Origin of the sequence: Streptosporangium jomthongense (assembly GCF_042650425.1) — a bacterium.
GTDB lineage: Bacteria > Actinomycetota > Actinomycetes > Streptosporangiales > Streptosporangiaceae > Streptosporangium.
Genome location: NZ_JBHSBC010000018.1, coordinates 145,684 through 259,102, shown reverse-complemented (window position 1 = coordinate 259,102; position 113,419 = coordinate 145,684). Strand labels below are relative to the sequence as shown.

Sequence of the window (113,419 nt, the reverse complement as noted above, 5' to 3'; positions counted from 1 at the left end):
GGTCGCCGCCGAGGGGGGCACCCGCCTCGGGAAGGCCGAGGGAGCGGTACCAGAAGGAGACGTCTCCGTTGACGAAGTCATCGGAGAGTGGAACACGCGTGCTCATGGCCATACATACTGCTATATCCGTCAATTAGTACGAACCTTCCAACGGAAACCGTTGTATAAACGCATCATGGGTGATATTTCATGACGTAACTGGGGTCTCACTCCCGTGTAGCGCTCCCGTAACGGAGACGCGGCAGGCTGTGCCTGACAGAGGGAGTGATCCGATGGGGTTTCTGAGGATTCGTACCACGGTTGACGAGCGTCCCGGGCGGCTGTCCTCGCTGGCCGCCGCACTGGCGGACAAGGGTGGCAACATCCTGGGCCTGAGCGTCCAGTCCGACACCGAGGGCACCGTGGACGAGTTCCTCGCCGACATCCCCTCGGGACCCGAGACGGTGCGCCGGGTGCTTGAGGAGGCGGGCGGCCGCCAGGTCCAGGTCGTCACCGCGACCGCCCACGAGCTGACCGACGAGCCGACCCGCGCCCTGCTGCTCGCCGCCGGGTTGCGCGCGGAGCCCTGGCGCCTCCCCGAACTGCTGGCCGAGCTGCTGCGCGCCGAGGACGCCCGCTGGGTCGACGGCGCGGAGAGGGGCGACCTTCCTGACCCGACGCTGCTGACCGTCCCGGTGACTCCGCGCCGCTCCGTGCGGCTGCGCAGGGCCGGGCTGCCCTTCACCCTGACGGAGGCCGCCAGGGCCGCCTCCTTCGTACGGCTGGCCCAGCCGACCCTGCGGCAGCGGCCCGGCGCCGAACGGGTCGTCACGCTGTCCGACGGCACCCAGGCGCGGGTCCGCCCGCTCACCGAGCTCTACCGCGAGGCGGTCCGCGACCTGCACGACCGCTGCTCGCCGGAGTCCCGCCGCTTCCGCTACCTCACCCCGGAGCCCGTGCTGCCGCCCCAGGCCTTCGACCGGCTCTGTGACCGCTCCCGGGGCCGGTCGCTGGTGGCCGGGCACGACGGGCAGGTCATCGCCGTGGCCACCCTCGCGCTCACCCCCGGACCGGGGACCGCAAGGATGGCCCTGCTGGTCGAGGACCGCTGGCAGGGCATGGGACTGGGCGCCGCGCTGGCCAGGATGATCCTCACCGCCGCCCGCGATCTGGGACTCGCCGAGGTCAGGGCCGCGATGCTCACGGACAACGCGCGAATGCTCGCCCTGCTGGCCTCGCTGGGAGCGGCGGTCACCCCGACCGACGACCCCGGCGTGGTCGAGGCCAGGCTCGCGGTCGGCACACTGGCCGGGGCGTTCCCGGGGTGAGTCTCCAGCCGGGTGCGCGACCTGTCCGCTGACCCGCCGTCATACGACGGGGGACGGGGTCAGGGGGAGGAGATCCGGCCGAGGGAGGCGGGGATCTTGGCGGCCGCGGCCCTGTCCAGCAGGAACAGCGTCCGCTGCCTGCCGCGGGCGCCCGCCGCGGGAATCTGCACCGGCCCCGTGTCGGACAGCGCCAGCCGTACGGCGGAGGCCTTCTCCGCGCCGGCGGCGACCACCCACACCTCACGCGCCGCCTGGATGACCGGCAGCGTCAGTGAGATCCGGGTGGGCGGCGGCTTCGGCGAACCGTGCACCGCGACCACGGGACGGGTCTCGTAGAGCGCGGGCATGCCGGGGAACAGCGAGGCGACATGGCCGTCCGGGCCCATGCCCAGCAGAAGGATGTCGAACGACGGCGCGGGCCCGTGATCCTCGGGGAGCGCGGCGCGGTGCAGCTTCTCGGCGTAGGCGTCGGCGGACTCCTCGGCCGTCATCCCGGAGTCGGGGCCGCGCATCACGTGGACACGGGCGGGGTCGAGGTCGACCTGGTCGAGCAGGGCGGCACGGGCGCCGGTCTCGTTGCGCTCGGGGTCGCCGGACGGCAGGAAACGCTCGTCACCCCACCAGATGTCCAGGTGCCGCCAGTCGATCGCGTCACGGGCGGGGCTGGCCGCGATCTCGGCCAGGGTCGCGATGCCGACGGTGCCGCCGGTCAGCACCAGGGAGGCCGAGCCCCGGCTCGACTGGACGTCGACGAGGCCGGTGATCACCCGGGCGGCGACCGCCTTGGCGAGCATGTCGGCGTCACGATGAATGATCACAGTGGGAACGCTCACGGGACTTCTCTCTCAAGAACTCTCGGCGGGTGCCACGGCCGGGCCTTCGGTACGGGAGCCCCGCCGTGAGGGCGTCCCGCGGCGGACCGCGGGACGCCTCACCCGGGTTTCAGGACTTGCGGCCGCGGGCGATCCGCCGGATCGCGGCCTCGTAGATCTCGTCCGGGTCGAGACGGCGCATCTCCTCGGCGAGCAGTTCCGCGGTCGGCCGCCTGGTCAGCGCGACCTGCCGGTCGGGCCTGCCGGGACGTGACAACGTGGCCAGCCGCCCGTCGCCACGGGTGATGGAGATGTCGCCGTTGGTGGTGGTCAGCCTGACCGCGGTCAGGCCCGGCCCCTCCGAGTCGACGACCTTGACCGGGACGCCGAGGCGCTCGCTCAGCCACGCCGCCAGCAGCAGCGCGCTCGCGTGCCCCGGTACGGCCTCGACGACCCCCTTCTTGACCTTGCCGACCGGTTGGTCGAACACGGCGGCCAGCAGGCTCCGCCACGTCGTCAGCCGGGTCCAGGCCAGGTCGGTGTCGCCGGGCACGTACCCCTTCGACCGGCCCGTGATCGCCTCGACCGAGTCGGCGGCCGACCTGGCGTCGACGATGCGGCGCTGCGCGAGCAGGCCGATCGGGTCCTTCGCCGGGATGGCGGGGCAGGAGCCCGGCCACCAGACGACCACCGGGGTGTCGGTCAGCAGCAGCGGGCCGACCACCGATTCGGCGTGCTCGGTGAGCTCGCCGTACAGGCGCAGCAGGATCACCTCGCCCGGGGTCGTCTCGCCGACCCGGATCTCGGCGTCGAGACGGTTGGGCTCCCTCTGGTCACGGGGGATGACGACCAGTATCCGGGAGGGGTGCTCCCTGGCCGCCTCGGTCGCCGCCCTGACCGCGTCGTACTGGTTGCCCTCGTCGCACACCACCACCAGCGTCAGCACCATGCCGACCGCGGGGGTGCCCATCTGGTGCCGCAGCTGGGTGAGCTGGGAGGAGATCTTCGACGCCGTCGTGCCGGTGAGCATGAAGCTCGTCATCTACAACCTCCTCCACTCGCGTCCGTCGCGGGCCATCATCTCGTCGGCCGAGGTGGGACCCCAGGTGCCGGAGGGATACTCCTCCGGCGGGCCCTGGGTGGCCCAGAAGTCCTCGATCGGGTCGAGGATCTTCCACGACAGCTCGACCTCCCGCTGGTGCGGGAAGAGCGGCGGATCACCGATCAGCACGTCCAGCAGCAGCCGCTCGTAGGCCTCGGGGGAGGACTCCATGAACGACTCGCCGTAGGCGAAGTCCATCGAGACGTCCCTGACCTCCATCGCGGTCCCCGGCACCTTCGAACCGAAGCGCACCGTGATGCCCTCGTCCGGCTGGACCCGGATGACCAGGGCGTTCTGCCCCAGGATCTCGGTGTCGTCCTTGCTGAACGGCAGGTGCGGCGCACGCTGGAAGATCACCGCGACCTCGGTCACCCTGCGGCTGAGGCGCTTGCCGGTGCGCAGGTAGAACGGCACCCCGGCCCAGCGGCGGTTGGCGATCTCCAGCTTGACCGCGGCGTAGGTCTCGGTGATGGAGTCCGGCGGGATGCCGTCCTCCTGGGTGTAGCCCGCCACCGGCTCCCCGCCCTGCCAGCCGGGCCCGTAACGACCCCTGGCGGTGGACAGCTCCAGGTCCGGCGGGAGCTGTACCGCCTTGAGGACCTTCTCCTTCTCCCTGCGCAGCGAGTCGGCCCCGAACGACGTCGGGTCCTCCATCGCCACCAGCGCGAGCAGCTGCAGCAGGTGGTTCTGGATGACGTCACGGGCCGCGCCGATGCCGTCGTAGTATCCGGCCCTGCCGCCGATGCCGATGTCCTCGGCCATCGTGATCTGGACGTGGTCGACGTAACCCCGGTTCCAGATCGGCTCGAACAGGTTGTTGGCGAAGCGCAGCGCCAGGATGTTCTGGACGGTCTCCTTGCCCAGGTAGTGGTCGATGCGGAACACCGAGCTCTCCGGGAAGACGGCGCTGGTGATCGCGTTGAGCTCCTGGGCGCTCCGCAGGTCGTGCCCGAAGGGCTTCTCGATCACCACGCGGCGCCAGGAGCCCTCCGGGGCGTTGGCCAGCCCCGTGCGCTTGAGCTGCTGGACCACCACCGGGAAGAACTTCGGCGGAACCGACAGGTAGAACCCGTAGTTGCCGCCCGTCCCCCTGGTCTGGTCGATCTCCTTGAGCATCATGGCCAGCGCGTCGAAGGCCCCGTCGTCGGTGAACTCCCCGGGGCAGAAGAAGATGCCCTCGGAGAGCTGCTTCCAGACCTCCTCGCGGAAGGGCGTGCGCGCGTGCTCCTTGACGGCGTCATGGGTGAGCTGCGCGAAGTCCTGGTCCTGCCAGTCGCGGCGGGCGAAACCGACCAGGGAGAAACCGGGGGGCAGCAGCCCCCGGTTCGCCAGGTCGTAGATCGCCGGCAGCAGCTTCTTGCGCGCCAGGTCGCCCGTCACGCCGAACAGGACCAGCACGCACGGGCCCGCGACCCGGGGCAGCCGCTTGTCGCGGGGGTCGCGCAGCGGATTGGACTCGATCAGGGCCTCGGTGGTGCTGACGGTCGCCGCCGCGGACGTCTCGGCCGCGGACCGCTCGCCCCCCACGGGGTCGGCGTGCGCGTCCTCGCCGCGCACGTCCTCCGGCTCCGCCTCTGCCGGGCGGGCTCCGGACTGCTTGTCACTCATTCAGGCCTCCCGCGCAGCCTCAAGGAGGCGTGCGACACCGGCGGTGCGGTCGGTCAGGTGGAGTCGTACCGCGGGCCGTCCCCGCCCGGCCAGCGCGTCCTGGTCTCCCAGAGCCTGCGCCAGCTGCAGCCTGCCCAGCGTGTACGGCTTGCCGGGCACCTCGACGTCCTCCTCGACGGCCCCGGTGATCTGCAGGAACACACCGTTCTGCGGGCCGCCCTTGTGGTACTGGCCGGTCGAGTGCAGGAAACGGGGGCCCCACCCGAAGGTGACCGGCCGCTCGGTGCGCACCGCCAGGCGGCCGCGCAGCGTCGCCGGGTCGGCGGCGCTCCAGGCGTCGGTCATCTCCTCGAAGGAGGCGTCCTCGGCGTGCGGGGCGTCGAAGGCCGCCTCCCTGTCGAGGTAGGCCATGATCGCCAGATAGCCGTCCTCGGGGACGGCCTCCAGCAGGCGGGTGAGCACCTCGGGCAGGTCCTTGGGGACCTCGCCGCCGGGCAGCTCGCCGTACACCTCGACCGGGCCGTCGACCAGGATCGGCGTGCCCGTGGGCAGCTCCTCCCGGTCGAGCAGCCTGCCGGTGTTCTCCTTCGACTCGGCCACGTTCGGCTGGTTGAAGGGGTCGATGCCCAGCAGGCGGCCCGCGACGGCCGTGGCGTACTCCCACACCAGGAACTGGGCTCCCAGCGGGCCGCCGACCGTGACGACCCCGTCGGAGTCGATCCCGGCGACCAGCTCGTCCGGAGCCTCACCGGGGTCGGCGCCGACGACCGGCAGGATGCCCCTGCCGGACTTGCCGGTCGACTCGGCGATCAGCTGCTCGATCCAGTCGGGCAGGCCGTTGATCTCGGACAGGCCGTCCTCAAGCACGAGCTTGTCGCGCCCGGCGAGCGCGGCGGCGCCGAGGGCGGCGCCCAGCTCCAGGCCGGGGTTGCCCTCGGACCGCGCGAGCAGCGGCCGCACCTCGGCGGCCTCGTCGAGCAGCCGCTCGACGTCGGCGCCGGCCAGCGCGCTGGGCACTAGGCCGAAGGCCGTCAGGGCGCTGTAGCGGCCACCGACGTTCGGGTCGGCCAGGACGACCGGGTAACCGGCCTCGACGGCGATCCGCTCAAGCGGCGAGCCGGGGTCGGTGACCACGACGATCCGCTCGGCCGGGTCGATGCCCGCCTCACGGAAGGCCTTCTCGTAGATACGCCGGTGGCTGTCGGTCTCGACGGTGCCACCGCTCTTGCTGGCGACGACCAGGACCGTGCGGTCGAGCCTGTCGCGCAGCGCGCGCAGTACCTGGCCGGGGTCGGTCGTGTCGAGCACGGTCAGCGGCACGTCGGCGGTCGTGGTGATGACCTCGGGGGCCAGTGAGGAGCCGCCCATGCCGGCCAGGACCACGTGGTCGAGGCCCCGCTCGCGGGCCCGCTCGACCAGCTCGCCGATCTGCGGCAGCAGCTGCCTGCTGCTCAGTGGAAGGTCGAGCCAGCCGAGACGGATCGCGGCCTCGGCCGCGGCGTCCGGGCCCCACAGGGCGGGGTCTCCGTTGGAGAGGGCCTCGGGAACGCCCTCTGAGGCGAGCCGGGCGGCCACCTCGGCGGCCTGCTCGGCGAGCTTCTCCTCGGCGAACGTCACGGAAACCGACATGTGTTTCACGCCTTCCGGAGTTCGGCGGCGACGGTGGCCAGCAGCTCGTTCCAGGAGGCCTCGAACTTCTCGACGCCCTCCTCCTCCAGCACCCGCACGACGTCGTCGTAGTCGATGCCGGCCTCCTTGAGGGCGGCCATGGTGTTCCAGGCGTCCTCGTAGTGGGGGCGGACGGTGTCACCGGTGACGCGGCCGTGGTCGGCGACGGCGTTGAGGGTCTTCTCCGGCATGGTGTTGACCGTGTTCCGGGTGACCAGCTCGTCGACGTAGAGGGTGTCGGGGTAGCTGGGGTCCTTGGTGCCGGTCGAGGCCCACAGCGGGCGCTGCGGGCGGGCCCCCGCGGCGCTCAGCGCCTGCCAGCGCGGAGAGTTGACCACGTCCTCGTAGGCGGCGTGGGCCAGGCGGGCGTTGGCGACCGCGGCCTTGCCCTTGAGGGCCCCGGCCTCGGGGGTGCCGACCTTGTCCAGGCGCTTGTCGATCTCGGTGTCGACCCGGCTGACGAAGAAGGAGGCGACCGACTCGATGCCCGCCAGGTTCAGGCCGTTGGCCTTGGCCCGTTCGAGGCCGGTCAGCCAGGCGTCCAGGACCGCGCGGTAGCGTTCGAGGGAGAAGATCAGCGTGACGTTGACGCTGATGCCCTCCGAGATCGCCTGCGTGATCGCGGGCAGGCCCTCGGCCGTCGCGGGGATCTTGATGAACAGGTTGGGACGGTCCACCATCCACCACAGCGCCCGCGCCTCGGCGACGGTCTCGTCCGTCTTCCTGGCCAGGCGGGGGTCGACCTCGATGGAGACCCTGCCGTCGACGCCGCCGGTGGCGTCGTAGACGGGCCTGAGCGCGTCGGCGGCCCAGCGGATGTCGTAGGTGGTGATGGCGCGCACCGCCTCCTCGACCTCCACCCTCCGCACGGCGAGGTCGTGCAGCTGGGTGTCGTAGGCGTCGCCCTTGCTCAGCGCCGAGGCGAAGATCGTCGGGTTGGAGGTGACGCCGACCACGTGCTTGTCGCGGATCAGCGCCTCCAGGTTGCCGGTGCGCAGGCGCTCCCGGCTGATGTCGTCAAGCCAGATGGAGACGCCCTGGTCGGATAGGCTCTTGAGAATCTCACTCATGATCAATTTCCCGTCGTCTCGCCCTTGTCGGCCCCGGTCCTGGCGAGGCTTGCCTTGGCTGCGGCGGCCACGCGCTCGGCGGTGAGACCGAACTGCTCGTAAAGGGTCCTGTAGGGAGCCGAGGCTCCGAAGTGCTCCAGGCTGACCACTTCCCCCTCATCTCCCACGAACTCCCGCCAGCCCAGCCCGATTCCCGCCTCGACGGCGACCCTCGCGCGGACCGCCGGCGGCAGCACCGTCTGCCGGTAGGCGGCGTCCTGGGCGTTGAACCACTCGACGCACGGCATCGAGACGACCCGGGCGGAGATGCCCTGGGCCTCAAGGAGCTCACGGGCCCCGACGGCCAGTTCGACCTCCGAGCCGGTGCCGATCAGGATGACGTCGGGCTGCCCGTCTGAGGCGTCCTGGAGCACGTAGGCGCCCTTGGCGACCTTCTCCGCGTCGGCGGTGCCCTCGTAGACCGGCAGGTTCTGCCGGGTCAGCGCCAGCGCGGCCGGGCGGTCGGTGTGCTCGATCACGGTCCGCCAGGCGGCGACGGTCTCGTTGGCGTCGGCGGGCCGCACCACGTCGAGGCCGGGAATGGCGCGCAGCGACCACAGGTGCTCGATCGGCTGGTGGGTCGGGCCGTCCTCGCCGAGGCCGATGGAGTCGTGCGTCCACACGTAGACGACCGGCAGCTGCATCAGCGCCGCCAGCCGTACGGCGGGGCGCATGTAGTCGCTGAAGACCAGGAACGTGCCACCGTAGGGCCGGGTGCCGCCGTGCAGCGCGATGCCGTTGAGGATGGCCCCCATGCCGTGCTCGCGGATGCCGAAGTGCAGCGTCCTGCCGTAGCGGTTCCCGGGGAACTCCTTGGTCTGGTACTCGTCGGGGATGAAGGACGGCTCGCCCTTCATCGTGGTGTTGTTCGACTCGGCGAGGTCGGCCGAGCCGCCCCACAGCTCGGGCAGTACCCGTGCCAGGCTGCCCAGCACCTCGCCGGAGGCCTTGCGGGTCGCCACGGAGGCGCCGGGCTCGAAGGCCGGCAGCGCCTCGGTCCAGCCGGCGGGCAGCAGCCTGGCGGAGATGCGGTCGAACTCCGCGGCCCGCTCGGGGTTGGCCTCCCGCCAGGCGATGTAGCCCTTTTCCCACTCGGCGTGGGCGGCGCGGCCCCGCGCGACCACCTCGCGGGCGTGCTCCAGCACCTCGCCGGGAACGTCGAAGCTCTTGGCCGGGTCGAGCCCCAGGATCTCCTTGGTGGCGGCGACCTCGTCGGCGCCCAGGGCCGAGCCGTGGACCTTGCCGGTGTTCTGCTTGTTGGGCGCGGGCCAGCCGATGACGGTGCGCAGCCTGATGAAGGAGGGCTTCCCGGTCTCGGCGCGGGCGGCCTCAAGGGCCTGGTACAGCTCCGCGACGTTCTCCGAGTAGGTGTCGCCCGCCGTCCAGTCGACGGTCTGGACGTGCCAGCCGTACGCCTCGTAGCGCTTGACGATGTCCTCGCTCAGCGCGATCTGGGTGTCGTCCTCGATGGAGATGTGGTTGCTGTCGAAGACGACGACCAGGTTGCCGAGCTTCTGGTGACCGGCCAGGGCGCTGACCTCGTGGCTGATGCCCTCCTCGATGTCGCCCTCGGAGGCGATGCACCAGATGGTGTGGTCGAAGGGGCTGGTGCCCTCGGCGGCGGCCGGGTCGAACAGGCCGCGCTCACGGCGGGCGGCCATGGCCATGCCGACGGCGTTGCCGATGCCCTGGCCCAGCGGGCCCGTGGTCGTCTCGACGCCGACGGTGTGGCCGTGCTCGGGGTGCCCCGGGGTGAGGCTGCCCCACTGGCGGAGGCTCTTCAGGTCGTCGAGGGACAGTCCGTAGCCGGACAGGAAGAGCTGGATGTAGAGGGTCAGGCTTGAGTGCCCGGCGGAGAGCACGAAACGGTCCCGGCCCACCCACGTGGGATCGGAGGGGTCATGGCGCATCAACCGCTGGAAAAGCAGGTAGGCGGCGGGCGCCAGGCTCATCGCGGTGCCCGGGTGACCGGATCCCGCCTTCTCTACCGCGTCCATCGCCAGGGCCCGTACGACGTCGACCGCCCGGCGGTCAAGGTCGCTCCATTCAAGGGCTGGCACGAGTTCGCTGCTCAACTGCTCGATCTCCGGATCTATTCGTGTGATGGTGGCGCCGGTTTGGCTTTTCCCGCCCACACCGGACCCTAACGGTTCGGCATCGCTACCGTTGCGTAGGCTGAGCCGGGGCGAGTCCGCAGGAGCTTCAACAGATGTGGACACAGCCCCCCAAGGCATCACATCGTGCCGCTTCCCCACCCCATGCCGGAACCGGCCACCCCAACAACTACAGTTGATTGCTCAGGCTGGCTGGTGCCCGCATCCACGGATTCGCTCTCAATCAGAGGTTACGCGTTGACCCCGCACGTGCTGGAAGCGCCGTAAATGGTGCTGACCGACAAGCAATCGACGACCCCGCCCGCGACGGAGGCGGCCGCGTCCGACGCGCCGCGCTCGTTCGGCGACGTCGTGAAGGCCTATGTCGCCCTCACCAAGCCGCGGATCATCGAGCTGCTGCTGATCACGACGCTGCCGGTGATGTTCCTGGCGGCCAAGGGCCTGCCCCCGCTGTGGATCGCCGTCTGCACGCTGGTCTTCGGCACCCTTTCCGCGGGCAGCGCCAACGCGCTGAACTGCTACATCGACCGCGACATCGACGCGGCGATGCGCCGCACCCGGCGCCGCCCGCTGGCCCGTGACCAGGTGCCGCCGACGAACGCGCTGATCTTCGGCGTCGTCCTCGGCGTGCTGTCGACTCTTGGCCTGGGTTTGACGGTGAATTGGCTCGCCGCGCTGCTCTCGCTGGCGGCCAACCTCTTCTACGTGCTCGTCTACTCGATGATCCTCAAGCGCAGGACCCCGCAGAACGTGGTGTGGGGCGGCATCGCGGGCTGCATGCCGGTGCTGATCGGCTGGGCGGGCGTCACCGGGAGCCTCTCCTGGGCCCCGGTCGTGCTCTTCGGCGTGGTGTTCTTCTGGACGCCGCCGCACACCTGGACCCTGGCCATGCGCTACAAGGAGGACTACGCCGCGGCGAAGGTCCCCATGCTTCCCGTGGTCGCCACCGAGCGCCGGGTGGTGCTGGAGAGCCTGGCCTACACCTGGGCCACGGTGCTGTGCTCGCTGCTGCTGTGGCCGATCGCGGGGACGACGCTCCTGTACCCCGTCGTGGCCACCGTCCTCGGCGCGGCCTGCCTGTGGGAGGTCTACCGCCTCCTCGGCCGGGTCAACGCGGGCAAGACCGGTGTGGACCTGCGGCCGATGCGCTTCTTCCACTGGTCGAACGCCTATCTGGCGTTGCTCTTCCTCGCGGTCGCCGTCGACTCCCTGCTCGTCTGAGTCCGCCCGTTCCGAGGGGTCCCACCGTTTCGTGCCGCCCTGTCCGGCAATACCTCTTCGTGGCCGGTTACGGACCACCATGAGGCGAGAGGGGACACGTCGTGGCTGATCGGTTACGGTTGCCGCATGGCGAGCCGTGATCCCCGCTGGGTCTTGAGGGACCGCCCGTCCGTCGCGCTGATCGCGGGGCTCGTCGTGGCCGGTCTGTGCGCGCTTGCCTCCTTCTCCTTCGACCTGCTCAACGGAGATCCGGTCTACTTCTTCATCGCCCTGGCCCTGGCGCTCGCGCCGGTCCCCGTGCTGCTGGCGGCGGTGCTGGCGCTGGACCGGATGGAGCCCGAGCCCCGCAGCAACCTGATCTTCGCCTTCGCCTGGGGCGCCGGGGTCGCGGTCCTGGTGGCCGGTGTGGTCAACTCCCTCGGCCTGATCTACATCGAGAGCACCGTCCAGCTCGGCTACGACAATGCGCGCAACATCGCCGCCACCTTCGGCGCCCCGGTGGTCGAGGAGACGATGAAGGGCCTGGTCCTGCTGGGCCTGCTCAGGTTCAGGCGGGCCGAGCTCGACGGGCCGACCGACGGCGTCATCTACGCCAGCATGGTGGGCCTCGGCTTCGCGATGAGCGAGAACGTCAGCTACTACGTGGCCGCCCTGCACGAGATGGGGGCCAGGGGGCTGGCCGTGACGGTCGTGCTGCGGGGCATCCTGTCGCCGTTCGCCCACCCGCTGTTCACCTCGATGATCGGCGTCGCGGTCGCCTACGCCGCCCAGCGCCGGGGGCCGGGACGCATCTGGGTGGTCGCGGCGGGCTGGGCCGGCGCCATGCTGCTGCACGGCATCTGGAACGGCCTGGCCTCCTACGTGGGCGTGGGCGGTCTGGCCGCCGCCTACCTGCTGCTGCTGGTCGTGCTGGTGGTGCTGATCTGGATCGTCTTCAGGGACCGCAAGCGGATCGTCGGGCTGATCACCACCTACCTGCCCGCCTACGGGGCGACGGGCCTGGTCGGGCCGTACGACGTGGTCATGCTCTCCTCACTGCCCGGGCGCCGCAACGCCAGGCAGTGGGCGAAGGAGAACGGTGGCGGCGCGGGGCTGCGGGCGATGCGCGACTACCAGCTCGCCGCCACCGAGCTGGGCCTGCTGCACGAGCGGGCCAGACGACACGTGATCGACGAGCACACGTTCAACGAGGAGCAGCAGGCCCTGCTGCAGTGCATGGCCGACGCCCGCTCGGCGTTCCCGCCGCCGAGCGCCCCCGGCGGTGCCGGGCCGTACGGCGCGCAGGCGCAGCCCTGGGGGCCCACGCCGTACTCACCGCACCCCCGGCAGGCCCCCTACCCGCGTCCCGACTGAGCCGCCGTGCGGAGCGCGGTGTCCAGGGTGGTCTCGCGCGGCCCCGGGAAGACGGGGGAGGAGCGCAGCACGACCGCGTCCAGGAAGCCCTTCGCGGCGGCGCCGAACTCGCGGACGGCGCCGGCATAGGTGGTCGCGGCCCATCGGGTGGCCGAGTCGTCGCCGACGCCGAACGTCTCCAGGCCCGCGGCGCGGCACAGCGTCACGGCCCTGGGCAGGTGGAAGAGCTGCGTCACCACGGTGACCTTGGTCGCCCCGAACACCTGGCGGGCCCGTACACACGAGTCCCAGGTGTCGAAGCCCGCGTAGTCGAGCACGAGGGCGCGTGGGGGGACGCCGCGGGCGATCAGGTAGTCGCGCATGGCGGTCGGCTCGTCGTAGTCCCTCCTGCTGTTGTCGCCGGACAGCAGCAGGGTCCGCACCCTGCCCGACCGGTACAGCTCGGCGGAGACGTCCAGCCGCCTGGCCAGCATCGGGGAGGGACGGCCACCGGGGGCGGCGGCGCCGAGGACCAGCGCCGTGGGGGCCGGGGGGACGCCCGTGGTCCAGGTGGGGGATGAGTCGGCGACCGCCGTGTGCCCGGAGCTGGACAGCCGGGCCCAGGCCGGCGGGGCGAGCGCCAGCACGCTCAGCAGGACGAACCCCTGGTAGAGGCGTCGCATGGTGGGGCGTGACAGTGCCAATAAGCCGGTCATACGGCCATTTTTGCCGATATTTCCGGGCTACTTGCGATCTTTGGGTGGATCAGGAGGACGCGAGGCGTTCGGCCCCGAGCGGCCCCCGCGAACGCAGCGTGAACCCCACCCGCAGCGCGTAGATCCACACCAGCGTCGAGCCGAAGACGTGCAGGCCGACCAGGAAGGCGGGCAGGGCCAGGAAGTACTGGACGTACCCGATGACGCCCTGGGCCAGCTCCACGCCCAGCAGCGTCAGCGCCGCGCGCCGGGCCGCGGCGGGTGCCCCGGTGACGTACAGCGCGAACAGCAGGGCGAAGGTGAGCCCGACCACGACGTAGACCACGTCGGCGTGGATCCTGGCCACGGTCTCGATGTCGAAGGCGAAGCGGGAGGCGGCCTCGTCCCCCGAGTGCGGCCCGGTGCCGGTCACCACGACACCCGCGACGAGCAGGACGGCCACCGCGGGCACGAGCGCGAGACCGAGCGTGCGGATGGCCGGATGGACCAGCGGTTCGGGCGCCGCGTCTCCCTGCTGGGCGCGGGCGAGGAAGACGACGGCGGCGGCGAGCATGCCGATGGAGAGCAGGAAGTGCACGCTCACGGTCACCGGGTTGAGCATGGTGCGCACGACCAGGCCGCCCCACAGCGCCTGCGCGGCCACCCCGGCCGGCTGGATCCAGGCCAGCGTCGTCAGGTCACGGCGCCGGGGACGCAGCCGCGCGGCCGAGACCAGGCAGGCCAGCCCCACGATCAGGACCACGAAGCTCAGCAGCCGGTTGCCGAACTCCACGGCCATGTTGATCGGGGAGATGTCGGCGTGGGCGACCGGGATGAAGCTGTCGGCGGTGCACCGGGGCCAGGTGGGGCAGCCGAGGCCGGAGCCGGTGACCCGTACGACGGCGCCGGTCACCACGATGCCCACGTTGACGACGACGGTCGCCAGTGCCCAACGGCGCAGGATCGCGGGCGTGGGGGACAACACCCCGGGCAGGAAGCCAAGGGCACGTGGACGTGCCTGGTCGAGGAGGTGGTTCACGGCTCACATGCTAGGTGGCGTGGGCGGTGGTCCCGCCGCTGCCCCACGCGCTCGGGCCGGGACACGGCAGGGCGGGTGGACCGCGCGGCGGAGATCGGCTGAACTGGAGGGTGGCGGCCGATTGATCCCCCGAAAAGCATGTGACATGTTACTGATGGGCCGATCCGGGAACGAGGTGGATCATGCCGGACGTCGTGGTGATCGGCGCGGGAGCCGTCGGGGCCGCCTGCGCCTACTACGCGGCGCGCGCGGGCCTGGACACCCTCGTCGTCGACCGGGGATCGGTCGCGGCGGGCACCACGGGGGCCGGGGAGGGAAACGTCCTCGTCTCGGACAAGGCGCCGGGACCCGAGCTCGCCCTGGCCCTGCTCTCCCGCGACCTCTGGCTCGGCCTGGCCGCCGAAGGCGGTGACGGGGGGTTCGAGTACGAGCCGAAGGGCGGTCTGGTGGTCGCCAGGACCTCCCGGGAGCTCACCGCCCTCACCGCTCTGGCCACGGCGCAGGCGGGGCAGGGAGCCGAGCACGTCGTCGTCCCCCCGGACGCGCTCGGAGACCACGAACCCCACCTGGCGGACGGCATGGCCGGAGGCGTGCTCTACCCGCAGGACGCCCAGGTCCAGCCCGCACTGGCGGCGGCCGGGCTGATCCGGCGCGGCGCCGAACGCTTCGGCGGGGGCACCCTGATGCTGCGTACCGGCGTCACCGTCACCGGCCTGCTGCGCGCCGGGAGCCGGGTCACCGGCGTCGCGACCGACCACGGCGACATCCTCGCCGGAGCCGTCGTCAACGCCGCGGGCACCTGGAGCGGTGAGATCGCCGCCATGGCGGGCACCGGCCTGCCGATCCTGCCCAGGAGGGGGTTCGTGCTGGTCACGGAGCCGATCCCGGAGCCGCTGATCAGGCACAAGGTCTACACCGCCGCCTACGTCACCGACGTGGCCAGCGACTCGGAGAACCTGGAGACCTCGGCCGTCGTCGAGGCGACCCCCTCGGGGCCCGTGCTCGTCGGCGCCAGCCGGGAACGCGTCGGCTTCGACCGCACGACCTCGATCCCGGTGCTGGAACGCCTGGCCCGCCAGGCCGTCGAGTTGTTCCCCGTACTGGCCGGGCGCAGGGCGATCCGGGCCTACTGCGGCTTCCGCCCCTACAGCCCCGACCACCTGCCCGTGATCGGGGAGGACCCCGCGGCTTCGGGCCTGCACCACGCATGCGGCCACGAGGGCGCAGGCATCGGCCTGGCCCCCGCGACCGGTCACCTGCTCGCCCAGACCCTGGCCGGCGTCACCCCCGACCTGGATCTGAGCCCCTTCCGGCCAGGACGCTTCGAGGAGGCACGCCGATGAGACCCGAGGACCGCGGACGGCCGTACGACCTGGTGGGGGCCCGTCCCGAGGCGGAGTTCGAGATCAGCGTGGACGGCGTTCCCGTCCCCGTCGTCCCCGGGCAGACCGTCGGCGCGGCCCTGCACGGCGCGGGCGTGCGCTCCTGGCGGCTCACCCGCCGGGAGGGCAGGCCACGCGGGCTGTTCTGCGGCATCGGCGTCTGCTTCGACTGCCTGGTCACGGTCAACGGCGTCCCGTCCCTGCGGGCCTGCCTGACCGAGGCGCGGCCCGGCGACCGGATCACCACCGGGGAGGGCGACCGGTGAGCGGCGGATACGACCTCGCCGTCGTCGGAGCGGGCCCGGCCGGGGTCGCCGGTGCGCTCAGCGCCTGCCTGGCCGGGCTGGACGTCGTGCTGATCGACGGAGCCCCGCGTCCCGGCGGCCAGTACTTCCGCCATCTGCCCGAGGGGTTCCACGCCACCCGTCAGGAGACGCTCCACCACGGGCTCGGCAGGTTCGCCAGGCAGTGGGAGACGCTCACCTCCCGCGCGGCCGTACTGCTCGGGCACCGCGTCTGGGCGGTTGAGGACACCGGCGACGGGTTCGCCGTGCGCTGCCTCGAAGGCGACCGCGAGGAACGGCCCCGCACGGTCACCGCCAGGAGGCTGCTGTTGGCCACCGGCGCCCACGACAGGCCGCTGCCCTTCCCCGGCTGGGACCTGCCCGGCGTGCTCACGGCGGGCGGGGCGCAGGCCCTGCTCAAAGGCGACCTCGTCGTCGCGGGGGACAGGGTCGTGGTCGCCGGGACCGGGCCGTTCCTGCTGCCGGTGGCCGCCGGCCTGGCCAGGGCGGGAGCGGACGTGCGCGGCGTCTACGAGGCCAACGGCCGCCTCGGCCTCGCCAGGCACCCGCTGCTCGCCGCGGGCAGGGCCGCCGAGGCCCTCGGGTACGGGGTGAGCCTGGCCGGGCACCGCGTTCCCTACCTCGGCCGTCACGCGGTGATCGAGGCGCACGGCCGCGACGCCCTGACCCACGTCACGGTGGCGAGACTGGACGCACGCTGGCGCCCCCTGGCCACCAGAACCGTCGAGTGCGACACCCTGGCCTGCGGATACGGCTTCGTCCCCCAGATCGAGCTGCCCGTCCAGCTTGGTTGCCTGACCCGCCAGGAGGCCGACGGCACCCCCGTCGTGGCGGTCGACGCGGGCATGCGCACGAGCGTGTCCGGCGTCTACGCGGCCGGGGAGACGACCGGGGTGGGCGGGGCGTTGCTCGCCGAGGCCGAGGGGCGTGTGGCGGGCCGGGCGGCCGCCGCGGACCTGGGCCGCCGCGTCTCGCCGCTGCCCGCCCTCTCCAGACGCGTGGCACGCCTGTCCGCCTTAGCCCGCGCGCTGGCCCGGGCCTACCCCGTACGGCCCGGCTGGCAGGGCTGGCTGCGCGAGGACACCCTGATCTGCCGGTGCGAGGAGGTGCCCCTCTCCGCCGTGCGCGAGGCGCGTTCCCTGGGCGCCCGCGACGCCCGCGCCGTGAAACTCCTGGCCCGGCCCGGCATGGGCTGGTGCCAGGGCCGGATGTGCGGACACGCCGTCGCCGCCCTCGCCGGCGACGGCCCCGAGCCGCCCCGGCGCCCGATCGCCCAGCCGGTACGGCTCGGCGACCTGGCGAACCCTCCCCCCGAGACCCCCTGAGGAGTCTGATGACGACGGACCGGGACAGGCCCTGGCACGGCGTGACGGTGGCCACCGCGCTTCCCCTGACGGACGACCTTTCCATCGATCTGGACGGCTACGCCGCTCACTGCCGGGGGCTGCTCGACGGAGGTTGCGACGGTGTGGTGCCGAACGGCTCACTGGGCGAGTACCAGACGCTGACCCCGCGGGAACGGGCCCGGGTGGTCGAGACGGCGGTCGCGGCCGTCGGCGGAGACCGGGTCATGCCGGGAGTGGCCGCCTACGGGGCGACCGAGGCGCGCCGCTGGGCCGAGCAGGCACGCGAGGCCGGATGCGGCGCGGTGATGCTGCTGCCGCCGACCGTCTACCGGGCCGACGAACGGGCCGTGGTCGAGCACTACCGCGAGGTCGCCGCGGCGGGCCTGCCCGTCGTGGCCTACAACAACCCCCACGACACCAGGGTGGACCTCACCCCGCACCTGCTGGCCAGGCTGTACGGCGAGGGCCTGATCGTCGCGGTCAAGGAGTTCAGCGGCGACGTCCGCAGGGCCTACCGGATCGCCGAACTCGCCCCCGGCCTCGACCTGCTCGCGGGCGCCGACGACGTGCTGCTCGAACTGGCCGTCGCGGGCGCGGTGGGCTGGGTCGCCGGATTCCCCAACGCGCTTCCCGGCCCCTGCGCCGCCCTGTACCGGGCGGCCGTCGCGGGAGACCTGGCCACGGCGCTGCCGCTGTACCGCGCGTTGCACCCGCTGCTCCGCTGGGACTCGGCGACCGTGTTCGTCCAGGCCGTCAAGCTGTCCATGGACCTGGCCGGGCTGCGGGGCGGGCCGTGCCGTCCGCCGAGGCTGCCGCTGTCGCCGGAGCAGGAGACCGCCGTGCGCGAGGCGACGCTGCGGGCCCTTACGGTCACGGGGGCCCTTACGGTTACGGGGGAGGGAACCGAGAAGGAGGGCCGATGAGGACGAGACGGGTCTTTCACGCGGTCGACTCCCACACCGAGGGCATGCCGACCCGCGTGATCACCGGGGGAGTCGGCGTCGTTCCCGGCGCGACCATGGCCGAGCGCCGCCTGCGCTTCATGGCGGAGATGGACCACGTCAGGACCCTGCTCATGTACGAGCCGCGCGGCCACTCGGCGATGAGCGGGGCGATCCTGCAGCCGCCGGCCCGTCCCGACGCCGACTTCGGGGTCCTCTACATCGAGGTCTCCGGCTGCCTGCCCATGTGCGGGCACGGCACCATCGGCGTGGCGACCGTCCTGGTCGAGACCGGGATGGTCGAGGTCACCGAACCGGTGACGGTCGTGCGCCTGGACACCCCCGCCGGGCTGGTCGTCGCCGAGGTGCGGGTCGAGGACGGCGCGGCGACCTCGGTGACCATCACCAACGTGCCCTCCTTCGTGGTCGGCCTCGACCGTACGGTCCGGGTCGACGGCCTGGGCGAGGTCGTCTACGACCTGGCCTACGGCGGCAACCACTACGCGATCCTGCCGATCGAGTCCGTCGGCCTGCCGTTCGAACGTTCGCACGGGCGGCGCATTCTCGACGCGGGCCTGGCGATCATGGAGGCGATCAACGAACAGGACGAGCCGGCCCACCCGCTCGACCCCGCGATCAGGGGCTGCCACCACGTGCAGTTCACCGCCCCCGGCTCGGACGCCCGCCACTCGCGGCACGCGATGGCCATCCACCCCGGCTGGTTCGACCGCTCGCCGTGCGGCACGGGCACCAGCGCCAGGATGGCCCAGCTGCACGCCAGGGGTGAGCTCGCCCCCGGCGCCGACTTCGTGAACGAGTCGTTCATCGGCACCCGCTTCGTCGGCAGGATCGCCGGGGAGACGAGCGTCGCCGGGCTGCCCGCGGTGATCCCGGCCATCACCGGCAGGGCGTGGATCACCGGGACCGCGCAGTACTTCCTCGACCCCCGCGACCCCTTCCCCGAGGGGTTCCTGCTGTGAACCCGGGGGCGTCCCGGCGAGCACGCCGTACGCCCCCGGGATTCCCCTCCACGGGAGTAGGCTGACCCGCGACGGCCTACCGTGGTCACGGCCGCCCCCTCCCGAGCCGTCCGCCGGGTACGGCGGCGCGCACCGGGCGTCGGAAGCCGTCGGAGCCCGCGGAGTGGTCCCCCGAGTGCGGAGGATCGGCCCATCCCCTCTGCGGAGCGCTATGATCACCACCGGTCATCCGGCCGGGAACCCGGGAACCTGTCGCCGGTGCCTCACGGCACGGGACCCGGGCGTTCGAGAAAGTGGGCACGGAGCGGGGAGGCCTCGACGGCGTCCGCCGCCTGCAAGAGTCGACGAGTGCGAGACGAGAGGCACGGGAATGGCTCCTTCGGCGCAGGACCGGCTCGACCTGCCGGCCGTGGGCGAGCGGCAGAGCCTGCGCGAGCAGGTGGCCCACGCGTTACGGGCCGCTCTGATCACCGGTGAGATGCGGCCCGGTGTCGTCTACTCGGCGCCGGTGCTGGCCGCCCAGTTCGGGGTCTCCGCGACCCCGGTGCGCGAGGCGATGCTCGACCTGGCCAAGGAGGGCCTGGTCGAGGCGGTGCGCAACAAGGGCTTCCGGGTCACCGAGCTGTCGGAACGCGACCTGGACGAGATCACCGAGATCCGCAAACTCATCGAGGTGCCCACGGTCGCGAGGCTGGCCGACACGGGCCTGGCCGAGAGATTCGAGGCGCTGCGGCCCGTGGCCCAGGAGATCGTCGACGCGGCCGAGCGCGGTGACCTGCTCGCCTACGTGGACGCCGACGTCCGTTTCCACGTGGACCTGCTGGCGCTCGCGGGCAACACCCACCTCGTGGACGTGGTGCGCGACCTGCGTAAGCGCGCCCGCCTCTACGGCCTGTCCGCCCTGTCGGCCCGGGGCGCGCTGGTCGGTTCCGCCCGTGAGCACCTCCAGCTCCTGGACCTGCTCGCGGCCGGCGACAGCCAGGGCTCGGAACGGCTGATGGACGAGCACATCCGGCACGTCAGGGGCATCTGGGCCAAACCCGGGCCCGAGTAGGGGACGGCTCAGCCCGGCGTGCCCCTGGAGGTCCGGGTGGCGCCGACACTGGCGATGACCACGCAGCCGATGGCCGCCCACTCACGCGCCTGGAGCACCTCACCGAGCACCAGCAGCCCGACCAGCGCGGCGACCGCGGGCTCCAGGCTCATCAGGATGCCGAAGACCCGCTTCGGCATCCTGCGCAGCGCCTCCATCTCGATCGAGTACGGGATCACCGAGGACAGCAGGCCGACCCCGAGCCCGATCAGCAGTATCTCGGGACGCAGCAGGTCGGCGCCCCCCGCCGCGATCCCCGCGGGGGCGGCCAGCAGAACCGAGACGATCATCGCGAAGGACAGTCCGGTCGCGCCGGGGAAACGACGTCCCGCGGCGGCGGCCAGCAGGATGTAGCCCGCCCAGCAGACCGCCGCGATCAGGGCGAACCCGATGCCCGCCCAGCCGATGCGCGAGCCGGAGGTCCCCCACGGCGCCAGCAGCACCACGCCGGAGCCCGCGAGGACGACCCACAGCAGGTCGAGACGGCGGCGAGAGGCGGCCACCGCGACTCCGAGCGGGCCGAGGAACTCGATCGCGACCGCGATGCCCATGGGCAGTTCGGCGAGCGCCTGGTAGAACGACAGGTTCATCACGCCCAGCGTCACGCCGAAGCCGATCCCGATCCCGAGGTCGGAGCGGCTGAGCCCCCGCAGCCTGGGCCGCGCGACCAGGCCGATGATCAGCGCGCCCGTCGCGATCCGCAGGAAGACCACCGCGCTCGGCGGGAGCTGGGCGAACAGGTTCTTGGCGAAACCCGCTCCCACCTGGACGGACAGGATCGCCAGCAGCACCAGCCCGGACGGCGGGATGGCGTCGGAGGCGGACCGCAGCAGCATCCCCGGCCTGGGCATGCCGGACTTGTACGGCTCGGCGGGCCCCTGCAGGGCTTCGGCGGTCATGGAACTCCTCGTGTCACGAACCACATAGGCGTTCACACCTTACCTATCCGGTGGGTCACTCCCAGCGGAATGTCCGGGATGCGAGACCGAGGGTCAGCGCGGCCCACACGGCCAGGACGAGCACCGCTCCCAGCGGCAGCCCGGCGCCCGAGGTGAGGACCGAGCGGAGCCCGCCGGTCAGCGCGCTGATCGGCAGCAGCCGCAGCGCGGGCTCGACCGAGTCGGGGAAGACCGACAGCGGGAAGACGACCCCGCCGCAGCCGAGCAGGACCAGGTAGACCAGATTGGCCCCGGCGAGCGTCGCCTCGGCGCGCAGCGTGCCCGCCATCAGCAGCCCGAGCCCGCTGAAGGCCGCGGTGCCCAGCAGGAGCAGCAGCAGCGCGGCGAACGGGGAACCCGTGGGACGCCAGCCGAGGGCGAGGGCCACCAGGCACAGGACCACGATCTGGAGGGCCTCGACGGCGACGACGGAGAGCGTCTTGGCCAGCATCAGGCCGGTCCGCGACAGCGGGGTGGCGCCCAGCCGCTTCAGCACGCCGTACCTGCGCTCGAAGCCGGTCGCGATGGCCTGCCCGGTGAAGGCCGTCGACATCACCGCCAGCGCGAGCACCCCGGGGGTGACGAAGTCGACCCGGGAGCCGCCGCCGACGTTCACCAGCGGGGCGGCGGAGAAGCCGACGAGCAGCAGCACCGGGATGACCAGCGTCAGCAGGAGCTGCTCCCCGTTGCGGAGCGTGGCTCTGATCTCCGCCCCGGTCTGCGCGAGCACCATCCGGCTCAGCGGCGCGGCGCCGGGGGCGGGGGTGAGGTCCAGGGTGGTCACTGCGTTCTCCTGCGGGTCCGACACGGGCCGTGCTCGGGAGGGGTCACCGCAGCTCACGTCCCGTCAGTTCGAGAAAGACGTCCTCCAGGGTGCGGCGCTCGATGCTCAGATCGTCCGCGGTGACCCCCTCCGCGGCGCACCAGGTCGTCACGGTCGCCAGCAGCTCGGGCACGACCTGTCCCTCGATGATGTAGTGCCCGGAGGGCGACTCCTTGGCCGCGCTGCCCGCGGGCAGCGCGGTGAGCAACTCGTCCAGGGCGAGGCCGGGGCGGGCGCGGAAGCGCAGCTGCCGTTCGGCACCGGTGAGCGAGGCGGGGGTGCCGTCGGCCACGACCCGGCCGCGGTCGATGATCACGACCCGGTCGGAGAGCTTCTCCGCCTCGTCCATGTGGTGGGTGGTGAGCACCACGGAGACCCCGGCGGCGCGCAGGTCGCCGACCAGCTCCCAGCAGGCGTGCCGCGCCTGCGGGTCGAGGCCCGCGGTCGGCTCGTCGAGGAAGACCAGCTCGGGGCGGCCGATCACGGCCGCGGCCAGCGAGACGCGCTGCTGCTGGCCGCCCGACATCCTGCGGTACGGCGTGCGGACGTGTTCGGACAGGCCGAGCCGTTCCAGCAACGCCGGGGGATCCAGCGGACGGGCGTGGAAACGGGACATCAGGCGCAGCCACTCACCGCAGCGCGCCGCCGGGGGCACCCCTCCGGCCTGCGGCATCACCCCGACCCTGGCGCGCAGCTCCGGCCTGGACGGGTCGAGCCCGAGCACCCGGACCGTGCCGCCGTCGGCCCTGCGGAACCCCTCGCAGATCTCGATGGTCGAGGTCTTGCCCGCGCCGTTCGGGCCGAGGATCGCGGTCACCGCGCCACGGTCCGCGCTCAGCGTGAGACCGTCGATCGCGGTCGCGCGGCCGTATCTCTTGACCAGATCGCTGATCTCGACGGCTGGGGATTCCATGGGCACGAGTTTAGGGACTCACCGGGGCGGTCACGCTGGCGGACCTGAGCCGGGGAACACGGCGGCGCCCGCGGGGGCGTCCCGGCCACGCCCGGCCGGAGACCCGGGGAGGATCGCGCCGAAGCTCCGGCCCCGTGACCTCGTGCGCCGCACGTGCTGACACGCCCTCCTGCCGCCCGGGGGACGGTCGTCCGGGCCGTCCTCGATCCGGGGTGTCAAGGACGCCGGACACATGGCGTGCCGTACGCGGGACGGTGCCGTACGGCGCCGCCGCCACGGCGTCACGGAGCCGGGTCCCGCGGAGAGGCTCGGCCGGGTAAAAACTTCTTTGCCGAGACTTCTCGTGACGGGGAACCGGGAGGCCCCCGGCCCGGGTTGGGAGTCCCGGGCGTTGGAGAGGACCGGGACGGTGGGCGCCGCCCCGTGCCTTCTCGCCAACGCCTGCCGTGGGCGTGCGGCCGGGCAAGCTGCAGGATGACGTTTGCGCAGCTTAGGTAAGCCTTACCTGCGTGATAAATCGCATTCTTCGCAAGCCGGACGACGGTTTGTAAGCGGGGAAGCAATTACGGCACACTGATGTTGTGAAATACGTGACCAAGATGTCGGGCACGGAAGAGGCCGCCCCCGCGCGGCTCTCCGGCGTGTCCGCCGAGCGCAGCACGCGTGCGCGTGTCGCCCGGCTCATCCTGGAACGCGGACCGATCACCGCCCCCGCCCTCGGCGAACGGCTCGGGCTCACCCCCGCCGCCGTCCGCCGCCATCTGGACGCGCTGCTCGCCGACGGGATGATCGAACCCCGTACGGCACGCCCCCGGGGCCAGCGCGGGCGAGGACGGCCGGCGAAACTGTTCGCCATAACCGACGCGGGCCGCAGCGCCTTCGAGCACGCCTACGACGGGCTCGCGGGAAACGCTTTGCGCTTCCTGGCCGAGCGGGCGGGCGAGGGGGCCGTCGCCGAGTTCGCCAGGTCACAGGTGGCGGGCCTGGTCCGGCGCCTGCGCCACGAGCTGCGCGAGGTCCCCGCCGACCAGCGGGTGCGCTTCCTGGCCGAGGCCCTGTCCGCGGACGGCTACGCCGCCTCGGCGAGCAAGGCGAGCCTCGGCGGCGAGCAGCTGTGCCAGCACCACTGCCCGGTGGCGCACGTCGCCGCCGAGTTCCCTCAGCTCTGCGAGGCGGAGACGGAGGCGTTCGCGCAGATCCTCGGCACCCCGGTGCAGAGGCTGGCGACCATCGCCCACGGCGACGGGGTGTGCACCACCCACGTGAGTCCCCACCGGGGGGACGGCAGGGCCCGGGACGGCCGCGTGGCAGGCGCGGCGACGGACCCGCGGGGCACCGCCCCGGCAACCCATGAAGTGATCGACGAAACGAGCAAGGAGACCGGAAGGTGACTGTCACCGACCGCCCGGAGCTGGAAGGCCTCGGGAATTACAAGTTCGGCTGGGCCGACTCCGATACCGCGGGGGCCGCGGCCCGCCGTGGGCTGTCCGAGGAGGTCGTCCGCAACATCTCCGCGCTCAAGAGCGAGCCGGAGTGGATGCTGGACCTCCGTCTGAAGGGCCTGCGGCTGTTCGACAGGAAGCCCATGCCCAACTGGGGCTCCGACCTCAGCGGAATCGACTTCGACAACATCAAGTACTTCGTGCGTTCGACCGAGAAGCAGGCCTCCTCCTGGGAGGAGCTTCCGGAGGACATCAAGAACACCTACGACAAGCTCGGCATCCCCGAGGCGGAGAAGCAGCGCCTGATCGCCGGCGTCGCCGCCCAGTACGAGTCCGAGGTCGTCTATCACAAGATCCGTGAGGACCTTGAGGAGAAGGGTGTCATCTTCGTCGACACCGACACCGCCCTCAAGGAGCACGAGGAGATCTTCAAGGAGTACTTCGGCACCGTGATCCCGGTGGGCGACAACAAGTTCGCCTCGCTGAACACGGCCGTGTGGAGCGGTGGCAGCTTCATCTACGTGCCGCCGAACGTCAACGTCGAGATCCCGCTGCAGGCCTACTTCCGGATCAACACCGAGAACATGGGCCAGTTCGAGCGGACCCTGATCGTCGTGGACGAGAACTCCTACGTCCACTACGTGGAAGGCTGTACCGCGCCGATCTACTCCTCCGACTCGCTGCACAGCGCGGTCGTGGAGATCATCGTGAAGAAGGGCGCCCGCTGCCGTTACACGACCATCCAGAACTGGTCGAACAACGTCTACAACCTGGTCACCAAGCGCGCCGTCGCCTACGAGGGCGCGACCATGGAGTGGATCGACGGCAACATCGGCTCCAAGGTCACGATGAAGTACCCGGCCGTCTACCTCATGGGCGAGCACGCCAAGGGCGAGACGCTGAGCGTGGCCTTCGCCGGTGAGGGCCAGCACCAGGACGCCGGCGCCAAGATGGTGCACCTGGCTCCCAACACCAGCTCGACGGTGATCTCCAAGTCCGTCGCCAGGGGCGGCGGCCGTACCTCCTACCGCGGTCTGGTGCAGATCGAGGAGGGCGCGCACGGCAGCGCCAGCACGGTCAAGTGCGACGCGCTGCTGGTCGACCAGATCAGCCGCTCCGACACCTACCCCTACGTGGACGTGCGCGAGGACGACGTCTCCATGGGACACGAGGCCACGGTCTCCAAGGTCTCCGACGACCAGCTCTTCTACCTCATGAGCCGCGGTCTGGACGAGGACGAGGCCATGGCGATGATCGTGCGCGGCTTCGTCGAGCCGATCGCGCGCGAGCTCCCCATGGAGTACGCCCTTGAGCTGAACCGCCTGATCGAGCTGCAGATGGAAGGAGCCGTCGGCTGATGGGTCTCGAAACCAAACCCCTGTCGACCCTCCACGAGAAGGCCTCCTACGACGTCGCGGACTTCCCGGTCCCGACGGGCCGCGAGGAGGAGTGGCGCTTCACCCCGCTGTCTCGCCTGAAGGGCCTGCACACCGGTGCCGCCGCCTCCGGCGGAGTCGTGGTCCGCATCGAGGCGGCCCCCGAGGTCACGGTCGAGACCGTGGGCCGTGACGACGAGCGGCTCGGCAGGGCCTACGTGCCCGCCGACCGGGTCAGCGCCCAGGCCTACGCCGCCTTCGAGAAGGCGACCGTCATCACCGTGCCGCGCGAGGCGGTCGCCTCCGCCCCGACCGTCGTCACCGTGACCGGCTCGGGCGACGGCCCGGCCTACGGCCACACCCTGGTCAGGCTGGAGCCGATGGCCGAGGCCGTCGTCGTCATCGAGCACCAGGGCAGCGCGGTCTACGCCGACAACGTCGAGTTCGTCGTCGGCGAGGGCGCCACGCTCAAGGTCGTCAGCCTGCAGGAGTGGGACGACGACGCCGTCCACGTCTCGCACCACCACGCCCTGCTCGCCAAGGACGCGACCTTCCGCAGCTTCGTGGTCACCCTCGGCGGCGACCTGGTACGGCTTTCGCCCTCGGTCTCCTACGAGGGGCCCGGCGGCGACGCCGAACTGACCGGCCTGTACTTCGTGGACGCGGGCCAGCACCTCGAACACCGCCTGCTGGTCGACCACTCCAAGCCCAACTGCAGGAGCAACGTCGTCTACAAGGGCGCGCTGCAGGGTGAGGACGCGCACGCCGTCTGGATCGGGGACGTGATCATCCGGGTCGAGGCGGAGGGCACCGACACCTACGAGCTCAACCGCAACCTCCTGCTGACCGACGGCGCCCGCGCCGACTCGGTGCCGAACCTGGAGATCCTCACCGGAGAGGTCGCGGGGGCCGGTCACGCCAGCGCCTCAGGGCGTCTCGACGACGAGCACATCTTCTACCTCCAGGCCCGCGGCATCCCGTTCGAGGAGGCCCGCCGCCTGGTGATCAGGGGCTTCTTCGCGCAGCTCCTGGAGAAGATCGAGCTCGACGAGCTGCGCCGGCGGGTGTTCGCCAAGGTCGAGGCGGAGCTGGAGAAGTGACGTTCGAGAAGGTCTGCAAGATCACCGACATCCCCGACGACGGGGTGATCGGCGTCGAGGTCGGGGAGACACCGGTCGCCCTGGTCCGCAGGGGAGCCGAGGTCTACGCCCTGCACGACGTGTGCTCCCACGCGGAGGTGAAGCTCAGCGAGGGCGAGGTCTACGACGGCACGCTCGAATGCTGGCTGCACGGCTCGTGCTTCGACCTGCGCTCAGGCAAGCCCACCGGCCCGCCCGCCTCAAAGCCCGTCCCCGTCTACCAAGTGAAGATCGACGGCGATGACGTTCTCGTCTCGCTCTCGAAGGAGTCGTAACAGTGTCTGATTCGAGCCGAGTCCACCAGGGTTCCACCCTTGAGATCCGTGACCTGCAGGTCGCGGTCGAGGACAAGGAGATCCTGCGCGGGGTCAACCTCACCGTGCGGGCGGGCGAGACCCACGCCATCATGGGCCCCAACGGTTCGGGCAAGTCCACGCTCGCCTACGCGATCGCCGGTCACCCGAAGTACACCGTCACCGGCGGGCAGGTCCTGCTCGACGGCGCCGACCTGCTGGACATGACGGTCGACGAGCGCGCCCGCGCCGGCCTGTTCCTGGCCATGCAGTACCCCGTCGAGGTCCCCGGCGTCAGCGTCTCCAACTTCCTGCGCTCCGCGGTCACCTCGGTGCGCGGCGAGGCCCCCAAGCTCCGCGAGTTCGCCAAGGACCTCAAGGCCGGAATGGACGCGCTGTCCATCGACGCCGCCTTCGCCCAGCGCAACCTGAACGAGGGCTTCTCCGGCGGCGAGAAGAAGCGCCACGAGATCCTCCAGCTCGAACTGCTCAAGCCGAAGATCGCCGTCCTCGACGAGACCGACTCCGGCCTCGACGTCGACGCGCTGCGGGTGGTCTCCGAGGGCATCAACCGCTTCCGCTCCTCCGGTGAGACCGGTGTGCTGCTCATCACCCACTACACCCGCATCCTGCGCTACGTGAAGCCGGACTTCGTCCACGTCTTCGCGGGCGGCCGCATCGTCGAGCAGGGCGGTCCCGAGCTGGCCGAGAAGCTGGAGGCCGAGGGGTACGAGGCCTACGTGAAGGCCTCCGCCTGATGGAAACCGGATTCGACGTGGAGAGGGTGAGGAAGGACTTCCCCGCTCTCTCCCGCGAGCTGCCCGGCGGCAGGCCGCTGGTCTACCTCGACTCGGCCAACTCCTCGCAGAAGCCGACGCAGGTCATCGAGACCATGCGCGAGCACCTGGCCACGCACTACGCCAACGTCGGCCGCGCCATGCACGTGCTCGGCGCCGAGTCGACCGAGGCCTACGAGGGGGCCCGCGACAAGGTGGCCGCCTTCGTCGGCGCGCCGAGCCGTGACGAGATCGTCTTCACCAAGAACGCCTCCGAGGCGCTCAACCTGGTCGCCTACGCCTTCGGCAACCCCGCCGGCGACGACCCCAGGTTCCGGGTCGGCCCCGGCGACGAGATCGTCATCTCCGAGATGGAGCACCACTCCAACATCGTGCCCTGGCAGCTGCTCGCGCGGCGCACCGGTGTCACGCTGCGGTGGTTCTCCGTCACCGACGAGGGCCGTCTCGACCTGTCCAACCTGGACGAGCTCGTCAACGAACGCACCAGGATCGTCTCCGTCGCGCACCAGTCCAACGTGCTCGGCACGGTCAACCCGGTCGACCGGGTGGTCGCCAGGGCCCGTGAGGTCGGCGCGCTGACGATGCTCGACGCCTCCCAGTCGGTGCCCCACCGGCCGGTGGACGTCACCGAGCTCGGCGTCGACTTCCTTGCCTTCACCGGGCACAAGGCCGTCGGCCCCTCGGGCATCGGTGTGCTGTGGGCGCGTGGTGAGCTGCTCGACGCCATGCCTCCGTTCCTGGGCGGCGGGGAGATGATCGAGGCGGTCTGGATGGACCACTCGACCTACGCCCCCGCGCCGCACAAGTTCGAGGCGGGCACCCCACCCATCGTCGAGGCCATCGGCCTGGGCGCGGCGCTCGACTACCTGACGGCGATCGGGATGGACGCCGTGGCCCGGCATGAGCGCGAGCTCACCGGCTACGCGCTTGAGGCCCTGAAGGAGGTCGAGGGGCTGAGGGTGATCGGCCCGGGGAACCTCGACGAGCGCGGCGGGGTCGTCTCCTTCACCCTTGAGGGGATTCACCCGCACGACGTCGGGCAGATCCTCGATGACAACTTCGGGGTGGCCGTGCGGGTCGGGCACCACTGCGCCCGTCCGCTGCACCTGAGGTTCGGGATTCCCGCGACGACGCGGGCCTCCTTCTATCTTTACAACACCCCGGCCGAGATCGACGCCCTGGTCCGCGGCCTCCACCACGTGCGGAAGGTGTTCGCCTAGCCATGCCGGAGCAGCCCAGATGATCGCCGAGTCCATGTACCAGGAACTGATCCTGGAGCACTACAAGCATCCCCAGGGGCGGGGACTTCGAGACCCGTACGACACCGAGGTCCACCATGTGAACCCGACGTGCGGCGACGAGATCACCATGCGCGTGAAACTGGGCGACGGCGGCAAGGTCGAGGACGTGTCCTACGACGGCCAGGGGTGTTCGATCAGCCAGGCGGCGGCCTCGGTGCTGTACGAGCTGGCCACCGGGTCGACGGTCGAGGAAAGCCTCTCCGTCGTGGAGGAGTTCACCCGGCTCATGCAGAGCAGGGGTCAGGTCGAGGCAGACGAGGACGTCCTCGGCGACGCCGTCGCCTTCGCCGGGGTGGCCAAGTTCCCCGCGCGGGTCAAGTGCGCGCTCCTCGCCTGGATGGCCTACAAGGACGCGGTCGTGAGGAGTAGCGAATGAGCAAGCCTGTTGAGACGCCGACCTCGGCGTACGACGGGGAGACCACCCTTGACGAGGTCATGGAGGCCCTCAAGGACGTGGTCGACCCCGAACTCGGCATCAACGTCGTCGATCTCGGCCTGATCTACGGGATCAACCTGGACGAGACCGAGGCCGGCGGACCGCCGATCGCCACCATCGACATGACGCTGACCAGCGCGGCCTGCCCGCTGACCGACGTCATCGAGGACCAGGCGCACTCCGCCCTGGACGGCATGGTCTCCGATGTGAAGATCAACTGGGTCTGGCTCCCCCCGTGGGGTCCCGACAAGATCACTGACGAGGGGCGCGAGCAGCTGCGCATGCTCGGTTTCAACGTCTGATCGGCGTTCCGGTACGGTCCGCGCCCGGAAAAACGGGTGCGGGCCGTACCGGAATGTGTGAGAGAATGCCCGGGCCGGGAAGAAAGGCCCGGCGGCGGAGCGTTGACTTCGTAACGGACAAGCGTCGGCCCGTGCCGTACGCCCCGGCCGGACCCGGCACTGCGAACGCCGGGTATGCTTGATCGTGGTTTGACTGCGTGCGGGTAGTATTCACCCGTCTCGTGCGGTGCGCCTCGACTTGCGCCGCACCACCGCCCCCACAGTGGGCGTAGATCGAGCGTGGCCTCAGGCCACGCGTTCCAGGCTCGTCCTTTCGCAGAAGTGACGTGCCCCCGTCCTTCTATCGAAAGGCACGAATCTTCGTGACCATGCTTGACGCTGCCCTGCCCGAAATCACCGAGGTCGCCGAGGTCTCCGCGGCCCCCTCAGAGGTGTCCGAGTTCACCCTCCTCGGCCTGCCCAAGCCGCTGGTGAACGGGCTCTCCCGTCAGGGCATCGACAGCCCCTTCCCCATCCAGCGGGCCACCATCCCCGACATCCTCGCCGGTAACGACGTCCTCGGGCGCGGCCAGACCGGTTCGGGCAAGACGCTGGCCTTCGGCCTGCCCATGATGGCCCGCATCGCCGGAGGCAAGGCCCGTCCCGGCCGTCCGCTGGCGGTCGTCCTGGTGCCGACCCGCGAGCTGGCCATGCAGGTCACCGACGCGCTTGAGCCGCTGGGCCGTGGCCTGTCGCTGCGGATGAAGACCGTCGTCGGCGGCATGTCCATGGGCCGTCAGATCGAGGCGCTGCGCCGCGGCGTCGAGGTCGTCGTCGCGACCCCCGGCCGCCTCACCGACCTGATCCAGCAGGGTGAGTGCACCCTGGACGAGGTCCAGGTGACCATCCTGGACGAGGCCGACCACATGTGCGACCTGGGCTTCTTCCCGGTCGTCAGCGCCATCCTGCAGCAGACGCCCCCCGACAGCCAGCGCCTGCTGTTCTCGGCGACCCTCGACGGTGACGTGGACAAGCTGGTGCGGCGCTTCCTCACCGACCCGATCACCCACTCGATGGCGCCGCCCGCCTCCTCGGTCGAGACCATGGAGCACCACGTGCTCGAGGTCCACCGCGACGACAAGTTCCCGGTGACCGCCGAGATCGCCAACCGTGAGGGCCGCACCATCATCTTCGTGCGCACCCAGCACGGGGTCGACCGCCTGTGCAAGCAGCTCGCCCAGGTCGGCGTCAAGGCCGGAGGCCTGCACGGCGGCAAGCGCCAGAACCAGCGGACCCGCATCCTCGCCGAGTTCAAGGAAGGCGAGATCAACGTCCTGGTCTGCACCGACGTCGCGGCCCGGGGCATTCACGTCGACAACATCAGCCTGGTGCTGCACGTGGACCCGCCGCAGGACCACAAGAGCTACCTGCATCGTGGCGGCCGTACGGCGCGCGCGGGGGAGAAGGGCACCGTCATGACGCTGGTGCTCCCCAACGAGCGCCGCTCGACCGACGCGATGACCCGCCGCGCGGGTATCAAGCCGTTCCGGCTCAAGGCCACCCCGGGGCACCCCCGCCTTGAGGAGGTCGCGGGGGCTCGCCAGCCCAGCGGCGAGTCGATCCCGGTCTGGGAGCCCGCGGCTCCGGTCGCCAAGCAGCGCGAGCGGCGCGGCGGCTTCGGCGGCGGACGCGGCCCGCGGCGCTTCCGTGACCGTCCCGGCCACGGCGGCGAGGGCTACCAGCCGCGCGAGCGTTCCGCGGGCGAAGGCGGGCGGGGCGAGCGTCCCTTCCGCGCCGAGCGTCCCGAGCACTCCGACTTCCGCACTGAGCGCCCCGAGCGTCGTTCCGAGGGCCGCGGCACCGGCGGCGGCTACCGCGGTGGTGAGCGCAGGGAGCCGTTCCGCGGCGACCGTCCCCCCTTCCGCGGGGAGCGTCCCTTCAGGTCCTCCGAGCAGCGCCCCACCGGCGACCGCGAGGGTTACCGCGGTGGCGAGCGCAGGGAGCCGTTCCGCGGTGACCGCCAGGGCGGCTTCCGCAGCGGTGGCGGTGAGTTCCGCAGCGGCGGCGGCAACGGCGAGTTCCGGGGCGGGGAGTCCCGTTCCGGCGGCCGTCCCGACAGTCGCGGCAGGCGCGGCGGCTACCACGGGCGCTGAGCGTCCCGCACCTTTCCACGACACCCCGACGGGGCCGGTACGGCACACGCCGTACCGGCCCCGTCCGGCGTTTCACGGTGATATGCCCGGGTGGGAGGGGACGCGGCCGTGTCCAGAGCGTGGACGCCCATCCGTGGTGGTCCCCGGGGCCGTTAGGCTTGGCAACGACATCCCACGACGCCGAGAGAGACCATGAAGACCTTCGAAGAGCTGTACGCCGAGCTGTCAGACAAGGCACGGACCCGCCCCGAGGGGTCGGGCACCGTGGCCGCGCTGGACGCCGGGGTCCATGCCATCGGCAAGAAGGTCGTCGAGGAGGCCGCGGAGAGCTGGATGGCCGCCGAGCACGAGTCGAACGAGCGGGCCGCTGAGGAGATCTCCCAGCTGCTCTACCACGTGCAGGTTCTCATGCTCGCCAAGGGGATCGGGCTGGACGAGGTCTACAGGCATCTGTGAGCCGGTGCGCCCGGCTCACGTTCCCATGACCGCAGATCCGTCAAGGAAAGCCACCACCATGCTCCGTCTCGCCGTTCCCAACAAGGGCGCCCTCAACGAGGCCGCCCAGACCATCCTCAAGGAAGCCGGATACCGTCCCCGCAAGGACAGCAAGGAACTCGTGGTCGTCGACCCGGAGAACTCCTGCGAGCTGTTCTTCCTGCGTCCGAAGGACATCGCCGTCTACGTCGGCGAGGGTACCCTCGACGCCGGCATCACGGGCCGTGACATGCTCCACGACTCGGGCGCGCAGGTCGAGGAGATCATGCCGCTCGGTTTCGGCGCCTCGACCTTCCGCTTCGCGGCCAACCCGGGCGCCTTCGCCACGGTCACGGACCTCAAGGGCAAGCGCGTCGCGACCTCCTACTCCGGCCTGCTCGGCGCCTACCTGGCCGAACAGGGCGTGGACGCCCGGGTGATCAAGCTGGACGGCGCGGTCGAGACGGCGATCCGGCTGGGGGTCGCCGACGCGGTCGCCGACGTCGTCGAGACCGGCACCACGCTGCGCAACATCGGCCTTGAGGTCTTCGGCGAGCCGATCGCCACCTCGGAGGCCGTGCTGATCAAGCGGATCGGCGCCGGGGAGAGCCCCGGGGTGCAGCAGCTCGTCCGCAGGCTGCAGGGCGTGCTGATGGCACGTGACTACGTGATGATGGACTACGACATCAGGGCCGAGCGCATCGAGGAGGCCATCGCCCTGACCCCGGGTATGGAAGGGCCCACGGTCTCCCCGCTGCACCGGGAGGGCTGGGTCGCGGTCCGCGCCATGGTGCCGCGCAAGGGGCACCAGCAGGTGATGGACCAGCTCTGGGAGATCGGCGCCAAGGCCATCCTGGTCACCGCGATCTTCGCCTGCCGGGTCTGAACCGGCTCCTCTCGTCCTCGTCCGAGGTGCGGGCCTTCTGGCAGATGTCACCGTCAACGCCGGATCACCGGCACTGACGCCGTCGGCGGGCCCGCTCCCGGTGTCGCGCCGTGAACGGCATCAGGGGACGGGATCACCGCCGGGGCGGGTGCCCGCGCGGCCCTGCCCGGGATCGTGATCCTGACGACCTTCGGCCGTCCCGGCCGCCCGCGGCGGGCGATGGAGGCAGGAGCGGCGGCCTTCCCGGTGAAGGACGGCCCGGCCCGTGAACTCGCCGCCGCCATCCGCGGGGTCCGCGCGGGTGAACGGGTCATCGGCCCGGGACCGGCCGCCGCCACGCCGAGTGCCGGGCCCAATCCGCTCTCGCCCGGGGAGCGCGACGTCCTGGCCGTGACGTCCTGACCGTGGCGGCCGACGGCTCGGCCGTCGGTGACATCACGCTGAGCCCGCACCCGCCAGAGGGGACGGTCGGCGACCACCTGTCCTCGGCCATCCGGAAGGCCCAGGGCCCGCGACCGCATCGAGGCGGTACGGCGCGCCCAGGCGCAGGGGTGGCTCTGATCGGCCCGCCCGCGTCAGGACGGCAGGGTCGCGGCCTCCTCTTCCTCGATCTGCCGGTTCCAGTCCTGCTTGACGGCGCGCCAGGTCTCGTCGTCGCGGCCGACGCGCCAGTAGCCGGAGATGGACAGCCGCGACAGCGGAATGCCGCGCTCGGCCCGCAGGTGACGGCGCAGCGTCCTGACGAAGCCGGCCTCGCCGTGGACGAAGGCGTGCGGGGTTCCCTCGGGGAAGTCCAGTTCGCGCACCGCGGTGACCAGCGCCTCGCCGACCGGGGCGTCGCCCCGGTGGAACCAGACGATCTTCGTGTCGCCGGGGGAGTCCAGCCGCTGCTCCTCCTGCGGGCCCGCGACCTCGACGAACACGTGGGCCGGGACACCGGAGGGCAGCCGCTCCAGGGAGGCGGCGATGGCGGGCAGCGCGCTCTCGTCACCGACGAACAGGTGCCAGTCCGCCTCGGGGTCGGGGGCGTAGCCGCCGCCGGGACCGAAGAAGTGGATCTCCTCGCCGGGCTGTACGGCCGCCGCCCACGGGCCGGCCAGGCCGCTGTCGCCGTGGTGGACGAAGTCGATGGCCAGTTCGAGCGTCTCGGGATCCCACGAGCGCACGGTGTAGGTCCGGGTGGTCGGCCACTGCTCGCGGGGCAGTTCGCCCTGAATCCGCTCCAGATCGAATGGTGCGGAATAGGTTACCCCGTGTGGGGGGAACAGGAGTTTGACGTAGTGGTCGGTGAACGCGCCCGCGCCGAATCCCGCGAGTCCGTCGCCGCCGAGCACCACCCGGATCATGTGCGGGGTGATCCACTCGACCCGTTTCACCTGGCCACGGATGGTCTTACGCGCCGGTCTGCCCTCTGCCATGGTCGCTCTCCGATGGTCGTCAAGTTAGGTTGCCCTAAGTAGTAGCATACGGTGATTTAAGTGGCATAGCCGCTTGGCGGTTTCTCTGGATGACCCTTGGTCGTGTCGCCTTAAATCCCTTTTGTGGATCAATATCCCTATTTTGGGCTCGCGACGAGTGTCTGGAGTCCGCTTCCCTGTCCTTTCTCGTCCGTGAGGTATCCAGACTGCTATTCTAGATAGCACTCTCTAGAACCATTGGAGGTTCAGGTGAACGCGGTCGACCGTCTGTACCGGGGGTTCGCCGCCCGCGACCCCGAGGGGATCCTGGGCGCGCTCCATCCGGAGTTCGTGGGCACCGTGAGCGCGGGCATGCCGCTGGGGGTCGGCGGCAGGCACGCCGGCCCCGAGGCGATGCTCCGCGACTGCTGGGCGGTGGTCTTCTCGCACCTGGACAGCGTGCCCCACGCCGAGGAACAGGTCTGGCCGGAGCCGGAGCGGGCCGTGGTGTTCGGGCACTACCGGGGGACCGCCCGTGCGACCGGCAGGGCGCACGAGGCGGCCTTCGTCCACGACCTGCGCCTCAGGGACGGGCTGATCGCCGGGCTGGTCCAGATCACCGACACCGCCCGATGGGCCGAGGCGCTCGCCTGATGATCTACGGTGTAAAGATGTCAGCGCTGCGCGGCGACCTGGCGGATCAGGTCGGCCACCCGGACGATGCCCATGCATCGGCCGAACTCGTCCACGACGACCAGATCGTCGTAGACACGCTCGGCGTCGCGTCCGGCGACCTGCATGGCGGCGATCACCGGGGTGGTCTTCGGGGCGTTGCGAGGCGGGTCCGCCAGGCGTAGGGCGGGCTTCTTGCCGTACAGGGCGTGGCCGAAGCGGCTGGCGATGGACAGCAGGAACCGGCTGCGGTCGAGACTGCCCTTCGGCCGCTGGTACTCGTCCACCAGGATCACGCTGGTGATGGACGGGTCGGTGCCGAAGGCCTCGACGACGTCCTCCGCGGTCGCCTCGACGGGCAGGGTCATGGCGGGCAGCAGGAACTCCTGGACGCGGGGGCCCAGCAGCGCCTGCGACGGCTCCTGGCGCGGGGCCGCGATGGGCACGTGGACCCTCCCCGAAGGGCCGGGCACCAGCAGCGGACCCTGCGCCAGCCGTACCCCCCAGGAACGCAGCGCGGTCAGCTGGGCCTCCTCGGACACGCCGGGGGCCAGGACATGGGCGCCGATCCCGCGGGAGAACGTGGCCAGCGACTCGGTCAGGGCCGCGCGACGTGGGTCGCGGGGCATCTTGGCGACCAGGTCGGGGGAGAGCACGGCGAGGTACGGTGCCGCGTCGGTGAGCAGGTCCAGCGGGATGTGGGCGGTGCCCAGGTCGCCGACCGCGATCAGGTAGCCGATGGCGCGCAGCCCGTCGAGCCCGGTGATCAGGGACTGGCGTTCGACCTGCGCGAAGTCGCCCCTGACCATCAGGATGACCTCGCGCGGCCTGCGGCCCGCGGTGCGCAGGGCCTCATGGAGCGGGGCCAGCGCGGCCGATCCACCGATCACCGCGGAGGAGGGGATCGGAAGCACCAGGGGGAGCAGCGCCTCACTCCTGGAGATCTGCAGGACCGTGCGGACGGCGGAGGAGAGGTTGCCGTGACCGTCGCCAGGCGCCTGGAGGGCGATGACGCCTCCGGTGTCGAGGTCGACGATCGGGGTGGCGTCCATGGCGGACGCCGCTGTGGACCCCGCTGTGGCCGCTGTGGCGGCCGTCGCGGTGCCCGGCGGGAGGAGATGTGTTCTGCTCGACACGTACAGAGAATGGACCATCGTCAGCAACCGCATAAGCGACGTTCAATGATGTTCACCGATATTTCGCCGTTCGTTGAAGGCGGTTCGCCCGGACAGGAGCCGGTAGTGTCCCGTCATATGACGTCACGACCGGCGAAGGGGGGCGGACGCTGGGTCAGCGTCGGCCCGGCCCGCATCGGCCGCTGGATCGACGGCTTCGCCGAGCGGCACGGGCCGCCCTCGGTGACGGCCGGGGAGGAGGTCGTGCGGCTGCTGGGCGCGGACGGCGCCGCGGCGGAGTGTCAGGTGCCCTTCCCGCCGCTGACCACCTCGGGCGGTGGCCCGCTGGCGCGCCTCATCACCCACGCGCGCACTGAGCGCCGGGTCGGCGTCCTGCTGGTACGGCTCGGCGGCCACGCGGCGGGCGTCTTCCAGGGCGACGAGCTGTTGTCCTCCAAGGTGGGGTCGCGGCAGGTCCACGGCCGCAGCGCGGCGGGTGGGTGGTCCCAGCAGAGATTCGCCAGGCGCAGGGAGAAGCAGGTGGGCCAGGCGCACGAGGCGGCGGCCGAGGTGGCGCTGCGCGTCCTCGGGCCGCACGTGGCGGAGCTGGAGGCGGTGATCCTCGGCGGCGACAGGCGCGCGGTCGGCGCGCTGCGCGCCGACCGCAGGCTCGCGCCGGTCTTCGCGCTGGAGACGGGACCGTTCCTGACGGTGCCCGACCCCCGGCTCGTGGTGCTCGCGGGGACCCCGGCGGAGTTCCGCGCCGTCAGGATAAGGGTCACCGATCCCGGCTGAGCGATCCGGCGCGGGACCGCCGGGGCAGGTCGAGGCCGCCGGACCGGCGGCTTCGGGGAGACCAGGGCTGCTCGGGTGCGCCGTACACTGATCGGTATGCGCACTTCCGATTGACGCCGCCCCCGATGAGGCGAGACAGCCGGGCCGGAGCCGGGAGACACAGGGCGGCGGCGGGTTCGGCCAGTGAGGTGAGCCCGTGTACGTCCATTCTGGGAGTGTTCTCCAACCATGATCGTAGCTTCTGACATCGAACTCCGCGCCGGGGCCCGGCTGCTCATCGAGGGGGCCTCGTTCCGGGTCGGCCCCGGTGACAAGATCGGTCTGGTGGGCCGAAACGGCGCGGGCAAGACCACCCTGACCAGGGTGCTGGCCGGTGAGGGCCTCCCCGCGGCGGGCACGGTCTCGACCTCGGGCTCCGTCGGCTACCTGCCGCAGGACCCGCGCACCGGTGACCTGCAGGTGCTGGCCCGCGACCGGATCCTGTCGGCGCGGGGTCTCGACGAGGTCCTGCGCGAGCTGCGCGAGGCCGAGCAGGGCATGGCCTCGGAGGACCGGCGCACGAGGGACCGCGCGGTGCGCGCCTACGGGCGTCTTGAGGACCGGCTGCACGTCCTTGGGGGCTACTCCGCCGAGTCGGAGGCGGCCTCGATCGCCTCCAGCCTGGGACTGCCCGGCAGGGTGCTCGGACAGCCGCTGGAGACACTGTCAGGAGGGCAGCGCAGGCGGGTCGAGCTGGCCCGCATCCTGTTCTCCGGAGCGGAGACTCTCCTTCTTGACGAGCCGACAAACCACCTCGATGCAGACTCAATCGGGTGGCTTCGTGATTTTTTGCGATCGCATCAAGGTGGTTTGATCATTATCAGCCACGACGTCGGGCTTCTTGAAGCGACGGTAAACCGGGTCCTGCACCTGGACGCCAACCGAGCGGTGATCGACACCTACAACGTCGGCTGGAAGGCCTATCTGACCCAGCGGGAGACCGACGAGAAGCGCAGGAGGCGCGAGCGGGCCAACGCGGAGAAGCAGGCCTCGGCGCTGATGTCGCAGGCCGACAAGATGCGGGCCAAGGCGACGAAGGCCAAGGCCGCGCAGGACATGCAGCGCCGCGCCGAGCGGCTGCTGTCCGGCCTGGAGGCCGAGTGGCGCAGTGACAGGGTCGCCAAGCTGCGCTTCCCCGAGCCCGCCCCCTGCGGCCGTACGCCGATCAGCGCGGAGGGCCTGTCGAAGTCCTACGGCTCGCTTGAGGTCTTCACCGACGTCGCCGCGGCCGTCGACAGGGGCAGCAGGGTCGTCATCCTGGGCCTGAACGGCGCGGGCAAGACCACGCTGCTGCGCATCCTGGGCGGTCTGGAGGAGCCGGACACCGGCGAGGTCAAGCCCGGCCACGGGCTCAAACTGGGCTACTACGCCCAGGAACACGAGACGATCGACCCGGACAGGAGCGTGCTGGAGAACATGCGCTCGGCGGGCGGGGAGCTCGCGGACTCCGACCTGCGCAAGGTCCTCGGCTCGTTCCTGTTCACCGGGGACGACGTGGACAAGCCCGCGGGAGTGCTCTCCGGTGGGGAGAAGACGCGGCTGGCCCTGGCCACGCTGGTGCTCTCCTCGGCCAACGTCCTGCTGCTCGACGAGCCTACGAACAACCTCGACCCCGCCAGCAGGGAGCAGGTTCTTTCTGCACTAAGATCCTATTCTGGGGCGATTGTCCTTGTTACGCATGATGAGGGGGCTGTAGAGGCTCTCCGACCCGATAGGGTGATCTTGCTACCAGACGGAGTTGAAGACGCTTGGAGCGAGGAATTTTCCGATCTTGTGGCACTTGCCTGATCTTAATTTGAGCGGGTACGGATCTTTTCCCATGGAGTAGGTAGCCGATCTCGCAGAAATGACTGATCATGGCGTGAGTAACGCTGCGGAAGTCTGGCACTACAGGAGGTACTCGTGGCCGAGACTCTCAAGAAGGGCACCCGGGTGACCGGGGCCGACCGTGAAAAACTGGCCGCCGATCTGAAGAAGCGCTACAGCGCCGGTGAGAGCATCCGGGCGCTGGCCGCTTCAACCGGCAGGTCATACGGCTTCATCCACCGCATCCTGAGCGAGTCCGGTGTGACTCTGCGTGGGCGCGGCGGCGCCACCCGAGGTAAGTCGAAGCGCTGACCCCGCCTCGGAAACGCGCGACCGCAGCCGCTCGTCCTCCGCTGACACGTCCCGCTCGGGCCTGTAGAACCTCCTTCTAGAGAGTCGATAGGCTCGGGCGAGACGTACGAACGACAGCTGGAGCGGGCGATGGCGGAAGCGGCGATCGGGGGGAGCGCGGAGAAGGTCTCTCACGAGGAGGCCGGTCTGCGCTTCGAGGTGGACGGCGAGATCGCGACGATCACGCTGGACCGGCCGGAGAGGCGTAACGCACAGACGTTCGCCACCTGGTCCGAGCTGGCTCGCATCGGTGACTCCCTGCCGCAGCAGGTGAGGATCGTCGTGGTCCGAGGTGAGGGGCCGTCCTTCTCGGCAGGCATCGACCTGCGTCTGCTCAACCCCGAGGGCATCCCGGGTCAGGGTTCGCTCGCGACTCTCGCGGCGGCCGACGACTCGACCTTCGAACAACGGATAGCCCAGGCGCAGCGGGGATTCCTGTGGTTGCGCCGCCCGGACATCGTCTCCATCGCCGCCGTGAACGGCCACGCGATCGGAGCCGGGTTTCAGCTGGCCCTGGCCTGTGACCTGAGGATCCTGGCCGAAGACGCCACACTGTGCATGAGGGAGCCCGCCCTCGGGCTGGTCCCCGACCTGACGGGCACCAAGCCACTGGTCGACCTGGTCGGCCTGCCCAGAGCCCTTGAGATCTGTCTCACCGCCCGTGCCGTGGGGGCGCGGGAGGCGGCCGCCCTCGGCCTCGCCGAGCTGGTCGTCGCAGGGGAGGAGCTGACGCGGGCCGTACGGGATCTGGCCGCCGCGCTGCTGTCGGTCGACAGGGGCGCCGCGACCGCGACCAAACGCCTGCTCCAGGGGGCACGGGAGCGCACGCTCAAGGAACAGGGCGCCGCCGAGCGCCGGGAGCAGATCGCCCGGGTCAGGGCGTTGTTCGCCGGGAGCTGACGAGGGAATGCCAGGGCCCGCCACGGTGCTCGCACCGGCGGAGGAGGCCACATGACGATGATGGGCGGGGGGTTCGGCCCCCAGACGATGCGTTCCCTGCGGCGTGACAGCTCGGTGACCAAGGAGCGGCTCGCGCCGGGCACGGTCAGACGCATCGCGGGCTACGCGCGCCCCTTCACCCGGCACATCCTCGCCTTCCTCACGCTGGTCGTGGCCGGGTCCGTCATCGTGATCGTCAACCCGCTGCTGATGAAGGCCATCATCGACGACGGCATCACCCCGGGCCGCTCCGGCGTCGTGGTCACCCTGGCGGGGGTCATCGCGGCGCTGGCCGTCGCCGACGCCGCGCTGACGCTGGCGCAGCGCTGGTTCTCCGCCAGGATCGGCGAGGGCCTGATCTACAACCTGCGCACCGAGGTCTTCGACCACGTGCAGCGCATGCCCGTGGCCTTCTTCACCCGCACCCAGACCGGGGCCCTGGTCTCCAGGCTCAACAGCGACGTGATCGGCGCGCAGCGGGCGCTGACGAGCACGTTGTCCTCCGTCGTCTCGAACGTGGTCATGCTGGTGCTGGTCCTGGGCGCCATGCTGGTGCTGTCCTGGCAGATCACGCTCGTCGCGCTGGTGCTGCTGCCGCTCTTCCTCCTGCCCGCGAGGTGGGTCGGCAGGAAGATGTCGGGGCTCACCCGCGAGCAGATGCAGCTCGACGCCGAGATGAGCTCCATGATGACCGAGCGGTTCAACGTCGCGGGCGCCACCGTCGCCAAGCTGTACGGCAGGCCGCAGGAGGAGGCCGACGCCTTCGGACGCCGGGCCGGCCGGGTGCGTGACGTCGGTGTCGTCGTCGGCATGTACGGGACGGTCTTCCGGGTCGCGCTCGGCCTGGTCGCCGCGCTGGCCACCGCCCTGGTCTACGGCGTGGGCGGCGTGCTGGCCGTCGGCGGCGCCTTCGAGCTGGGCACCCTCGTCGCGCTCACCGCCCTCCTGATGCGCCTGTACGGCCCGCTGACCAGCCTGTCCAACGTGCACGTCGACGTGATGACCGCCCTGGTCAGCTTCGACCGGGTCTTCGAGGTGCTCGACCTGAAGCCGATGGTGGCCGAACGGCCGGACGCGGTCGCCGTCCCGCCGGGGCCCGTGACCGTCGAGTTCGAGAACGTCCGCTTCCGCTACCCCGCGGCCTCGGAGGTCTCGCTCGCCTCACTTGAGACGGTGGCCCGTCCCGAGACGTCCCCCGGCCAGGAGGTGCTGCGCGGGGTCTCCTTCACCGCGAGGGCCGGAGAGATGGTCGCGCTCGTCGGTCCCTCGGGGGCGGGCAAGACGACCGTCACCAGCCTGGTCTCCCGGCTCTACGACGCCGACGAGGGCACGGTCAGGATCAACGGCCTCGACGTCCGCGACGTCGGCTTCGCCTCCCTGCGTGAGAGCGTCGGCGTAGTCATGCAGGACGCCCACCTCTTCCACGACACCATCGGGGCCAACCTCTCCTACGCCAGGCCGGACGCGACGGAGGAGGAGATCTGGGAGGCCCTGCGCGCCGCGCAGATCGCCGACCTGGTCGAGGCGCTGCCCGAGGGCCTGGAGACCGTCGTCGGTGACCGGGGCTACCGGTTGTCCGGCGGGGAGAAACAGCGCCTGGCGCTGGCCAGGCTGCTGCTCAAGGCACCCAGGGTGGTCGTGCTCGACGAGGCGACCGCGCACCTGGACTCCGAGTCCGAGGCCGCGGTGCAGCGTGCCCTGAAGACCGCGCTGGCCGGGAGGACCTCGCTGGTCATCGCCCACCGGCTGTCCACCGTCCGGGAGGCCGACCAGATCCTGGTCGTCCAGGACGGCCGCGTCGTGGAACGGGGCCGGCACGAGGAGCTGCTGGCCGAGGGAGGGCTCTACGCGGAGCTCCACCGCACCCAGTTCAGCTCCCCCTCGGGGCCGCGGGAGTGACGGCTCAGCGATAGCCGAGCCGGGTCAGCTCCTCACGGGCGACCTTCCCGACGAGTTCGGCGTCCGTACCGCGCAGCCGGGTGTGCCAGACGCCGACCTGTGGCGCGTGCCTGCCGTACAGAGCGACCTTGGAGACCCGGGTGCCCAGAAAGTCGGACAGCCCCTGGGCGGCCTCGGCGGGGGAGGCGGCCAGGTCCTCGTAGCGCAGGGTCAGCAGCTGCTCGCGGGGCAGCTCCCGGTGGAGCGTGGCCGACAGGCGTACGGCGCTGCGCCAGCGCAGCGCGCACTTGCCCGCCGTCGGCATGGCCTTCCAGCGCTCCCCGTGCTCGCCCGAGTTGACGCCGAGGAAGGGGTTGGGGAACTCGGTCTCCTCGCTCAGCATGGCGGGCCTGAACCACGAGAGCGCCGCGGGGTCGGCCATCATGTCGGCCGCCACGTCACGGCCGTCCCTGATGAGCTGGACGAACCTGGCGTCGGGGAACGCCTGCAGCAGCACCGAGGCGCTGTAGATCAGGTCGGGACTGGCGTCGCCGAACCGGGCGACGGAGCCGGAGGTCACGCACGGGCCCTCCCCGGTCACCCCGCCCGCCTCCCGGCAGGGGGCCGGGCACTCCCGGCACGCGCCGGGAACGATCTGCCACGACTCGGCCAGGGCGTCGCGCAGCACCCGGGTCGCGCCCATGCCCCTGCGGGTGATGGAGGGCCGCCTGGCGAAGGCGTACACGACATGGGTCACCGAGGCGCGTCCCATGGTGACGTGGAAGCCGGGGGAGCGCTTGAGGGCCCGGGCAAGCAGATCCGAACCGGAGTGCGGGGCGGCGAGCACGAACACCGGCTGGCGGACCTTGATGCCGTTGACCACGAGGATGTGGGTCGGAGGTCGCATATGTGAGCCCAGTGTGGCACCGTTTGGGGGGTGAGCGAACCGGTCGCGCCCGATCCCGTGCCCGATTCTGTGCCTGATCCTGTGCGTGATCACGTGACCGTCCCGCGCAGGCTCCGCCCCGGTGACCTGGTCGCGGTCGTGGCGCCCTGCGGGCCTCCCGACCCCGAGCGCCTGGCACGCGGGGTGCGGCTGTTACGGGAGCTCGGCCTGGAGGTCGTCACCGGAGCCCACGTGCTCGACCGGGAGGGCTACCTCGCGGGGACGGACGCCGCGCGGGCGGCCGACCTGCAGGCGGCCTGGTGCGAGCCGGACGTGGCCGCGGTGTTCTGCGCCAGGGGCGGTTACGGGGCGACGAGGGTGCTCGACCTGCTCGACTGGGAGGCCATGCGGGCCGCGGGGCCGAAGACACTGGCCGGTTCGAGCGACGTCACCGCGTTGCACCGGGCCTTCGCCGTCATGCTGGGTGTCGCCTCGTGGTTCGGGCCGATGCCCGCCTGTGCGACCCTCAGTGACCCGGAGGGGCCGGAACCCCGTACGCTTGAACATCTCGCCGCTGCCCTGTTCGGCACGCCCGCGCCCGTCGAGGGAGATCGGGTGATCGTTCCGGGCCGGGTCGAGGCGCCGGTGACCGGCGGGAACCTCAGCCTGCTCGCGGCGCTGTGCGGCACGCCGTACGAGCTGCGGGCGCGGGGGAGGATCGTGTTGCTTGAGGACGTCACCGAGGCGCCCTACCGGATCGACAGGATGCTCACCCAGCTGCTCATGTCGGGGGCGCTGGACGGGGCCGCGGGCTTCGCCCTGGGCTCCTGGGAGCGCTGCGGCGATCCGTACCCGGTGCTGCGGGAGCGGCTCGCGCCGCTCGGGGTGCCGGTCATCGCGGGCCTTCCCGTGGGGCACGGCACACCACAGCTGAGTGTGCTGCTAGGGGCACTTGGTGCTATTGATGCAGAATCGTGCTCTCTGACCGGCTCAAACACCGCCCCCGTGGAGGCAGTCTAGGTGCGGACCTAGGAGGAGAGCGCAGAGGGGATGGGCGTGTGAGGCTGTTCCGGCGGCGTCGCGACCGGCAGGCCAGGAGAGCCGCGCGGCCGGTCGAGGACGTCGATCTCGACTCCCTGCTCTCCCTGGTCGCCGACACCCTCGGCTACTCCTGTGCCTTCTCCGCCGACGGCGGGACGCTGACCCTGTCGGACTCCGGCGAGCGGACGGTCAGGCACGTGGTACGGCTGGCGGGACTGCGGGCCGAGGCGCGCAGGCGCTCGCGCGAGGACTGGCCGGTGCTGGTCTCCGAGCACCTGTCCCACGTCCTGGCCACGGCCGGGGAGCCGTTCGACGCCTGCGACCTGGACCAGGTCCGCCCGCTGCTGCGCACCCGGCTCCAGCCCGCCGACGACCTGGCGGGCGCCGTCGTCGGCCGCCACCTCAGCGCCGACCTGGTCGAGGTGCTGACCGTCGGGTACGGCGAGGCCGCCAGGCCGCTCCGTCCCGAGGAGGTCGGATGCTGGCCGGTCACCGCCGCGCAGGCGCTGGAGGAGGCCGTGGGCAACGCGGCGGGCGACGGGCGGCTGTCGGCCGACGCGATCGACCTCGGCGGCGCCACCGCGCTGCGGCTGAGCGGCGCGACCGCCGGCGCCGCCGCCCACCTGCGTCGCCTGGACGACTACCTCCGGGTGCCGGCCGACGGGGTGCTGGTCGCGCTGCCGAGCCGTTCGGAGATGATCGTCCACCCGGTCGAGGGCATCGAGGTCGTCCGTGCGATCGAACGGCTGCGGCTGTTCGCCCAGCGCGAGTGCGACCTGCGGGCCGACGGGCTCAGCCCCCAGGTCTACTGGTGGCACGAGGGAAGGCTCACCCTTATCAGGGCCGACCTCGTCAGCCAGGACGGCCAGATCCGGCTGGTCGTGGCCCCGCCCAAGGCGTTCGCGCGGGTACTCGCCTCCCTGGCCACCCGCCCGGAGGGCGGCCCCGGAGGCTGAGACGGCCCGGGAGGCCACCACGGGATCACTACGGGATCACTACGGGATCACTACGGGATCACCGTGAGAGCGCGGGGAACCGTAAGATGGTGCCTTCCCGCCCCGCACTCATCCCGAGGAGCCTCCCGCGCACCCCGGCCGCCCCCGGCGTGCCCGCCACGATCGGCCGCGGCCTGTGAACGTGGGACGACCGGGTCCGCATCTACGAGGAGTGGCAAATGGCGCAGTGGTGCCTCGGCGTCGATCTCGGGACGAGTTTCTCCGCCGGGGTCATAGCCGCCGAAGGGCGCTTCGACGTCCTGGAGGTCGAGGGGGAACGGCGCATCCCCTCGGCCGTCATGCTCGACGAGCGCGGCACGCTGGTCGCGGGCCGGATCGCCCAGCGGGGCATCGCGCTCAATCCGGAACGCGTCGAGCGCAACCCCAAGCGCTACGTCGGCCGGGGCCGGATGCTGCTCGGCGGGGTGCCGGTCGCCGTCGCCGACGCCATGGCGGCGCTGCTCGAACTGTTCGTGAGCGAGGGCAGGAGGCGTTTCGACGGAGCCCCGCCCGACTGCATCGCGCTGACCCATCCCGTCGCCTGGGGTGAGGACCGCAAGGCCGTACTGCTTGAGGCGGCCAGGCAGGTGGTGCGCGGGGTGCGGATCGTGCTCGTCGACGAGCCCGTCGCCTCGGCCCGCTACTTCGCCACCGCCAAACGGGCCGACGGCTCCCACCTGGCCGTCTACGACCTCGGCGGCGGCACGTTCGACGCGGCCGTGCTCACCGCGGACGGCAGCGACTTCAAGGTCGTCGGCGAGCCCGGCGGCAGCGACGAGATCGGCGGGGAGGTGTTCGACGAACAGATCTTCGCCTTCCTCGGGGCGCAGATCGAGCGCCTGGACGCCGACTGGTGGCAGCAGGTGACCAGCAACCCGGAACGCCGCTACGTGAGCTACGCCGCCGACCTGCTCAAGATGGCCAGGGAGGCCAAGGAGGCGCTGTCGAAGTTCGACACCTCCTCCCACTACGTGGTCGGCATCAACGAGGACGTGCACATCGCCAGGAGCGACCTGGAGGACCTCATCGGGGCCGAGATCGTCAAGACGGTCGACATCCTGGAGGAGACGATCCGCGGGGCCGGGATCACGCAGGACGAACTGGCGGCGGTGTTCATGACCGGCGGCGCCAGCCGGATGCCGCTGGTCCAGGAGGCCGTGCGCGACAGGCTCGGCGACCGGGTGCGCACCTACGACGACCCGAAGATCGTCGTCGCGTACGGCGCCGCCCAGCTCGCCTGGAAGCTCAAGGTCGAGCAGCGGGACCCCGAACAGTCCCAGAGCGTCCCGGCGGCCCGCGCCGAGCCCTCTGCGCCCGCCAAGTCCTCTGCACGCCTCGGTGTCACCGGCGGCGGGCAGGTCTTCACCGGCCCGGAGGGCGGTCACACCGGCGGCCACAAGGTCGTCCCCGGGAACGGTCCGCAGGGGGCGCAGCGGGGCGCGCAGGACGGGCCGGTCGTCCCGGGCGTGGCCAAGGTGCTCGACGGTGTGCTTGAGGCCCGCGCCGAGGCGGGCAGGGTCTTCGTCCACCAGGCCTTCGACAGCGGCCACCTGCTGCGCAGGCTCGACGGCGTCGAGGGCAGGCACGACCGTGAGCTGCGCTTCGGCAGGCTGGTCGAGTGGGACGTCTCACGTGAGGGCGTCGCCGCGGTCGAGCAGGTCGGGCCCGCGCAGACCCTGGTGCGTGTCCTCACCCCCGACCTGGCCATCCGCGGCACCCACCCGCTCCAGGTGTGGGGCAACCCGACCGTGATCGCGCACGGCCGTACCGCCTGGGTCTTCTTCCAGCCACGACAGCCGGTCCCGGTGGACAGCTCGGTCGGCCTGCCCTGGGGGGAGACGGGGCAGCTGTCGGTGGTCGAGTTCGACCTGGGCGGGGGCTTCATGTTCCAGGCGCCGCAGCCGCGCGACCTGGGGCCGTACACCCAGTGGTTCCTCAACGAGGACAACCGGTCGCGGCGGCTCGTCGACCAGGAGGGGCCCAGCGGCAACGACCCCGCGCCCTCCGTCGGAGCGCCAGGCTGCACGGTGGTGCTCGGGCAGTTCAGCAGCAACAAGCCGATGTTCCAGAACAGGCACCACGACTTCAGGCCCTGGCAGGTGCTGTGCCTGATCGACCCCGGCGGTGTCGTGCGCCCGACGGTGCGGGAGCCCGGCCGTAGCTGGCTGCACCAGGTCGTCCTGCACAACGGCAGGTGGTTCACCTCAAGCTCGGCCGGTCTTGAGGCCGACACCGCCGACGGCAGGACCAAGCTCGTCATGCCCCGCCCCAGGGCGGGCGCCCTGCGCTGGGTCCCGGCGGGCGGTCAGATCTACGCGGTCGGCGCCGACCAGGTGAGTCCCGCCAGGGGCTGGTCGGTGGGGATCTTCAACCAGCGTTCGCACACGCTGGAGTTCCTGATGGGCAAGCAGTCGGCGACCCTGGCCGGTCACCTGACCTCCCGAAACCGCTGGGAGCGGCCGAGACTGGTCGTGGACGGCGACTCGATCTGGATGACGATGCTGGACGCCGGTCGCAGCAGGCTCGTGCACGTCACCCCCTCGGGGGCGCGGGAGGTGCACCGCACGCCGGGGTTGTTCGAGCCGGTCGTCCGGGTCCCCAGCGGCCTGCTGTGCCTGCACCGGCCGGGAGACGCCACCGGCGCCACCCGTGACCAGCCGGCGGCCCTGGTGCACCTGCCGCTGTGACGCCAGGAAGACGACCGTGCCCCCGGCGGACGTCGCCGGGGGCACGGGGCGCGAACGGGGACAGGACGGTCAGGGGGCCGATCCCAGGGCGGCGACCGCCGCGGCGAGCTCCTCACGCAGCTCGTGGCCGCGCCTGGTGAGGGCGTTGATCGCGGCGATGCGGTCCTGGCCGGACTGCCGCGACCTCTGGCGGTCGGCGGCCGAACGGGCCGAGGCGGACTTCAGCTCCGCCCGCCTGCTCTCAAGGTCCTTGCGCCTTCGCATCAGGTTGTCGTCGGCGGCCTGCTCGACGCTGACCCGCCAGGTGGCGACCATCCGCTCCAGGTCGAGGGTCATCTCCCTGGCGACGACGGAGAACTGGTCGCGCAGCGCCCCCCTGATCGCGGCCTGGTTGCGCTGCACCTTCTCCAGCGAGCGCCGCCCGAAGAAGATGGAGGCCCCGATGGCGGGGGCGACCAGGAGGAAGCCGACGGGGCCGAGCATGGCCGCGGCCAGGCCGCCGAACGAGGCGGCCATCGAGATCGAGGGCAGCACGTCCCGCACCATGTCCACGTCGACCGGCGTGTCCGCGGCCTGGTCCCCCTTGACCTGGACCTGCGACAGGTTGGGCATCGCGCGCCTGTCGGAGGTCAGCTCGACCGGGTCGAGGCCCAGGTCGCGGGCGAAGGCGTCCAGCGTGGTCCTGGCCAGGTTCTCCACGTCGTAGACGATCTGCGACCAGACGGCCTCAAGTGAGCGCTGGACGCTCTCCGGCAGCTCCGCCATGTACCTGTCGATCTGCTCCTGCTTCTTCAGCGTGGCGATCGCGTTCTCGTACGGCTGGCGGATCTCGGCCACCCGGGCGGCCACGATCCCGCCGACCTCACGCCCGAGGAAGGTGTTGGCGACGGCGCCCGCCCTGCGCTTGGCCGTCAGTTCCCCGAGGGCGGCCAGCTCCGCGTCCAGCTCGGCGAGCCGTGCGGTGACGTCCCCGGCGTCGTCGGAGCCCGCGGCGACGTCGTCCTGCGCCCCGGCCGCCAGTGAGTTCAGCGCGGAGAGCGCGGCGGCGACCACGGTCGCGCCACGCGCGGACTCCCGGCCGTCGGCGAACCCGCGCAGGTACCGCTCCAGGACGTCCATGCCGCTGCGGGCCCGCAGCGCGTCGGCCCGTTCGGTGCGTCCCTCCCGCCGTTTCGCCGCGGCGGCCTCGGCGAGCTTCGAGCTCACCGGAATCCAGGGCGCCCGCAGCAGCGGGCTCAGCGTCGCCGTCCTGCCGGGGTCGGCGGCGATCGCCTCGGTGACGAAGGTCCTCAGCCGGGCCTTGTTCTCCTCCTGCAGGCTGTGCCAGTTGGTGGAGTCCTCCACCTTGGTCAGCACGAACACGATCGCCTGGACCCGCTCGGCGGCCTCGGCGAGGAACTCCAGCTCGTGCCTGAGCACCGGCTGGTCCTGCGCGCTGAGCGTGAACAGCAGGGCGTCGGCCCGCTGGAGCATGGCCACGGTCACCTGCCTGTGCCCGACCGTCAGGCTGTCCACCCCGGGGGTGTCGAGCAGCCGCAGGCCGTCCAGCAGCGGGTTGTCCAGGGTGACGTCCACGCTGACGACGTCGCGCCGCTTGCCCGCGTCACCGCGCATGGAGGCGTAGTCGGGGATCGACTCGACGGTGATCGGGGTCTCGACGAGCCCGGTGTCGGTGTTGCGGTGCACGACGGCGGTGAGGCGGGGGCCGCGCCGCAGGGAGAGGAAGCAGTTGGTCGCGACGTCGGCGTCGACGGGCAGCAGGTCGGGGTGGCCGACCAGGGTGTTGAGCAGGCGGCTCTTACCGCGTTTCTGCGCGCCCGCGACCACGATGTCGGTGCACTCGTCCTTCCACCTGGCCGCGCTCGCGGCCAGCACCTCGGCCAGGTCCGGCCTGCCGCACCGGCCTGCCAGGCCGTGGACCTCGTTGGCGTAACGCAGCAGCCGGGCCACCGGGCCCGCCTGGTCGGGGGTCGTCAACTGACGTTCTCCTGTCGGGATCGTGCCGGTGAGGGGGTGCCGGAGGGGCCGTCCGGCCGGTCGCACCACGCCCAGACGGCCTCGTAGGCCTCGCAGAGGGTCTCGGCCGCCCTGCGCTGCCTGATGGGCAGGGGTCTGTGGGTCAGCACGCGGAACCTGGCGGCCAGCGCGGCGGCGTAACCGGCCAGTTCGGCGCGGGGGGCCGAGGGCGGCGCGCCGAGCTGGAGCGCCAGTTCGGTCCCGGTCAGCAGCAGCTCGACGGAGCGCCGCTCGTCCGCGGGGACCATCGGGGACGAGCGCAGCGCCTCGGCCGCCGCCCGGTCCACGGAGACAGGGGGCAGCGGGCCCGCCCCCGTGGGGGTGGCCGGGCCCCGGTCCTCGGTGAGCGCCGCGCCGACGACGTCCTCAAGGACGGTCAGCACGTCCCTGGCCCGGTGCCCGCCGGTGCGGCCCTCGCTCATCATGGCCAGGGTGCGCCAGCGCATCGAGGCGGCGGTGGCCGCGGCGGCGATCTCCGGCTTCGGCGCCCCGGCGGCCAGGCCGAGCTGCTCGGCGGGGTCGTCGTGGCGGGCCATGCGCAGCAGCTCCGCCGTCATCTCCTCGTTCAGGACGAGCGTGCCCCTGCCGAGCGCCTCGGCCGCGGCGAAGATCCGCAGGCCGCCGAGCGCGGTGGCGATCGGCTTGTTCTCGTCGAGCTGGGCCGCGAGCGCGTCCAGGGTGACGCGGTCCGAGCCGAGCGCCGGGGTGCGGGCGAGGGCGCGCAGCCTGGTCAGGGCGTCGAGGGCCTTCAGGTGGTCGGCGCGGCGGGCGAAGTGGGCGATGCCCGCGGCGACCGAGCCGGTCGCGGCCTTCCCGGCGGAGGCGTATCCCGACCGTTCCAGCAGGTGCGCCGCGAGTGCCCCGGTGTCCCCGGCGACGCCCTCACGCAGCGCGCGCACCGCGGTCACGATGCCGTAGCGGTGCAGCTTCGCGACCAGGCGGTGCCGTACCTCGGCGGGGACGGGAAGGTCGGCAGCGGTGCGGAAGTCCTCCAGGTCGAGGAGGTAGTCCTCCAGGTCGTCCTCGTCCATCCGAGCCAGTTCGGACAGCGCCGCGAACTCCTCGGCGTCCGGCGGGCACGCCCGCGCGGTCTCGGCCAGCAGGCCGATCACCGGGACCACGTCGAAGACGGAGGTCCGCAGGTCCTGGTAGCCCTTGGCCGCCAGGCGGCGCGCGGTGGGCCAGGGGTCGTCCTCGTCGCCGCGCCGGTCGACCTGGCCCAGCACGGCCAGGGTGTTGACGCAGCTCATCCCGCAGGCGCCGGTGAGGCCGCGGAACTCGGCGAGGGTGGTGTCGTCGAACTTCTGGACGTAACGCAGCACGTAGATCATCGCCTGGGCGCGGTCGTCCTCGTCCCCGGAGCCGAACAGCATGCTCCTGGCGGCCTGTTCGTTGGCCGCCGTCACCGTGTTCATGCCGGGGGTGTCGACGATGGTGACCGTGCGCAGGGAGGGCTGGTCCAGCGTGACGCGAAGGCGCCTGATCCGGGCGACCTCGACCCCCAGGTCCGAGGGCAGCCGGTGGCCGGGCAGCAGCCGCGAGTGGGCGACGCCCCCGTCCTTCAGCTCGATCGTGACGAGTCCGTCGTCCTCGCCGTACTCGTACTGGGTGACGACGAAGGTGCACTCGCCCGCGTCGACCGGGGCGACGGGCAGCCCGAGCAGGGCGTTGACCAGGGTCGACTTGCCGCTGCTGACCGCGCCCGCGACCGCGACCCGCAGCGGGGCGTCGAGGCTCGCGCGCACCTGGGCGATCCGCTCGCGCAGCTCGGGCCCGGCGAGTCTGGCCGAGGTGGAGTCGCAGAGGTCGCGCAGCAGGTCGGCGGGGCCCGCCGTCACGCGTCACCGCCGGGTGCGGGCCGTGGGCGGGGGGCGGGCGGGAACGTCCGCGGCACCATGGGCAGGTTCTCCTCCTGTATCGGTTTCCCGGCCCTCCCTGAGGGAGTCGACGCAGGTCGGTCAGGCCGTCTGACTCGTGATGGGACGACCGGGAATGGGGATTATCACGGTCCAATATCATGGCGGACCACCACATACCGGGCGGTCGCGGAACGTGATGTCATTGGCTGATTTTCCGCTCCCGGACGATGGGTGACCGATGACGAGCGTGTCGCTGGGCGGGGCCGTCGAGGACAGGACCGAGGACGCCGCCGATGGTGAGAGCCTGCTCGTGGCGGCGGCCCGCGGGGGTGACGAGAGGGCCTTCGCCGAGCTGTGGTCGATGGCGCGGCGCCCGGCCTTCGGCGTCTGCTACCACCTGACCGGCAACCGCGCCGACGCCCTCGACGCGCTCCAGGACACGCACCTGGCGGCCTGGCGCGGCCTGCCGGCCTTTCAGGGCAGGTCGCCCTTCAGGGCCTGGGTGCTGGCCATCGCGCGCAACGCCTCCCACTCGGTGATCAGGCGCCGTCCTCCCCGGGACGCGCTCATGGCCGAGGTCGCCGAGGAACTCCTGGTCGCCGACCCCTTCGAGGACTCGGTCGCCAGGCTGGCCGACCTGCGCAGGGCGCTGACGGGGCTGCCCGCCTCCCATCGGGAGGCGCTGCTGCTGTGGGCGGGCGGACTGACCTACGAGCAGGTCGCGCTCTCGCTCGGGGTGCCGCTGAACACGGTCCGGGCCTGGATCCACCGTGCCAGGAGGCGGCTGCAGACCGGCCTGGCCGACGGCTGAGCGCCTCACCCCACACCCTCGCCTCCGGGCGCCGGGTGACGGTAGACGGCGACCTGCGGCACGCGGATCACCCGGCCGCCGTCGGCGTACCCCCTCTTGACGGTCTCCGCCACCGTGTCGTGCAGTTCGGGCCGGTCGGTCGGCTCGGAGCCGAACGCCTCGTGCAGGCGTGGGTCGAACCGCTGCCCGTCCGGGACGATCTCCCGCACCCCGGCCCGGTTCAGGCCGTCCCCCAGGGTGTCGGCCAGCCGGGGGTGGCGTTCGGCGATCTGGTCCCGGTAGCCGATGCAGGCCTCGACCAGGGTCTCCCTGCCCGGATGCCCTCCGGAGAACAGTCGCTCGACCTGCTGGGTGAGCGCCTGGCTGATCCCGCTGCCCGCCACCTCGGTGAGCGCCTCGGCCAGCGGGTCACGCTCGGGTGCCCACGGGTGCGGCGGCGCCTCGGCGGCCATCGTCCCAGGGGGAGCCTGGGGGGTCAGGGGCATCTGAGGGGTCTGAGGGGCCTGGGGGGCCGTCTGCCACGGCGGCGCCGGGGACGGTGTGGCGGCGACCGTCCGCCGGCCGCGCGACCACAGGTAGAGCCCTCCCGCGCCCGCCACGGCGACCCCGCCGCCGATCGCGAGCATCAGGGGGAGGGGGAGCGGGAACGGTCCGCCCGGCGTCCCCGTTTCGCCGGGCGTCACCCCCCGCCCCTTACGCAGGGGCCGTACGGCCTCTCCTTGGGAGACACCCGGCTCGCCGGGCTCCGATGACGTGGCGACGGTCCGCGTCTGCCCGCCCGTCTCCCCTCCCACGAGGCCGCAGGCGGTCAGTGCCGCGCAGGCCAGCAGGAGCATCAGGGGCAGGAGCGCGCGTCGATCTTCCATCGGTTGTCTTCCTCGTCATTCGCCCGTGTGGTCCGCGACGGGATCACACGTGAGGACACACGGGCTCACGCTGCTCGTGCGGTCAGGCGGTGGGGAAGGGGCCCGAGGTCTGGGTGTAGTCGGCGACGCCGTCGCCGTCGTAGTCGACCCGGGCCTCGTCGATGTAGCCGTCACCGTCGTTGTCGAGGTAGACGACGTCGGTCACCCCGTCACCGTCGGTGTCGTAGCGCTCCTCGTTGGCGTAGCCGTCGCCGTCGGTGTCGATCAGCTGGGCGTCGGCGCTGCCGTCGCCGTCGTAGTCGACCAGGTCGGAGGTAGCGAAGTCGCTCATGTTTGTTCCTTTCGGGTGGTGTTCAACAGGTGAGAGTGACCTTGGCCGTGTTTAGTTGCACCCGAGGGGAAAAATTTTTTCACGACTTTTCTGGCCTTCCGGATCCGCCGCATTTCGGCTCGTCAGCGCCCTCCCGGGGTCCTCCCGAGGAGTACGGCGGGCGGGGTCAGCTCAGCGCGCGGGCCGTGTGGATCAGCGGGACGTGGCTGAAGGCCTGCGGGAAGTTGCCGACCATGCGGCCGTAGCGGGGGTCGTACTCCTCGGAGAGCAGGCCGACGTCGTTGCGCAGCGCCAGCAGGCGCTCGAACAGCTCGACGGCCTCCTCCTTGCGCCCGATCATCGCCAGCGCCTCGGCCAGCCAGAAGCTGCACGCCAGGAACGCGCCCTCACCCCCCGGCAGGCCGTCCACGTCGTTGTCCTCGTCCAGCGGATAACGCAGCACGAAGCCGTCGACCATCAGCTCACGCTGGATCGCCTCGACGGTGCCGACCACCCTGGGGTCCTCGGGGGGCAGGAAGCCCACCATGGGGATCAGCAGCAGGGAGGCGTCGAGCTCCGCCGAGCCGTACGACTGGGTGAAGGTGCCGCGCGCGGAGTCGAACGCCTTGTGGCACACCTCGGCGTGGATCCGGTCGCGCAGTTCCCGCCAGCGCGCCACCGGCCCCGTCCTGCCGAACTCCTCGACCTGCTTGACGGCCCGGTCGAGGGCCACCCAGCACATCACCTTGGAGTGGGTGAAGTGCCTGCGCGGACCCCTGACCTCCCACAGTCCCTCGTCGGGCTCGTCCCAGTGGGCCTCCACGTATCCGAGCAGCTCGCGCTGGATGGTCCACGCCCGGTCGTCGGGCTCCATGCCCGAGGCGCGCGACAGGTACAGGGCGTTCATCACCTCGCCGTACACGTCGAGCTGGAGCTGGGTGACGGCGTCGTTGCCGATCCTGACGGGGCGGGAGGCCTCGTAGCCGGGCAGCCAGGACAGTTCGAGCTCGGTCAGCCTGCGCTCTCCGGTCACGCTGTACATGATCTGCAGGTCCTGGGCGCGGCCCGCGATGGCCCGCAGCAGCCACGCCCGCCAGGAGCGGGCCTCCTCCAGGTAGCCCGCGCCGATGAGGGCCTCAAGCGTCATGGTCGCGTCGCGCAGCCAGCAGTAGCGGTAGTCCCAGTTGCGGACCCCGCCGAGGTCCTCGGGCAGCGAGGTGGTCGGGGCGGCGACGATGCCGCCGGTGGGGGCGTAGGTGAGCGCCTTGAGCGTGATGAGCGAGCGGACCACGGCGTCCCGCCACGGACCCTGGTAGGCGCACTGGCCGAGCCACTCCTCCCACAGCTGCTCGGTCTGCGTGAGCTGCTCGAAGGGGTCGATCTCGACGGGCCTGGCCTCGTGGGAGGGGTGCCAGGTGAAGACGAAGGCCAGGCGTTCGCCCTCGGCGACCTGGAACCTCGCCTTGTGGGCGTAGTCGCCGCCCTGCAGCGGGATCGGGGAGTGCAGCCACACCGAGTCGGGGCCGCCCACGGCCTGCAGCAGCCCGTCGGTACGGCGCACCCAGGGCACGATGCGGCCGTAGTCGAAGCGGACGCGGATCTCGGTGGCCATCTCGACCGTGCCGGAGACACCCTCGACGATCCTGACCAGGTCGGGGTTGACGTGCCTGGTCGGCATGAAGTCCGTGACGCGGACCGTGCCGCCCGGGGTGTCCCACTCGCTCTCCAGCACCAGGGAGTCGCCCTTGTAACGGCGCCTGGTGGCGTCGGGCCGCCGGGCGCCGGCGGGACCGAGCCACCACTGCCCGTGGTGCTTGTCGCCGAGCAGTGCCGCGAAGCACGCGGGCGAGTCGAACTTGGGCAGGCAGAGCCAGTCGATGGAGCCGTTGCGGCCGACCAGTGCCGCCGACTGCATGTCGCCTATGAGGGCGTAGTCCTCGATCCGCATGTGCTCGACGCTAACGCCTCCGCGGCGTCCCGATCAGTCCTTGGGGCGCATCAGCGGCATGAAGAACTGGCTCAGCGGGCCGATCGCCAGGGCGAAGACCACGGTTCCCAGGCCCACGGTCCCGCCGAGCAGCCAGCCGACGGCCAGCACCGTCACCTCGATGAGGGTCCTGGCCGAACGGATGGACATGCCCAGGCGGTTGAGGCCGGTCATCAGGCCGTCGCGCGGTCCGGGGCCCAGGCCCGCGCCGATGTAGAGCCCGGTGGCCGCGCCGGTCGCGACGACGCCGAGCACCAGGTAGACCCACCGCAGGGCCAGCGGTCCCGGCTCGGGGGCCAGCCACATCGCGGCGTCGGCGAACAGCCCGAGGAACAGGACGTTGCTGAGGGTGCCGATGCCGGGCCGCTGCCTGAGGGGGATCCACAGCAGCATCACCGCCGCGCCGACCACGATGATCCAGGTGCCGATGGACAGGCCGAGATGGATGGACAGGCCCTGGTGGAAGACGTCCCACGGGCTGCCGCCGAGCCGTGACTCGATCTGCAGGCCGATGCCGACGCCGTAGAGCGCCAGTCCGGCGTACAGGCGCAGGAGGCGGCCGGGGAACGACCCGAGGGTGGGAAGTGTTGCCTCGCTCATAATGGCACTTATCGTCCATGCCATTACTGCCATCCAAAAGGGCCAATCACGAAAAGTGGCCTTATAGTGGGGTGGGTGGACCGCTATCTGAGTGGCGTCCAGCTCGCTCGCCTCCTGGCGATCGACCCCGGCGCCAAGCCGTACTACCGGACCCTGGCCGCGACCGTGCGGTCGCTGATCCTCGACGGGCGGCTGCCCGTGCGGGTACGGGTCCCGGCGGAGCGGCACCTCGCCGAGGCGCTGGGCGTCAGCCGTACGACCGTGACCTCCGCCTACGACCGGCTGCGCGAGCAGGGATACCTGGAGAGCAGGCAGGGGGCGGGGAGCTGGACGGCGCTGCCGGACGCGGGCTCGCTCGGCGCGGAGAACCCCTGGATCGCCGCAGAGGACGACGGGCTGCTGCCGCTGCACTGCGCGGCGCCGTCGGCGGCCAGGACGCTGCCCGCCGCGATCGCCGCCGCGGGGGAGGGCTATCCGCGCTACACCCTGGGCATGGGCTACGACCCGGTCGGGATCGCGCCGCTGCGCCAGGCCGTCGCCGCCCGGTACTGCGCGCGGGGGCTGGCCACCAGGCCGGAGCAGATCCTCATCACCGCGGGCGCCCAGCACGGCCTCCACCTGCTGGCCATGGCGCTGCTCGCGCCGGGCGACCCGTTCCTGCTCGATTCGCCGACCTATCCGCACGCCATCGACCTGGCCAGGGCGCGGGGCGCCAGGATCGTCCCGGTCGGCATCCCCGACGACGGCTGGCACCTGGACCTGCTCACCAGCGCGATGCGCCAGTCAGGGGCCCGCCTGGCCTACGTCATCCCCGACTTCCACAACCCCACCGGCCACCTGATGGACGACGCCACCCGGGCCGGGCTGGTGAGCGCGGCCAGGAGGCACGACACCACGCTGATCGTGGACGAGACCTGGAGCGAGCTGGACATCGACGAGGTGCCCAGGACCGCCCCGCTGGCCGCCTTCGACACCGACGGCAGGGTGATCAGCCTGGGATCGGCCTCCAAGCTGTGGTGGGGCGGCCTGCGCATCGGCTGGATCCGCACGGGCGCCGCCATGGTGCGCCGCCTGGCCGCCCTGCGCGCCTCGGTCGACATCGCGAGCTCCCTGTTCGAGCAGCTCGTCGTGGCCAGGCTCTTCGAGGACATCGAGGAGACCAGGGCCGAACGCCGCCGCAGCCTCGGCGCGTCACGGGCCGCCCTGACGACCGCGCTGGCCGAGCACATGCCGGACTGGGACTACACCGTGCCCAGGGGCGGCGGCTCGCTGTGGATCAGGCTGCCCGACCACTCGGGCAGCCTGCTGGCCGAGGCCGCCGCCTGCCAGGGCGTACGGCTGGCCCCCGGCACCTGGTTCGGCGTCGACGGCACGCTCGAAGGCAGGCTCCGGCTTCCCTTCACCCAGTCCCCGCAGGTCGTCACCGAGGGAGTGGCCCGCATCGCGGAGGCCAGGATCAGGGGCCCGTACGGCGCCCGCCCGGCTCCGCCGCTCACCCCCGCCCTGTGATCGTCAGGCGGCCTCCGCCGCCTCTCCGGCCTCCTGCAGGAGGCCGGAGCGATGCTGCTCGGAGAGCAGGTGACCGGCCCCGACGACGATCGCGACGGGCCAGTCGATGACCTTAAGGGCGCCGAGCACCCCCAGCACCGCGTAGAAGGCCAGCCGTTCGGGTGGCGGCACCGCCACCGTCCCGACCAGCGGCAGACTGACGGTGCAGGGCCGTCGCCCGTGGCCCGCGGTCTTCTTCCCCTTGGCCATGGTGGCCTCCCGTGAGTTGGACGCCTACCGCCGCGATGCCCGGGCCGTACGCCGTGTAACGCGACTTGACCAGGGTTTTCACCGGGCTACTCCGGCGCGACTCCCCGGGCGAGCGGGGCGCGCCAGCGCAGCCGCATCGCGGCGATGCGCAGCCCGAACCCGAGTACGGCGGCGGCCAGCGTGGCGGGCCAGCCGTGCAGGTCCAGGATGTAGAGCACGGCCATCACCGCCGAGCAGAACAGGGCGGGCACCGCGTAGAGCTGGCGGTCGTAGAGCAGGATGGGGATCTGCCCGGACAGGACGTCGCGCAGCACGCCGCCGCCGACACCGGTGGTGACCCCGAGCAGCGTCGCGTGCAGCGGGCTCAGGCCGTAGCTCAGCGCCTTCTCCGTGCCCACCACGGAGAACAGGCCGAGGCCCGCCGCGTCGAACACGTTGACGGCGGGCATCACCCGCTCCACGTGCGGGTGCCAGAAGAACACGATGGCCGTCGCGATCACCGGGGCGAGCACGTATCCGGTGCTGGAGAAGGCAGCGGGCCGGACGTTGAGGATCAGGTCACGCAGGATGCCGCCGCCGAGCGCGGTCATCTCCGCCAGTACGGCCATGCCGACCACGTCCAGTCGCCTGCGGACGCCCACGAGTGCGCCTGAGAGAGCGAAGACGAAGATTCCGACGAGGTCAAGCCATTGGTTCACTGATAAATCATCCCATGACCGGCTCTATGGGTCTTACGTCATATTTCTTGGTGTCCGGAAGGCGCGTGGTCGTGCTCCCGCATCAGGACGCGCAGCCGCGGCACGAACAGGAACAGCAGCACGCCCGCCACGACCGCGATCGCCGCCAGCGTGAGGAAGTAGGCGGGATCGGACATGTGCTCCCTGAGCCTGCCCGTCTGCCCGCCGACCGCGTCACCGACCGAGACGGCGATGAACCAGACGCCGAGCATCTGTCCCTTGAACGCCTGGGGGGCGAGCTTGGTGGTGACCGAGAGCCCGACCGGGCTCAGCGCCAGCTCCCCGAAGACCTGGACGAGGTAGACCGCCACCAGCCACCACACCGAGACCCTCCCGTTCCCGGCCAGGGCGGAGGCCGCCGCCATGATCACGAAGCTCAGGCCGACCATGACCAGCGCGAAGGCGAACTTCTGCGGGGCCGTGACCCGGTTGCCCAGCTTCACCCACAACGCCGCGAAGACCGGTACGAAGATCATGATGAACAGCGGGTTGAACGACTGCGTCGCCGCGGCGGTGATGCGCACACCGGACAGCGAGAGGTCGGTGTGGTCCGCGGCGAAGAACAGCAGCACGGTCGGGGCCAGGTCGTAGATCATCCAGAAGACGGCCGCGGCGGCGAACAACCAGATGTAGGCCCGCATCCCGGCGCGCTCCTCCGGCGTCAGGTTGTGGCTGCCCAGCAGGATGTAGCCGAAGTAGACCACCGGAACGATCACGATCACCACGGTCAGCGCCAGCGCGAAGGCGTCGAGGCTGAAGGTCCCGGAGAGCGCCCAGAGCGTCAGGGCCACGACGATCACGGCCGTCGAGCCGAGCGCGACGAGGGTGAAGTGCCGGTGCTCGGCGGGGGTCAGCCGGTGCCCGGGCTCGTCGCCGGCGCCCCGGAGGCGGGAGCGGCCCGCCACGTACTGGACCAGGCCGAGGGCCATCCCGACGGCCGCCGCCCCGAAGCCCAGGTGCCAGCGGTCGCCGTCGGCGAGCCAGCCGACCACGATGGGGGCGACGAAGGCCCCCAGGTTGATGCCGAGGTAGAACAGGGAGAAGCCCGCGTCCCTGCGCGCGTCGGCGTCCTCCGGATAGAGCTTGCCGACCATCGCGGAGATGTTCGGCTTCAGCAGCCCGGTCCCGGCGATGATGAGCAGCAGGCCGAGGGCCACGAAGAGGCCCGTCCTGGCCGGTATCGCCATGCTGATGTGCCCGAACATGATGATCAGACCGCCCCACAGCACCGCCCTGCGGGCACCGAGGACGCGGTCGGCGACCCAGCCGCCGGGCAGGGCCACCAGATAGATCAGGGCGCCGTAGACGCCGACGAGCGCCTGCGCGGTCCCCTTGCCCATGCCCAGCCCGCCGACGGCGGGGGAGGCGGCCATGAAGGTGGCCAGGATCGCGCGCAGGCCGTACCAGCTGAAGCGCTCCCACATCTCGGTGCCGAACAGCGTGGCGAGGCCGCGTGGATGCCCGAAGAAGGATTTCTCCTCCGCCTTTGTCGCCGATGTCATAGCGCCCCCCGACCTCAGTGTGTGATCGAACTGTAACTCTGCGTGTTCGTTCCGGCGAGGGCGGACCGAAAGGTCGTGCGTCGTCGGTCCCTTAACGCCGAAGGTCTTGTCCCCCCGTATCCCGTGTGATGCGATGCATGCCTCACGAAGGCAAGTGAGCACTTCCAGGAGGCGCTTCGATGGCCGGTGTCCTTGAGGAACGGGCCGCGATCGAGCGGGAGATCGCGGGCCGTACCGTCTGCGCCCAGTTGAGGGAGGCGGCCGAACGGGACGCGGGAGCCCCCGCCTACTCCGACCCCTCGGGGCAGGGCTGGACGACCATGACCTACGGCGAGGCCAGGCGGAGGGTGCTGGAGATCGCCGCGGGCTTCGCCGCCCTCGGGCTGCGCAGGGGCGAGGCCGTCGCCCTGATGATGGTCAACCGCAGCGAGCACGTCCTGGCCGACCTGGGCGCGGTGCACGCGGGCGGCGTCTCGTGCTCGGTCTACCCCACCTTCGCCCCCGAGCAGGTCGCCTTCGTCGCGGCCGACGTGGGCGCGCGGATCGCGGTGCTCGGCGGCCCGGCCGACCTGGCCAGATGGGAGCCGATCCTCGGGGACCTGCCCGCGCTGCGCAGGATCGTCATGCTGGAGGGCGCCCCCCGGGACGACCGTTTCGTCTCCTGGGAGGACCTGCTGTCCATGGGCCGCGAACGGCTGGCCGCCGAACCCGGCGAGGTCGAGGCCCGCTGGCGCGCGGTGACCGCCGACGACGTCCTGACGGTGCTCTACACCTCCGGCACGACCGGCGACCCCAAGGGCGTGCCGCTCACCCACGCCAACGTGTTCTACGAGGTCGTGGCCACCGACCGGCTGGCGCGGGTGCCCGAACGCGGCACCCAGATCTCCTATCTGACCTACGCGCACATCGCCGAGCGGGTGCTCAGCCTCTACCTGCCGCTCTTCAAGCTCTCCCACACCTACTTCTGCACCGACATGTCCCAGCTCGGCGCGATCCTCGGCCAGGTCAGGCCGGTGCTCTTCTTCGGCGTGCCGCGCGTGTGGGAGAAGATGATGGCCAGGCTCCAGGCCCTGCTGTCCATGCAGCCGCAGGATCGGCGCGAGCAGGCGCGTCTGGCCATGGCCGCCGGTCTCGCCCACATCGAGGCCTGCCAGTACGGCCGCACGCCCTCACCCGGGGTCCGCGAGGCCTACGAGCGGGCCGACGCCGCGCTGCTGTCCGGCGTGCGCTCGCTGATCGGCCTGGACAACGCGGGCTGGCTCGCCACCGCCGCGGCGCCGATGCCGCGCGAGGTCCAGCGCTTCTTCGCCGGTCTCGGCCTGCGCGTCCTGGACGTGTACGGCATGACGGAGACGACGGGTGCGTTCACCGCCAACGCCCAGGACCGCTTCAAACTCGGCACGGTCGGGCAGGCCGGGCCCGGGGTGGAGATCCGCGTCGCCGAGGACGGGGAGATCCTCACCCGCAGCCCGGCCAACGCCGTCGGCTACCTCAACCGGCCGGGGGAGACCGCGGAACTGCTGGACGAGGACGGCTGGCTGCACACCGGCGACGTCGGCGTGGTCGACGAGGACGGCTTCGTCAGCATCCTCGACCGCAAGAAGGAGCTCATCATCACCTCGGGGGGCGAGAACATCTCCCCGGCCAACATCGAGGGCCTCCTCAGGGAACACCCCATCGTCGGCCAGGCCCTGGCCTACGGCGACGGCAGGCCGTACCCGGTGGCGATCCTCACCCTCGACGGTGAGACGGCTCCCGGCTGGGCGAAGGAGCGGGGCATCGGGTTCACCTGCCTGGCCGACCTCGCCGAGCACCCCGAGGTCCTGCGCGAGGTCGCCGGGGCGGTCGCCGCGGCCAACGGGCGGCTCGCCCGGGTACAGCAGGTCAAGCGCTGGCGGCTGCTGCCGGTCGAGTGGACGCCGGAGAGCCAGGAGCTCACGCCGAGCCTGAAACTCAGACGCCGGATCATCCACACCAGGTACGCGGAGGTGATCGACGGCCTGTACGCGTCCTGACCCGTGCCTGTCCCTTTGCCCAACGGGCGCGTGTCCGTCCCCCGGCCATTACCGCGCCGTTCCTAGCGTCCTGGGTCATGAGATTCCTTTTCGCGTTGCTGGCGGCGGCGACCGTCGTCCCGCCCGTCCCGGCCGGGGCGGGCGTGGCCGGGGAACCGGTGATCCGCTCGGTGACCGTGACCCCGGGCGCGCCCGTCGTCGGGCCGTCCGGATCGGTGCGGGTGGTGATCGAGGTGGTCGCGGGCGGGGTCGCGGGGCCGGACGGGGTGACGATCGAGGTCGAGCCGGGCGCCCCGGACGCGGCCGACGAGCCGGCCTCCCCGCCGATCCAGGAGGACGCCGAGGACACCGGGGTCACCGGTGTCGCAGACGGTCAGGGGGCGCAGGCGCCTGCCCCGGCGCCGGAGTGGGAGATCTGGAGGTTCGTGCCCGACAAGGGTCTGACCCGCTGGTACCCGACGGGGCGCTGGACCGTCACGGTGACCGCCAGGGGCGCCGGTGGTGAGGTCGTCACCGGGCACACCGTCTTCAGGCTGCGCAGGGAGACCAGGTTCAGCGCGGTGCGGGTGGCCGCGGGGGAGACGGGGGCGCGGGTTCGCGGTGTCCTGAACCGGGTCGACCCGCAGGGCTACCTGGACTACGCCCCCTTCCCCGGCCAGCCGGTGGGCATCCTGCACCGGAGCGAGCCCGGGGAGCCCTGGCAGAGCGTGGCCTCGGCGACCACCGACGCGCAGGGCCGCTTCGCCAGGGACGTTCCGGGGATCAGGGACGGCCAGTGGCGCATCCTGTTCGCCGGGACGGGACACTACGCGGGCAGACGCAGCATCATCCACCCGACCACCGCATAAGTGCATTTAATAGGACAAATCGCCATATCGTTATTCCATTTGGAGTGGCTAATTTCCTATTTACTGTGACTTTTCCTTATGTTGAAGCGTCTTTGACGGTAGGCGCGCCCCACCGCGGGGCGCGTCCTTCAACGGGGAAGGAAGTTCCAGATGCTGCGACGCATCGCGACCGTCCTGGCCACGGCGGCGCTGAGCGCCTCCGCGCTCGCGGTCACCGCACCGGCGCAGGCCGCGACCACCCAGGCCGTGTCCGCGCAGGCCGGGAGCCGGGCCTACACCGAGACCAGGATCGCCGGCTTCAACGCCGACCCCAACCCGGCCCGCAGGTTCCAGCGCATCACGCTGAGCGGCCAGCTCCAGGTCGGTGAGGACTGCAACCCGCACGAGCGCGGTCCCGGCCTGGCCACCCGCCACAACCCCTGCGACAACGGCAGGACCCAGTGGGCGGGCTCCGCCGGCTGGCAGAAGATCGTGGTGCTCTTCCGCGCGAGCGGCAGGAGCAAGTGGGAGTTCGTCGACGCGATCGAGACCGGCCGTGACGGGCGTTTCGCCACGGACGTCCGCGTCTACACCTCCGGCACCTGGCGCGTCGTCTTCGAGGGCGCCAGGGGCCTGGCGCCGTCCGAGGACAGCGACTGGGTCAGGGTCTTCCGCTGACCGACCGGTGAGCGAGCCCAGGACCGTCCCGCCCGCGCGGGGCGGTCCGCCGCCCGCCGTAGGCGCGACCGCCGGGACCCTCACGAGAGCGCGTGCACCGCGGCCCCGAACAGGACGGGCAGCCGCCGGGCGGCCGGGACGATCAGCCGTGCGGCCCCGCGGTACCGCCGGGTCCCCAGCAGCGCCCCGGTGAGCAGCCTGTGCCTGCGCGACAGGCGCAGCCAGGCCTCCTCGTAGGAGTCCGGGTCCCCCGCCCGCAGGCAGCCGACGAGCGCCCGCGCGGACAACAGCGCCAGGGAGAGCCCCTCACCGGTGAGGGCGTCGATGTAACCCGCGGCGTCGCCGACCAGCAGCACCCGCCCCGAGACCCGGCGGCGCACCCGCTGGCGCAACGGCCCCGCCCCCCGCACACTGGTCGCCGCCGGTCCGGTGAGCCTGGCCGCGAGCTCGGGGAAGTCCGCCAGATGTTCCTGGTAGCCCCGCCGCCGTGAGCTGAGCACGGCCACCCCGACCAGGTCGTCGCCGACCGGCGTCACGTAGGCCTCGGACTCGTCGGCCCAGTGCACCTCGACGAAGTCCGTCCAGGGGGCGACGAGATAGTGCCGCCGCAGGCCGTACCTGCGGGGGCGGGTGTCGGGAAGCCGGAGCCCGAGCATGGCGCGCAGCGGGGAGTGCAGACCGTCGGCGGCCACCAGCCACCTGGCCCGCAGCCCCGCGGCCTCGACGCGGTCGTGGTGCTGCCGTACCTCCTCGACCCTGCCGCGTACGACCCGCACGCCCACCTCGGCGGCACGTCGCGACAGCGCGTCGTGCAGGGCGGTGCGGCGCACCCCGAGCCCGCTTCCCCTCCTGAACTCGGCCTGGACCCGGTCGCCGCCGTCCACGTAGCGGATTCCCGCCAGAGGCCTGCCCTCGGGCCGCACGCCCAGCCCCAGCAGCGCCGCCGCGCCGCTGGGCATCAACCCCTCGCCGCACGCCTTGTCGACCGGGCCCGGCCGGGGCTCGACCACGACGGCCTCCATCCCGGCCAGCGCCGCGTGGATGGCGGTGGCGAGACCGGCGGGCCCCCCGCCGGCGACCAGGACGTCGATCACGCGGGGGCCCGCCCGGCGGACGGCGCGGGGGAGAGCGTGGCCAGGGCGGCCTCCTCACAGCGGATCCGCACCACCATGAGCGCGGCGTTCAGCACCGTGAACGTCACCGCGGTGACCCAGGCGCCGTGCACCAGCGGAAGGGCCACCCCCTCGGCGGCGACCGCCACGTAGTTGGGGTGGCGCAGCCACCGCAGCCGGTACGGCCCGCCCGTCACCGGGGACAGGCCGGGGACCACGATCACCTCGGTGTTCCACTGCCTGCCCAGCGTGGTGACGCACCACCAGCGCAGCCCCTGTGCCGCGACGACCAGGGCGAGCATGGGCCAGCCGAGCGCGGGGACGAAGGGCCGTCCCGTCAGACCGGCCTCCAGCGCGCACCCGGCCAGCAACCCGGTGTGCAGGGCGACCATCCACGGATAGTGGCCGCGCCCGTGGACGATCCCCCCGCGGGCCAGGCTCCAGCGCGCGTTGCGCCGGGCGACCACCAGCTCCGCCAGCCGCTCCACGCCGACGAGCAGGACGAGCCACAGATACCAGGACACCGTTCCCCCCACGGGTCACCAGCGCAACAGGACGAGTTCGGAGCAGAAACCGGGGCCCATCGCGATGAGCAGCCCCGGAGTCCCCGCGGGAGGCGGGCGAAGCGCGAGGGTGTCCCGCAGCACGTGCAGCACCGACGAGGAGGACAGGTTGCCGACCGAGGCCAGTGAGCGCCAGGTGAGTTCGAGCGCGTCCTGCGGCAGCCCGAGCGTCTCGGCGACGGCGTCGAGCACCTTCGGGCCGCCCGGGTGGCACACCCAGGCCGTGATGTCGTCCCTGGTCAGCCCATGGTCGGCGAGGAAGCCGTCCACGTCGTCGGCCAGGTAGGTCCGCACCACGTCGGGGACGCCGGCGTCGAGGACCACCTGGAACCCGGTGTCGCCGACGTCCCAGCCCATGACGTGTTCCGAGTCGGGATACAGGTGGCCACGGGTCGCCACGACCGTGGGCCCCCCTCCTGGCAGGGCGGCGGCCCGTTCGGCGCCGCAGGCGACCACGGCCGCCGCGCCGTCGCCGAACAGCGCGCCCGCGACCAGGTTGGCGACCGAGGAGTCGCCGCGCTGCAGGGTCAGCGAGCACAGCTCGACCGAGAGCAGCACCGCCACGTGCCCGGGCCAGCCGCGCAGGTAGTCGTGCAGCCGGGCGATCCCCGCCGCCCCCGCCACGCAGCCGAGCCCGAAGATCGGCACCCGTTTGACGTCGGGACGTAACCCCAACCGGCCCGCCAGCCTGGCGTCGACCGAGGGCGCGGCCAGGCCGGTCACCGAGGTGAACATGATCATGTCCACGTCCCCCGGGGTGAGCCCCGCGGCGTCGAGCGCGGCGCCGACCGCCTCCGTGCCCAGCCCCACGGCGCATTCGACGAAGACGTCGTTGGCCGCCCCGAACCCGTCGAGCTTGGCGTAGCGGTGCAGGGGCAGCGCCAGGTGGCGGAAGCCGACCCTGGCACTCGCGTGTAACCGGTCGAGCACCCGCCGGTCGGCGCCCTCGGGCAGGCACAGCCGCGCGATGGCGTCGGTGATCTCGGCCTGGGGGTGGCGGTTCGGCGGAAGCGCGCCGCGGACGGCGGCGATTCGCGTCATGAAAGGGTCACTCCCGGGCCTCGTGGGAAAGGGGGGTGCGGACATCTGGCTTCTGCCCGTCCGTGTCCGTGGCAAGCCTTCTTCCCGCCGCGGGTGTGCCTAACATCGACTCTGTGACGAGCCGGTGGGCGGGGCGGGTGCGGACGGCGGGCAGGCCGGGGACCGGGTTCACGACGGTCGTCGCGCTGGCGCGCGCCTGCCATCCCGGGCCGACCGCGGCCGTCACCGTACTGGTGGGCGCGCTGGCCCTGGTCTGCGGGCACGACGCGGCCGGATGCGCCCTGGTGGCCGCCGCCGTGCTGACCGGCCAGCTGTCGATCGGCTGGTGCAACGACGCGGCCGACGCGGCCAGGGACACCGCCGCGGGCCGTACGGGAAAGCCGGTCGCGGAGGGCCTGCTCGCCGCGCGCACGGTGTGGGCCGCGGCGTGGACGGCCCTGGCGCTCTGCGTGCCGCTCTCCCTGGCCTTCGGTCCCGTCGCGGGGGGCGTCCACCTCACGGGCGTCGCCGCGGCCTGGGCGTACGACCTGGGACTCAAGGCGACGGTGTTCTCGTGGCTGCCGTACGCGGTCGGGTTCGGCTCCCTGCCGCCGTTCGTGACGCTGGGGCTGCCCGGCGCGCCGTGGCCCGCGTGGTGGGCGGTCCTCGCCGCGGCCCTGCTGGGCTGCGGCGCGCACCTGGCGAACGTGCTGCCCGACATCCAGGACGACCTGGCGGCCGGGGTCAGGGGCTGGCCGCAGCGGCTCGGCGCCGCGCGGGTGCGCGCGCTTGTCCCCGTCCCCCTGCTGCTGGCGACCGTGACGCTGGTCCTGGGACCGCCGGGGGCGCCCGGGCCCGGGGAGTGGGCCGCGCTCGCCGTCGCCGTGGCGCTCGCCTGTGCCGGGCCGCTGGCGGCGAACCGGTCGCCGAAGGCCCCCTTCGCGGGAGCCGTGGCCGTCGCGGCGCTCGACGTCCTGCTCCTGCTCGCCACGACCACCACGATCACCGTCGTGCCCTGAACCGCGTCCCGCCGGAGGCAACCGCGCATACTGCGATCTTGCAGAAGAACGGCGGGCGGGGCAAGATCCCGCCCGCCGTACGATCAGCCCTTGTAGTTGAAGATCTGGCGCAGGGTGTGCCGGACCTCGACGAGGTCCTTCTGGTCGGCCATGACCTGGTCGATGGGCTTGTACGCCTCCGGGTGCTCGTCGACCAGTGAGGCGGCCCTGTCGGAGTTCCACGTACGGCCCCGCATCGCCTGGGCGAGCGAGTCGGCCGAGAGCTCCCGCTTGGCCTTCGTCCGTGACATCCGGCGTCCCGCCCCGTGCGAGCAGGAGGTGTAGGACTCCGGGTTCCCCAGGCCGCGGACGATGTACGAACGGGTGCCCATCGAACCCGGGATCACGCCCTCGTCGCCGGTGTCGGCCTTGATGGCGCCCTTACGGGTGATCCACAGGGACTTCCCGTAGTGGGTCTCCCGCTGGGTGAAGTTGTGGTGGCAGTTGATCGTGCGGACCCGCTGCCCGCCGCCGACGACCCGGAACAGGGCGTTGACCAGCACCCGGTCCATCCGGGCCCGCGAGGCCATCGCGTAGCGCTGGGACCACAGCATGTCCTCGATGTAGGCGGTGAACTCCGGGGTGTCCTGGACGAGGTAGGCCAGGTCCGGGTCCTCAAGACCGACGGCCTGCTTCCTCATCATCCGCTTGGCGCCCGTGATGTGCATCGTGGCCAGCTGGTTGCCGATGCCGCGTGACCCCGAGTGGAGCACCGTCCAGACCCGGTCACGCTCGTCGAGGCAGACCTCGACGAAGTGGTTGCCCGAGCCGAGGGTGCCGAACTGCTCGGCGACCTTCTTCTCCTGCCTGGGGTTCAGGTCCGTGTACGGCAGGCCGAGGTCGTCGAGCGCCCGGTCGATGGACGGGTCGCTGTGCCCCTTGCCGACCCCGGCCGGGATGCGGTGCTCGACCATCGGCATCAGCGCGGCGAGGGTGTCCGGCAGGTCGGCGGCGGTGAGCGTCGTCTCGGTCGCCACCATGCCGCAGCCGATGTCCACTCCGACGGCGGCGGGAATGATGGCGTTCTCGGTGGGGATGACCGAGCCGACCGTCGCCCCGATGCCGACGTGCGCGTCTGGCATGAGAGCGACGTGGCCGGAGACGAACGGCAGACGGGCGGTGCGTGCGGCCTGCATGATCGCGCCTTCGTCGATCTCGCTGGCCCACGACAGCAGGTTCGGTGCGGGCTGGTTCGGCATCGTGTGAATCTCCTTGGACCGGCTGTCGATCAGTGTGGCGAGCCCAGAAAGGAAATCCCACTTATTTTACCGTTCGCCGGATTCACCCGCCGGGACACGGAGCCGGGACCGGCGGCTCAGGCGGGGGAACCGGGCTCGGGTTCCGGGCCGTGCTCCTCCTGGGGGACGGCCCGGCGCCTCGAACGTTCCAGACGGGATCTCCGGTTCCGCTCCGCGCGCAGGTCGGCCCGCAACGTCCCCCGGAAGAGCAGGGCGACGGCCAGCAGGATCACTCCGGAGCCGACGAGGAAGGGGACGGCGGGGATCGCGTCCTCCCCGGACTCCTGCGGCTTCTCGGACGGCTTTCGCGGCCCGGCCGCGTCCACGCCGGCCGCCCGGAACGCGGCATGTGGAAACGGCTGAAGAACTCTCTCCGGAATCGGCCCGGTCGAAAACCCGGAAGGCAGATCCGGGATTTTCTCCATAAATCCGATTCCGTTACCTTCCGGTGGTGTTCGGCGGTCGGGGAATATGGCGTTCCCGGCAGTTCTCGCGGGGATGACGGCCGGGCCTGACGCGAGGCCGGCCACGCCCTGGGGCAGGCAGGGGGCGGTCATGAGCAGGGGCGCCGCGAGGATCAGCGCGCTGAGGCGGTTGTCCGCTACCGGTCTCACGTGGGTCCGGCTCCTTTCGTGATCCCGGGGTCGTCGCTACGGATTATCGGCGCGGTTCCCGGGGTCTCCCCGGCGCGCAGGGGCCTTGGCATCAAAGCGTTATGTGCTAATTAGGCATATATCCATGAATCACCTGAATTTTTCTGTGATTTATGGAGGTGTTTGTGGCCTGCATGACGCCTCGGAAGTCTGATCGCGCAGATGAGAGCGCTCCCAGAAGCCGGACATGTCCTCCTATGGAGGAATCAACCCTTCGATGGTGATGTTGTCGCCAGGAGGAGACCCGTGGGAGGTCCCGGTGGGTACCGGCCGTAGGCTGGGCCCCTGCCGGAGCAGACGGATGTGAGGAGGTGGCGCCCCGTGCTGCGGGACTCGTTCGGCCGGGTGGCGACTGATCTGCGGGTGTCCCTCACGGACCGCTGCAACCTGCGCTGCTCCTACTGCATGCCCCCCGAGGGGCTGGAGTGGCTGCCCAAACCCGAGCTGCTGACCGCCGACGAGATCGTCAGGCTGGTGACCGTCGCCGTGGAACGGCTGGGCGTCACCGAGGTCCGCTACACCGGCGGTGAGCCGCTGCTGCGCCGCGAACTGGTCGACATCGTGGCCCGTACCTCTGCCCTGCGCCCCGCGCCCCAGGTCTCCCTGACCACGAACGGCATCGGCCTGGCCAGACTGGCCGCCCCCCTGGCCGAGGCGGGCCTGAGCCGGGTCAACGTCTCCCTCGACACCCTCGACCGGGAGACGTTCAGGAGACTCGCCCACCGCGACCGGTTGCCCGACGTGCTCGACGGCCTGGCCGCCGCCGACGCCGCGGGCCTGCGCCCGGTGAAGATCAACTCCGTGCTGATGCGCGGCGTCAACGACCACGAGGCCGCCTCGCTGCTGCGCCACTGCCTGGAACGGGGCTACGAGCTGCGCTTCATCGAGCAGATGCCGCTGGACGCCCAGCACGGCTGGCGCAGGCAGGACATGATCACGGCCGAGGAGATCCTCGCGGGACTGCGGGAGAGCTTCGACCTGACAGAGGCCGACCCGGGAGAGCGCGGCAGCGCCCCGGCCGAGCTCTTCCTGGTCGGCGGCGGGCCGGCCAGGGTCGGTGTGATCGGTTCGGTCACCCGCCCGTTCTGCGGCTCCTGCGACCGGGTACGGCTCACCGCCGACGGCCAGGTCCGCAACTGCCTGTTCGCCACGGACGAGTCCGACCTGCGTGCGGCGATGCGCGCGGGCGCGGGCGACGAGGAACTGGCCGAGCGCTGGCTGGCCGCGGTGCGCGTCAAGAAGGCCGGGCACGGCATCGACGACCCGTCCTTCCTGCAACCGTCCCGCCCGATGTCCGCCATCGGCGGATGAGCGGGATGAGCGTCCGTCACGACGCCTGCATCCTGGCGGGCGGCATGGCGAGAAGGCTCGGCGGACAGGACAAACCAGGTCTCCACGTCGGCGGACGCCCACTGGTCGAGCGGGTCGCGGCGGCCGTACCGGACGCGCGGCGGCTGATCGTCGTCGGCTCCCCCCGTCCCGGCCTGCCCGGGGCCGTCTTCCTGCGCGAGCGCCCGCCGGGCGCGGGGCCCGTCCCCGCGCTGCGGGCGGGGATGACCGCCGTGACCGCCCCCTGGGTCGCCCTGCTCGCCGCCGACCTGCCGTTCCTGACGGCCGGGCACGTCTCGGCGCTGTTCGCCGCCGCCGAGGGGGCCGCAGGGGCGGTGCTCCTCGACGAGGAGGACAGACAGCAGTGGCTCGCCGGAGTCTGGCGTACGGCGGAGCTCACCCGGGCACTGGACGGCTACGAGGGACGGTCGCTGCACGGACTGCTCGGCCCGCTCGGGCCCGTCGGGCTCCGCCTTCCCGGGAAACCGTGGTTCGATTGCGACACACCGGATGATCTGCTGCGTGCCGGAGACGGTGAGCCGGACGCGGCGGAGAACGCCGACAAGGCCGTCGACGAGGAGCGAGCGATGAACGTGCTGGAGGAGTGGACCGAGCTGGTCTGCCGGGAACTGGGCGTCGATCCGGCGCGGGTCGACAGGGACGCGGTGCTCGACCTGACGAAGGAGGTCGCCCACGGGGTGGCACGCCCGGCCGCCCCGCTGACGGCCTACCTGCTGGGCCTGGCCCAGGGAGCGGGAACCGCGGGCGACGACACGCTCAAGCGGCTGATCGAACTCGCTCAGGAATGGGAGAGAAAGACCGGAGACTGAGATTCCGGAGAAAAGGGCGACGCCGGGTGGTTACGGGGGCAAACCACCCGGCGTCGCTTCATCGGCGTTCCGACGGGGGCCCGGAACGCCGGCACCAGTGCCCCGACGGGGGACCAGGGCACTTGCTTAAAGCGTACACCTCCAACCCCTGAGATGCGTCAAGAGTTAGTCACGACCCGATCTCGCGTCGGTGGCGTGGGATCTCGTTCTGGCTGTCATCCGTAATGCCGAAGCCACTTTCCGCCTCGCGACGTGGTGCGTTGGCCCCGATCACGGCAACATACGGTAAAAAGATCGCGCCGGCGAAGAGCAGCAGCCTCACGGGCAGCGGGGCGGGCACGGTGAAGGCGAGGATGAGGCAGAGCAGCCGGATCCCCATCTTGATGAGGTAGTTCCTCTCGCGCCTGCCGATGTCCTCGCTCAGGGAGGGCTGCGCGTCGGTCACCTGGTGGACCTGTCGGCGCCTGTGCCATTTCCTCACATCTCCAACCTAGACCTCGCCTCCGGCGGGCGGGAAAGCGCGTGCGACCCTGGCCTCCAGGGGCCTACGGGGGTCTCCGGGGCCTTCGGGCAAGGAGGACACGATGACGGATCGTACGTACCGGGTGACCGAGATCGTGGGCACGTCGGGGGAGAGCATCGAGGCGGCCGTGCGCAACGGCGTCCGGAGGGCCGCGCAGACCCTGCGCCACCTCGACTGGTTCGAGGTGACCGAGGTCAGGGGGCACATCGTGGACGGCGAGATCGGGCACTTCCAGGTCGGCCTGAAGGTGGGCTTCCGCCTGGAGGACGACGCCTGAGGCCGCGCGGCGCCCGGGGACGTCCGTGAGGGACGGTCCGCGGGCGCCGCGGAGGGCTCAGCTGGCCTGGCTGACCGTCGACATGTTGAAGTCGGGGACCCGCACCGCGGGCATGACGGCGCGGGTGAAGTAGTCGCTCCACTCACGGGGCAGCGTCCGCTCGGCGGCACCGACCTCGGTGAGGCGGCCGAGCAGGCCGACCGGGCTCTCGTTGAAGCGGAAGTTGTTCACCTCACCCACGACCTCACCGTTCTCGACCAGGTAGACGCCGTCGCGGGTCAGGCCGGTCAGCAACAGGCTCTGCGGGTCGACCTCGCGGATGTACCACAGGCACGTCAGCAGCAGGCCCCGGCCGGTCGAGGCCACCATCTCGTCGAGTGAACGGCCGTCCCCGGGACCCGTCATGATCAGGTTGTCCGTCGCCGGGGTCACGGGCAGGCCGGTCAGCTCCGCCGAGTGCCTGGTCTGCAGCAGGTTCGCCAGCCTGCCGTCGGAGATCCAGTCGGTGGGCGCCAGCGGCAGCCCGTTGTCGAAGACCGAACTCTGCCTGTTCGAGGAGTGCGCCACCACGAAGGGGGCGGACTCGACGCCGGGCGCCGCGGGGTCGCTGCCCAGGCGGACGGGCAGCGGGCAGAGCGTGTCCCCGACACGGGTGCCGCCACCGGGCCTGGAGAAGACCGTGCGGCCCTCCATCGCGTCCCTGGCCCCGGCCGTCCAGTACAGGTAGATCATCAGATCGGCGACGGCCGAGGGCGGAAGCAGTGTCTCGTAGCGGCCCGCGGGCAGGTCGATCCGCCTCCTGGCCCATTCGAGGCGGGTGGCCAGCGAGGCGTCGAGCGCCGCCACGTCGACGTCGGAGAAGTCCGGGGTCGCCACCCCCGCCCAGGCCGAGCGCCGCATGTCCGGCGACTTGGCGTTCAGCTCCAGGCGCCCCGTCGGCTGCGTGTGGCGGAGCCTGGTGCCCGCCGAGGTGCCGACGAAGGTGGTGGTGACGAGGTGCTCGGCGAAGCCGTACAGCCTGCGCCCGCCCGACTCGGCTGCGGCGAACGTCTCGCCGAGCGCCGGGGCGAACGCGCCGAAGACCCCGATGGAGGTCGGCTCGGCCGCCTCCTGCCAGTCGGCCGACTGGGCGCCCTCGGCCAGCGGCCTGGCGTCCTCGGACGGCCTGGCGTCCTCGGCCGCGTGGTTGGCCGCCGCGACGATGTCGGCGAGCTGCTCGGGGCGGGCCGCCGCCCGCGAGACCACGCCGACCCCCCGTCCCGCGACCGAGATCACGGTGAGCTGCGACGAGCGGGTCACGCCGTTGGTCGTGAGCGTGTTGCCCGCGAACCGCAGGTTGGCGCTTGAGGTCTCGTCCACGATCACGACGGTCTCGTCGGCCGTGGACAACTCCAGTGCCCTCTCGATGATTTCCTGGGGACTCATCCCACTCCTTGCCCGGTGGTCCGCAGGGGCGTCCCCCGGCGTGCGGTGTTCGTCGGTTGCCCGCTCGTGGGCGTGCTCTCCAGGCCCGGGCCAGGGAGGGCGTACCCGTCTGCCCACCGGCTCACGTGCCACTCTCCCGCAGGGTATTCAGGACGCGCACATCCCGGAAGAGCGCCGTGGGGCAGCCGTGGCTGACCGGGGCCACCTGGCCGGGCTGGCCCTTGCCACAGTTGAACGCGCCGCCCAGCACGTAGGTCTGCGGTCCGCCGACGGCCGCCATCGACCGCCAGAAGTCGGTGGTCGTCGCCTGGTAGGCGACGTCGCGAACCTGGCCGGCGAGCCTGCCGTTCTCGATCCGGTAGAACCGTTGCGCGGTGAACTGAAAGTTATATCGTTGCATGTCGATCGACCAGCTTTTGTCACCGACCACGTAGATGCCGCGTTCGACCCCGGAGATGAGCTCCTCGGTCGAGGGGCCCTCGGGGGCGGGCAGCAGCGAGACGTTGGCCATGCGCTGGATCGGGGGATGGCCGGGGGAGTCGGCGAACGCGCAGCCGTTGGAGGAGCCGAGCCCCTTCAGCAGCGCCATCCTGCGGTCGAGCTGGAAACCGGTCAGGACGCCGTCCGAGACGATGTCGAACCGCCTGGCCGCCACACCCTCGTCGTCGTAGCCGATCGTGGCCAGGCCGTGCTCGGCGGTGCGGTCACCGACGACGTTCATCGCCCGCGAGCCGTACACCAGGGTGCCGAGCTGGTCGAAGGTGGCGAAGCTGGTCCCGGCGTAGGCCGCCTCGTAGCCCAGGGCCCGGTCGAGCTCGGTGGCGTGCCCGACCGACTCGTGGATCGTCAGCCACAGGTTCGACGGGTCGATCACCAGGTCGTAGCGCCCGGCCTCGACGGAGGGGGCGGCGAGTTTCTCCGCGAGGTGCTCGGGGATGCGGGCCAGCTCGCCGGGGAAGTCCCAGCCGGTGCCGGTGAGGTACTCGTAGCCGCGCCCGACCGGAGGGGCGAGCGTGCGCATCGACTCGAACCTGCCGTCCTGGGTCCGTGTCGCCTCAAGCTGGGGGTGCACGCGCACCCGCTGCTGCGTGATCGAGGCACCCGCCGTGTCGGCGTAGAACTTCTGCTCCTTGACCTGCATCAGCGAGGCCTGTACGTGATCGACCCGCGGGTCTCGCAGCAGCCCCTCCGACCAGGCCGCCAGCAGGGCGACCTTGTCGCGCATCGGCACCTCGAACGGGTCGACGTCGTAGGAGGAGACCCAGGTGACCTCCGAGTGGACCGGCTCAGGGGCCAGTTCGACCGGCTCGCGGTTGACCGGCGCGCAGACCACGGCCACCTCGACCGCCTGCTCCGCGACCCGCGCGGCCGCCTCCGCGGTGAGCTCGACACCGGCCGCGAACCCCCAGGTGCCGTCCTTGACGACCCGTACGGCGTAGCCGAGGTCGTCGGCGTCGGAGGACCCCTCGGGCAGCGCGTCGGACAGGTTGAGTGTCTCCGCGCGGACGCGCTCGAACCGGAAGTCGGCATGCTCGGCGCCGAGGTCGCGGGCGCGCTGCAGAGCCGCGTCCGCCAGTCGCCTCATCGGCAGGGCGAGGAAATCGGGATCGATCTGGCGCATGTCAACGATCCTAACCCTGTGATCTTGTCCCTCACGGACAAGAGGTTTACCGCCGGGTAGCCGCTAGCGTCGGGTGCATGGCTCGATCTGTTCTCGTAACCGGCGGCAATCGCGGCATAGGCCTCGCGATCGCCCGCGAATTCGCCAGGGCCGGTGACTCCGTCGCCGTGACCTACCGCTCAGGGCAGCCCCCGGAGGGTCTGTTCGGCGTGCGCTGCGATGTGACCAGCATGGCCGACGTCGACGCGGCGTTCGGGAAGATCGAGGCCGAGCACGGCCCGGTCGAGGTGCTCGTCGCGAACGCGGGCATCACCAAGGACACGTTGCTGCCGACGATGAAGGAGGAGACCTTCACCGACGTCATCGACGCCAACCTGACCGGCGCCTACCGGGTCGCCAAGCGAGCCACGCGCGGCATGCTCAGGCTCAAGCGCGGCAGGATCGTGCTCATCTCCTCGGTGGTCGCCATGCTCGGCTCGGCCGGCCAGAGCAACTACGCCGCCTCGAAGGCCGGGCTGATCGGCTTCGCCAGGTCGGTGGCCAGAGAGCTGGGCTCGCGCGGCATCACGGTCAACGTGGTCTCGCCCGGGTTCGTCGAGACCGACATGACGGCCGAGCTCGAAGAGGCCTACCAGGAGCAGATCCGTAAGAACATCCCGCTGGGACGCTACGCGAGCACCGAGGAGATCGCGCGCGTGGTCGGGTTCCTGGCGAGCGAGGACGCCGCCTACATCACCGGGGCCGTGATCCCCGTGGACGGCGGCCTGGGAATGGGGCACTGACAATGGGAATTCTCGAAGGCAAGCGCATCCTGGTCACCGGTGTCCTGACCGAGGCCTCCATCGCGTTCTCCGTCGCCAAGCTGGCCCAGCTGGAGGGCGCGCAGGTCGTGCTGACCGGCTTCGGCAGGCTCAGCCTGGTCGAGCGCATCGCCAAGCGGCTGCCCGAGACGCCGCCGGTGATCGAGCTGGACGTGCAGAACACCGAGCACCTCGACTCGCTGGCCGACCGGGTCGGCGAGCACCTCGACGGCCTCGACGGCGTGGTGCACTCCATCGGCTTCGCCCCGCAGAGCTGCCTCGGCGGAAACTTCCTGAACACCTCGTGGGAGGACGTGGCCACCGCGGTGCACGTCTCGACCTACTCGTTCAAGTCCCTCGCCGTGGCCTGCCTGCCGCTGATGAAGGAGGGGGGCGCGGTCGTCGGGCTCGACTTCGACGCCAGCAAGGCCTGGCCGGTCTACGACTGGATGGGCGTGGCCAAGGCCGGGCTTGAGTCCTGCTCCCGCTATCTGGCCCGTGACCTGGGCAAGCACAACATCCGGGTCAACCTGGTGGCCGCGGGGCCGCTGCGCACGATGGCCGCCAAGAGCATCCCGGGCTTCGCCGAGTTCGAGGACAGCTGGCCGGAGAAGGCACCGCTCGGCTGGGACCTGCGCGACACCGTGCCCGCGGCCAAGGCCTGCCTGGCACTGATCTCCGACTGGTTCCCCGCGACGACCGGGGAGATCGTCCACGTCGACGGCGGCGTGCACGCGATCGGCTGACCGGCGGTTCAGGCCGTCCTGTGCCGCTTCATCCGCAGCGGCTCAAGCGGGATGGACTTCTCGCCGATCCGCCTGACGTACAGCAGGCGGACGGCGAGGATCGCCGCGAGCAGCAGCACGGCGGTGAACGCCGTGCCCAGCGGGTCCGGTGTCTTGGTCGGTGTGACGGCCCGCTGGAACCTGCGCATGACCGGGCCCGCGGGCCACAGCAGTTCGAGCCGGGGCGCCTCGGCGTCGACCGTGGGCGGCGGGGTCTCGGAGCCGGTGGCCTCCCCACGCCTGCCGCCGCGTTCGCCGCCCCCGTCGGTCTCCGCCACGCGCCTGCGGGTCTGCGGAGGACGCGCCTGCTCGCCCGCCTGCCGCCGCGTGGCCTCCTCCGCGGGCACGGTGCCGCCGGCGTGGGAGGGCCGGGGGCTCGGGGAGGCGTGCGGGGACGGTGCCGTCTTGTGGGCCGGGTTCGCCGAGGTGCCCGCACATCCGGGGGAGTCGGACAGCGGGGAACAGGCGCCGCCCGGGTTCTGGGACGGCAGGACGTCGTTGTCCGCCGGATCCTGGATGTCGGGGACGTCCTGGACGTCCGCGGTGTCCTCACCCCAGGGGGTCACGAGGATCTCGGGAAGGACGGACGGCTGGGGCTGGTCCAGAACGCTCTCCGCGTCCAGCACGTCGGCCCCGCTCTGCGCCTTTCCGATTTTATCGCCTTTTTTGGCGTTATCGTCTTTCTTGCTCTTTCCGGCTTTTTCGGTATGCGGTGGGGTTTCCGCGTTCTGTCCGTAGCCGTAGCCCTCCCCGCCGGGGGAGGGGCCGCCGGCCGGTCCGTTCGCGGGGCCGCTCGTGGCACTGCTCATGGCGCCGCCCGGAGTGGCGCTCACGGTGTCGTCCGGCGGGCCCCCCGCCGTGTCGCTCACAGTGGTGCCCGCGGTGGTGCTCATGGTGACGTTCACGGTGTCGTCCACGACGACGCCGCCGAGCAGGGCGCCGCCCACAGCGTCACTCACAGCGTCACTCACAGTGTCGCTAACGGTGTCGTTCGCGGTGGCACTCACGGTGTTGCCCAGGACGCCGACCGCCTCGCACAGACCGCCGGTCACCCCGCCGAGAAGCCCGCCGCCCTCACAGTCACCCGCCTGGGTGACGGCGCTCACGGGGGCGGGTGCGACGGCGAGCAGTACGCCGCCGAGTGTCAGCGCCAGGGCGCCGACGGAGATCGCGGTTCGCAATTGTCCCCCTTGTGCATCGGTGACGGAACGTCGCTGACACCTGAGTGCCCCTCCTGTCACCATTGACAGTTTTGTGGGGAGGCCAGGGTTTTCCACGTAAAGTTGCCATTCGGTATCGAGTAGTGATACGCGAGATGGATTCTCGTTCTGTTCGGGCTCGCTTTCCTCGTTCCGAGTTCCTCAGTCCGCCGAGACGTCGTCAAGAGCCTCTCTGATCTCCACCGGCAGGACGAGGTCCTCCGACTGGAGCACCCCGGTCAGCTGGGCACAGGTCCTGGCGCCGACGATCGCCGCCGCGACCCCCGGCTGGTCCCGCACCCAGGACAGGGCGACCGACAGTGGCGAGACCCCCAGCCCCTCGGCCGCGGTCGTCACCGACTCCACGACCCGCCGGCACCTCTCGTCCAGGTACGGCGTGACGAAGTCGGCGAAGTGCGGGGTCGCGGCCCGGGAGTCGGCGGGGATGCCGGTGCGGTACTTGCCGGTGAGGACCCCCCTGCCCAGGGGCGACCAGGCCAGCACCCCCGCGCCGACGTGCTCGGCCGCCGGGACCAGCTCACGCTCGGCCTCCCGCGCCAGCAGCGAGTACTCGACCTGGGCCGCGACGATCGGCGTCCGCCCGGGGACCGCCCGCTGGCTGACGGCCGCCGCCGCGAGCTGCCAGCCCGTGTAGTCGCAGACACCCGCGTAGGCCGCCCTGCCCGAGGACACGATGGCGTCCACCGCGGCCAGGGTCTCCTCAAGCGGCACCTCCTGGTCGAAGGCGTGTAGCTGCCACAGATCGACCTCGTTGATCCCGAGGCGACCGAGGGAGGCGTCGATGGCCGCGATCAGGTGCCTTCTTGAGGCGTCGCGCGGCCTGTGCCCGGCCGGGGTGAGCACGGCCTTGGTCGAGATCACCAGCTCGGAGCGGGGCACCGAGTCCCGCATCATCCGCCCGAGCAGCCGCTCCGCCTCGCCGCCCGAGTAGACGTCCGCGGTGTCGATGAGGGTGCCCCCGGCATCGGCGAACGTCCGGAGCTGCGCCGTGGCCTCCTCCGCGCCGGTGTCGCGTCCCCATGTCATCGTCCCGAGTCCGAGGCGGGACACCGACAGGCCGCTCCGGCCCACATAGCGCTGCTCCATGATCCGGCCAGGGTACCGCCCGGCCGGTTAAAAGTAGTGGAGCGAGGCCTGCAAGACTTGCCCGCGTGACGACCCTGTTGCTGGCCAGACACGGCCTGACCCCCCTCACCGGTCCCGTGCTGGCGGGCTGGACGCCAGGACTCCACCTCAGTGACGCGGGCCGGGCCCAGGCCGAGGCTCTGGCCGTACGGCTGGGCCCGCTGGAGCTGGACGCGATCGTCTCCAGCCCGCTGGAACGCTGCCAGGAGACGGCCGGAGCCGTGGCGGCCGGGCGGGAGACCGAGGTGGTGACCGACGAGCGGTTCGGGGAGTGCCGCTACGGAGACTGGACCGGCCGCCCGATCGCCGAGCTGGCCAAGGAGCCCCTGTGGCGGGTCGTGCAGACCCATCCGAGCGCCGTGACCTTCCCCGGCGGGGAGTCGCTGGCCGCCGTACAGCACCGGGCGGTGAGCGCCGTCAGGGAGTGGAACGAGCGGCTCGGCCCGAAGGGGGTCTATCTCGTCTGCAGCCACGGAGACGTGATCAAGGCCATCGTGGCGGACGCGATGGGCCTGCACCTTGACCAGTTCCAGCGGATAACCGCCGACCCCGCCTCACTCACCGCGATCCGCTACACCCCCCTGCGCCCCTTCGTGCTCAGGCTCAACGACCTGGGCGGAGAGGTCGCCGGGCTGCGCCCGCCAGAGGAAACCCAGGACGGAGCGGGGGAGAAGGACGGGGGACAAAACCTCACCGAGAGCGACGCCGCGGTCGGCGGCGGTGCCGGGACCACGTAAGGTCAGGGCTATGCCGGTCTTCGACTACGACCCACCTGAGAGATTCGTGGCCGGTGCCGTGGGGCAACCGGGATCGCGAGCGTTCTTCCTGCAGGCCCGCGGGCAGGGCCGGCTGACCACGGTCGGGCTGGAGAAGTTCCAGGTCGCCGCGCTGGCCGACCGGCTGGACGAGCTGCTCGACGAGGTGCTGCGGCGCGGAGGGGCCCAGGTGCCCGCCGCCGCCCCCGCCGCGCTGACGGACAACGACCCGCTCGACGTGCCCATCAGCGAGGACTTCAGGGTGGGCGCCATGGCCCTGGCCTGGGACGCGGAGACCGCTCAGGTGGTCATCGAGGCGCAGGAGGCCGTCGCGGAGGACGAGGAGGACTTCGAACCCTCCCCGCTGTCGGAGCCCGCGGTGCTGCGCGTGCACATCAGTCCCGCCGCCGCCAGGGCCTTCACCAGGCGCGCCATGGCCCTGGTCGCCGCAGGACGCCCACCGTGTCCGTTGTGCGGCCAGCCTCTCGACGCGGATGGGCATATTTGCGTGCGTCTCAACGGTTACCGGGGTAGGAGCGCTTCACAGGCAGAAGGAGGCGAATGAGTGCCGAGGGCGAGTTCACGCTGAGCGCGGCTCCCATGGCGGGACTGGACGACGAGACCGCTCTGCGTCTGCTCCGCGACGGGCACCTGGAGGTCGAGGGCCGTCTGGTCGAGGCGAGCAACATGACGCTCTACTGTTCGGTCCGGCTCGGCGGCCTGTCCGCCGCCTGCGTGTACAAGCCGGTGCGTGGAGAACGCCCGCTGTGGGACTTTCCCGACGGCACTCTCGCCGCCCGCGAGGTGGCCGCCTTCGAGGTCTCCGCGGCCACCGGCTGGCGGATCGTCCCGCCGACGGTCTACCGTGACGGCCCGTTCGGCCCGGGAATGTGCCAGATGTGGATCGACGCCGACCCCGACGCCGACCTGATGGTCCTCATCCGCAGCCGCCAGCCCTCCCTGCGGCGGATGGCGGTCTTCGACGCCGTCGTCAACAACGCCGACCGCAAGGGCGGCCACCTGCTGCCGCTGCCCGGGGGGCACGTCCACGGCGTCGACCACGGGGTCTGCTTCGCCACGGAGAACAAGCTGCGCACCGTGCTGTGGCAGTGGCGTGGCAAGCCGCTGTCGCGCGAGGCCGTGAACGTCCTGGCACGTCTCGAACGTGACCTGGAACAGGGAGGTCTCGGCCGCCGGCTGCGCGAGCTGCTGACCCCCGCCGAGGTCCAGGCGACGGGCGAACGGGTTCGCAGGCTCCTCGACACCGGCCTGCACCCCCTGCCCTCCCAGGACTGGCCCGCCATTCCCTGGCCCCCGATCTGAGGTTCTTGATCCGAGGCCCTGATCCGAGGGACCCCGGTCCGGCCCGTCCGGCAGCGGGGGCGTAGCCTGCCGGGCATGTGCACGGTTGTGGTCAGCGTCGATCCCGGCGCCGACGTTCCCCTGATCATGGTCGGAGTGCGAGACGAGTTCGTCGACCGGCCGTGGTCGCCCCCGGGGCCGCACTGGCCGGGCCTGTTCGGTGGACGCGACCTGCTCGCGGGCGGGACCTGGCTCGCCGTGCATCCGGCGGAGGGCAGGATCGCCGCGCTGGTCAACGGGCAGGGCGTGCCCGCCCCGCAGGAGGGCAGGATCTCGCGTGGGGGGCTGCCGCTGACGGCCGCGGCCGAGGGCGGTCTCACGGGCCTCGACCCCGTGGGCTACGACCCCTTCCACCTGGTCCTGGCCGACCGGAGCGGAGTCCGGCTGTGGCACTGGGACGGGACCGGGCTGTGGGACGAGGAGCTCCCCGAAGGAACGCACATGATCGTCAACAGCGGCTGGGAGCGCGGTGAGGAGAACGAGCGGGTCGCCTTCTTCCGCCCGCTGTTCGCCAAGGCCACCAGGCCGGACACCCTCGGCGGCCCCTGGCGGGAGTGGCGGGAGGCCGCCACCGGTGCGGGCCTGGCCAGGGACGATCCCCGGGCCATGATCGTCCGGCACGAGCTGCCCGACGGACGCGTCTTCGGCTCGCTGTCGGTCTCCCTGCTCGGGTTGTCCGCCGAGGGCGTCCGCTACGACTTCACCGGCGATCCGCGGGACCCGGCGGCCTTCCGCCGCGTCCTGCCGGAATGATCCACGGGGTCGCCGAGGTTGAGAAAGTGCCCCTGTACCACCCACCGTCCCTGCCTGACCGGGACGGTCTGTCTGCTGGATAGGCTCATCACATGAGATCGTGGTCTGCGCCGAAGGTCCCTCGGCTTCCCGGTGCCGGTGTCCCGTTGCGGTTGTTCGACACCGCCTCCGGGGAGACCGGCCCCACCAGGCCGGGCCCGACGGCGCGGATGTACGTCTGCGGCATCACGCCGTACGACGCGACCCACCTCGGGCACGCCAACACCTACCTCGCCTTCGACCTGGTCAACCGCGCCTGGCGGGACGCCGGTCACGAGGTCCACTACACCCAGAACGCCACCGACGTCGACGACCCGCTGCTTGAGCGGGCGGAGCTGACCGGCGTCGACTGGCGTGAGCTGGCCGAGCGTGAGATCGAGCTCTTCAGGACCGACATGGAGGCGCTGCGGATCCTCCCGCCGCGCGAGTACGTCGGGGTGACCGAGGTCGTCGACCAGGTCGCCGAGCTGATCGAGCGCCTGCGCGACAAGGGCGCGACCTACGAGCTCGACGGTGACGTCTACTTCGACGTCGCGGCGGCGCCCAAGTTCGGCGCCGTCTCCGGATATCCGGAGGAGCTGATGCTCACCCTGTCCCGCGAGCGCGGCGGCGACCCGGACAGGGCGGGCAAGAAGCACCCGCTCGACTGGCTCCTGTGGCGCGCCGAGCGTCCCGGTGAGCCGTCCTGGTCCTCGCGCCTCGGCAGGGGCAGGCCGGGCTGGCACATCGAGTGCACCGCCATCGCGCTGGCCAACCTGGGCAGCGGGTTCGACGTCGCGGGCGGCGGTTCCGACCTGATCTTCCCGCACCACGAGTGCGGCGCCCACGAAGGCCATGTGGCCTGCGGGGAGTGGCCCTTCGCCAAGGCGTACGTCCACGCGGGAATGGTCGCCCTCGACGGCGAGAAGATGTCGAAGTCCAAGGGCAACCTGGTCTTCGTCTCCAAGCTCCGCAGGCAGGCCGACCCGATGGCCATCCGGCTGGCGCTGCTGGCCCACCACTACCGCGCCGACTGGGAGTGGACCCCCGACCAGCTGGCCTCCGCGGAGGTACGGCTGGCCCGCTGGCGCTCGGCGACCGGGCTGCAGACCGGTCCCCAGGCGCGTGACCTGCTTGAGGAGGTCAGGGCCAGGGTCGCCGACGACCTGGACGCCCCGGGGGCGCTGGCGCTGATCGACGGCTGGGCGGAGCGGGCGCTGGCGGACGGCGGCACCGACCCGCAGGCGCCCGGGCTCGTCAAGGACATCACCGACGCGTTGCTCGGCGTCGAACTCTGAGAACGCGCAGGCCCGTGCCGCGGAGAGCGGCACGGGCCCGAGGCCGGGACGTGCGACCGGAAGGCAATCCGGTGCTCCGGCGGGAGACCTGAGGTCAGGGTCAGACGATCCGGACCTGCTCGGCCTGCAGACCCTTCTGGCCCTGCGTGATGACGAAGCTGACCCGCTGGTTCTCCTCCAGGGAGCGGTAGCCCCTGGAGTCGATGGCCGAGTAGTGCACGAAAACGTCGGCGCTGCCGTCATCCGGCGCGATGAATCCGAAACCCTTTTCGGCGTTGAACCACTTGACGGTACCTTCGGACAAAACCCACTTCTCCTCGTCGGGAGCCTCACCGGACCGCCAAGCCGGCGGTTCGGGGCTGCGTTGCGGGCCTCGCCTGCACCCACGAAACCATCGGGAGAAACCGGAAAGCCCGCCGTCGGCGGACCTCATTGAGCACTTGAGATGATAAGGCTTGCTGAGAACTACGACTGCAACCGGGCGACCTTATCAGAAGGGTTATCGTCTGACAAGTCACGAGTTGGCGGCGAAGAACCGTTCCTGCTCCTCCTCGGGGAGCCGGTCGACGAACAGGACGCCGTCGAGGTGGTCGGCCTCGTGCTGCAGGACCCGGGCGAGGGTCCCCAGGGCGCGGACGGTCACGGGCTTGCCGAACATGTCGCGGCCACGGGCCGTGACCATGTAGGAGCGTTCCAGCGGCCACCAGAGGCCGGGCGCCGACAGGCACGCCTCATCGGCCACGATTCTGCGCTCTGACGCCTCGATGCGCGGATTGACCAGATGCCCGGACCTGCCGTCGAGCTCGTAGACGAGGACCCGCAGCGAGACGCCGATCTGCGGGGCGGCCAGACCGGCTCGGCCCGAGCCCGCGCGCAACGTCGCCTGGAGCGACTTGACCAGGCCGCGCAGCTCGCGGTCGAAGTCGGTCACCGGCTCGGACGCGGTCCTGAGCACCGGGTCTGCGAACAGTCGAATCGGCTGGACGGTCACGCGCACTCCCCGGGTCGGCGGGCGGACAGGCACACGATTCCCATTGTCGCCTCCGGCCAACCCCCGTGGGGGCCGCTTGGCCGTATGGGCGAAGGGTGCGCACCGGTCTTCCTGCCGGTGCGCGGGCTCACTCCGGCGGGGTGCCGCCGGCGGGGTCCTCGCCGGGGGCGCGCTCCAGACGCAGCTCGCGGATGATCTCCTCGGCGCTGTCGTCCCGCGACGGCAGGAAACCGGTGCCGACGAACATCTCGTAGTAGGCGTGGCGGAAACACCCGGCCAGCAGCAGCCGGGCGCTGGCCAGCGGGTCCGCGTCCGCCGAGATCCGGCCTATCCGCTGCTCGGCAGCGAGGTACTCGGCCAGGGGGACGACCTCGGACATGGGGCCCATCTCGCTGTCACGCATCGCCTCACGGAAGCGGACGGTGACCGAGGGGGAGGTGAAGGCGGGCAGCGCCGCGGCCTGGACCTCCAGGTAGTAGTCGATGCCCGCCCTCGCGATGGGCAGCAGGTTGTCGTTCACCCGTCCTTTTCCGACGAGATACATGAGGTCGTCGAGAATGCGCACCCAGACCGGAAGCCGGTCCTGCAACAGGGCGAGGAACATGTCGACCGCCTGCCCGGGGGTCGTGCCCCGCACCTGAGGGTAGGAGGGGACGTTCTCACCGTCCTCGCGTTTCATGATCACGGCCATCTCGAGGACACGGCGTCGCGCCTCCTGTGCCTTCTGGTGCGGATCGAGCTGTGGAGTGGCCATGATCGCCCTAACGTGCGCTGTCACGTGGACAATGTTCGGCGCGGTGACGGGCCCGTTCACCGGTGTTTACAGAACGGTGTTTCTCCTGGTCGTCCAAACGTCGTGAACCGGTTTCCCAACCCGGTGCGACCCGAAGGAAGACCCGGATGGTCACCGATTATCACTCTAAATCAGTGGAGAAAGGAGTAAACGATTATAACTATGTCGCGGGCGTCTCAGCCATCGCCGTCGCGATCTCTGCGCCGGAGATAGCGTTCGAACTCCGCGGCGATGGCGTCGCCGCTCGCCTCGGGCAGCTCGGCGGCGTCCTTGCGCTCCTCAAGCTCCTTGACGTAGTCGGCCACCTCGCTGTCCTGTGAGGCCAGCTCGTCCACCCCGTGCTCCCAGGCCCGCGACTCCTCCGCCAGGGCGCCCATCGGCATCGGGATGTCGAGGAGGTCCTCCATCCGGCTGAGCAGCGCCATGGTTGCCTTGGGGTTGGGCGGCTGCGCCACGTAGTGCGGCACCGAGGCCCACAGTGAGACCGCGTGCACCCCGGCGGTGCCGAGCGCGTGCTGGAGCACGCCGACGATGCCGGTCGGCCCCTCGTAGCGGTTCAGTTCCAGGTTGATCGCCCTGGCCAGCCCCTCGTCGGTCGCCGAGCCGACGATCGGCACGGGCCGGGTGTGCGGGGAGTCGTTGAGAAGCGCGCCGAGCAGTACGGCCAGCTCGACGCCCAGTTCGCGGCAGATCACGACGATCTCCTCGCAGAACGAGCGCCAGCGCATGTTGGGCTCGATGCCGCGCACCAGCACCACGTCGCGGTCGGCGCCGGGAGGACGGGCGAAGGACAGCTTGGTCGTCGGCCACGTGATGGACCTGGTCAGGCCCTCACCCATCTCCACGATGGGGCGCGTCACCTGGAAGTCGTAGTACTCCTCCGGATCGAAGGAGACCAACGGGGTGGCCTTCCACTCCTCCTCAAGGTGTGCGATCACTCCGCTCGAAGCCTCGCCCGCGTCGTTCCACCCCTCGAACGCGGCGATCAGCACCGGGTCGACGAGCTCGGGTAGACCTTCGAGTTCGATCACGCGCGGCCTCCTCCTGGTTTCCTCGCCGTACTGTCTATCCCGCTAAGCCTATGCTGTGAGGGGGCCTTTACGTCACCTTCCCAGGGGTGCGCATGATCAGGACGGCCACGGCACGTTCGCCCCGTCCTGCCCGCCGCGGTGCCGTACGGCGGGGCGGTGACGGTCGCAGGGGCCCCAGTAGTCTTGTCCCATGACGAGCACCCCGTCTTTCCGTGAGGCTCTGGCCGAGCGGGTGATGGTCGCCGACGGGGCCATGGGGACGATGCTCCAGGCCCACGAGATCACCCTCGACGACTTCGAGGGGCACGAGGGCTGCAACGAGGTCCTCAACGTCACCCGCCCCGACATCGTCCGCGCCGTGCACGACGCCTACTTCGAGGTCGGCGTCGACTGCGTCGAGACCAACACCTTCGGCGCCAACCTGGCCGCGCTGGGCGAGTACGACATCCAGGAACGCGTCTTCGAGTACTCGGAGGCCGGGGCCAGGGTCGCCAGGCAGGCCGCGGACCACTGGTCGGCGCCCGGCCGTCCCCGATACGTGCTCGGATCCATCGGGCCCGGCACCAAGCTGCCCACTCTGGGGCATCGGCCGTACGGTGTGCTGCGCGACGCCTACTACGACAACGCGGCCGGTCTGATCTCCGGAGGGGCCGACGCCCTCATCGTCGAGACCTGCCAGGACCTGCTCCAGGTCAAGGCGGCCGTCGTCGGGGCGAAGCGGGCCGTGGCCGACGGGGGCAGGGACGTGCCGATCATCGCCCAGGTGACGATCGAGACCAACGGCGCGATGCTGCTCGGCTCCGAGATCGGCGCCGCGCTCACCGCCGTCGAGCCCCTCGGCGTCGACGTCATCGGGCTCAACTGCGCCACCGGCCCGGCCGAGATGAGCGAGCACCTGCGCCATCTGGCCAACCACGCGCGGGTGCGCCTGTCCTGCATGCCGAACGCGGGCCTGCCCGTGCTGACCTCGGACGGCGCCTACTATCCGCTCTCGCCGGAGGAGCTGGCCTCCGCCCACGAGACCTTCGTCCGCGACCACGGCCTGTCCCTGGTCGGCGGCTGCTGCGGCACCACGCCCGAGCATCTGCGCCAGGTGGTCGAGCGGGTGCGCGGCCACGAGGTGCCCGTCCGCCGTCCCCGTCCCGAGCCGGGCGCCTCCTCGCTCTACCAGAGCGTCCCCTTCCGCCAGGAGACCTCCTACCTGGCCATCGGTGAGCGCACCAACGCCAACGGCTCCAAGGCCTTCCGCGAGGCGATGCTCGCGGGCGACTGGGAGGAGTGCGTCGAGATCGCCAGGGCACAGGCCCGAGACGGCGCCCACATGCTGGACCTGTGCGTCGACTACGTCGGTCGTGACGGCGCCGGCGACATGCGGGAGCTGGCCTTCCGGCTGGCCACGGCCTCGACGCTGCCGATCGTGCTCGACTCGACGGAGCCCGCCGTGATCGAGGCGGGACTGGAGATGCTCGGCGGGCGCGTGATCGTCAACTCGGTCAACTACGAGGACGGCGACGGCCCGGACTCGCGCTTCCACAGGATCATGCGGCTGGTCCGCGAGCACGGCGCCGCGGTGACCGTCATGACCATCGACGAGCAGGGCCAGGCCCGCACCGCGGCCGACAAGGTCAGGATCGCCTCCAGGATCATCGACGACCTGCGCCGGGACTGGGGGATGCGGATCGAGGACATCGTCGTCGACACCCTCACCTTCCCCATCGCGACCGGCCAGGAGGAGACCAGGCGCGACGGCGTCGAGACCATCGAGGCGATCAGGGAGCTCAAGCGGCTGTACCCCGGCGTGCAGACCGTGCTCGGCCTGTCCAACATCTCCTTCGGCCTCAACCCGGCCGCGCGGGTGGTCCTCAACAGCGTCTTCCTCAACGAGTGCGTCAACGCGGGCCTCGACGCGGCCATCGCGCACGCCTCCAAGATCCTGCCGATGTCACGCATCCCCGACGAGCAGCGCCAGGTCGCCCTGGACATGGTCTACGACAGGCGCAGGGAGGGCTACGACCCGCTGCAGCGGTTCATGGAGCTGTTCGAGGGGGTGGACGCCGCCTCGGTCAAGGCCGACAGGGCCGCCGAGCTGCTCGCCCTGCCGCTGTGGGAGCGGCTCAGGCGCCGTATCGTCGACGGTGAGCGCAAGGGGCTCGAAACCGACCTCGACGAGGCCCTGGCCCTGCGCCCGGCCCTGGAGATCGTCAACGACGTGCTGCTCGACGGCATGAAGACCGTCGGCGAGCTGTTCGGCTCCGGCCAGATGCAACTGCCGTTCGTGCTCCAGTCGGCCGAGGTGATGAAGAGCTCCGTCGCCTACCTCGAACCCCACATGGAGCGGGTCGAGGGCGAGAGCAAGGGCCGCATCGTGCTGGCCACCGTCAAGGGCGACGTGCACGACATCGGCAAGAACCTGGTCGACATCATCCTGTCCAACAACGGCTACGAGGTCGTCAACCTCGGCATCAAACAGCCGGTCTCGGTGATCCTCGAGGCCGCCGAGGACAAGGGCGCCGACGTGATCGGCATGTCCGGCCTGCTGGTCAAGTCCACGGTCGTCATGAAGGAGAACCTGGAGGAGATGAACTCCAGGGGCATCGCCGAGCGCTATCCCGTGCTGCTCGGCGGCGCCGCGCTCACCCGCGCCTACGTCGAGCAGGATCTCGCCGAGCTCTTCCAGGGTGAGGTCCGCTACGCCCGTGACGCCTTCGAGGGGCTGCGCCTGATGGACGCCTTCATGGCGGTCAAGCGCGGTGAGGAGGGCGCCAGGCTGCCCGAGCTGCGCGAACGGCGGGTCAGGACCGGGGCGAGACTGGTCAGGACCCCGGAGGAGGAGCTGCCCGCCCGCTCGGACGTGGCCGCGGACAACCCCGTGCCGAGGGCGCCCTTCCACGGTGAGCGCGTCGTCAAGGGCATCCCGCTCGCCGACTACGCCGCCTTCCTCGACGAGCGCGCGACCTTCATGGGCCAGTGGGGCCTGAAGGCCGCGCGGGGCGGGGAGGGCCCCTCCTACGAGGAACTGGTCGAGACAGAGGGCAGGCCCCGCCTGCGCATGTGGCTGGAGCGGATGCAGACCGAGGGCCTGCTTGAGGCGGCCGTCGCCTACGGCTACTTCCCCTGCGTCAGCGAGGGGGACGCGCTGATCGTCCTGGACGAGGCGGGCGGGGAGCGCACCAGGTTCACCTTCCCGCGCCAGCGCCGTGACCGGCACCTGTGCCTGTCGGACTTCTTCAGGTCCAGGGAGTCCGGCGAGACGGATGTGGTCGCCTTCCAGATCGTCACCATGGGCGGCCGGATCTCCGAGGCGACGGCCGAGCTGTTCGCCAAGGACGCCTACCGCGACTACCTGGAGCTGCACGGCCTGTCGGTGCAGCTCACCGAGGCGCTGGCCGAGTACTGGCACGCCCGGGTCCGCGCGGAGCTCGGCATCGGTGGTGACGAGTCGCTTGAGGACATGCTGAAGGTCAACATCACCGGGTGCCGTTACTCCTTCGGCTACCCAGCCTGTCCCAACCTGGAGGACCAGGTCCAGCTGACCCAGCTGATCGACCCGGCCAGGATCGGGGTGAGCCTGTCGGAGGAGTTCCAGCTCCATCCGGAGCAGTCGACGTCCGCGCTGGTCGTCCACCACCCTGAGGCCAAGTATTTCAACGTCTGACGTGTAAGGGGTTTTCAGGGTATGGACGCGGTTCTCTTCGACATGGACGGTCTGCTCGTCGACAGCGAGAAGATCTGGTTCCAGGTCGAGAGCGAGGTGATGGAACGGCTCGGCGGCGACTGGAGGCCGACCGACCAGGAGAACCTGGTCGGCGGTTCGATGCCCTCGACCGTCGCCTACATGCTGAAGGCCTCCGGCTCCGGCGCGGACCCCGCGGACGTGGCGGCCTGGATGCTGGAGGGCATGACCTCCAGGCTCGCCGATGGGGTCGAGATGATGCCGGGCGCCGCCGAGCTGCTGGCGGCCGTACGGCGGGCGGGGCTGCCGACCGCGCTGGTCACCTCCTCGCTCAGGCCCATCGCCGAGGCCTGTCTCGACGGCATCGGCAGGCACAACTTCGACCGGGTCGTCACCGGGGACGACGTGACGAGGACCAAGCCGGACCCCGAGCCCTACCTGCTGGCCGCGAGCCTGCTCGGGGTCGGCCCGGCCCGCTGCGTCGTGCTTGAGGACTCCCCGAACGGTGTGACCTCCGCCACCGCGGCGGGCTGCCGGGTCGTGGCCGTGCCCAGCGTGCTGCCCGTCCCGCAGGCCCCCGGGCGCCTGGTCGTCGGCTCGCTGCGCGAGGTCGGCGTCGAGACGCTGCGGGAGCTGTCCGCCGCGAGCCTGTGACCCACCCGGACTCTTCCCTGAGAGGGTCCCCGGCGGCCCCCTAGGGGACGTTCCCTCCGCTGGGAGGAGGAACGGTCCTCGCGCGACATGCCAGGATGGATCGGGTAAGCCGACTTTGAGGGGCGGTCCGCATGTTGTCGTACGGTCAGATCGCGTGGTTGCCGCTGTGCGCCGGGGTCACCGGGGTGGGGCTGGTGCTGAGCTTCCTGGCGCTGCGCCGCAGAGGCGCGGCCGCGGGACTGAGAGGGGCGGCCTGGTCGCTGCTGCCCATGGCGGCCTACCTCACCGGTGCGCTGCCCGCGCTCTGGCAGGCGGGTACGGCCATCGCCGGATTCCTCACCGGCCTGGTCTTCAACCCCATCGTGTGGTCGGGGGTCGCCGTCACGGGGCTTTCCGCTCTGCTGTTCCTGGTGTCCGGCGTGCTGCGCCGCCGTGCCGCCCCCAAGGCGGCCGCGGCTCCCGCGGCCTCCGCCGCCCCCGCCGCGCCGGGGGTCACCGCCGGGTCCCCGGCCACCCAGCCCCTGCCGCGGCGCCAGCCCCAGGCCGGAGCGAAGCCGGGCGCCCCGACCGGTGCCAAGCCCGGCGCCCGGGGGGCCTCGCCCGCCGCCGACGACGACTTCTCGGATATCGAGGCCATTCTCAAGCGCCGCGGGATCGGATGACCCAGCGTCACCCCTTGGGTGCAATGTCACAAATCTGAGACACAAGCCGAACGGCTTCTGGACATTCGCTTCAAGATCAAAACAAATGAATTTCGCATGAATCACAGTTGAGCCACATGGTGTGCCAGGGGACTAGTCAGCGCAGATCAGCCCATAGATTCTGCGTCACGGGACCGTCAAACGGCCCATAGACTTCAGGCGCGCTACCCGACCCGGGCACGCGTAATAGGACAATGTCGTCTGGGACCCAGGGGGCCACTGGTATGACCGCACCGCTCGATGTCTCCGGGCAGGCCATGGAGGCCCAGCCCGAGGCCGTTCTCGAAGGGGCGGGCGGAAAGGCCATCGAAGGCCGTTCGCTCGGGCGGATCGCGTGGATTCGCCTCAAGCGCGACAAGGCGGCGATCATCGGCGCCTTCATCGTGGCCTTCCTGACCTTGGTCGCCATCTTCGCCGAACGTCCCTTCGGGGGCCTGATCGCGCTGTTCGGTGACAACCCGAACATTCCGAACAACGACCTGATCGACCCGCTCACCAGCGCCCCCAGCGGCGCCTGGGGCGGCATCAGCCTGGAGCATCCGTTCGGCCTCGAACCGGTCAACGGGCGCGACCTGTTCGCCAGGGTCCTGTCGGGTGCCCAGATCTCGCTGCTGGTCGCCTTCCTCGCCACCCTGATGTCGGTGGTGATCGGCTCGCTGATGGGTGTGCTGGCCGGCTTCTTCGGGGGCTGGGTCGACACGCTGATCAGCCGCCTGATGGACATCTTCCTGGCCTTCCCGCTGCTGCTGTTCGCCATCGCCATCGTGGGCGCGCTGCCCGACTCGGCGCTCGGCCTGACCGGCAACGGCCTGCGGATCGCCGTGATCGTGTTCATCATCGGTTTCTTCAGCTGGCCGTACATCGCGCGTATCGTGCGTGGTCAGACGCTGTCGTTGCGTGAGCGGGAGTTCGTGGACGCCGCGCGTTCGCTCGGCGCGGGCAACGGCTACATCATCTTCCGCGAGATGCTGCCGAACCTCGTGGCGCCGATCCTGGTGTACGCGACGCTGCTCATCCCCACGAACATCCTCTTCGAGGCCGCGCTGTCCTTCCTCGGAGTGGGCGTGAACGAACCGCAGGCCTCGTGGGGCGGCATGCTCACCCGGGCGGTGGACTACTACCAGATCGCCCCGCACTTCATGATCGTTCCGGGCCTCGCGATCTTCATCACCGTCATGGCCTTCAACCTGCTGGGCGACGGGCTCAGGGACGCCCTCGACCCGCGCGCCCGATAGCGGAACACGACCGTTTCTCCATATCACTGTCACTCATGACAAGGGGTGTACCACCACGATGAGGAAGACCAACGTCCTGGCGCTCGCGGCGCTGGGCACCGTGCTGACGATGGGGCTCGCCGCCTGTGGCGGCACAGCCGGTGGCGGTGGCAACACGTCCCCCGCGAACAACGGCTCGACGGGCACCGGTAACGCCTCGGCCGCCAAGCACAACGACGGCTACACCAAGGTCGTCAACCCGTCGGACGCCAAGGGCGGCACGCTCAAGTTCGCGCTGACCGACGAGCCGGACTCCGCCGACCCGGGCAACACCTACTACGCCTGGAACTGGAACTTCACCCGGCTCTACGCCCGCCCCCTGATGACCTACGCGGCCAAGCCCGGTCCCGAGGGCCTGAAGCTGGTCCCCGACCTGGCCGAGGCCCCCGGCGAGGTCAGCGCCGACGGCAAGACGTGGACCTACAAGCTGAAGAAGGGCATCAAGTACGACGACGGCACCGAGGTCAAGGCCGCGGACGTCAAGTACGCCATCGCCCGCAGCAACTTCACCGCGGAGCTCACCGACGGTCCGAAGTACTTCGCGCAGTACCTCGACGCCGGCGACTACAAGGGTCCCTACAAGGACAAGAACCTCGACGACTTCAAGGGCATCGAGACCCCCGACGACTACACGGTCGTCTTCAAGCTCAAGGCGCCCTTCTCCGAGTTCGACTTCCTGGTCGCCAACCCGCAGTCCGCCCCGGTGCCGCAGGCCAAGGACACCGGTGTCGACTACGAGAAGGCCGTCGCCTCCACCGGTCCCTACAAGTTCGAGAGCTACGAGGTCGGCAAGCAGCTCAACCTCGTCAGGAACGAGAACTGGGACCAGGCGACCGACACCACCCGCAAGCAGCTGCCTGACCGCATCGAGGTGCAGTACAAGCAGAACGCCGAGGACATCGACAACCGCCTGATCGCCGGGCAGATCCAGGTCGACCTGGGCGGCACCGGTCTGCAGCCCGCCGGCCGCGCGAAGGTCGTCAGCAACCCGCAGCTGAAGGACTCGACGGACAACCCGTTCACGCCCTTCAACCGCTACGCGATGATGTCCACCAAGGTCGCGCCGTTCGACAACGTCGAGTGCCGCAAGGCCGTGCAGTACGCCACCGACAAGGTCGCCACCCAGGCGCCGTGGGGCGGCCCGCTCGGCGGTGACATCGGCACCACCGCGATGACCCCGACCACGGTCGGCTACAAGCCGTTCGACCTCTACCCGAACGGCGCCGACCACAAGGGCGACCTGGCCAAGGCCAAGGAGGCCCTGGCGGCCTGCGGTCACCCGGACGGCTTCTCGACCAACATCGCGGTCCGCGGTGACCGGACCAAGGAGGTCCAGGTCGCCGAGGCGATGCAGGCCTCCCTCGACCGGGTCGGCATCAAGCTCACGATCAAGAAGTACCCCTCGGGTGACTGGAGCGCGCAGTACGCCGGCAAGCCGGACTTCGTGCACAAGAACAACCTGGGCATCATGATCGCCGGCTGGGGCTCCGACTGGCCGTCCGGCTTCGGCTTCCTGTCGCAGATCGTCGACGGCCGGGCCATCAAGCCCTCCGGCAACTACAACATGATGGAGCTCGACGACAAGTCGATCAACGAGCTGCTCGACAAGGGCGTCCAGACCTCCGACGCCGCCGCCCGCAACGAGATCTGGGCCCAGGTCGACCAGAAGGTCATGGAGTCGGCCGCGTTCATGTCCTTCGTCTACGAGAAGACGCTGATCTTCCGTCCCGCCAGCCTCACCAACGCGTACGTGCACCCCGCCTGGGGCATGTACGACTACACGTGGCTGGGTGTCAAGCAGTAGTCCTTCTCTAGCTAGCCAAAGGCAGGTGAAGGCCTGACGATGCCCGGGAGTGACCCTCCCGGGCATCCCGGCCGAACGATCGTGGTCGCTTTCATCGTCCGCCGCGTGATCGCCGCCGTGCTGATGCTCGCCGTCGTCAGCATGGCCACTTTCGCGATCTTCTTCCTCATCCCGCGCGCCCTGGGACAGACCCCTGAGGGCATGGCGTCGCGTTACGTGGGAAGGGACGCCACACCCGAGGCGATCCAGGGAGCCGTCAAGCGGCTGCACCTGGACGACCCGCTGCTCGTGCAGTACGGGCGTTTCGTCAAGGGCATCGTCGCCGGTGAGGATTACTCCCTCGGCCCCAAGAAGGCCGAGTGCCCCGCGCCCTGCTTCGGCTTCTCGTTCAACAACAACCAGCCGGTCTGGCCGACGCTGCTCGACCGGTTGCCCGCGACGCTCTCGCTGGCCTTCGGCGCCGCCGTCCTGTGGCTCGTCACCGGTGTCAGCATCGGTGTCATCTCCGCGCTGAAACGCGGCACCGCACTGGACAGAGCGGCCATGACGATCGCCCTGGCCGGAGTGTCGTTGCCGATCTACTTCACCGGCCTGGTCTCCCTGTCGGTGTTCGCCTACACGCTCGGGATCTTCCCCGGCGGCGGCAGCTACACCCCGATCACCCAGGACCCGGTCATGTGGTTCCAGGCGCTCGTGCTGCCCTGGATCACCCTGGCCTTCCTCTACGCCGCCCTGTACGCACGGCTCACCAGGGCGGGCATGCTGGAGACGATGGGTGAGGACTACATCCGCACCGCCCGCGCCAAGGGGCTCAGGGAGCGCACGGTCGTCACCAAGCACGCCCTGCGCGCCACGCTGACCCCCATCCTCACCATCTTCGGTCTCGACCTCGGGCTGCTGCTGGGCGGTGCGGTGCTCACCGAGAGCACCTTCTCCATCCAGGGAGTCGGCAAGCTGGTGATCGACGCGATCCGCGGCAACGACCTGCCGGTCGTGCTGGGGGTGACCCTGTTCGCGGCGTTCTTCATCGTCCTGGCCAACCTCATCGTGGACATCCTGTACGCGGTGGTCGACCCGAGGGTGAGGCTCTCATGACGACTCAGCCACCCGAGTCCTTCCTCGAACTGCGCGACCTGCGCATTCACTTCCCGACCGAGGACGGCCTGGTCAAGTCCGTCGACGGCCTGTCGTACAAGCTCGACCGGGGCAAGACCCTGGGCATCGTGGGCGAGTCCGGCTCCGGCAAGAGCGTGACGAGCCTGGGCATCCTCGGCCTGCACAAGGGCGGCAGCGCGAAGATCTCCGGTGAGATCTGGCTCGACGGCGAGGAACTCGTCAGCGCCAGCGCCGACCACGTGCGGACGCTGCGCGGTAAGAAGATGGCGATGATCTTCCAGGATCCGCTGTCGTCGATGCATCCCTTCTACTCCGTCGGCGCCCAGATCGTCGAGGCCTACCGGATCCACAACAAGGTCAGCAAGGCCGTCGCGCGCAAGCACGCGATCGACATGCTCGGCCGGGTGGGCATCCCGCAGCCCGACAGGAGGGTCGACGACTTCCCCCACCAGTTCTCCGGTGGCATGCGCCAGCGCGCGATGATCGCCATGGCGCTCTCCTGCGACCCCGAGCTGCTGATCGCCGACGAGCCGACCACGGCCCTCGACGTGACCGTCCAGGCGCAGATCCTGGACCTCATGACCGACCTGCAGCGCGAGTTCAACTCCGCGCTGATCATCATCACCCACGACCTCGGCGTGGTGGCCGAGCTGTCGGACGACATCCTGGTGATGTACGGCGGCAAGTGCGTCGAGTACGGCTCCGCGGAGGACATCTTCTACCGGCCGGAGCACCCCTACACCTGGGGCCTGCTGGGGTCGATGCCCCGTCTGGACCGTGATCGGACCGAGCGCCTGCTCCCGATCAAGGGCACGCCGCCCTCCCTGATCAACGTCCCGAGCGGTTGCGCCTTCAACCCCCGGTGCGCCTACGCGGGCCGTACCGAGGGCAAGTCCACCACACAGGTGCCCGAACTGCTGGAGACCGAGGGCGGTCACCTGGTCCGCTGCCACATGCCCCGCGCGGAGCGGCGGTCCATCTGGGACAACGAGATCAAGCCGATGATGGAGAGCACGTGAGCGAGCGTAGCCAGCGAGCCGGTGGGCACACCGTATGCCCGCGAGTGACGGGAGAGGGCGCGTGACCTCGCACGAGGACCACAAGAACGAGGCCGAGGTCCTGCTGTCCGTCCAGGGGCTCCAGAAGCACTTCCCGGTGACCAAGGGGCTGCTGCGCCGCCAGGTCGGCGCGGTCAAGGCCGTCGACGGGGTCTCCTTCGACGTCCGCAAGGGGGAGACGCTCGGCCTGGTCGGTGAGTCCGGCTGTGGCAAGAGCACCACCGGCAGGCTGATCACCCGGCTGCTCGAACCGACCGGTGGGAAGATCCACTTCGAGGGTCACGACATCACCCACATGTCGGCGTCGCGGATCCGCCCGCTCCGCCGGGACATGCAGATGATCTTCCAGGACCCCTACTCCTCGCTCAACCCCAGGCACACGGTCGGCGCCATCGTGGGCGCCCCCTTCCGCATCCAGGGGATCGAGACCGAGCAGGGTACGAAGAAGGCGGTCCAGGACATCCTCGAACTGGTCGGCCTCAACCCGGAGCACTACAACCGCTATCCGCACGAGTTCTCCGGCGGCCAGCGCCAGCGCATCGGCATCGCCCGCACACTCGCGCTCAAGCCCAAGCTCATCATCGCCGACGAGCCGGTCTCCGCGCTGGACGTGTCGATCCAGGCCCAGGTGGTCAACCTCCTGGAGGACCTGCAGGACGAGCTGGACCTGACCTACGTCATCGTCGCGCACGACCTGTCGGTCATCCGGCACATCAGCGACCGGGTCGCGGTCATGTACCTCGGCAAGATCGTCGAACTGGCAGACCGCAAGTCCCTGTACGACACGCCGATGCACCCGTACACCAACGCCCTGATGTCGGCGGTGCCGATCCCCGACCCGGCCAGGCGTAACGACCGCGAGCGCATCCGGCTCCAGGGCGACGTGCCCAGCCCGCTCAACCCGCCGCCCGCCTGCCGCTTCCACACCCGCTGCTGGAAGGCGCAGGAGGTGTGCAAGACGGTCGAGCCGCCGCTGGTCGAGCTGGCCCCCCGGCACCAGGTGGCCTGCCACTTCCCGGAGAACGCCCCGGAGACAGGCCGGGCGACCCCGGCCGAGACGGTCTCCGCCTGAGGCGCCGACGCGCCGGGGTGCCGAGGCATCCGGACCTCCCGCCCCGTACGGCCCGGCCGTACGGGGCGGCCGGCGTTCAGGGGAGCAGGGCCCCGGCGAGGGTGCCCAGCAGCACGGCGGGCAGGAACCCGGTACGGCGGGCGCACAGCCCGGCCACCGTGGCGGCGACGGCCAACCGGACCGAGGGAGCGCCGCCGGGCGCCGCCTGGACGGTCACCACGGCGGCCAGCAGGGCCACCGGCAGCGCCGCGGCCGCCGCGCCGAATCCCGGGCCGCCCACGCGTCCCGAGGCCGCCGCGCTCACACCGGCCAGCCGCAGCAGGTAGGTCGTCACCGCCAGCCCCGTCACGAACAGCACGACGCTCACGCCCGTCTCACCGCCCCCGGCAGTACGGCCAGCGCCGCGAGCGCGACCGGCAGGCCCGCGGGCAGCCACCACGAGGACACCAGCGCCGTCGCCGCGGCGCCCGCCGCGACGGCCAGATCGGCACGGGTGCGCAGCAACGGGGCCAGCAGCGCCGCGAAGGCCGCGACCGCGGCGCCGTCTACGGCCCGCCGGGCCTCGTCGGGCAGCGCGGCCCCCAGCGTCGCGCCCACGACGGTCCCGGCCACCCAGCCCGTGAAGAGCACCGACCCGACGACGAGGAAGGTCCGCCTGCGCGCGCGGGGGGACTCACGCGTCACCGCCGCGGCCACCGACTCGTCGGAGACCAGGTGCGCGGCGAGCGCGCGCCCCCACCGGGTCGGGAAGACGTCGCCGAGCGCCAGGCCGAAGGCGGTCAGCCGCAGGTTGACCAGCGACGCCGTGGCCACCGCGGCGGCCACTGAAACGGCCGCTGAAACGGTCACTGAAACGGACGCTGAGAGGGCCACTGAGGCGGCCGCCGTGGCCCCCGGGACCGCCGGAGCCCGCGTTCCCACGTCGTCCAGCGCGGCCAGCCCGACGATCTGGCTCCCGCCCGCGTGCACCGCCACGCTGGCCAGCACCGCCTCCCAGACGGACCAGCCCCGCTCGACCGCCGCCGCGCCGAACACCGCCGAGTAGACGGCGGCCCCGCCCGCCGCGCCCAGCGCGAGCCCGAGGTCCTCCCGGAGGCCGCCCCGTCGTCCGGGAGGGGGCGTGCCCGTTCGTCGTCCCATGCGCCGATCCTCGGCGAAGGACCCCCGTCCTGTTCAACAGCCTCCGGCTATGCCCATAGCCGGAGGCTATCGTTGCGGGATGGAGGTTACGCTGCCCGCGGTACGGGCCTTCGTGGCCGTCGTCAGGGAGGGCTCGTTCGGCGGGGCGGCCGCCCGGCTCGGCGTCAGCCAGCCCACGGTGAGCGCCGCCGTCAGACGCCTGGAGACCGCCGTGGGACGGCCGCTGCTGGTTCGTGACCGCGACGGTGTACGGCCGACCGAGCTGGGCCACCGGCTGCTGGCCCACGCGGTGGCCGTGGTGAGCGCCGCCGACGACTTCGAGGCGCTGCTGGCGGGGGAGACCCCGGAGCTGACGGTCGGCTTCATGGGTGAGGCGGCGGGCCCGCTGACCTCCCGGCTGCTCGCCGTCGTGCGCCGCGCCCGCGGCGGAGAGGTACGGCTGCGCCGGTTCGACTTCGACGACCCGTCCTGTGGCCTGCTGACCGGGGCCAGCGACCTGGCCGTGGTGTGGCCGCCGCTGGAGGCGGGTGACGCCCTGGAGACCCTGCTCCTGGGCACCGACCGGCGTGCCGTGGCCGTACCCGTCGGAGACCCTCTCGCCGGGCTCGCCACCGCGGGGCCGGCCGAGCTGGCGGGCCGCGTCTGGGTGGTGCCGCGCAGCCGGGACGAGGTCTGGCGGGCCTTTCGCCGTCCTGAGGCGGTCGGGGTGACGGACGTGGCGGGGGAGGTCGGCTCGGACGCGATCGAGGAGACCCTGGAGCTGGTCGCGGCGGGACGGGGCGTCGCCCTGCTTTCCGAGGGGACCGACGAGCACTACGCCCGTGCCGGAGTGGTCTTCGTCCCCCTTACCGGCGGTCCCAGGTGCGCCACCGCCCTGGCCTGGCGGCGCGCGGACACCCGCCCTGTGCTGGCCGGCGTCCTGCGGGCACTCGGGGCTAGGGAATGGCGCCCGGAGTGATCAGGCCGGTCTCGTAGGCCAGGACGACGGCCTGGACGCGGTCGCGCAGGCCGAGTTTGGTGAGCACGTTGCCGACGTGGGTCTTGACCGTGGTCTCGCTGACCACCAGCTCGGCGGCGATCTCCGCGTTCGACATGCCTCTGGCGATGAGCTTCAGCACTTCGAGCTCCCGCTCGGTCAGCCGGTCCAGACGGGCCGGAGTCGACTGCTGGTAGGCCGAGGGCAGCCGCGCTCCGAAACGGTCGAGCAGCCTGCGCGTGACGCTCGGCGCGACGATGGCGTCTCCCGCGGCGACCACCCGGATGGCCTGCACCAGTTCGTCGGGCGGGACGTCCTTGAGCAGGAAGCCGCTGGCCCCGGCGCGCAGCGCCTCCACGATGTACTCGTCGAGGTCGAAGGTCGTCAGCACCAGCACCCTGGGAACGTGCGCCCCACCGGTCGCCTCCCGGACGATCCTCCTGGTCGCCTCGATGCCGTCGACCCCGGGCATCCTGATGTCCATCAGCACCACGTCGGGCAGCAGAGCCCGCGACTGGTCCTGGGCGGCCTTGCCGTCCCCGGCCTCGCCGACCACGGTGACGTCGGGCTCGGCCTCCAGGATGAGACGGAAGCCGGTGCGCAGCAGTGGCTGGTCGTCCACCAGCAGCACTCTGATCGTCATCACACGTCCTTGAGGGGGAACCGGGCATTGACCTCGAACCCGCCCTCTGGGCGCGGGCCGATCCTCAGGATTCCACCATAGAGGGCCACACGCTCACGGATGCCGACGAGGCCGTGGCCGCTGCCCTCCCCGGGGGCGGCGTCGCCGTCGAGGCCCCGGCCGTCGTCCTCGACCTCGACGGCCAGCTGGCCGTGCTCGTGCCGTACCGTCACCCAGGCGCGGGCCGTGGGACCCGCGTGCCGCAGGCTGTTGGTCAGCGCCTCCTGGACCAGCCGATAGGCGGCCAGGTCGACCCCGGGCGGCAGCGTCCCCGGGGTGCCCTCGACCCACAGCTGCGCGCGCAGGCCCGCCTCCCGCATCTGGTCGACCAGCGCGGGGATCTCGGCGACCCCGGGCTGCGGGTTGCGTTCGGCGGGGGAGGCGTCGGTCCTGAGCACGCCCACGATGTTGCGCATCTCCGCCATCGCGGTGCGGCCCATCTCCTCGATCGCGGACAGGGCCTCCCGCGCCCCCTCCGGGTTGGTCGCCAGCACCCGGCGCGCCGCGGAGGCCTGGACGGTCATCACGCTGACGTGGTGGGCGACCACGTCGTGCAGCTCCCTGGCGATGCGGGAGCGTTCCTCCGCCCTGGCCGCCCTGGTGTCGGCCTCCCTGGCCCGTTCGGTGCGCCGGGCCCGGTCGCGCAGCTCCTCCAGGTACGCCCTGCGCAGCCGTACGCTCCGGCCGGTGAGCCACATGGTGACGGTGAGGACCGTGACCGGCAGATGGACGCCCCAGTCGCCGAGCGTGCCGCCGGGAACCGTCGTGACGAAGTGGCACACCAGGCTCCACACCAGCGCGCACAGGCTCAGCGCCAGGCCGCGGTGGGCGGCGACCGTGTAGACCAGCAGCAGCACCGCGGGCCACAGCGGCAGCCCGCCGACGCCCAGCGTCGCCAGGGCGATCCCCGCCAGGCAGGTCGTCAGCAGCATGGAGAAGGGCGCGCGGCGGCGCAGCACCAGGGACAGGCACCAGGCCACGGTCAGCGCGGCGACGAGGCCCTCCTGCGTCCCCTCGCGGGGCGGGACGGCGCGCAGGAGGAGCACGGCGACCCCCGCGAGCGCCACCGCGAGAGCCGTGTCGGGGACCAGTGGACGGTCGTTGAGCCAGGCCCGCAGGACGCCGGAGGGGTTGCGCACACAATCAATTTAGGCGCCCAGTCTCCGCCGCCGCCCTGCTGCGGGTGGATATCGCACTCATACCCACGGATGACGCGGAACGCCTCGGAGGTGCTGCGGAGGTGCTCAGAGCTCGTCGGTCGCGGCCCTGGCAGGACGTCTTCTCGTGCTGCGCACGGTGTCGCCGGGCTGCCGCTCGGGCAGCGGCGGGGGAGTGCCGCCGAACTGCGGGCACAGCTCCTGGTAGTTGCACCAGTCGCACAGGCGGCTCGGTCGCGGCGGCCACTCGCCGGTCTCCATGGCCCGCTCGATGGCCGTCCACAACGCCCGCACCTTGCGCTCCGTCGCCAGCAGGTCGGCCTCGTCGGGGGCGTAGCGCAGGACCTCTCCCTGGCCGCCGAGGTACATCAGCTGCAGCACGCGCGGCACCGAGCCGTGCAGCCGCCACAGCGCCAGCGCGTAGAACCTCATCTGGAACAGCGCCTTGGCCTCGAAGGCGGGGCCGGGCGCGCTGCCGGTCTTGTAGTCGACGACCCGGACCTCCCCGGTCGGCGCGACGTCGAGCCTGTCGATGTAGCCCCGTAGCACCAGGCCGTTGTCCAGCGTCGCCTCGATGTAGAGCTCCCTCTCGGCGGGTTCGAGGAGGGTCGGGTCCTCAAGGGTGAAGTAGCGCTCGACCATGACGGCCGCCTGGGAGAGCCACGCGGCCCGCTCCGCCTCGTCGGTGAACATGTCCTCGTAGGACGGCTCGGCGGCCAGCAGCCTGCGCCACTGCGGTTCGAGCAGGTCGAGCGCCGCGGCCCGGGTGCGTTCTGCGGCCGGCAGGTCGTAGAGGCGTTCGAGCACCGAGTGGACCATCGTGCCGCGCACCGCGGCGGGTGACGGCGGCTCGGGCAGCCGGTCGATCACCCGGAAACGGTAGAGCAACGGACATGTCATGAAGTCGCCCGCCCGGGACGGCGACAACGCTCCGATGATCGTGGGCTCGGTCGGTGGCATGTCCGCACTGTAGGTCACGGTGGCGACAGTTCGGGACGGCTCGCGGAACCCCACGCGGACCTCACAGGTCCTTCCGGGGGCCTCACGGGTGGGAGGTCTCGGGAAGATCTCGGAGGGGTCTCGGGAGGACCAGGTTGGCCGCGGGCGGCTGCGGGTGGCCCGATGGCGCGTAGCATCGAGGCCTGAAGACGATGTGAGCGAGGAACGGTGAGCCAGCGGTGAGCAGCGACAGCCCGCGCCAGGACAAGCCAGGACTGCGGATGGGACGGCCCTTCGGCATTCCCGTCTACGTCTCGCCGACCTGGTTCATCGTCGCGGCGTTCATCACCTTCACCTTCCAGGGGTCGGTGAGCGCCCAGCTGCCCGAGCTGGACGTCCCGATGACCTACGTCGTCTCCTTCGTCTTCGCGGTGCTGCTGTACGTCTCGGTGCTCCTGCACGAGCTGGCCCACTGCGTGGTCGCCAGGATGTACGGCCTGCCGGTCCGCCGCATCACCCTCTACCTGCTCGGCGGCGTCTCGGAGATCGAGCGTGAGCCGGAGACCCCCGGCAGGGAGTTCATGGTGGCCTTCGCCGGGCCGCTGCTGTCCCTGGGCCTGGCGGTCATCGGGTTCCTGGCCTACCGGGTCATCGACCCCGGCACGGTCGCGGGCGTCCTCGTCTTCCAGCTGTGGCTGGCGAACCTGATCGTCGGGGTGTTCAACCTCCTGCCCGGCCTGCCCCTGGACGGCGGCCGCATGCTCCGCGCCGGGGTGTGGAAGCTCACCAAGAGCTCAGGCTCGGGCACCGCGACCGCCGCCTGGGTCGGCCGGGCGCTGGCCGTCCTCCTGGTCGCGGTGCCGGTCGGCCTCGCGCTGATCAGCGGGCAGGCGCCGAACACCAGCATGCTCATCTGGTCGATCCTGCTGGCCTCCTTCATCTGGCTCGGCGCCACCCAGTCGCTGCGCAGCGCCCGGGTGCGCGCCCGCATCCCGCAGGTCAACGCCCGGGCCCTGGCCAGGCGCGCCATCCCGGTGACCGCGGACGTGCCGCTGGCCGAGGCGCTGCGCCGGGCCACCGAGGCGCAGGCGGGGGCGATGGTCGTCGTCGACCACGACGGCCGCCCGACCGGGATCGTCAACGAGGTCGCGGTCGAGGCGACCCCGGAGAACCGCCGCCCCTGGGTGAGCGCGGGCTCACTGGCGCGCAACCTCGAACCGTCGCTGGTGCTGGCCGCGGACCTGACGGGAGAGGCCCTGATCGACGCCATGCGTGAGAGCCCCGCCGGGGAGTACCTCCTGGTCGAGCGCGGCGGTGAGATCTTCGGGGTGCTGGCGACCTCCGACGTGAACCGTGTGTTCAGCGGGGTCTAGACGGTACGGTACGGGCCCGTCCCGCGGTTCCCGGGGGAGAGGCGCCGTTCGGGTTCGCCGGCCCTCGTTCCTGAAGGTCTTCTGCTGTACTTTTTGCTACGGTCCGATGCGGTTGATTTGATTGACCCGGTCCCACCTGCCGTGTTCCGGACGCGCACAACCGTCCGGGCTGGGTGCGGCTGGTGACGGACGGGCCGATGCGGGTTCCGTTCATCGGGTGGCGTTTCCGGGAGGGAGAGTTCTGTGACCGACGAGGGCTTCGGAGTGGTGCGTCCACTTCCAGGCAACGGGCTGGTCGCCCATGTGGGGGGCCTGCTGCTGGTGTGTGACGCGGCTGAGCCCGTCGTCGAGGACCTTCTGGGCGCGCTCAGGGAGACGGCGGCCTCCGGCGGCGACGGCCGGGCCCTGGCCCGCCGCGTCGCCCAGGTGCTCGCGGTCGTGATGGGCGAACCCGTGGCGTGCGCCGTCGCCGGTCCGGTGGCCTCCGGGGTGGCCGTGCTGGTCAGCGGCCCGGCGTTCGCCTCGGTCACCGGTCAGGGCGGTGAGGTGCAGCTCGCCGGGCGTGACGCCCTCACCTGGTCCGACCGGCTGGTGCCCGGCCCGGTCACCCGGGTCGAGCTGCGCCTTCCGGAGGCGGGGCAGGCGCATCCGCTGACCCGGCTGGACAGCGGTGTGGTCACCGCGGGCGGCGTCCTGTGCGACCCCGCCGAGCCCGGGCAGAAGCCTGTAGGGGTCCCGCGCCGTGAGCCGGTGGCCGAGGCCCTCCCGCAGGCCGCGTCCGCCGTGGAGCCGATGCCCTCAACGGGAGCTCAGGCGGCGCCCCCGCCGGTCCCGGCACCCGCCGAGTGGGCCGAGCCCGCGCGGTCCCAGCCGTCGGTGGACTGGTCCGTGCCCGAGGCGGCGTCACCGCCCCCCGCCTCCCCTGAGCCCGCGGTGTCCCCGATGCCCCCGGGGCCGCCCGCTCCCTATCCGATGGGCTCCCCGGACCACTACGCCTCCGGCCCGCCCGCGCACCAGTCCGCTCCCCAGGGATGGCACTCCGATCCGGGGCCGCAGATTCCCGCCATGGCCCAGCACGAGGAGCCGGAGCCCGTCCCCGACATCCGTGACCAGCCCTTCGAGTACGAGCTGCTGACGCCGGGAGGTCTCCAGGGCACGGCGGAGTCCCCGCTCTCCCCGGCGCCCGCGGACCAGCAGGCCGAGTCCCGCCCGCTGGTCTACGGGGTCGACTGCAAGAACGACCACTTCAACGACCCGCGCGTGCCGTACTGCGCGGTCTGCGGCATCGCGCTGGTCCAGCGCACGCTCGTCCCCTACAAGGGACCGCGTCCGCCGCTCGGCGTGCTCCTGCTCGACGACGGCATGACGCTCCGCCTCGACAGTGACTACCTGGTCGGCCGTGACCCCGAGCGGGCCCCCGAGGTCGCCGACGGGTCGGTGCGTCCCGCGAAGGTCACCAGTCCCGACGGGTCGGTCTCGCGCCGTCACCTGCGGGTCGCGCTGGACGGCTGGGACGTCAACCTGGTCGATCTGGGTTCGGTCAACGGCACCCAGATCCAGCCGCCGGGCGACCCCAACTTCTACGACATCCCGCCGAACGAGCCGGTCGCCATCCTGCCGGGCACGACCGTGCGGATCGGCGTCTCACGCACGATGCGTTACGAGTCGCACCGTAACCGCTGACGACCGGCGCGGGCCGCGCTCAGCTCCGTACGGAGACCTCGACAGGGCTTTCCGCAGGGGTCCGGCGCAGCGCGGAGACGAGCGCGGGCCAGTCCACCGGGTCGGCGTCCCGCTCGGCCCGGACCAGCAGATGCGCCGCCGGCCCCGTGGCCTGCCCGGCGCCGTCCCCGGCCACGGTCAGGGCGTCCTCGGGCACCGGGCCGCCGGTCACCTCGACCCCGAGCCGGGTCAGCCGCCTGACGAGGGCCGGGGCCCTGCCGCCGCCCTCGACGACCAGCGGGCGCCCGCAGGTCAAGGCCAGGGTGAGCGCCACGCGGACGGTGTCCTCGCCGGCCTGCCCATGAGGCACCGCGACCGGCCCGGCGGGCGGCGGGCCCGGCGGACCGGGTGAGGCCACCGTCACCACGGGGCAGGCGACCCCGTCGCGGATCGCGGCGTGCCCGGGGGTTCCCCGGGGCAGCACGACGAGGCCCGGAGCGGCCTCCACGGCCAGCTCGGCGAGCTCGGCGCCGGCGGAGGCGCTGAAGCGGCTCACCACCCTCACCTCGGGGCCGTGCGCGCGCACGGCGTCCGCGAGGACCTCAAGCTCGTGGAGCGTCTCGGTCAGCTCGGCCAGCTCCGACGACAGGCCCCCGCCGAGTTCGAGCCGGCCGCCGGGATAGGGCCGCAGATGGGCGAGGATCACCTCGGCGGGCGCGGCGGAGCGGGCCAGGAGGGCCGCCAGCTCCGCCAGCGGGACCTGCTCGGCGGGGGAGCCGGGTACGACGACCAGCACGCGGGTGGCGGCGCGCGTGCCGAGGGCCTCGCGTCCGGCCTGCTCGATGTCGCGCGCGACCCGCCGCCCGGGGTAGACCCTGCGCAGCAGCGGCTCCGTCATCGCCGTGGTCAGCAACGCCATCACCACCATCAGCGAGTACAGCTCCTCGTCGAGGACGCCCTTCTGCAGCCCGACGGACAGGATGACGAGTTCGGTGAGCCCACGGGTGTTGAGAAGCGTGGCGATCGCCAGCGCCTGCCGTCCGGGAAGCCGTGTGCGGGCCGCGGCGTAGGAGCCGAGCAGCTTGCCGCCGATCGCGACCACCAGGATCGCGGCCAGAGTTCCCAGGCTGGACAGGTCGAGCGTGCGGAGGTTGACGTCGAGCCCCGCGACGACGAAGAACATCGGCAGCAGCAGGAGCACGGCGAGCTGTTCGAGGCGCTCCAGGATCTCGTGGTTGAGCCGTTCCGCGCCCTCACGGGGCATCACGGCGCCGAAGACGAACGCTCCGAAGATGAAGTGCACATGCATCCACTCGGTGGCCCAGGAGGAGGCCAGCAGGCCGATGAGCACCAGGGAGAGCAGCCCCGGGGTCAGCCTGCCCGCCCGCTGCCTGGCGGGCACCAGGCGGGCCAGCAGCGGCCGGACGACCAGGAACATCAGCAGCCCGTACGGCAGGGCCAGCGCGACCCGCCACTGGTCCGCGCCCTCGCCGACGCCTCCACCGGCGCTCCCGCCGGCGCCCGCGAGGCCCGCCACGACGGCGAGCGCGGTCCAGGCGAGCACGTCGATCACCGCGGCGGAGGCCAGCGAGAGGCCGCCGACCGTGGAGCGCTGCATCCCCCGGTCGGTGATGATCCTGGCCAGCACGGGGAAGGCCGTCGCCGCCATCGCCGCGCCCATGAACAGCACGAACGGCAGCGTCCTGGCCCCGTCGACGTGGTCGCCCGCGATGCCGAGCGCCAGCGCGCAGCCGAGCACGAACGGCACGAGCGTCGAGCCGAGCGCCACGGTCACCGCGGTCCTGCCCCGGCCCCTGACCAGCTTCTGGTCGAGTTCCATGCCGACGACGAACATGAACAGCACGAGCCCGACATCGGCCAGGGCGCGCAGCGGGGGCATCATCCCGTCGCCGAACAGCCGGTCGCCGAGAAGCGGCCCGAGCAGGGTCGGGCCGAGAAGAATGCCGGCCACGATCTCCCCGACGACCGGTGGCTGGCCGAGCCGCCGGGCCACGGCCCCCAATAATCGCGCGGAGATGAGGACGATCACGAGGTCGAGCAGCAGCAAATCAACGTGGAACACTGGGACACGCTTCCCCGTAAGTAATGAAAGTAATGAAAAGCCCCGAGAGTGACCAAGGCGACGTTACCGTCTTAATAGATCATCGCGAGCGTCGCGGGGCACGTCGAAGGGAACGCCGGTGGAGGGTATCGCCGACTACGAGTTCGTCCGCCCGCTGGGAACGGGCAACCATGGCGAGTTCTACCTGGCGAGGAGACCACGGCGGCTGCCGGTCGAGGCCGACCTGGTGGCGGTGAAGGTGGTCGGCGGCACCGGCAAGGACGCCTTCCGGCGGGCGACCAGGGAGCTGAAGGCCTTCGCCACGGTGCGCTCGCCGTACCTCGTGACGCTCTACGACGCGGGGCAGCAGGGTGGGGTCTTCTACTACTCGATGGAGTACTTACCCGAGGGCTCGCTGAGACTGCCCGCCGGGGCGCCCTCGCGGGAGCGGGTCCTGCGTTCGGTCGCGTGCGCGGCCCAGGCCGTCCAGGCGCTGCACGAGGGGGGCATTCTGCACCGGGACGTCCATCCGGGCAACGTGCTGCTCACCGAGACCGGGGGCAAGCTGTCGGACCTGGGCCTGTCGCAGGTGTTCGCGCCCGGCGCGACGGTGACCGGGATGGGCGGCATCGGGTCGGCCGAGTTCACCGACCCCGCGCTGCTGCGGGGCGGTGACCCCTCTCCCGAGGGAGACGTGTGGTCGCTCGGAGCCACACTGCACTGGTCGATGACCCGCACCGGCCTGTACGGTGAGCTGCCCGTCCACGACCCGCTGCTGACCCTGCGCAGGGTCAGCACGACGCCGCCGTCGGTCAGCGGCGATCTGGAGCCGGAGCTGGCCGACCTCGTCCGGGCCTGCATCGGGGACATGGCCGCGCGGCCGACCGCCAGGGGGGTCGCGGACCGCCTGCACGCGCTGCTCGACTGAAGGGGCCGGTCCTACCCTCGCAGCCTGTACCACTGCAGGTCGTCCAGGCGGGTGCCGTCAGGGCCGGGCAGCAGGCCGTGCACCAGGCCCTCCCTGGTGAAGCCCGCGCGCTCAAGCACCCGGTGCGAGGCGTGGTTGTCCGGGGCGGTGCCCGCGACGACCCTGGTCAGCGGGGTGTGCTCGAAGGCCCACTCGACGAGCAGGTTCACCGCCCGCGCGGTGAACCCCCTGCCGCGGAAGGCGGGCAGCAGGCTGTAGCCGGTCATCGCCTGGCCGAGCACCGGGACGATCGAGGTCAGCTGGATGTGCCCGGCGAAGGCGTCCGTCGCGGCCTCCCTGATGGTCAGCTCGACGCGTTCGCCCGCCAGCCAGTGCGCCCCCGCCTCCCGGCACAGTTTCTCGACCCTGGCCATGTCCGGCCCCTCCGGGGGGACGCTGTAGCGCACGACGTCGGGCAGGTTCTCCAGCGCGTGGTGGTCGGCGACATCCTGGGGGCCAAGGGGCCTCAGCCGTACCACGCCGTCGGACAGGGAACCGCCCGGCAGGGCGGGCAGGAAGGGCTGGACGCGTTCGCCGGACTCGCCGTACAGGCGGGCGAAGGCGATCAGGTCGCTCCTGCCGCCGTCCCTGCGGGCTTCGGCCGAGCGCCTGACGCCCTCGCGCTGGAAGCCCGCGGCGAGCGCGACCCGCTGGCTGGCCAGGTTCTCGACATCGGTCAGCAGTTCGAGCCGCCGCACCCCGAGGGCGAAGGCCCATTCGGTGAGCGCCCTGGTGGCCGCCGTCGCGACCCCCCGCCCCTGCGCCCACGGAGCGACCAGGTAGCCCACCTCGCCGTTGCCGCGCGCGTCGAGCGGCCTGAGGCCGATGTTGCCCATCCACTCGTCCGTCTCGGTGTCGGCGATGGTGAAGGAGGCGCCGCCGTCCCGCCAGGACCGCTCGGCCGCCCTCAGGTAGGCGAACGCGTCGTCACGGGTGTACGGCACCGGCAGGGTCGGCAGGAAACGGCTGATCCGAGGGTCGTCGCAGGCGCGGGCGATCGACTCGACGTCGGTCTCGGCCGGTGGGCGCAGGACGACGTCCCGGGAAAGGATCACGTCTTGTGGGAGCATCCCCAAGTGCTATCAGTTCCCCATGAAGGGGGACCAATCATTTCGGTCCGATCACGCTCTCCGGCGTGCGCCAAGGCCTTCATCGGGCCTTCATCGGGCCTTCATCGGGTCCTCGCCGGCGGGACGGGTGGCGGCCGGGCGCCGATAACCTTGCGGGCATGGGTTTTCGCAGGCATGGGCCGTTTCAGGCCGGGGATCAGGTTCAGCTCACCGATCCCAAGAACAAGCGTCACACGGTGACGCTGAAGGAAGACGGGGTCTTCCACACGCACAAGGGCGGCATCCCGCACAGCGACCTGATCGGCCGGCCCGAGGGGTCGGTGGTGCGTTCGTCCGGCGGCACCCAGTATCTCGCGTTCCGGCACCTGCTCCAGGACTACACGCTGTCCATGCCGCGTGGCGCCGCGGTCATCTACCCCAAGGACTCGGCGCAGATCGTCGCCATGGCCGACATCTTCCCCGGCGCGCGTGTCGTCGAGGCGGGGGTCGGCTCGGGCGCGCTGACCTGCTTCCTGCTGCGCGCGGTCGGCTCCGAGGGCCGGGTCACCTCCTACGAGCGGCGTGAGGACTTCGCCGAGGTCGCCACCAAGAACGTGGAGAAGTTCTACGGCGGCCCGATGGACCAGTGGCGCCTGGTCGTCGGTGACTTCGTGGACGCGCTCGACGAGAGCGACGTCGACCGGATCATCCTGGACATGCTCGCGCCGTGGGAGTGCGTCGACGCCGCGGCCAAGGCCCTCACTCCGGGTGGTGTCATCTGCTGTTATGTGGCGACAACCACCCAATTGTCCCGCACGGTGGAAACTCTCCGCGAACACGGGAGTTTCACCGAGCCTCATGCGTGGGAGACCCTGGTTCGCGACTGGCATGTCGAGGGCCTCGCCGTACGGCCGGACCACAGGATGGTCGGGCACACCGGGTTTCTCGTCACCGCGCGTCGCATGGCGGACGGGGTGACCCCACCACCGCGTCGCAGGCGTCCAGCAAAGGGGGCATATGGCGAAGAGTCCACCTCTTCCACCAGTTGATGACGATTCAGCCACGAGGGTGCGCCGGAGAGTGACGCGGGAACAGAACTCCGTGTTCTTATGCTCCAAGGACTAAACGCACCATAAGGGATTGTTAAGTGCCTACTTAATGTAGGCATACGAACACTGCTCGGCCAGGTAAGGGACAGCCCCCAGATGGGTAGGGTTTTGAGTAGTCGGTCTCGACTGGGAAGGAGGTGACGCCGTGGCAGCTCGCGACGACGCCGAGGCTCGTGCCGCGCAGCGCGAACGGGAGGTCGCCGACCTCACAGCACAGGTCTCCTTCCTGCAGGAGGAGATCACCACGCTACGTCGGAAGCTGACGGAGTCTCCCCGGCAGGCCAGGATTCTCGAAGAGCGTCTCCATGAAGCACAGGCGAACCTCGCGGCCGTAACCGGCCAGAACGAGCGGCTCGTGGCCACCCTCAAGGAGGCCAGGGACCAGATCGTCGCGCTCAAGGAGGAAGTCGACCGGTTGGCGCAGCCGCCCTCCGGCTTCGGCGTGTTCCTTGAGTCCAGGGAAGACGGCACGGTGGAGGTCTTCACCGGCGGTCGCAAACTTCGAGTGAACGTCAGTCCAGCGGTGGACGTCGACTCGCTGAAGCGTGGCCAGGAGGTCATGCTCAACGAGGCGCTCAACGTCGTCGAGGCCCTCGGATACGAGGAGGTCGGCGAGATCGTCATGCTCAAGGAGCTCCTTGAGGACGGCCAGCGCGCGCTGGTGATCTCGCACGCCGACGAGGAGCGGGTGGTGAGACTGGCCGAGTCGCTGCTCGACCAGCCGATCCGCGCGGGCGACTCGCTGCTGCTTGAGCCGCGCTCCGGTTACGTCTACGAGCGCATTCCCAAGTCCGAGGTCGAGGAGCTCGTCCTGGAGGAGGTGCCCGACATCTCCTACGAGGAGATCGGCGGGCTCATGCGGCAGATCGAGCAGATCAGGGACGCCATCGAGCTTCCCTACCTGCACGCCGACCTCTTCCGCGAGCACAAGCTCCGTCCCCCGAAGGGCGTGCTGCTGTACGGGCCGCCCGGATGCGGCAAGACGCTCATCGCCAAGGCGGTGGCCAACTCCCTGGCCAAGCAGGTCGCGGAGAAGACCGGCCAGTCGGGCAAGAGCTTCTTCCTCAACATCAAGGGTCCCGAGCTTCTCAACAAGTACGTCGGCGAGACCGAGCGGCACATCCGCCTGGTCTTCCAGCGCGCCAGGGAGAAGGCCTCCGAGGGCACCCCGGTGATCGTGTTCTTCGACGAGATGGACTCGATCTTCAGGACCCGTGGCTCCGGCGTCTCCTCCGACGTCGAGAACACCATCGTTCCCCAGCTGCTGTCCGAGATCGACGGTGTCGAGGGCCTGGAGAACGTCATCGTCATCGGCGCCTCCAACCGTGAGGACATGATCGACCCGGCGATCCTGCGGCCCGGCCGTCTGGACGTCAAGATCAAGATCGAGCGGCCGGACGCCGAGGCGGCCAGGGACATCTTCTCGAAGTACCTCATCGAGGACCTTCCGCTGCACACCGACGACCTTGCCGAGCACGGTGAAAGCCGTGGCGGCACGATCTCGGCGATGATCCAGCGGGTGGTCGAGCGGATGTACGCCGAGAGCGAGGAGAACCGCTTCCTCGAGGTGACCTACGCCAACGGTGACAAGGAGGTCCTGTACTTCAAGGACTTCAACTCCGGCGCGATGATCCAGAACATCGTGGACCGCGGCAAGAAGATGGCCATCAAGCAGTTCCTGGACACCGGGCAGAAGGGGCTGCGGATCCAGCACCTGCTGGCGGCCTGCGTGGACGAGTTCTCCGAGAACGAGGACCTGCCCAACACCACCAACCCCGACGACTGGGCCCGCATCTCCGGCAAGAAGGGCGAGCGGATCGTCTACATCCGCACCCTCGTGACGGGCAAGCAGGGCACCGAGGCGGGCCGGTCCATCGACACGGTCGCCAACACCGGTCAGTACCTGTAGAAGCACCACCAAGGCGGCGCGTGCCCTCCGAGGGCGCGCGCCGCCTTCGCGTGTCCCCTCCACGGACCCTCGGAAAACCGCCGCGAGGCCCGGAAGGAGGGTCACGGAAAACAGCGGGAACAAGATCCGGGCCGAGGGAACCCGGTTGATCGAAACACCGTCCAAGTGGCGTGCGTGAACACTTCGCCCCGGCGGGCACATGACCGGCACGGCCGCAAAGGGAACCGGCCGCCTCGCCGAACTCGACCTCCTGCGTTTCCTCGCCGCCGCCGGGGTCGTCTCCTTCCACTACCTCATCGCCTTCGCCTCGGTCTGGGGGGAGCGTCCGGCGAAGTTGTTCCCGGAGACGGCCACCCCGGCGGGCCTGGGCATCCTCGGCGTCGAGCTGTTCTTCATGATCAGCGGCTTCGTGATCCTGATGAGCGTCTGGGGGCGGGGGCTGGGCGCCTTCGCCCTGTCACGCCTGGTGCGGCTCTTTCCCGCCTACTGGATCAGCGTGGGCGTCGTCGCGGCCGTCTACGGCCTGGGCGCGGCCACCGCCCTGGACCCCAAGCTCGGCCTGCGCGACTACCTGGTCAACCTGACCATG

At 71.2% G+C, this 113,419-nt stretch carries 106 protein-coding genes (2 of these 106 running past the window's edge); 61 read left to right on the top strand and 45 right to left on the bottom strand.

Features of this window, described 5'->3' with window-relative positions; genetic code table 11:
* On the bottom strand, positions 1–106 hold the beginning of the coding sequence (locus tag ACFOYY_RS18855) for an NAD(P)/FAD-dependent oxidoreductase (protein WP_362777313.1). The gene continues 1,295 nt to the left of window position 1, outside the view; only the first 106 of its 1,401 coding nucleotides appear in the window; the start codon lies at positions 104–106; the stop codon falls past the left edge of the window.
* 166 nt (positions 107–272) lie between these two features.
* Here ACFOYY_RS18855 and ACFOYY_RS18850 point away from each other — a divergent pair, with 166 nt between their 5' ends.
* The gene (locus tag ACFOYY_RS18850) at positions 273–1,307 is read left to right on the top strand and encodes a GNAT family N-acetyltransferase (RefSeq protein ID WP_386190418.1); all 1,035 of its coding nucleotides are present in this window, start codon (positions 273–275) and stop codon (positions 1,305–1,307) included.
* 59 nt (positions 1,308–1,366) lie between these two features.
* Here ACFOYY_RS18850 and pgl read toward each other — a convergent pair whose 3' ends face one another.
* From pgl to tkt, 6 genes are all read right to left on the bottom strand, one after another.
* Positions 1,367–2,140, bottom strand: a complete 774-nt coding sequence (pgl, locus tag ACFOYY_RS18845; RefSeq protein ID WP_352013190.1) for a 6-phosphogluconolactonase — start codon at positions 2,138–2,140, stop codon at positions 1,367–1,369.
* Positions 2,141–2,249: 109 nt separating this feature from the next.
* Positions 2,250–3,161: a glucose-6-phosphate dehydrogenase assembly protein OpcA gene (locus ACFOYY_RS18840; protein ID WP_362915934.1), complete on the bottom strand. Its 912-nt coding sequence runs from the start codon at positions 3,159–3,161 to the stop codon at positions 2,250–2,252.
* A complete protein-coding gene (gene zwf, locus ACFOYY_RS18835) occupies positions 3,162–4,829 on the bottom strand; it encodes a glucose-6-phosphate dehydrogenase (RefSeq protein WP_352013188.1) in 1,668 nt (555 codons plus the stop codon). It abuts the gene before it with no gap.
* On the bottom strand, positions 4,830–6,458 hold the full coding sequence (locus tag ACFOYY_RS18830; RefSeq protein ID WP_386190417.1) for a glucose-6-phosphate isomerase: 1,629 nt from the start codon (positions 6,456–6,458) through the stop codon (positions 4,830–4,832).
* A gap of 5 nt (positions 6,459–6,463) precedes the next feature.
* Positions 6,464–7,567: a transaldolase gene (gene tal / locus ACFOYY_RS18825; protein WP_386190416.1), complete on the bottom strand. Its 1,104-nt coding sequence runs from the start codon at positions 7,565–7,567 to the stop codon at positions 6,464–6,466.
* A 2-nt stretch (positions 7,568–7,569) separates the two neighbouring features.
* Positions 7,570–9,666 (bottom strand): transketolase, encoded by a 2,097-nt coding sequence (gene tkt, locus ACFOYY_RS18820; RefSeq protein WP_352013185.1) that lies wholly within the window; start codon positions 9,664–9,666, stop codon positions 7,570–7,572.
* Positions 9,667–9,987: 321 nt separating this feature from the next.
* On the opposite strand from tkt, the gene ACFOYY_RS18815 reads away from it, so the two are divergent.
* Together ACFOYY_RS18815 and ACFOYY_RS18810 are read left to right on the top strand one after the other, a co-directional pair.
* Complete coding sequence (locus ACFOYY_RS18815) at positions 9,988–10,941, top strand: heme o synthase (RefSeq protein WP_352013184.1); 954 nt, start codon at positions 9,988–9,990, stop codon at positions 10,939–10,941.
* A gap of 126 nt (positions 10,942–11,067) precedes the next feature.
* On the top strand, positions 11,068–12,294 hold the full coding sequence (locus ACFOYY_RS18810) for a PrsW family intramembrane metalloprotease (protein WP_386190415.1): 1,227 nt from the start codon (positions 11,068–11,070) through the stop codon (positions 12,292–12,294).
* On the opposite strand, the gene ACFOYY_RS18805 is transcribed toward ACFOYY_RS18810, so the two are convergent.
* Both ACFOYY_RS18805 and ACFOYY_RS18800 read right to left on the bottom strand, forming a co-directional pair.
* Positions 12,276–12,989 carry a SanA/YdcF family protein gene (locus tag ACFOYY_RS18805; RefSeq protein WP_386190414.1) on the bottom strand — a complete coding sequence of 238 codons (714 nt, stop codon included), beginning with the start codon at positions 12,987–12,989 and terminating at the stop codon, positions 12,276–12,278. The two genes, ACFOYY_RS18810 and ACFOYY_RS18805, sit on opposite strands and share 19 nt — an antisense overlap.
* 49 nt (positions 12,990–13,038) lie before the next feature.
* Positions 13,039–14,007, bottom strand: a complete 969-nt coding sequence (locus tag ACFOYY_RS18800) for a COX15/CtaA family protein (RefSeq protein WP_386190413.1) — start codon at positions 14,005–14,007, stop codon at positions 13,039–13,041.
* Positions 14,008–14,189: 182 nt separating this feature from the next.
* On the opposite strand from ACFOYY_RS18800, the gene ACFOYY_RS18795 reads away from it, so the two are divergent.
* The 6 genes from ACFOYY_RS18795 (at position 14,190) to ACFOYY_RS18770 (ending at position 20,015) form a co-directional block, all read left to right on the top strand.
* Complete coding sequence (locus ACFOYY_RS18795) at positions 14,190–15,350, top strand: NAD(P)/FAD-dependent oxidoreductase (protein ID WP_386190412.1); 1,161 nt, start codon at positions 14,190–14,192, stop codon at positions 15,348–15,350.
* Entirely contained in the window at positions 15,347–15,655 is a 309-nt protein-coding gene (locus ACFOYY_RS18790; protein WP_352013179.1) for a (2Fe-2S)-binding protein, read from the top strand. Before ACFOYY_RS18795 ends, ACFOYY_RS18790 begins: the two co-directional genes overlap by 4 nt.
* A complete protein-coding gene (locus ACFOYY_RS18785) occupies positions 15,652–17,019 on the top strand; it encodes an FAD-dependent oxidoreductase (protein WP_386190411.1) in 1,368 nt (455 codons plus the stop codon). Before ACFOYY_RS18790 ends, ACFOYY_RS18785 begins: the two co-directional genes overlap by 4 nt.
* Positions 17,020–17,027: 8 nt before the next feature.
* Positions 17,028–17,963: a dihydrodipicolinate synthase family protein gene (locus tag ACFOYY_RS18780; RefSeq protein WP_386190410.1), complete on the top strand. Its 936-nt coding sequence runs from the start codon at positions 17,028–17,030 to the stop codon at positions 17,961–17,963.
* Positions 17,960–18,961 (top strand): proline racemase family protein, encoded by a 1,002-nt coding sequence (locus ACFOYY_RS18775; protein ID WP_362915918.1) that lies wholly within the window; start codon positions 17,960–17,962, stop codon positions 18,959–18,961. The genes ACFOYY_RS18780 and ACFOYY_RS18775 overlap by 4 nt, the downstream gene beginning before the upstream one ends.
* Positions 18,962–19,331: 370 nt before the next feature.
* A complete protein-coding gene (locus ACFOYY_RS18770; protein ID WP_352013175.1) occupies positions 19,332–20,015 on the top strand; it encodes a GntR family transcriptional regulator in 684 nt (227 codons plus the stop codon).
* An 8-nt stretch (positions 20,016–20,023) separates the two neighbouring features.
* Here ACFOYY_RS18770 and ACFOYY_RS18765 read toward each other — a convergent pair whose 3' ends face one another.
* The 3 genes from ACFOYY_RS18765 to ACFOYY_RS18755 are packed head-to-tail and all read right to left on the bottom strand — an operon-like array spanning position 20,024 to position 22,728.
* Entirely contained in the window at positions 20,024–20,953 is a 930-nt protein-coding gene (locus ACFOYY_RS18765) for an EamA family transporter (protein ID WP_352013174.1), read from the bottom strand.
* Positions 20,954–21,008: 55 nt separating this feature from the next.
* Positions 21,009–21,776 (bottom strand): ABC transporter permease, encoded by a 768-nt coding sequence (locus tag ACFOYY_RS18760; RefSeq protein ID WP_386190409.1) that lies wholly within the window; start codon positions 21,774–21,776, stop codon positions 21,009–21,011.
* Between the two features lie 43 nt (positions 21,777–21,819).
* Positions 21,820–22,728, bottom strand: a complete 909-nt coding sequence (locus ACFOYY_RS18755) for an ABC transporter ATP-binding protein (protein WP_352013173.1) — start codon at positions 22,726–22,728, stop codon at positions 21,820–21,822.
* Between the two features lie 599 nt (positions 22,729–23,327).
* Here ACFOYY_RS18755 and ACFOYY_RS18750 point away from each other — a divergent pair.
* From ACFOYY_RS18750 to ACFOYY_RS18695, 12 genes are all read left to right on the top strand, one after another.
* Complete coding sequence (locus ACFOYY_RS18750; RefSeq protein ID WP_352013238.1) at positions 23,328–24,119, top strand: helix-turn-helix transcriptional regulator; 792 nt, start codon at positions 23,328–23,330, stop codon at positions 24,117–24,119.
* Positions 24,116–25,528 carry a Fe-S cluster assembly protein SufB gene (gene sufB / locus ACFOYY_RS18745; protein WP_352013172.1) on the top strand — a complete coding sequence of 471 codons (1,413 nt, stop codon included), beginning with the start codon at positions 24,116–24,118 and terminating at the stop codon, positions 25,526–25,528. The genes ACFOYY_RS18750 and sufB overlap by 4 nt, the downstream gene beginning before the upstream one ends.
* Positions 25,528–26,646, top strand: coding sequence for a Fe-S cluster assembly protein SufD (gene sufD / locus ACFOYY_RS18740; RefSeq protein ID WP_362915914.1), 1,119 nt, complete (start codon positions 25,528–25,530; stop codon positions 26,644–26,646). Before sufB ends, sufD begins: the two co-directional genes overlap by 1 nt.
* The gene (locus tag ACFOYY_RS18735; protein ID WP_362915912.1) at positions 26,643–26,960 is read left to right on the top strand and encodes a Rieske (2Fe-2S) protein; all 318 of its coding nucleotides are present in this window, start codon (positions 26,643–26,645) and stop codon (positions 26,958–26,960) included. The genes sufD and ACFOYY_RS18735 overlap by 4 nt, the downstream gene beginning before the upstream one ends.
* A 44-nt stretch (positions 26,961–27,004) precedes the next feature.
* Positions 27,005–27,736, top strand: coding sequence for a Fe-S cluster assembly ATPase SufC (gene sufC, locus ACFOYY_RS18730; RefSeq protein WP_352013237.1), 732 nt, complete (start codon positions 27,005–27,007; stop codon positions 27,734–27,736).
* Positions 27,736–28,995 (top strand): cysteine desulfurase, encoded by a 1,260-nt coding sequence (locus tag ACFOYY_RS18725; protein ID WP_362777347.1) that lies wholly within the window; start codon positions 27,736–27,738, stop codon positions 28,993–28,995. The genes sufC and ACFOYY_RS18725 overlap by 1 nt, the downstream gene beginning before the upstream one ends.
* Before the next feature lie 19 nt (positions 28,996–29,014).
* On the top strand, positions 29,015–29,452 hold the full coding sequence (gene sufU, locus ACFOYY_RS18720) for a Fe-S cluster assembly sulfur transfer protein SufU (RefSeq protein ID WP_352013168.1): 438 nt from the start codon (positions 29,015–29,017) through the stop codon (positions 29,450–29,452).
* Positions 29,449–29,814: a metal-sulfur cluster assembly factor gene (locus tag ACFOYY_RS18715; RefSeq protein WP_352013167.1), complete on the top strand. Its 366-nt coding sequence runs from the start codon at positions 29,449–29,451 to the stop codon at positions 29,812–29,814. Before sufU ends, ACFOYY_RS18715 begins: the two co-directional genes overlap by 4 nt.
* A gap of 368 nt (positions 29,815–30,182) precedes the next feature.
* Positions 30,183–31,946 (top strand): DEAD/DEAH box helicase, encoded by a 1,764-nt coding sequence (locus tag ACFOYY_RS18710; RefSeq protein WP_362915910.1) that lies wholly within the window; start codon positions 30,183–30,185, stop codon positions 31,944–31,946.
* 192 nt (positions 31,947–32,138) lie between these two features.
* Positions 32,139–32,402 (top strand): phosphoribosyl-ATP diphosphatase, encoded by a 264-nt coding sequence (locus ACFOYY_RS18705; RefSeq protein ID WP_352013165.1) that lies wholly within the window; start codon positions 32,139–32,141, stop codon positions 32,400–32,402.
* 58 nt (positions 32,403–32,460) lie between these two features.
* Positions 32,461–33,306: an ATP phosphoribosyltransferase gene (gene hisG / locus ACFOYY_RS18700; RefSeq protein WP_352013164.1), complete on the top strand. Its 846-nt coding sequence runs from the start codon at positions 32,461–32,463 to the stop codon at positions 33,304–33,306.
* A 174-nt stretch (positions 33,307–33,480) separates the two neighbouring features.
* Positions 33,481–33,708, top strand: coding sequence for a hypothetical protein (locus tag ACFOYY_RS18695; protein WP_352013163.1), 228 nt, complete (start codon positions 33,481–33,483; stop codon positions 33,706–33,708).
* A 173-nt stretch (positions 33,709–33,881) separates the two neighbouring features.
* Here ACFOYY_RS18695 and ACFOYY_RS18690 read toward each other — a convergent pair whose 3' ends face one another.
* Positions 33,882–34,724 carry a siderophore-interacting protein gene (locus ACFOYY_RS18690; protein WP_362915908.1) on the bottom strand — a complete coding sequence of 281 codons (843 nt, stop codon included), beginning with the start codon at positions 34,722–34,724 and terminating at the stop codon, positions 33,882–33,884.
* Positions 34,725–34,973: 249 nt separating this feature from the next.
* On the opposite strand from ACFOYY_RS18690, the gene ACFOYY_RS18685 reads away from it, so the two are divergent.
* Entirely contained in the window at positions 34,974–35,357 is a 384-nt protein-coding gene (locus tag ACFOYY_RS18685) for a nuclear transport factor 2 family protein (protein ID WP_386190408.1), read from the top strand.
* Between the two features lie 20 nt (positions 35,358–35,377).
* Here the strand turns inward: ACFOYY_RS18685 and ACFOYY_RS18680 are convergent, their stop codons facing one another.
* Positions 35,378–36,511: an EAL domain-containing protein gene (locus ACFOYY_RS18680; protein ID WP_352013160.1), complete on the bottom strand. Its 1,134-nt coding sequence runs from the start codon at positions 36,509–36,511 to the stop codon at positions 35,378–35,380.
* A gap of 117 nt (positions 36,512–36,628) precedes the next feature.
* Between ACFOYY_RS18680 and ACFOYY_RS18675 the strand changes: the two genes are divergently transcribed.
* The 5 genes from ACFOYY_RS18675 to ACFOYY_RS18655 all read left to right on the top strand — a co-directional run bounded on the left by ACFOYY_RS18675 (position 36,629) and on the right by ACFOYY_RS18655 (position 42,319).
* The gene (locus ACFOYY_RS18675) at positions 36,629–37,285 is read left to right on the top strand and encodes an acVLRF1 family peptidyl-tRNA hydrolase (protein ID WP_386190407.1); all 657 of its coding nucleotides are present in this window, start codon (positions 36,629–36,631) and stop codon (positions 37,283–37,285) included.
* A gap of 228 nt (positions 37,286–37,513) precedes the next feature.
* Positions 37,514–39,112: an ABC-F family ATP-binding cassette domain-containing protein gene (locus ACFOYY_RS18670; RefSeq protein WP_386190406.1), complete on the top strand. Its 1,599-nt coding sequence runs from the start codon at positions 37,514–37,516 to the stop codon at positions 39,110–39,112.
* A gap of 114 nt (positions 39,113–39,226) precedes the next feature.
* Positions 39,227–39,442: a helix-turn-helix domain-containing protein gene (locus tag ACFOYY_RS18665; RefSeq protein ID WP_030507271.1), complete on the top strand. Its 216-nt coding sequence runs from the start codon at positions 39,227–39,229 to the stop codon at positions 39,440–39,442.
* Between the two features lie 129 nt (positions 39,443–39,571).
* Positions 39,572–40,381 (top strand): enoyl-CoA hydratase/isomerase family protein, encoded by an 810-nt coding sequence (locus tag ACFOYY_RS18660; RefSeq protein WP_352013157.1) that lies wholly within the window; start codon positions 39,572–39,574, stop codon positions 40,379–40,381.
* A gap of 51 nt (positions 40,382–40,432) precedes the next feature.
* Positions 40,433–42,319, top strand: a complete 1,887-nt coding sequence (locus ACFOYY_RS18655) for an ABC transporter ATP-binding protein (protein ID WP_386190405.1) — start codon at positions 40,433–40,435, stop codon at positions 42,317–42,319.
* A 4-nt stretch (positions 42,320–42,323) separates the two neighbouring features.
* On the opposite strand, the gene ACFOYY_RS18650 is transcribed toward ACFOYY_RS18655, so the two are convergent.
* Positions 42,324–43,205, bottom strand: a complete 882-nt coding sequence (locus tag ACFOYY_RS18650) for a sulfotransferase family protein (protein WP_352013155.1) — start codon at positions 43,203–43,205, stop codon at positions 42,324–42,326.
* Positions 43,206–43,286: 81 nt separating this feature from the next.
* Between ACFOYY_RS18650 and ACFOYY_RS18645 the strand changes: the two genes are divergently transcribed.
* The 3 genes from ACFOYY_RS18645 (at position 43,287) to ACFOYY_RS18635 (ending at position 47,907) form a co-directional block, all read left to right on the top strand.
* Positions 43,287–44,204 (top strand): S66 peptidase family protein, encoded by a 918-nt coding sequence (locus ACFOYY_RS18645; RefSeq protein WP_362777367.1) that lies wholly within the window; start codon positions 43,287–43,289, stop codon positions 44,202–44,204.
* A gap of 38 nt (positions 44,205–44,242) precedes the next feature.
* Positions 44,243–45,181: a hypothetical protein gene (locus tag ACFOYY_RS18640; RefSeq protein ID WP_386190404.1), complete on the top strand. Its 939-nt coding sequence runs from the start codon at positions 44,243–44,245 to the stop codon at positions 45,179–45,181.
* A 218-nt stretch (positions 45,182–45,399) separates the two neighbouring features.
* On the top strand, positions 45,400–47,907 hold the full coding sequence (locus ACFOYY_RS18635) for an Hsp70 family protein (RefSeq protein ID WP_386190403.1): 2,508 nt from the start codon (positions 45,400–45,402) through the stop codon (positions 47,905–47,907).
* Positions 47,908–47,976: 69 nt separating this feature from the next.
* Here the strand turns inward: ACFOYY_RS18635 and ACFOYY_RS18630 are convergent, their stop codons facing one another.
* Together ACFOYY_RS18630 and ACFOYY_RS18625 are read right to left on the bottom strand one after the other, a co-directional pair.
* Positions 47,977–49,884 carry a dynamin family protein gene (locus ACFOYY_RS18630; protein WP_352013151.1) on the bottom strand — a complete coding sequence of 636 codons (1,908 nt, stop codon included), beginning with the start codon at positions 49,882–49,884 and terminating at the stop codon, positions 47,977–47,979.
* Positions 49,881–51,761 (bottom strand): dynamin family protein, encoded by a 1,881-nt coding sequence (locus ACFOYY_RS18625; RefSeq protein WP_362915894.1) that lies wholly within the window; start codon positions 51,759–51,761, stop codon positions 49,881–49,883. The genes ACFOYY_RS18630 and ACFOYY_RS18625 overlap by 4 nt, the downstream gene beginning before the upstream one ends.
* Positions 51,762–52,020: 259 nt before the next feature.
* Between ACFOYY_RS18625 and ACFOYY_RS18620 the strand changes: the two genes are divergently transcribed.
* Positions 52,021–52,593 carry an RNA polymerase sigma factor gene (locus ACFOYY_RS18620; protein WP_352013149.1) on the top strand — a complete coding sequence of 191 codons (573 nt, stop codon included), beginning with the start codon at positions 52,021–52,023 and terminating at the stop codon, positions 52,591–52,593.
* A gap of 5 nt (positions 52,594–52,598) precedes the next feature.
* Here the strand turns inward: ACFOYY_RS18620 and grpE are convergent, their stop codons facing one another.
* From grpE to yczE, 4 genes are all read right to left on the bottom strand, one after another.
* Positions 52,599–53,459 (bottom strand): nucleotide exchange factor GrpE, encoded by an 861-nt coding sequence (gene grpE, locus ACFOYY_RS18615; protein WP_386190402.1) that lies wholly within the window; start codon positions 53,457–53,459, stop codon positions 52,599–52,601.
* Positions 53,460–53,541: 82 nt separating this feature from the next.
* A complete protein-coding gene (locus ACFOYY_RS18610; protein ID WP_352013147.1) occupies positions 53,542–53,790 on the bottom strand; it encodes a hypothetical protein in 249 nt (82 codons plus the stop codon).
* 166 nt (positions 53,791–53,956) lie between these two features.
* Positions 53,957–55,717, bottom strand: a complete 1,761-nt coding sequence (locus ACFOYY_RS18605; protein WP_352013146.1) for a glycoside hydrolase family 15 protein — start codon at positions 55,715–55,717, stop codon at positions 53,957–53,959.
* A 33-nt stretch (positions 55,718–55,750) separates the two neighbouring features.
* A complete protein-coding gene (gene yczE / locus ACFOYY_RS18600; protein WP_352013145.1) occupies positions 55,751–56,356 on the bottom strand; it encodes a membrane protein YczE in 606 nt (201 codons plus the stop codon).
* A gap of 75 nt (positions 56,357–56,431) precedes the next feature.
* On the opposite strand from yczE, the gene yczR reads away from it, so the two are divergent.
* Complete coding sequence (gene yczR, locus ACFOYY_RS18595; RefSeq protein WP_352013144.1) at positions 56,432–57,865, top strand: MocR-like transcription factor YczR; 1,434 nt, start codon at positions 56,432–56,434, stop codon at positions 57,863–57,865.
* Between the two features lie 3 nt (positions 57,866–57,868).
* Here yczR and ACFOYY_RS18590 read toward each other — a convergent pair whose 3' ends face one another.
* The 3 genes from ACFOYY_RS18590 to ACFOYY_RS18580 all read right to left on the bottom strand — a co-directional run bounded on the left by ACFOYY_RS18590 (position 57,869) and on the right by ACFOYY_RS18580 (position 60,353).
* Positions 57,869–58,114: a hypothetical protein gene (locus ACFOYY_RS18590; RefSeq protein WP_386190401.1), complete on the bottom strand. Its 246-nt coding sequence runs from the start codon at positions 58,112–58,114 to the stop codon at positions 57,869–57,871.
* 86 nt (positions 58,115–58,200) lie between these two features.
* Complete coding sequence (locus ACFOYY_RS18585) at positions 58,201–58,812, bottom strand: trimeric intracellular cation channel family protein (RefSeq protein WP_352013142.1); 612 nt, start codon at positions 58,810–58,812, stop codon at positions 58,201–58,203.
* 38 nt (positions 58,813–58,850) lie between these two features.
* On the bottom strand, positions 58,851–60,353 hold the full coding sequence (locus ACFOYY_RS18580; protein ID WP_386190400.1) for a peptide MFS transporter: 1,503 nt from the start codon (positions 60,351–60,353) through the stop codon (positions 58,851–58,853).
* 179 nt (positions 60,354–60,532) lie between these two features.
* On the opposite strand from ACFOYY_RS18580, the gene ACFOYY_RS18575 reads away from it, so the two are divergent.
* The 3 genes from ACFOYY_RS18575 (at position 60,533) to ACFOYY_RS18565 (ending at position 63,873) form a co-directional block, all read left to right on the top strand.
* Positions 60,533–62,368 carry an AMP-dependent synthetase/ligase gene (locus tag ACFOYY_RS18575; protein ID WP_386190399.1) on the top strand — a complete coding sequence of 612 codons (1,836 nt, stop codon included), beginning with the start codon at positions 60,533–60,535 and terminating at the stop codon, positions 62,366–62,368.
* Between the two features lie 77 nt (positions 62,369–62,445).
* Positions 62,446–63,216 carry a hypothetical protein gene (locus ACFOYY_RS18570; protein WP_386190398.1) on the top strand — a complete coding sequence of 257 codons (771 nt, stop codon included), beginning with the start codon at positions 62,446–62,448 and terminating at the stop codon, positions 63,214–63,216.
* Between the two features lie 150 nt (positions 63,217–63,366).
* Positions 63,367–63,873 (top strand): hypothetical protein, encoded by a 507-nt coding sequence (locus ACFOYY_RS18565; protein ID WP_352013138.1) that lies wholly within the window; start codon positions 63,367–63,369, stop codon positions 63,871–63,873.
* An 80-nt stretch (positions 63,874–63,953) separates the two neighbouring features.
* Here the strand turns inward: ACFOYY_RS18565 and ACFOYY_RS18560 are convergent, their stop codons facing one another.
* From ACFOYY_RS18560 to ACFOYY_RS18550, 3 genes are read right to left on the bottom strand one after another with little or no spacing between them, the layout of a single operon-like run.
* Positions 63,954–64,967 carry an NAD(P)/FAD-dependent oxidoreductase gene (locus ACFOYY_RS18560; RefSeq protein WP_386190397.1) on the bottom strand — a complete coding sequence of 338 codons (1,014 nt, stop codon included), beginning with the start codon at positions 64,965–64,967 and terminating at the stop codon, positions 63,954–63,956.
* On the bottom strand, positions 64,964–65,509 hold the full coding sequence (locus tag ACFOYY_RS18555) for an isoprenylcysteine carboxyl methyltransferase family protein (RefSeq protein WP_386190396.1): 546 nt from the start codon (positions 65,507–65,509) through the stop codon (positions 64,964–64,966). Before ACFOYY_RS18555 ends, ACFOYY_RS18560 begins: the two co-directional genes overlap by 4 nt.
* A 15-nt stretch (positions 65,510–65,524) precedes the next feature.
* Positions 65,525–66,589: a type III polyketide synthase gene (locus tag ACFOYY_RS18550; protein WP_386190395.1), complete on the bottom strand. Its 1,065-nt coding sequence runs from the start codon at positions 66,587–66,589 to the stop codon at positions 65,525–65,527.
* 113 nt (positions 66,590–66,702) lie between these two features.
* Between ACFOYY_RS18550 and ACFOYY_RS18545 the strand changes: the two genes are divergently transcribed.
* Positions 66,703–67,587: a UbiA family prenyltransferase gene (locus tag ACFOYY_RS18545; protein ID WP_352013134.1), complete on the top strand. Its 885-nt coding sequence runs from the start codon at positions 66,703–66,705 to the stop codon at positions 67,585–67,587.
* 83 nt (positions 67,588–67,670) lie between these two features.
* Here the strand turns inward: ACFOYY_RS18545 and ACFOYY_RS18540 are convergent, their stop codons facing one another.
* Positions 67,671–68,825 carry an RtcB family protein gene (locus tag ACFOYY_RS18540; protein WP_352013133.1) on the bottom strand — a complete coding sequence of 385 codons (1,155 nt, stop codon included), beginning with the start codon at positions 68,823–68,825 and terminating at the stop codon, positions 67,671–67,673.
* 116 nt (positions 68,826–68,941) lie between these two features.
* On the bottom strand, positions 68,942–69,190 hold the full coding sequence (locus ACFOYY_RS18535; RefSeq protein WP_352013132.1) for a hypothetical protein: 249 nt from the start codon (positions 69,188–69,190) through the stop codon (positions 68,942–68,944).
* A gap of 648 nt (positions 69,191–69,838) precedes the next feature.
* Here ACFOYY_RS18535 and moaA point away from each other — a divergent pair.
* Both moaA and ACFOYY_RS18525 read left to right on the top strand, forming a co-directional pair.
* Positions 69,839–70,828, top strand: coding sequence for a GTP 3',8-cyclase MoaA (gene moaA, locus ACFOYY_RS18530; protein ID WP_352013131.1), 990 nt, complete (start codon positions 69,839–69,841; stop codon positions 70,826–70,828).
* Positions 70,829–70,833: 5 nt separating this feature from the next.
* Entirely contained in the window at positions 70,834–71,676 is an 843-nt protein-coding gene (locus ACFOYY_RS18525) for an NTP transferase domain-containing protein (RefSeq protein WP_386190394.1), read from the top strand.
* Between the two features lie 169 nt (positions 71,677–71,845).
* On the opposite strand, the gene ACFOYY_RS18520 is transcribed toward ACFOYY_RS18525, so the two are convergent.
* Complete coding sequence (locus tag ACFOYY_RS18520) at positions 71,846–72,121, bottom strand: DUF3099 domain-containing protein (protein WP_352013129.1); 276 nt, start codon at positions 72,119–72,121, stop codon at positions 71,846–71,848.
* Between the two features lie 139 nt (positions 72,122–72,260).
* Between ACFOYY_RS18520 and ACFOYY_RS18515 the strand changes: the two genes are divergently transcribed.
* Entirely contained in the window at positions 72,261–72,476 is a 216-nt protein-coding gene (locus tag ACFOYY_RS18515; protein WP_352013128.1) for a dodecin, read from the top strand.
* A 57-nt stretch (positions 72,477–72,533) separates the two neighbouring features.
* Here the strand turns inward: ACFOYY_RS18515 and ACFOYY_RS18510 are convergent, their stop codons facing one another.
* Both ACFOYY_RS18510 and ACFOYY_RS18505 read right to left on the bottom strand, forming a co-directional pair.
* Positions 72,534–73,901, bottom strand: coding sequence for a metallopeptidase TldD-related protein (locus tag ACFOYY_RS18510; protein ID WP_386190393.1), 1,368 nt, complete (start codon positions 73,899–73,901; stop codon positions 72,534–72,536).
* A gap of 121 nt (positions 73,902–74,022) precedes the next feature.
* Positions 74,023–75,522, bottom strand: coding sequence for a TldD/PmbA family protein (locus ACFOYY_RS18505; protein WP_352013126.1), 1,500 nt, complete (start codon positions 75,520–75,522; stop codon positions 74,023–74,025).
* Positions 75,523–75,599: 77 nt separating this feature from the next.
* Between ACFOYY_RS18505 and ACFOYY_RS18500 the strand changes: the two genes are divergently transcribed.
* On the top strand, positions 75,600–76,304 hold the full coding sequence (locus ACFOYY_RS18500; protein ID WP_352013125.1) for a beta-ketoacyl-ACP reductase: 705 nt from the start codon (positions 75,600–75,602) through the stop codon (positions 76,302–76,304).
* A gap of 2 nt (positions 76,305–76,306) precedes the next feature.
* Entirely contained in the window at positions 76,307–77,068 is a 762-nt protein-coding gene (fabI, locus tag ACFOYY_RS18495) for an enoyl-ACP reductase FabI (RefSeq protein ID WP_352013124.1), read from the top strand.
* Positions 77,069–77,076: 8 nt separating this feature from the next.
* Here fabI and ACFOYY_RS18490 read toward each other — a convergent pair whose 3' ends face one another.
* The gene (locus tag ACFOYY_RS18490) at positions 77,077–78,288 is read right to left on the bottom strand and encodes a hypothetical protein (protein WP_386190392.1); all 1,212 of its coding nucleotides are present in this window, start codon (positions 78,286–78,288) and stop codon (positions 77,077–77,079) included.
* A 180-nt stretch (positions 78,289–78,468) separates the two neighbouring features.
* Positions 78,469–79,413 carry an aldo/keto reductase gene (locus tag ACFOYY_RS18485; RefSeq protein WP_352013122.1) on the bottom strand — a complete coding sequence of 315 codons (945 nt, stop codon included), beginning with the start codon at positions 79,411–79,413 and terminating at the stop codon, positions 78,469–78,471.
* A 65-nt stretch (positions 79,414–79,478) separates the two neighbouring features.
* Between ACFOYY_RS18485 and ACFOYY_RS18480 the strand changes: the two genes are divergently transcribed.
* The 5 genes from ACFOYY_RS18480 (at position 79,479) to mshC (ending at position 83,638) form a co-directional block, all read left to right on the top strand.
* Entirely contained in the window at positions 79,479–80,189 is a 711-nt protein-coding gene (locus tag ACFOYY_RS18480) for a histidine phosphatase family protein (protein WP_352013121.1), read from the top strand.
* 10 nt (positions 80,190–80,199) lie between these two features.
* The gene (locus tag ACFOYY_RS18475) at positions 80,200–80,772 is read left to right on the top strand and encodes a DUF3090 domain-containing protein (RefSeq protein WP_352013120.1); all 573 of its coding nucleotides are present in this window, start codon (positions 80,200–80,202) and stop codon (positions 80,770–80,772) included.
* Complete coding sequence (locus tag ACFOYY_RS18470) at positions 80,769–81,530, top strand: SCO1664 family protein (protein WP_352013119.1); 762 nt, start codon at positions 80,769–80,771, stop codon at positions 81,528–81,530. Before ACFOYY_RS18475 ends, ACFOYY_RS18470 begins: the two co-directional genes overlap by 4 nt.
* A gap of 75 nt (positions 81,531–81,605) precedes the next feature.
* Entirely contained in the window at positions 81,606–82,322 is a 717-nt protein-coding gene (locus tag ACFOYY_RS18465; RefSeq protein ID WP_386190391.1) for an NRDE family protein, read from the top strand.
* A 92-nt stretch (positions 82,323–82,414) separates the two neighbouring features.
* Positions 82,415–83,638, top strand: coding sequence for a cysteine--1-D-myo-inosityl 2-amino-2-deoxy-alpha-D-glucopyranoside ligase (gene mshC, locus ACFOYY_RS18460; protein ID WP_352013117.1), 1,224 nt, complete (start codon positions 82,415–82,417; stop codon positions 83,636–83,638).
* 100 nt (positions 83,639–83,738) lie between these two features.
* On the opposite strand, the gene ACFOYY_RS18455 is transcribed toward mshC, so the two are convergent.
* The 4 genes from ACFOYY_RS18455 to ACFOYY_RS18440 form a co-directional block, all read right to left on the bottom strand.
* Positions 83,739–83,942, bottom strand: a complete 204-nt coding sequence (locus ACFOYY_RS18455; protein WP_352013116.1) for a cold-shock protein — start codon at positions 83,940–83,942, stop codon at positions 83,739–83,741.
* 210 nt (positions 83,943–84,152) lie between these two features.
* A complete protein-coding gene (gene def / locus ACFOYY_RS18450) occupies positions 84,153–84,629 on the bottom strand; it encodes a peptide deformylase (protein WP_352013115.1) in 477 nt (158 codons plus the stop codon).
* 127 nt (positions 84,630–84,756) lie between these two features.
* Positions 84,757–85,407: a hypothetical protein gene (locus ACFOYY_RS18445; RefSeq protein ID WP_352013114.1), complete on the bottom strand. Its 651-nt coding sequence runs from the start codon at positions 85,405–85,407 to the stop codon at positions 84,757–84,759.
* Positions 85,408–85,598: 191 nt separating this feature from the next.
* Complete coding sequence (locus ACFOYY_RS18440) at positions 85,599–86,453, bottom strand: PAC2 family protein (protein ID WP_352013113.1); 855 nt, start codon at positions 86,451–86,453, stop codon at positions 85,599–85,601.
* Positions 86,454–86,643: 190 nt separating this feature from the next.
* Here ACFOYY_RS18440 and metH point away from each other — a divergent pair, with 190 nt between their 5' ends.
* The 8 genes from metH (at position 86,644) to ACFOYY_RS18400 (ending at position 97,805) form a co-directional block, all read left to right on the top strand.
* Entirely contained in the window at positions 86,644–90,108 is a 3,465-nt protein-coding gene (gene metH, locus ACFOYY_RS18435) for a methionine synthase (RefSeq protein WP_386190390.1), read from the top strand.
* Positions 90,109–90,129: 21 nt separating this feature from the next.
* The gene (locus ACFOYY_RS18430; protein ID WP_386190389.1) at positions 90,130–90,780 is read left to right on the top strand and encodes an HAD family hydrolase; all 651 of its coding nucleotides are present in this window, start codon (positions 90,130–90,132) and stop codon (positions 90,778–90,780) included.
* Between the two features lie 131 nt (positions 90,781–90,911).
* Positions 90,912–91,442 carry a cellulose synthase gene (locus tag ACFOYY_RS18425; RefSeq protein WP_352013110.1) on the top strand — a complete coding sequence of 177 codons (531 nt, stop codon included), beginning with the start codon at positions 90,912–90,914 and terminating at the stop codon, positions 91,440–91,442.
* A 263-nt stretch (positions 91,443–91,705) separates the two neighbouring features.
* On the top strand, positions 91,706–92,716 hold the full coding sequence (locus tag ACFOYY_RS18420; RefSeq protein ID WP_352013109.1) for an ABC transporter permease: 1,011 nt from the start codon (positions 91,706–91,708) through the stop codon (positions 92,714–92,716).
* Between the two features lie 58 nt (positions 92,717–92,774).
* Complete coding sequence (locus ACFOYY_RS18415; protein WP_362915859.1) at positions 92,775–94,559, top strand: ABC transporter substrate-binding protein; 1,785 nt, start codon at positions 92,775–92,777, stop codon at positions 94,557–94,559.
* 81 nt (positions 94,560–94,640) lie between these two features.
* Entirely contained in the window at positions 94,641–95,654 is a 1,014-nt protein-coding gene (locus tag ACFOYY_RS18410; protein WP_386190388.1) for an ABC transporter permease, read from the top strand.
* Positions 95,651–96,694, top strand: coding sequence for an ABC transporter ATP-binding protein (locus ACFOYY_RS18405; protein ID WP_352013107.1), 1,044 nt, complete (start codon positions 95,651–95,653; stop codon positions 96,692–96,694). Before ACFOYY_RS18410 ends, ACFOYY_RS18405 begins: the two co-directional genes overlap by 4 nt.
* A gap of 61 nt (positions 96,695–96,755) precedes the next feature.
* Complete coding sequence (locus ACFOYY_RS18400; protein WP_352013106.1) at positions 96,756–97,805, top strand: ABC transporter ATP-binding protein; 1,050 nt, start codon at positions 96,756–96,758, stop codon at positions 97,803–97,805.
* Positions 97,806–97,881: 76 nt separating this feature from the next.
* On the opposite strand, the gene ACFOYY_RS18395 is transcribed toward ACFOYY_RS18400, so the two are convergent.
* On the bottom strand, positions 97,882–98,172 hold the full coding sequence (locus tag ACFOYY_RS18395; RefSeq protein ID WP_352013105.1) for a hypothetical protein: 291 nt from the start codon (positions 98,170–98,172) through the stop codon (positions 97,882–97,884).
* The gene (locus ACFOYY_RS18390) at positions 98,169–98,945 is read right to left on the bottom strand and encodes an AzlC family ABC transporter permease (protein WP_386190387.1); all 777 of its coding nucleotides are present in this window, start codon (positions 98,943–98,945) and stop codon (positions 98,169–98,171) included. The genes ACFOYY_RS18395 and ACFOYY_RS18390 overlap by 4 nt, the downstream gene beginning before the upstream one ends.
* Positions 98,946–99,024: 79 nt before the next feature.
* Between ACFOYY_RS18390 and ACFOYY_RS18385 the strand changes: the two genes are divergently transcribed.
* Positions 99,025–99,903, top strand: a complete 879-nt coding sequence (locus tag ACFOYY_RS18385; RefSeq protein ID WP_386190386.1) for a LysR family transcriptional regulator — start codon at positions 99,025–99,027, stop codon at positions 99,901–99,903.
* Here ACFOYY_RS18385 and ACFOYY_RS18380 read toward each other — a convergent pair.
* The 3 genes from ACFOYY_RS18380 to ACFOYY_RS18370 all read right to left on the bottom strand — a co-directional run bounded on the left by ACFOYY_RS18380 (position 99,881) and on the right by ACFOYY_RS18370 (position 102,720).
* The gene (locus ACFOYY_RS18380; protein ID WP_352013102.1) at positions 99,881–100,564 is read right to left on the bottom strand and encodes a response regulator transcription factor; all 684 of its coding nucleotides are present in this window, start codon (positions 100,562–100,564) and stop codon (positions 99,881–99,883) included. The genes ACFOYY_RS18385 and ACFOYY_RS18380 overlap by 23 nt on opposite strands.
* Complete coding sequence (locus ACFOYY_RS18375; protein WP_386190385.1) at positions 100,564–101,742, bottom strand: sensor histidine kinase; 1,179 nt, start codon at positions 101,740–101,742, stop codon at positions 100,564–100,566. Before ACFOYY_RS18375 ends, ACFOYY_RS18380 begins: the two co-directional genes overlap by 1 nt.
* Before the next feature lie 105 nt (positions 101,743–101,847).
* Positions 101,848–102,720 (bottom strand): RecB family exonuclease, encoded by an 873-nt coding sequence (locus tag ACFOYY_RS18370; RefSeq protein ID WP_352013100.1) that lies wholly within the window; start codon positions 102,718–102,720, stop codon positions 101,848–101,850.
* A gap of 260 nt (positions 102,721–102,980) precedes the next feature.
* Here ACFOYY_RS18370 and ACFOYY_RS18365 point away from each other — a divergent pair, with 260 nt between their 5' ends.
* Complete coding sequence (locus ACFOYY_RS18365; protein ID WP_352013235.1) at positions 102,981–104,072, top strand: site-2 protease family protein; 1,092 nt, start codon at positions 102,981–102,983, stop codon at positions 104,070–104,072.
* A gap of 243 nt (positions 104,073–104,315) precedes the next feature.
* Positions 104,316–105,755 carry an FHA domain-containing protein gene (locus ACFOYY_RS18360; RefSeq protein WP_386190384.1) on the top strand — a complete coding sequence of 480 codons (1,440 nt, stop codon included), beginning with the start codon at positions 104,316–104,318 and terminating at the stop codon, positions 105,753–105,755.
* A 19-nt stretch (positions 105,756–105,774) separates the two neighbouring features.
* Here ACFOYY_RS18360 and ACFOYY_RS18355 read toward each other — a convergent pair whose 3' ends face one another.
* Positions 105,775–107,817: a cation:proton antiporter gene (locus ACFOYY_RS18355; RefSeq protein WP_386190383.1), complete on the bottom strand. Its 2,043-nt coding sequence runs from the start codon at positions 107,815–107,817 to the stop codon at positions 105,775–105,777.
* A gap of 118 nt (positions 107,818–107,935) precedes the next feature.
* Between ACFOYY_RS18355 and ACFOYY_RS18350 the strand changes: the two genes are divergently transcribed.
* Positions 107,936–108,724, top strand: a complete 789-nt coding sequence (locus ACFOYY_RS18350; RefSeq protein ID WP_352013097.1) for a protein kinase domain-containing protein — start codon at positions 107,936–107,938, stop codon at positions 108,722–108,724.
* 11 nt (positions 108,725–108,735) lie between these two features.
* On the opposite strand, the gene ACFOYY_RS18345 is transcribed toward ACFOYY_RS18350, so the two are convergent.
* Complete coding sequence (locus ACFOYY_RS18345; protein ID WP_362915847.1) at positions 108,736–109,818, bottom strand: GNAT family N-acetyltransferase; 1,083 nt, start codon at positions 109,816–109,818, stop codon at positions 108,736–108,738.
* A 173-nt stretch (positions 109,819–109,991) separates the two neighbouring features.
* On the opposite strand from ACFOYY_RS18345, the gene ACFOYY_RS18340 reads away from it, so the two are divergent.
* The 3 genes from ACFOYY_RS18340 to ACFOYY_RS18330 form a co-directional block, all read left to right on the top strand.
* The gene (locus ACFOYY_RS18340) at positions 109,992–110,861 is read left to right on the top strand and encodes a tRNA (adenine-N1)-methyltransferase (protein ID WP_352013095.1); all 870 of its coding nucleotides are present in this window, start codon (positions 109,992–109,994) and stop codon (positions 110,859–110,861) included.
* A 205-nt stretch (positions 110,862–111,066) separates the two neighbouring features.
* Positions 111,067–112,830 carry a proteasome ATPase gene (gene arc / locus ACFOYY_RS18335; RefSeq protein WP_352013094.1) on the top strand — a complete coding sequence of 588 codons (1,764 nt, stop codon included), beginning with the start codon at positions 111,067–111,069 and terminating at the stop codon, positions 112,828–112,830.
* 199 nt (positions 112,831–113,029) lie between these two features.
* On the top strand, positions 113,030–113,419 hold the start of the coding sequence (locus tag ACFOYY_RS18330; RefSeq protein ID WP_386190382.1) for an acyltransferase family protein. It continues 777 nt past the right edge of the window; 390 of the gene's 1,167 nt are visible here — the first part of the coding sequence; the start codon lies at positions 113,030–113,032; the stop codon falls past the right edge of the window.

Excerpts from the sequence above, each read along its gene's own strand:
- ACFOYY_RS18850 (WP_386190418.1), top strand. The coding sequence starts at position 273 with ATGGGGTTTCTGAGGATTCGTACCACGGTTGACGAGCGTCCCGGGCGG.
- ACFOYY_RS18840 (WP_362915934.1), bottom strand. The coding sequence starts at position 3,161 with ATGACGAGCTTCATGCTCACCGGCACGACGGCGTCGAAGATCTCCTCC.
- zwf (WP_352013188.1), bottom strand. The coding sequence starts at position 4,829 with ATGAGTGACAAGCAGTCCGGAGCCCGCCCGGCAGAGGCGGAGCCGGAG.
- ACFOYY_RS18830 (WP_386190417.1), bottom strand. The coding sequence starts at position 6,458 with ATGTCGGTTTCCGTGACGTTCGCCGAGGAGAAGCTCGCCGAGCAGGCC.
- tal (WP_386190416.1), bottom strand. The coding sequence starts at position 7,567 with ATGAGTGAGATTCTCAAGAGCCTATCCGACCAGGGCGTCTCCATCTGG.
- ACFOYY_RS18815 (WP_352013184.1), top strand. The coding sequence starts at position 9,988 with ATGGTGCTGACCGACAAGCAATCGACGACCCCGCCCGCGACGGAGGCG.
- ACFOYY_RS18810 (WP_386190415.1), top strand. The coding sequence starts at position 11,068 with ATGGCGAGCCGTGATCCCCGCTGGGTCTTGAGGGACCGCCCGTCCGTC.
- ACFOYY_RS18805 (WP_386190414.1), bottom strand. The coding sequence starts at position 12,989 with ATGACCGGCTTATTGGCACTGTCACGCCCCACCATGCGACGCCTCTAC.
- ACFOYY_RS18795 (WP_386190412.1), top strand. The coding sequence starts at position 14,190 with ATGCCGGACGTCGTGGTGATCGGCGCGGGAGCCGTCGGGGCCGCCTGC.
- ACFOYY_RS18790 (WP_352013179.1), top strand. The coding sequence starts at position 15,347 with ATGAGACCCGAGGACCGCGGACGGCCGTACGACCTGGTGGGGGCCCGT.
- ACFOYY_RS18780 (WP_386190410.1), top strand. The coding sequence starts at position 17,028 with ATGACGACGGACCGGGACAGGCCCTGGCACGGCGTGACGGTGGCCACC.
- ACFOYY_RS18775 (WP_362915918.1), top strand. The coding sequence starts at position 17,960 with ATGAGGACGAGACGGGTCTTTCACGCGGTCGACTCCCACACCGAGGGC.
- ACFOYY_RS18770 (WP_352013175.1), top strand. The coding sequence starts at position 19,332 with ATGGCTCCTTCGGCGCAGGACCGGCTCGACCTGCCGGCCGTGGGCGAG.
- ACFOYY_RS18765 (WP_352013174.1), bottom strand. The coding sequence starts at position 20,953 with ATGACCGCCGAAGCCCTGCAGGGGCCCGCCGAGCCGTACAAGTCCGGC.
- ACFOYY_RS18755 (WP_352013173.1), bottom strand. The coding sequence starts at position 22,728 with ATGGAATCCCCAGCCGTCGAGATCAGCGATCTGGTCAAGAGATACGGC.
- ACFOYY_RS18750 (WP_352013238.1), top strand. The coding sequence starts at position 23,328 with ATGTCGGGCACGGAAGAGGCCGCCCCCGCGCGGCTCTCCGGCGTGTCC.
- sufD (WP_362915914.1), top strand. The coding sequence starts at position 25,528 with ATGGGTCTCGAAACCAAACCCCTGTCGACCCTCCACGAGAAGGCCTCC.
- ACFOYY_RS18725 (WP_362777347.1), top strand. The coding sequence starts at position 27,736 with ATGGAAACCGGATTCGACGTGGAGAGGGTGAGGAAGGACTTCCCCGCT.
- sufU (WP_352013168.1), top strand. The coding sequence starts at position 29,015 with ATGATCGCCGAGTCCATGTACCAGGAACTGATCCTGGAGCACTACAAG.
- ACFOYY_RS18715 (WP_352013167.1), top strand. The coding sequence starts at position 29,449 with ATGAGCAAGCCTGTTGAGACGCCGACCTCGGCGTACGACGGGGAGACC.
- ACFOYY_RS18710 (WP_362915910.1), top strand. The coding sequence starts at position 30,183 with ATGCTTGACGCTGCCCTGCCCGAAATCACCGAGGTCGCCGAGGTCTCC.
- ACFOYY_RS18705 (WP_352013165.1), top strand. The coding sequence starts at position 32,139 with ATGAAGACCTTCGAAGAGCTGTACGCCGAGCTGTCAGACAAGGCACGG.
- hisG (WP_352013164.1), top strand. The coding sequence starts at position 32,461 with ATGCTCCGTCTCGCCGTTCCCAACAAGGGCGCCCTCAACGAGGCCGCC.
- ACFOYY_RS18690 (WP_362915908.1), bottom strand. The coding sequence starts at position 34,724 with ATGGCAGAGGGCAGACCGGCGCGTAAGACCATCCGTGGCCAGGTGAAA.
- ACFOYY_RS18675 (WP_386190407.1), top strand. The coding sequence starts at position 36,629 with ATGACGTCACGACCGGCGAAGGGGGGCGGACGCTGGGTCAGCGTCGGC.
- ACFOYY_RS18670 (WP_386190406.1), top strand. The coding sequence starts at position 37,514 with ATGATCGTAGCTTCTGACATCGAACTCCGCGCCGGGGCCCGGCTGCTC.
- ACFOYY_RS18660 (WP_352013157.1), top strand. The coding sequence starts at position 39,572 with ATGGCGGAAGCGGCGATCGGGGGGAGCGCGGAGAAGGTCTCTCACGAG.
- ACFOYY_RS18655 (WP_386190405.1), top strand. The coding sequence starts at position 40,433 with ATGACGATGATGGGCGGGGGGTTCGGCCCCCAGACGATGCGTTCCCTG.
- ACFOYY_RS18650 (WP_352013155.1), bottom strand. The coding sequence starts at position 43,205 with ATGCGACCTCCGACCCACATCCTCGTGGTCAACGGCATCAAGGTCCGC.
- ACFOYY_RS18635 (WP_386190403.1), top strand. The coding sequence starts at position 45,400 with ATGGCGCAGTGGTGCCTCGGCGTCGATCTCGGGACGAGTTTCTCCGCC.
- ACFOYY_RS18620 (WP_352013149.1), top strand. The coding sequence starts at position 52,021 with ATGACGAGCGTGTCGCTGGGCGGGGCCGTCGAGGACAGGACCGAGGAC.
- grpE (WP_386190402.1), bottom strand. The coding sequence starts at position 53,459 with ATGGAAGATCGACGCGCGCTCCTGCCCCTGATGCTCCTGCTGGCCTGC.
- ACFOYY_RS18610 (WP_352013147.1), bottom strand. The coding sequence starts at position 53,790 with ATGAGCGACTTCGCTACCTCCGACCTGGTCGACTACGACGGCGACGGC.
- ACFOYY_RS18605 (WP_352013146.1), bottom strand. The coding sequence starts at position 55,717 with ATGCGGATCGAGGACTACGCCCTCATAGGCGACATGCAGTCGGCGGCA.
- yczE (WP_352013145.1), bottom strand. The coding sequence starts at position 56,356 with ATGAGCGAGGCAACACTTCCCACCCTCGGGTCGTTCCCCGGCCGCCTC.
- ACFOYY_RS18590 (WP_386190401.1), bottom strand. The coding sequence starts at position 58,114 with ATGGCCAAGGGGAAGAAGACCGCGGGCCACGGGCGACGGCCCTGCACC.
- ACFOYY_RS18580 (WP_386190400.1), bottom strand. The coding sequence starts at position 60,353 with ATGACATCGGCGACAAAGGCGGAGGAGAAATCCTTCTTCGGGCATCCA.
- ACFOYY_RS18575 (WP_386190399.1), top strand. The coding sequence starts at position 60,533 with ATGGCCGGTGTCCTTGAGGAACGGGCCGCGATCGAGCGGGAGATCGCG.
- ACFOYY_RS18570 (WP_386190398.1), top strand. The coding sequence starts at position 62,446 with ATGAGATTCCTTTTCGCGTTGCTGGCGGCGGCGACCGTCGTCCCGCCC.
- ACFOYY_RS18565 (WP_352013138.1), top strand. The coding sequence starts at position 63,367 with ATGCTGCGACGCATCGCGACCGTCCTGGCCACGGCGGCGCTGAGCGCC.
- ACFOYY_RS18550 (WP_386190395.1), bottom strand. The coding sequence starts at position 66,589 with ATGACGCGAATCGCCGCCGTCCGCGGCGCGCTTCCGCCGAACCGCCAC.
- ACFOYY_RS18540 (WP_352013133.1), bottom strand. The coding sequence starts at position 68,825 with ATGCCGAACCAGCCCGCACCGAACCTGCTGTCGTGGGCCAGCGAGATC.
- ACFOYY_RS18525 (WP_386190394.1), top strand. The coding sequence starts at position 70,834 with ATGAGCGTCCGTCACGACGCCTGCATCCTGGCGGGCGGCATGGCGAGA.
- ACFOYY_RS18515 (WP_352013128.1), top strand. The coding sequence starts at position 72,261 with ATGACGGATCGTACGTACCGGGTGACCGAGATCGTGGGCACGTCGGGG.
- ACFOYY_RS18510 (WP_386190393.1), bottom strand. The coding sequence starts at position 73,901 with ATGAGTCCCCAGGAAATCATCGAGAGGGCACTGGAGTTGTCCACGGCC.
- ACFOYY_RS18505 (WP_352013126.1), bottom strand. The coding sequence starts at position 75,522 with ATGCGCCAGATCGATCCCGATTTCCTCGCCCTGCCGATGAGGCGACTG.
- ACFOYY_RS18500 (WP_352013125.1), top strand. The coding sequence starts at position 75,600 with ATGGCTCGATCTGTTCTCGTAACCGGCGGCAATCGCGGCATAGGCCTC.
- fabI (WP_352013124.1), top strand. The coding sequence starts at position 76,307 with ATGGGAATTCTCGAAGGCAAGCGCATCCTGGTCACCGGTGTCCTGACC.
- ACFOYY_RS18485 (WP_352013122.1), bottom strand. The coding sequence starts at position 79,413 with ATGGAGCAGCGCTATGTGGGCCGGAGCGGCCTGTCGGTGTCCCGCCTC.
- ACFOYY_RS18475 (WP_352013120.1), top strand. The coding sequence starts at position 80,200 with ATGCCGGTCTTCGACTACGACCCACCTGAGAGATTCGTGGCCGGTGCC.
- ACFOYY_RS18470 (WP_352013119.1), top strand. The coding sequence starts at position 80,769 with ATGAGTGCCGAGGGCGAGTTCACGCTGAGCGCGGCTCCCATGGCGGGA.
- ACFOYY_RS18465 (WP_386190391.1), top strand. The coding sequence starts at position 81,606 with ATGTGCACGGTTGTGGTCAGCGTCGATCCCGGCGCCGACGTTCCCCTG.
- mshC (WP_352013117.1), top strand. The coding sequence starts at position 82,415 with ATGAGATCGTGGTCTGCGCCGAAGGTCCCTCGGCTTCCCGGTGCCGGT.
- metH (WP_386190390.1), top strand. The coding sequence starts at position 86,644 with ATGACGAGCACCCCGTCTTTCCGTGAGGCTCTGGCCGAGCGGGTGATG.
- ACFOYY_RS18430 (WP_386190389.1), top strand. The coding sequence starts at position 90,130 with ATGGACGCGGTTCTCTTCGACATGGACGGTCTGCTCGTCGACAGCGAG.
- ACFOYY_RS18425 (WP_352013110.1), top strand. The coding sequence starts at position 90,912 with ATGTTGTCGTACGGTCAGATCGCGTGGTTGCCGCTGTGCGCCGGGGTC.
- ACFOYY_RS18420 (WP_352013109.1), top strand. The coding sequence starts at position 91,706 with ATGACCGCACCGCTCGATGTCTCCGGGCAGGCCATGGAGGCCCAGCCC.
- ACFOYY_RS18415 (WP_362915859.1), top strand. The coding sequence starts at position 92,775 with ATGAGGAAGACCAACGTCCTGGCGCTCGCGGCGCTGGGCACCGTGCTG.
- ACFOYY_RS18405 (WP_352013107.1), top strand. The coding sequence starts at position 95,651 with ATGACGACTCAGCCACCCGAGTCCTTCCTCGAACTGCGCGACCTGCGC.
- ACFOYY_RS18390 (WP_386190387.1), bottom strand. The coding sequence starts at position 98,945 with ATGGGACGACGAACGGGCACGCCCCCTCCCGGACGACGGGGCGGCCTC.
- ACFOYY_RS18385 (WP_386190386.1), top strand. The coding sequence starts at position 99,025 with ATGGAGGTTACGCTGCCCGCGGTACGGGCCTTCGTGGCCGTCGTCAGG.
- ACFOYY_RS18380 (WP_352013102.1), bottom strand. The coding sequence starts at position 100,564 with ATGACGATCAGAGTGCTGCTGGTGGACGACCAGCCACTGCTGCGCACC.
- ACFOYY_RS18370 (WP_352013100.1), bottom strand. The coding sequence starts at position 102,720 with ATGCCACCGACCGAGCCCACGATCATCGGAGCGTTGTCGCCGTCCCGG.
- ACFOYY_RS18365 (WP_352013235.1), top strand. The coding sequence starts at position 102,981 with ATGGGACGGCCCTTCGGCATTCCCGTCTACGTCTCGCCGACCTGGTTC.
- ACFOYY_RS18340 (WP_352013095.1), top strand. The coding sequence starts at position 109,992 with ATGGGTTTTCGCAGGCATGGGCCGTTTCAGGCCGGGGATCAGGTTCAG.